The 97,925-nt window shown below is 33.7% G+C and carries 92 protein-coding genes, 5 tRNA genes and 2 pseudogenes; 38 read left to right on the forward strand and 61 right to left on the reverse strand.

The features are described 5' to 3' along the window. From QZU75_RS00640 to QZU75_RS00705, 14 genes and pseudogenes are all read right to left on the reverse strand, one after another. Nucleotides 1-300, reverse strand: a 300-nt coding sequence (locus QZU75_RS00640) for a 30S ribosomal protein S12 (RefSeq protein WP_296881019.1), incomplete at its 3' end; no start/stop codon positions are given. Between the two features lie 272 nt (nt 301-572). Next, complete coding sequence (locus tag QZU75_RS00645; RefSeq protein ID WP_296881020.1) at nt 573-1,673, reverse strand: acyltransferase; 1,101 nt, start codon at nt 1,671-1,673, stop codon at nt 573-575. A 240-nt stretch (nt 1,674-1,913) separates the two neighbouring features. Beyond that, the gene (locus QZU75_RS00650; protein ID WP_296881021.1) at nt 1,914-2,345 is read right to left on the reverse strand and encodes a NusA-like transcription termination signal-binding factor; all 432 of its coding nucleotides are present in this window, start codon (nt 2,343-2,345) and stop codon (nt 1,914-1,916) included. A 6-nt stretch (nt 2,346-2,351) separates the two neighbouring features. Next, nucleotides 2,352-2,651, reverse strand: a complete 300-nt coding sequence (locus QZU75_RS00655; protein ID WP_296881022.1) for a 50S ribosomal protein L30e — start codon at nt 2,649-2,651, stop codon at nt 2,352-2,354. An 8-nt stretch (nt 2,652-2,659) separates the two neighbouring features. Continuing rightward, nucleotides 2,660-3,809 (reverse strand): annotated as a pseudogene (gene rpoA2, locus QZU75_RS00660) (DNA-directed RNA polymerase subunit A''). Between the two features lie 8 nt (nt 3,810-3,817). Next, nucleotides 3,818-6,649, reverse strand: coding sequence for a DNA-directed RNA polymerase subunit A' (locus QZU75_RS00665; protein ID WP_296881023.1), 2,832 nt, complete (start codon nt 6,647-6,649; stop codon nt 3,818-3,820). 24 nt (nt 6,650-6,673) lie between these two features. Continuing rightward, the gene (gene rpoB / locus QZU75_RS00670) at nt 6,674-8,476 is read right to left on the reverse strand and encodes a DNA-directed RNA polymerase subunit B (protein WP_394350222.1); all 1,803 of its coding nucleotides are present in this window, start codon (nt 8,474-8,476) and stop codon (nt 6,674-6,676) included. 426 nt (nt 8,477-8,902) lie between these two features. Then, entirely contained in the window at nt 8,903-10,456 is a 1,554-nt protein-coding gene (locus tag QZU75_RS00675) for a DNA-directed RNA polymerase subunit B'' (RefSeq protein WP_296881024.1), read from the reverse strand. Nucleotides 10,457-10,702: 246 nt separating this feature from the next. Beyond that, a complete protein-coding gene (locus QZU75_RS00680; RefSeq protein WP_296881025.1) occupies nt 10,703-10,936 on the reverse strand; it encodes a DNA-directed RNA polymerase subunit H in 234 nt (77 codons plus the stop codon). Nucleotides 10,937-10,988: 52 nt separating this feature from the next. Beyond that, nucleotides 10,989-11,062 (reverse strand) — tRNA-Lys (locus QZU75_RS00685). Nucleotides 11,063-11,084: 22 nt separating this feature from the next. Further along, nucleotides 11,085-11,156, reverse strand: a tRNA-Asp gene (locus tag QZU75_RS00690). 117 nt (nt 11,157-11,273) lie between these two features. After that, nucleotides 11,274-11,347, reverse strand: a tRNA-Tyr gene (locus QZU75_RS00695). A 5-nt stretch (nt 11,348-11,352) separates the two neighbouring features. After that, nucleotides 11,353-11,427 (reverse strand) — tRNA-Pro (locus QZU75_RS00700). 115 nt (nt 11,428-11,542) lie between these two features. Beyond that, nucleotides 11,543-11,616: transfer RNA gene (locus QZU75_RS00705), tRNA-Thr, on the reverse strand. A 116-nt stretch (nt 11,617-11,732) separates the two neighbouring features. On the opposite strand from QZU75_RS00705, the gene thiM reads away from it, so the two are divergent. Further along, nucleotides 11,733-12,599, forward strand: coding sequence for a hydroxyethylthiazole kinase (gene thiM / locus QZU75_RS00710; protein WP_296881026.1), 867 nt, complete (start codon nt 11,733-11,735; stop codon nt 12,597-12,599). Then, a complete protein-coding gene (gene thiE / locus QZU75_RS00715) occupies nt 12,596-13,216 on the forward strand; it encodes a thiamine phosphate synthase (protein ID WP_296881027.1) in 621 nt (206 codons plus the stop codon). The genes thiM and thiE overlap by 4 nt, the downstream gene beginning before the upstream one ends. A 40-nt stretch (nt 13,217-13,256) precedes the next feature. On the opposite strand, the gene QZU75_RS00720 is transcribed toward thiE, so the two are convergent. Genes QZU75_RS00720 through QZU75_RS00735 form a run of 4 tightly spaced genes read right to left on the reverse strand, consistent with a single transcriptional unit; the run spans nt 13,257 to nt 16,956 of the window. After that, nucleotides 13,257-14,471, reverse strand: coding sequence for a phosphoglycerate kinase (locus QZU75_RS00720; RefSeq protein WP_296881028.1), 1,215 nt, complete (start codon nt 14,469-14,471; stop codon nt 13,257-13,259). Between the two features lie 19 nt (nt 14,472-14,490). Next, nucleotides 14,491-15,159 (reverse strand): triose-phosphate isomerase, encoded by a 669-nt coding sequence (tpiA, locus tag QZU75_RS00725; RefSeq protein WP_296881029.1) that lies wholly within the window; start codon nt 15,157-15,159, stop codon nt 14,491-14,493. A gap of 56 nt (nt 15,160-15,215) precedes the next feature. Further along, nucleotides 15,216-16,085, reverse strand: coding sequence for a site-specific DNA-methyltransferase (locus tag QZU75_RS00730; RefSeq protein ID WP_296881030.1), 870 nt, complete (start codon nt 16,083-16,085; stop codon nt 15,216-15,218). A gap of 1 nt (nt 16,086) precedes the next feature. Then, nucleotides 16,087-16,956: a hypothetical protein gene (locus QZU75_RS00735; protein WP_296881031.1), complete on the reverse strand. Its 870-nt coding sequence runs from the start codon at nt 16,954-16,956 to the stop codon at nt 16,087-16,089. 131 nt (nt 16,957-17,087) lie between these two features. Between QZU75_RS00735 and twy1 the strand changes: the two genes are divergently transcribed. After that, nucleotides 17,088-18,005 carry a 4-demethylwyosine synthase TYW1 gene (gene twy1 / locus QZU75_RS00740; RefSeq protein ID WP_296881032.1) on the forward strand — a complete coding sequence of 306 codons (918 nt, stop codon included), beginning with the start codon at nt 17,088-17,090 and terminating at the stop codon, nt 18,003-18,005. Nucleotides 18,006-18,463: 458 nt separating this feature from the next. Here twy1 and sucC read toward each other — a convergent pair whose 3' ends face one another. From sucC to QZU75_RS00765, 5 genes are read right to left on the reverse strand one after another with little or no spacing between them, the layout of a single operon-like run. Continuing rightward, nucleotides 18,464-19,573: an ADP-forming succinate--CoA ligase subunit beta gene (gene sucC, locus QZU75_RS00745; protein WP_296881033.1), complete on the reverse strand. Its 1,110-nt coding sequence runs from the start codon at nt 19,571-19,573 to the stop codon at nt 18,464-18,466. Nucleotides 19,574-19,581: 8 nt separating this feature from the next. Beyond that, complete coding sequence (locus QZU75_RS00750; RefSeq protein ID WP_296881034.1) at nt 19,582-20,130, reverse strand: 2-oxoacid:ferredoxin oxidoreductase subunit gamma; 549 nt, start codon at nt 20,128-20,130, stop codon at nt 19,582-19,584. Between the two features lie 9 nt (nt 20,131-20,139). Next, the gene (locus QZU75_RS00755; protein ID WP_296881035.1) at nt 20,140-21,003 is read right to left on the reverse strand and encodes a 2-oxoacid:ferredoxin oxidoreductase subunit beta; all 864 of its coding nucleotides are present in this window, start codon (nt 21,001-21,003) and stop codon (nt 20,140-20,142) included. Between the two features lies 1 nt (nt 21,004). Beyond that, the gene (locus tag QZU75_RS00760; protein WP_296881036.1) at nt 21,005-22,135 is read right to left on the reverse strand and encodes a 2-oxoacid:acceptor oxidoreductase subunit alpha; all 1,131 of its coding nucleotides are present in this window, start codon (nt 22,133-22,135) and stop codon (nt 21,005-21,007) included. An 8-nt stretch (nt 22,136-22,143) separates the two neighbouring features. Next, nucleotides 22,144-22,410: a ferredoxin family protein gene (locus QZU75_RS00765; protein ID WP_296881037.1), complete on the reverse strand. Its 267-nt coding sequence runs from the start codon at nt 22,408-22,410 to the stop codon at nt 22,144-22,146. Nucleotides 22,411-22,548: 138 nt separating this feature from the next. Between QZU75_RS00765 and QZU75_RS00770 the strand changes: the two genes are divergently transcribed. Continuing rightward, nucleotides 22,549-23,040 (forward strand): fumarate hydratase C-terminal domain-containing protein, encoded by a 492-nt coding sequence (locus QZU75_RS00770; RefSeq protein ID WP_296881038.1) that lies wholly within the window; start codon nt 22,549-22,551, stop codon nt 23,038-23,040. A gap of 14 nt (nt 23,041-23,054) precedes the next feature. Here QZU75_RS00770 and QZU75_RS00775 read toward each other — a convergent pair whose 3' ends face one another. The 3 genes from QZU75_RS00775 to QZU75_RS00785 all read right to left on the reverse strand — a co-directional run bounded on the left by QZU75_RS00775 (nt 23,055) and on the right by QZU75_RS00785 (nt 27,722). Further along, complete coding sequence (locus tag QZU75_RS00775; RefSeq protein ID WP_296881039.1) at nt 23,055-24,365, reverse strand: dicarboxylate/amino acid:cation symporter; 1,311 nt, start codon at nt 24,363-24,365, stop codon at nt 23,055-23,057. Nucleotides 24,366-24,511: 146 nt separating this feature from the next. Then, the gene (locus tag QZU75_RS00780; protein ID WP_296881040.1) at nt 24,512-25,246 is read right to left on the reverse strand and encodes a peptidylprolyl isomerase; all 735 of its coding nucleotides are present in this window, start codon (nt 25,244-25,246) and stop codon (nt 24,512-24,514) included. Between the two features lie 139 nt (nt 25,247-25,385). Further along, nucleotides 25,386-27,722, reverse strand: coding sequence for a transglutaminase domain-containing protein (locus tag QZU75_RS00785; RefSeq protein WP_296881041.1), 2,337 nt, complete (start codon nt 27,720-27,722; stop codon nt 25,386-25,388). 363 nt (nt 27,723-28,085) lie between these two features. Here QZU75_RS00785 and QZU75_RS00790 point away from each other — a divergent pair, with 363 nt between their 5' ends. Continuing rightward, nucleotides 28,086-29,180, forward strand: a complete 1,095-nt coding sequence (locus tag QZU75_RS00790; RefSeq protein ID WP_296881042.1) for a DUF763 domain-containing protein — start codon at nt 28,086-28,088, stop codon at nt 29,178-29,180. Here QZU75_RS00790 and QZU75_RS00795 read toward each other — a convergent pair. The 3 genes from QZU75_RS00795 to QZU75_RS00805 all read right to left on the reverse strand — a co-directional run bounded on the left by QZU75_RS00795 (nt 29,177) and on the right by QZU75_RS00805 (nt 31,824). Continuing rightward, complete coding sequence (locus QZU75_RS00795) at nt 29,177-29,719, reverse strand: tRNA (cytidine(56)-2'-O)-methyltransferase (RefSeq protein WP_296881107.1); 543 nt, start codon at nt 29,717-29,719, stop codon at nt 29,177-29,179. The two genes, QZU75_RS00790 and QZU75_RS00795, sit on opposite strands and share 4 nt — an antisense overlap. A gap of 237 nt (nt 29,720-29,956) precedes the next feature. Continuing rightward, nucleotides 29,957-30,739: an adenosylcobinamide-GDP ribazoletransferase gene (gene cobS, locus QZU75_RS00800; RefSeq protein ID WP_296881043.1), complete on the reverse strand. Its 783-nt coding sequence runs from the start codon at nt 30,737-30,739 to the stop codon at nt 29,957-29,959. A gap of 5 nt (nt 30,740-30,744) precedes the next feature. Next, nucleotides 30,745-31,824, reverse strand: a complete 1,080-nt coding sequence (locus tag QZU75_RS00805; RefSeq protein WP_296881044.1) for a phosphatidylglycerophosphatase — start codon at nt 31,822-31,824, stop codon at nt 30,745-30,747. An 88-nt stretch (nt 31,825-31,912) separates the two neighbouring features. Here QZU75_RS00805 and larC point away from each other — a divergent pair, with 88 nt between their 5' ends. Further along, entirely contained in the window at nt 31,913-33,082 is a 1,170-nt protein-coding gene (larC, locus tag QZU75_RS00810) for a nickel pincer cofactor biosynthesis protein LarC (RefSeq protein WP_296881045.1), read from the forward strand. Further along, a complete protein-coding gene (gene queC / locus QZU75_RS00815; protein ID WP_296881046.1) occupies nt 33,079-33,756 on the forward strand; it encodes a 7-cyano-7-deazaguanine synthase QueC in 678 nt (225 codons plus the stop codon). The genes larC and queC overlap by 4 nt, the downstream gene beginning before the upstream one ends. On the opposite strand, the gene QZU75_RS00820 is transcribed toward queC, so the two are convergent. From QZU75_RS00820 to QZU75_RS00830, 3 genes are all read right to left on the reverse strand, one after another. Further along, nucleotides 33,753-34,367 carry a vWA domain-containing protein gene (locus QZU75_RS00820; RefSeq protein WP_296881047.1) on the reverse strand — a complete coding sequence of 205 codons (615 nt, stop codon included), beginning with the start codon at nt 34,365-34,367 and terminating at the stop codon, nt 33,753-33,755. The two genes, queC and QZU75_RS00820, sit on opposite strands and share 4 nt — an antisense overlap. Before the next feature lie 121 nt (nt 34,368-34,488). Continuing rightward, entirely contained in the window at nt 34,489-34,743 is a 255-nt protein-coding gene (locus QZU75_RS00825; RefSeq protein ID WP_296881048.1) for a transcriptional regulator, read from the reverse strand. 11 nt (nt 34,744-34,754) lie between these two features. Then, nucleotides 34,755-35,771, reverse strand: a complete 1,017-nt coding sequence (locus QZU75_RS00830) for a M48 family metallopeptidase (RefSeq protein ID WP_296881049.1) — start codon at nt 35,769-35,771, stop codon at nt 34,755-34,757. Between the two features lie 62 nt (nt 35,772-35,833). Here QZU75_RS00830 and QZU75_RS00835 point away from each other — a divergent pair, with 62 nt between their 5' ends. From QZU75_RS00835 to QZU75_RS00870, 8 genes and pseudogenes are all read left to right on the forward strand, one after another. Beyond that, nucleotides 35,834-36,436: a hypothetical protein gene (locus QZU75_RS00835; RefSeq protein ID WP_296881050.1), complete on the forward strand. Its 603-nt coding sequence runs from the start codon at nt 35,834-35,836 to the stop codon at nt 36,434-36,436. A 17-nt stretch (nt 36,437-36,453) separates the two neighbouring features. After that, nucleotides 36,454-36,772: pseudogene (locus tag QZU75_RS12735) on the forward strand (TfoX/Sxy family protein). 574 nt (nt 36,773-37,346) lie between these two features. Beyond that, a complete protein-coding gene (gene glnA / locus QZU75_RS00845) occupies nt 37,347-38,684 on the forward strand; it encodes a type I glutamate--ammonia ligase (RefSeq protein WP_296881052.1) in 1,338 nt (445 codons plus the stop codon). A 304-nt stretch (nt 38,685-38,988) separates the two neighbouring features. Beyond that, nucleotides 38,989-39,906, forward strand: a complete 918-nt coding sequence (locus QZU75_RS00850) for a glutamine amidotransferase (RefSeq protein WP_296881053.1) — start codon at nt 38,989-38,991, stop codon at nt 39,904-39,906. Nucleotides 39,907-39,921: 15 nt separating this feature from the next. After that, nucleotides 39,922-40,575 carry a tributyrin esterase gene (locus tag QZU75_RS00855; protein ID WP_296881054.1) on the forward strand — a complete coding sequence of 218 codons (654 nt, stop codon included), beginning with the start codon at nt 39,922-39,924 and terminating at the stop codon, nt 40,573-40,575. Nucleotides 40,576-40,586: 11 nt separating this feature from the next. Further along, complete coding sequence (locus QZU75_RS00860) at nt 40,587-41,660, forward strand: Coenzyme F420 hydrogenase/dehydrogenase, beta subunit C-terminal domain (RefSeq protein ID WP_296881055.1); 1,074 nt, start codon at nt 40,587-40,589, stop codon at nt 41,658-41,660. Continuing rightward, on the forward strand, nt 41,661-43,148 hold the full coding sequence (locus tag QZU75_RS00865) for a glutamate synthase-related protein (RefSeq protein ID WP_296881056.1): 1,488 nt from the start codon (nt 41,661-41,663) through the stop codon (nt 43,146-43,148). A 27-nt stretch (nt 43,149-43,175) separates the two neighbouring features. Beyond that, nucleotides 43,176-45,821 carry a PEP/pyruvate-binding domain-containing protein gene (locus tag QZU75_RS00870; RefSeq protein WP_296881057.1) on the forward strand — a complete coding sequence of 882 codons (2,646 nt, stop codon included), beginning with the start codon at nt 43,176-43,178 and terminating at the stop codon, nt 45,819-45,821. Nucleotides 45,822-46,391: 570 nt separating this feature from the next. Here the strand turns inward: QZU75_RS00870 and QZU75_RS00875 are convergent. The 3 genes from QZU75_RS00875 to QZU75_RS00885 form a co-directional block, all read right to left on the reverse strand. Further along, on the reverse strand, nt 46,392-47,390 hold the full coding sequence (locus QZU75_RS00875) for an NADH-dependent flavin oxidoreductase (RefSeq protein ID WP_296881058.1): 999 nt from the start codon (nt 47,388-47,390) through the stop codon (nt 46,392-46,394). Nucleotides 47,391-47,455: 65 nt separating this feature from the next. After that, nucleotides 47,456-49,177, reverse strand: a complete 1,722-nt coding sequence (gene oadA, locus QZU75_RS00880) for a sodium-extruding oxaloacetate decarboxylase subunit alpha (protein WP_296881059.1) — start codon at nt 49,175-49,177, stop codon at nt 47,456-47,458. 149 nt (nt 49,178-49,326) lie between these two features. Beyond that, on the reverse strand, nt 49,327-50,421 hold the full coding sequence (locus QZU75_RS00885) for an inositol-3-phosphate synthase (RefSeq protein WP_296881060.1): 1,095 nt from the start codon (nt 50,419-50,421) through the stop codon (nt 49,327-49,329). Between the two features lie 152 nt (nt 50,422-50,573). Here QZU75_RS00885 and QZU75_RS00890 point away from each other — a divergent pair, with 152 nt between their 5' ends. From QZU75_RS00890 to QZU75_RS00900, 3 genes are all read left to right on the forward strand, one after another. Then, a complete protein-coding gene (locus tag QZU75_RS00890; RefSeq protein WP_296881061.1) occupies nt 50,574-51,416 on the forward strand; it encodes a UbiA family prenyltransferase in 843 nt (280 codons plus the stop codon). A gap of 12 nt (nt 51,417-51,428) precedes the next feature. Further along, complete coding sequence (locus QZU75_RS00895; protein ID WP_296881062.1) at nt 51,429-53,144, forward strand: glycosyltransferase family 39 protein; 1,716 nt, start codon at nt 51,429-51,431, stop codon at nt 53,142-53,144. A 169-nt stretch (nt 53,145-53,313) separates the two neighbouring features. Beyond that, the gene (locus tag QZU75_RS00900; RefSeq protein WP_296881063.1) at nt 53,314-54,870 is read left to right on the forward strand and encodes an NERD domain-containing protein; all 1,557 of its coding nucleotides are present in this window, start codon (nt 53,314-53,316) and stop codon (nt 54,868-54,870) included. 9 nt (nt 54,871-54,879) lie between these two features. On the opposite strand, the gene QZU75_RS00905 is transcribed toward QZU75_RS00900, so the two are convergent. Next, nucleotides 54,880-55,926, reverse strand: a complete 1,047-nt coding sequence (locus tag QZU75_RS00905) for an N-acetylneuraminate synthase family protein (protein ID WP_296881064.1) — start codon at nt 55,924-55,926, stop codon at nt 54,880-54,882. 4 nt (nt 55,927-55,930) lie between these two features. Further along, nucleotides 55,931-57,598: a cytidylyltransferase domain-containing protein gene (locus tag QZU75_RS00910; protein ID WP_296881065.1), complete on the reverse strand. Its 1,668-nt coding sequence runs from the start codon at nt 57,596-57,598 to the stop codon at nt 55,931-55,933. A 91-nt stretch (nt 57,599-57,689) separates the two neighbouring features. Here QZU75_RS00910 and hypD point away from each other — a divergent pair, with 91 nt between their 5' ends. The 3 genes from hypD to QZU75_RS00925 are packed head-to-tail and all read left to right on the forward strand — an operon-like array spanning nt 57,690 to nt 60,754. After that, a complete protein-coding gene (gene hypD, locus QZU75_RS00915; RefSeq protein ID WP_296881108.1) occupies nt 57,690-58,736 on the forward strand; it encodes a hydrogenase formation protein HypD in 1,047 nt (348 codons plus the stop codon). Between the two features lies 1 nt (nt 58,737). Beyond that, nucleotides 58,738-59,442 (forward strand): phosphoglycolate phosphatase, encoded by a 705-nt coding sequence (locus QZU75_RS00920; RefSeq protein ID WP_296881066.1) that lies wholly within the window; start codon nt 58,738-58,740, stop codon nt 59,440-59,442. 7 nt (nt 59,443-59,449) lie between these two features. Continuing rightward, on the forward strand, nt 59,450-60,754 hold the full coding sequence (locus tag QZU75_RS00925; protein WP_296881067.1) for a TldD/PmbA family protein: 1,305 nt from the start codon (nt 59,450-59,452) through the stop codon (nt 60,752-60,754). Between the two features lie 20 nt (nt 60,755-60,774). Here the strand turns inward: QZU75_RS00925 and QZU75_RS00930 are convergent, their stop codons facing one another. Genes QZU75_RS00930 through glp form a run of 3 tightly spaced genes read right to left on the reverse strand, consistent with a single transcriptional unit; the run spans nt 60,775 to nt 62,748 of the window. After that, the gene (locus QZU75_RS00930) at nt 60,775-61,026 is read right to left on the reverse strand and encodes a hypothetical protein (protein WP_296881068.1); all 252 of its coding nucleotides are present in this window, start codon (nt 61,024-61,026) and stop codon (nt 60,775-60,777) included. 9 nt (nt 61,027-61,035) lie between these two features. Then, nucleotides 61,036-61,497, reverse strand: a complete 462-nt coding sequence (locus QZU75_RS00935) for a GyrI-like domain-containing protein (RefSeq protein ID WP_296881069.1) — start codon at nt 61,495-61,497, stop codon at nt 61,036-61,038. Nucleotides 61,498-61,524: 27 nt separating this feature from the next. After that, nucleotides 61,525-62,748 carry a gephyrin-like molybdotransferase Glp gene (gene glp / locus QZU75_RS00940; protein ID WP_296881070.1) on the reverse strand — a complete coding sequence of 408 codons (1,224 nt, stop codon included), beginning with the start codon at nt 62,746-62,748 and terminating at the stop codon, nt 61,525-61,527. A 107-nt stretch (nt 62,749-62,855) separates the two neighbouring features. Between glp and eif1A the strand changes: the two genes are divergently transcribed. Together eif1A and QZU75_RS00950 are read left to right on the forward strand one after the other, a co-directional pair. Then, on the forward strand, nt 62,856-63,161 hold the full coding sequence (gene eif1A, locus QZU75_RS00945; RefSeq protein WP_292793457.1) for a translation initiation factor eIF-1A: 306 nt from the start codon (nt 62,856-62,858) through the stop codon (nt 63,159-63,161). Nucleotides 63,162-63,187: 26 nt separating this feature from the next. Then, entirely contained in the window at nt 63,188-63,961 is a 774-nt protein-coding gene (locus QZU75_RS00950) for a serine protein kinase RIO (RefSeq protein WP_296881071.1), read from the forward strand. Nucleotides 63,962-64,041: 80 nt separating this feature from the next. Here the strand turns inward: QZU75_RS00950 and QZU75_RS00955 are convergent, their stop codons facing one another. Further along, complete coding sequence (locus QZU75_RS00955) at nt 64,042-64,812, reverse strand: TMEM175 family protein (RefSeq protein ID WP_296881072.1); 771 nt, start codon at nt 64,810-64,812, stop codon at nt 64,042-64,044. A 161-nt stretch (nt 64,813-64,973) separates the two neighbouring features. Here QZU75_RS00955 and QZU75_RS00960 point away from each other — a divergent pair, with 161 nt between their 5' ends. The 6 genes from QZU75_RS00960 (at nt 64,974) to QZU75_RS00985 (ending at nt 71,502) form a co-directional block, all read left to right on the forward strand. Next, nucleotides 64,974-65,591 (forward strand): KH domain-containing protein, encoded by a 618-nt coding sequence (locus tag QZU75_RS00960; protein WP_296881073.1) that lies wholly within the window; start codon nt 64,974-64,976, stop codon nt 65,589-65,591. Nucleotides 65,592-66,159: 568 nt separating this feature from the next. Further along, complete coding sequence (gene top6B / locus QZU75_RS00965; RefSeq protein WP_296881074.1) at nt 66,160-67,863, forward strand: DNA topoisomerase VI subunit B; 1,704 nt, start codon at nt 66,160-66,162, stop codon at nt 67,861-67,863. A 9-nt stretch (nt 67,864-67,872) separates the two neighbouring features. Beyond that, nucleotides 67,873-68,964, forward strand: coding sequence for a DNA topoisomerase IV subunit A (locus tag QZU75_RS00970; RefSeq protein ID WP_296881075.1), 1,092 nt, complete (start codon nt 67,873-67,875; stop codon nt 68,962-68,964). A 105-nt stretch (nt 68,965-69,069) separates the two neighbouring features. Next, entirely contained in the window at nt 69,070-69,342 is a 273-nt protein-coding gene (locus tag QZU75_RS00975; protein ID WP_296881076.1) for a metal-sensing transcriptional repressor, read from the forward strand. A gap of 60 nt (nt 69,343-69,402) precedes the next feature. Continuing rightward, complete coding sequence (locus QZU75_RS00980; RefSeq protein WP_296881077.1) at nt 69,403-71,268, forward strand: cation-translocating P-type ATPase; 1,866 nt, start codon at nt 69,403-69,405, stop codon at nt 71,266-71,268. A gap of 30 nt (nt 71,269-71,298) precedes the next feature. After that, a complete protein-coding gene (locus QZU75_RS00985) occupies nt 71,299-71,502 on the forward strand; it encodes a heavy-metal-associated domain-containing protein (RefSeq protein ID WP_296881078.1) in 204 nt (67 codons plus the stop codon). An 8-nt stretch (nt 71,503-71,510) separates the two neighbouring features. Here the strand turns inward: QZU75_RS00985 and QZU75_RS00990 are convergent, their stop codons facing one another. Next, on the reverse strand, nt 71,511-72,287 hold the full coding sequence (locus QZU75_RS00990; protein WP_296881079.1) for an alpha/beta fold hydrolase: 777 nt from the start codon (nt 72,285-72,287) through the stop codon (nt 71,511-71,513). A 100-nt stretch (nt 72,288-72,387) separates the two neighbouring features. Between QZU75_RS00990 and QZU75_RS00995 the strand changes: the two genes are divergently transcribed. The 3 genes from QZU75_RS00995 to QZU75_RS01005 all read left to right on the forward strand — a co-directional run bounded on the left by QZU75_RS00995 (nt 72,388) and on the right by QZU75_RS01005 (nt 74,848). Next, a complete protein-coding gene (locus QZU75_RS00995; protein WP_296881080.1) occupies nt 72,388-72,864 on the forward strand; it encodes a hypothetical protein in 477 nt (158 codons plus the stop codon). Between the two features lie 95 nt (nt 72,865-72,959). Next, nucleotides 72,960-73,976, forward strand: a complete 1,017-nt coding sequence (locus tag QZU75_RS01000; protein ID WP_296881081.1) for a phosphorylating glyceraldehyde-3-phosphate dehydrogenase — start codon at nt 72,960-72,962, stop codon at nt 73,974-73,976. Between the two features lie 35 nt (nt 73,977-74,011). Continuing rightward, nucleotides 74,012-74,848 carry a TIM barrel protein gene (locus QZU75_RS01005; RefSeq protein ID WP_296881082.1) on the forward strand — a complete coding sequence of 279 codons (837 nt, stop codon included), beginning with the start codon at nt 74,012-74,014 and terminating at the stop codon, nt 74,846-74,848. A gap of 1 nt (nt 74,849) precedes the next feature. Here the strand turns inward: QZU75_RS01005 and QZU75_RS01010 are convergent, their stop codons facing one another. Both QZU75_RS01010 and QZU75_RS01015 read right to left on the reverse strand, forming a co-directional pair. Then, nucleotides 74,850-75,362: a zinc ribbon domain-containing protein gene (locus QZU75_RS01010; protein ID WP_296881083.1), complete on the reverse strand. Its 513-nt coding sequence runs from the start codon at nt 75,360-75,362 to the stop codon at nt 74,850-74,852. 38 nt (nt 75,363-75,400) lie between these two features. After that, nucleotides 75,401-76,471 carry a metallophosphoesterase gene (locus QZU75_RS01015; protein WP_296881084.1) on the reverse strand — a complete coding sequence of 357 codons (1,071 nt, stop codon included), beginning with the start codon at nt 76,469-76,471 and terminating at the stop codon, nt 75,401-75,403. An 89-nt stretch (nt 76,472-76,560) separates the two neighbouring features. Here QZU75_RS01015 and QZU75_RS01020 point away from each other — a divergent pair, with 89 nt between their 5' ends. Beyond that, nucleotides 76,561-77,685, forward strand: a complete 1,125-nt coding sequence (locus QZU75_RS01020; protein ID WP_296881085.1) for an AAA family ATPase — start codon at nt 76,561-76,563, stop codon at nt 77,683-77,685. Here the strand turns inward: QZU75_RS01020 and hemA are convergent, their stop codons facing one another. Genes hemA through QZU75_RS01035 form a run of 3 tightly spaced genes read right to left on the reverse strand, consistent with a single transcriptional unit; the run spans nt 77,686 to nt 79,986 of the window. Further along, nucleotides 77,686-78,885: a glutamyl-tRNA reductase gene (gene hemA, locus QZU75_RS01025; RefSeq protein ID WP_296881086.1), complete on the reverse strand. Its 1,200-nt coding sequence runs from the start codon at nt 78,883-78,885 to the stop codon at nt 77,686-77,688. Further along, entirely contained in the window at nt 78,882-79,502 is a 621-nt protein-coding gene (locus tag QZU75_RS01030) for a bifunctional precorrin-2 dehydrogenase/sirohydrochlorin ferrochelatase (RefSeq protein WP_296881087.1), read from the reverse strand. Before QZU75_RS01030 ends, hemA begins: the two co-directional genes overlap by 4 nt. Nucleotide 79,503: 1 nt before the next feature. After that, a complete protein-coding gene (locus tag QZU75_RS01035; protein ID WP_296881088.1) occupies nt 79,504-79,986 on the reverse strand; it encodes a methanogenesis marker 9 domain-containing protein in 483 nt (160 codons plus the stop codon). A 166-nt stretch (nt 79,987-80,152) separates the two neighbouring features. Between QZU75_RS01035 and QZU75_RS01040 the strand changes: the two genes are divergently transcribed. Continuing rightward, the gene (locus tag QZU75_RS01040) at nt 80,153-80,842 is read left to right on the forward strand and encodes a M48 family metallopeptidase (protein ID WP_296881109.1); all 690 of its coding nucleotides are present in this window, start codon (nt 80,153-80,155) and stop codon (nt 80,840-80,842) included. Nucleotides 80,843-80,848: 6 nt separating this feature from the next. Here QZU75_RS01040 and atwA read toward each other — a convergent pair whose 3' ends face one another. From atwA to QZU75_RS01095, 11 genes are all read right to left on the reverse strand, one after another. Next, nucleotides 80,849-82,447: a methyl coenzyme M reductase system, component A2 gene (atwA, locus tag QZU75_RS01045; RefSeq protein WP_296881089.1), complete on the reverse strand. Its 1,599-nt coding sequence runs from the start codon at nt 82,445-82,447 to the stop codon at nt 80,849-80,851. A 73-nt stretch (nt 82,448-82,520) separates the two neighbouring features. Continuing rightward, nucleotides 82,521-83,231, reverse strand: a complete 711-nt coding sequence (locus QZU75_RS01050) for an MJ0144 family RNA dihydrouridine synthase-like protein (protein ID WP_363139627.1) — start codon at nt 83,229-83,231, stop codon at nt 82,521-82,523. 29 nt (nt 83,232-83,260) lie between these two features. After that, on the reverse strand, nt 83,261-84,022 hold the full coding sequence (locus tag QZU75_RS01055) for a GTP cyclohydrolase III (protein WP_296881091.1): 762 nt from the start codon (nt 84,020-84,022) through the stop codon (nt 83,261-83,263). A gap of 20 nt (nt 84,023-84,042) precedes the next feature. After that, entirely contained in the window at nt 84,043-84,948 is a 906-nt protein-coding gene (gene cofD / locus QZU75_RS01060) for a 2-phospho-L-lactate transferase (RefSeq protein ID WP_296881092.1), read from the reverse strand. Nucleotides 84,949-84,956: 8 nt separating this feature from the next. Beyond that, nucleotides 84,957-85,721 carry a coenzyme F420-0:L-glutamate ligase gene (locus tag QZU75_RS01065; RefSeq protein ID WP_296881093.1) on the reverse strand — a complete coding sequence of 255 codons (765 nt, stop codon included), beginning with the start codon at nt 85,719-85,721 and terminating at the stop codon, nt 84,957-84,959. A gap of 33 nt (nt 85,722-85,754) precedes the next feature. Next, nucleotides 85,755-86,381 (reverse strand): IMP cyclohydrolase, encoded by a 627-nt coding sequence (locus QZU75_RS01070; RefSeq protein ID WP_296881094.1) that lies wholly within the window; start codon nt 86,379-86,381, stop codon nt 85,755-85,757. 16 nt (nt 86,382-86,397) lie between these two features. Beyond that, nucleotides 86,398-86,811, reverse strand: a complete 414-nt coding sequence (locus tag QZU75_RS01075; protein WP_296881095.1) for a biopolymer transporter ExbD — start codon at nt 86,809-86,811, stop codon at nt 86,398-86,400. Between the two features lie 8 nt (nt 86,812-86,819). After that, nucleotides 86,820-87,659 carry a MotA/TolQ/ExbB proton channel family protein gene (locus tag QZU75_RS01080; protein WP_296881096.1) on the reverse strand — a complete coding sequence of 280 codons (840 nt, stop codon included), beginning with the start codon at nt 87,657-87,659 and terminating at the stop codon, nt 86,820-86,822. Between the two features lie 91 nt (nt 87,660-87,750). Next, on the reverse strand, nt 87,751-88,365 hold the full coding sequence (gene rnhB / locus QZU75_RS01085; protein ID WP_296881097.1) for a ribonuclease HII: 615 nt from the start codon (nt 88,363-88,365) through the stop codon (nt 87,751-87,753). Nucleotides 88,366-88,404: 39 nt separating this feature from the next. Next, nucleotides 88,405-89,478: a rod shape-determining protein gene (locus QZU75_RS01090; protein WP_296881098.1), complete on the reverse strand. Its 1,074-nt coding sequence runs from the start codon at nt 89,476-89,478 to the stop codon at nt 88,405-88,407. Nucleotides 89,479-89,480: 2 nt separating this feature from the next. Next, the gene (locus QZU75_RS01095; protein ID WP_296881099.1) at nt 89,481-90,119 is read right to left on the reverse strand and encodes a hypothetical protein; all 639 of its coding nucleotides are present in this window, start codon (nt 90,117-90,119) and stop codon (nt 89,481-89,483) included. A gap of 416 nt (nt 90,120-90,535) precedes the next feature. Here QZU75_RS01095 and QZU75_RS01100 point away from each other — a divergent pair, with 416 nt between their 5' ends. Genes QZU75_RS01100 through QZU75_RS01115 form a run of 4 tightly spaced genes read left to right on the forward strand, consistent with a single transcriptional unit; the run spans nt 90,536 to nt 93,575 of the window. Then, a complete protein-coding gene (locus tag QZU75_RS01100) occupies nt 90,536-91,240 on the forward strand; it encodes an archaetidylserine synthase (protein WP_296881100.1) in 705 nt (234 codons plus the stop codon). A 37-nt stretch (nt 91,241-91,277) separates the two neighbouring features. Continuing rightward, a complete protein-coding gene (locus QZU75_RS01105; protein ID WP_296881101.1) occupies nt 91,278-92,441 on the forward strand; it encodes a hypothetical protein in 1,164 nt (387 codons plus the stop codon). 37 nt (nt 92,442-92,478) lie between these two features. Next, nucleotides 92,479-93,210, forward strand: a complete 732-nt coding sequence (locus tag QZU75_RS01110) for a class E sortase (protein ID WP_296881102.1) — start codon at nt 92,479-92,481, stop codon at nt 93,208-93,210. Continuing rightward, nucleotides 93,201-93,575 carry a dihydroneopterin aldolase family protein gene (locus tag QZU75_RS01115; protein ID WP_296881103.1) on the forward strand — a complete coding sequence of 125 codons (375 nt, stop codon included), beginning with the start codon at nt 93,201-93,203 and terminating at the stop codon, nt 93,573-93,575. The genes QZU75_RS01110 and QZU75_RS01115 overlap by 10 nt, the downstream gene beginning before the upstream one ends. Before the next feature lie 3 nt (nt 93,576-93,578). On the opposite strand, the gene mfnA is transcribed toward QZU75_RS01115, so the two are convergent. From mfnA to rplJ, 3 genes are all read right to left on the reverse strand, one after another. Further along, on the reverse strand, nt 93,579-94,736 hold the full coding sequence (gene mfnA / locus QZU75_RS01120; RefSeq protein ID WP_296881104.1) for a tyrosine decarboxylase MfnA: 1,158 nt from the start codon (nt 94,734-94,736) through the stop codon (nt 93,579-93,581). 59 nt (nt 94,737-94,795) lie between these two features. Then, on the reverse strand, nt 94,796-97,075 hold the full coding sequence (ppsA, locus tag QZU75_RS01125; RefSeq protein ID WP_296881105.1) for a phosphoenolpyruvate synthase: 2,280 nt from the start codon (nt 97,073-97,075) through the stop codon (nt 94,796-94,798). Between the two features lie 178 nt (nt 97,076-97,253). Next, nucleotides 97,254-97,739, reverse strand: a complete 486-nt coding sequence (gene rplJ / locus QZU75_RS01130) for a 50S ribosomal protein L16 (protein ID WP_296881110.1) — start codon at nt 97,737-97,739, stop codon at nt 97,254-97,256. Nucleotides 97,740-97,925: the final 186 nt, after the last annotated feature.

Genomic DNA, 97,925 nt, shown 5'->3' on the forward strand with positions numbered 1-97,925 from the left:
TTCAATCATTACTTCATCGTGTTCATCGATAAATCCGATAGCTCCGTCACCCGGTGCGAAAGCAGTTAATTGTTTACCGTTTTTAATTAATTGAACACGTACACATTTACGAATAGCAGAGTTAGGTTGTTTTGCTTCTATCCCTACTTTTTCGATTACAATACCTCTAGCTTGAGGAGCTCCTTCGAGAGGGTCCGCTTTAACATCTAATCTTAAAGCTCTTCTTTTGTAATCTACATCTTTCCACTTAAAATTTTGTCTATTCCTTTTAAGTTTTTTTGCAGCAAAAAGTCCTGGCATAATATTTCCTCTAATCTTTTTGTTAAAAATATATCTAAGAATCCACCGCTGCGATTTATACTATAGTCTATAGTACAATCTAAATTCAAAGATATTAATCAGTAATAATAATTTATTAGATAAAAAAACTAATTATCTAAAAAAAAGATATCTTGAAATAAAATTCAAAACATTGACAAAAAGCACACATAGTCAAGTTATAAAAAGTACAGATATCTTATAATAAAATATATATTTCAACCTTTATAAAGGTATGTTTTTTTGGGAAAAATTTATTTCGCACCAATCCACTGGTTTAGATGAGGAACCCTGTTTAAAACAGCCAACATTCCCCAAGAAAGAATTAATGTAATTATTGGTAAAATTACCATTAAAATAGAATGTTTTACATGATTTGTCAGCATTATAATCATAATATTCAATATAAATTGGTGTGTCAAATAAATTCCATAACTGTACTTTGCTATTGAAAATACTGATCTTTTGAAAAGTGAATCCGGGTTGTTTAAAAATCCGAAATTCAGATTCAACTGATTGAAATTTTTAAATATACAAAATATTGCTGCAACTTCAATGGCATAAAGTATTGCATACCTGTGGAAAACAAAGAATGTTGTGCCTTTTGAAAAGAAATAACTGAAACCCATCAATGCAACAGCAGATGCCAAAAAGATTGCAATTGCCCAATAGATGCTGTTGAATATCTTACGGTCAGTATGCCTTAAATAATATCCCAGTACAACAAGACCTATAGGACTTGCGAAGAAATTCAGTTTAATTATGAAATCAGTCTTAAGGGTATATGTGAATAAACAGGTTATTAACCAGAATACCAGGAAATATTCAGCTTCCTTCAAGTCTGAATGAAGCAACCATCTATTGATAATTGGCATAGCCAAATAAGTACCTAAAATCATCCAGAAGAACCAATAAGGAGTAAACCACACTGTATCTCCCATAATTGCATTATATAGGAATGTCAATATAGTCATGACGTCGAAATTAGGGAAATAATTAAACATATGTATTGGCAGGAAGTAATACATCAGGATAATGATAGCTGACAGTACCAATACCCAGAACGTGAAAGGCATGGCAATTCTTGGAAGCCTCTTTGAGAGAAACGGCCTGATTTCCCATTCTCTACCCAACGACAATGCACCGGATAACATTAAAAAAATAGCTACACCACACCTGGCAACAGTTGCATAAAAGTCTGTCAGAAACCAGGTGAATGAAGGAACAGGAGTCCAATTAACAGGTCCGTTAACACTATATCTGAGATAAACATGAAACATTATCACAGTTATGATAGCCAATGCACGCAATGCATCAAAATAAAAAATTCTTTTAGACCGTTTATTGGAAGCCATAATATCAAATAATTCTATTTTTAAAAAAGATATCTTATATTATGTATTTTGTTCAACATTTATAAATGTATCTTTTTTTAAAGAATATCATTCTAAAAAATTTCTCTATATTATAAAGAATATTTAAAACAAGAAATATTTCAAAAATAAGGCATTAATGAAAAAAAAAATAAAAATTTTACAGAAATTTATCAAAAAAAAATTAATTAAAAAAATAAAATTTATAAAATAGCTCGAAAGCTATTTTAAAATAATATTATCAATATTATGTTGTCTATTTGCTAATAATTTAGCTCTTTCAATATTGATTCCATTTTTACCGATAGCAATACGTTTGTTGGTATTGTCTGCTGTTACAGTAGCTATTTTTTCACCTGACTGTTTTTGACTTACTTTAACACTTTGTAATTTTGCAGGGGATAAAACATTCTTAATAAACTGTATCGGATCATCATCCAATTCGATAATCTCAACACCTTTATCTACTGCTCTTTGAACTTTAGATACGGAACTTCCTTTTTTACCTATAGCAAGTCCCATGTCACCATTCTTAACAACGAAAGTAACTTTACCATGTTCATCATCGATAATGCAATCTTTTACCATTGCTCCAGTCATATTTTCGAAAAGAGCTATGTATCTAATTTCATTTGCACTAAATTTAATAGACACTTAAATCTACCTCAAATCGTCTAATATTGTAGAATCTCCTGGATCGTTTACGATTAATGTAGCAACAGTAAAAGGTTTACCACAAACAGAACCCAAATCTACACTAGTTCCATCATATACTAAGGATGGAATTTCGGAAAGATTTGCATAATATTCAACATCTTCAAGAATTTCTTTAGGAGCGTTAGCAGCAACAACAACAAGTTTGCCTTTTCCTAATTTTAAAGATTGAATTGATTTTTCAGAGCCTAAAGTTACATCACCAGTATCTACAGCTACTCTGATTCCTCTATCTACGTCCATCATCTAGCCTCCTATTCATTTTTATAATCCATTTTGACACCGACTGAACCGGTACCAAGAGGTATTGGTTGTCCAATAATAATATTTTCGATGATACCTGTTAAATCATCTACTTCCCCACGAATACTTGCGTTAAGTAAATGTTTACCAGTTTCTTCAAAAGCTGCACGAGCTAATACACTTGATTTTTCACCACTAATACCATGTCTTCCAATAGATTTTACAACACCTTCGGATGTCATAATATCTGCAACCAACATGATATGTCTTACATCTACACTAAGACCTTGTTCTGATAAGGTTTTCTGAGCTTCGTCAATGATAGCCTGACGAGCTGCCTCAATACCTAAAACTTCACCGATTTCGTGAATATTGTTGGTAGTAGTTCTTACATGGTCAATACCGTCCATGTCAAGAATTTCTTTGAGGTTGGATCCTTCTGTGTGAATAATCCATTCCCTATCATCTTTACGAATAATAACTTTACCGATACCTTTTATACCACTAATCTGTAAATCACGAACCTTATCTGCTAAAAGACGAAGTTCACGTATTTCAAATCTAGTGTCTGACTTTTCATTTTTGGAAGAAGGTATGATAATGTGGTTATTATTGATTGTGGCCTTTTTGAAAGACTTTCCAATAATGGCGTCAATTTCTTCTCTATCAAGTCTTTTTTCTCTTATTTTTTTATCATCCAGAACAGCTTCTACTTCCATAGTAGCATAATTTAAATTGAAATCTGAAAGAACATCATTTATAGTACTTTTACCAATCTGGTTAGCTAAAGTTCTAACAAATTCTTCATCATTACGTCTTTCTTCATCAAAATAAATATCCATAGTTGGTGTAGCAATATCCTTTCTAGCGTCAACGATTTCAATAAGTCTTGGAAGACCTAATGTTACGTTTAACTCAGTTACCCCTGCATAGTGAAAAGTACGCATAGTCATCTGAGTACCAGGTTCACCAACAGATTGTGCAGCTACTGTTCCAACAGCCTCTGCGGATGAGTTTAGTTAATTCATCATCAGTTAAATCTTGTTTAATGTATGACTCAGCTAATTCTTCAATATAACTATCTGGAAAAGCTATACCAAGATTTTCTTCTTCATTAAGTTGAGCAATAATATCATTTACTTTATTTATAACATCTTCCATAGTTACACCTACTTACCTTCCATACTTTCCATTCTTATCTCAGTAATAAGTTTGTTTAAGTCTGCCGGTTTACCGAAGTCAGATTTTGCAGGGTCTACACCATCTTCTCCAAACATAGTTTGAATAACGTTTCCTTGATTGTCTGTAACAAGTCCGGATGGTTTAACTTGCAAGTCCTGTAGAGCGTTTACAAGTCTTCTTTGCATGTAACCGGATTGTGCTGTACGAATCGCGGTATCTACAAGACCTTCTCTTCCACCCATTGCGTGGAAGAAGAACTCGATTGGGTCAAGACCAGATTTGTAACTTGAGTGTACAAATCCTTTCGCTTTAGCCCCTAACTCACCTTTCTTAAAGTGAGGTAAGGTTCTGCCTAAGTATCCCCTTTCGATACGTCCACCCCTAACCGCTTGTTGTCCTACACAAGCAGTAATCTGAGTAAGGTTCAACATAGATGCCCTAGCACCAGTACGTGCCATTACTACAGAGTGGTTTTCAACTGCCATTACATGGTCATATGAATCGTCCATGAACTGTTTACCCATGGTAAGGTAGTTTTCAGCAATGTTACCGGACATATCCCTAGCTTCCCCGAGAACCTGCATGATTTTCATCTCTAAAGTTTCTTCAAGGCTTCTACCAGGCAATGCTTGGAGGTATCCTTCTTCATAAGATTGAACAAGCATATCTACTTCATCCATTTTCTTATTCAAGTGCTCGTTAATACGGTCTTGAGCTTCTTCAGGAATTTCTTCATCATTTAAACTGGTAGTAATACCTGTTTTCATGATTCCACAAATTGCAAGGTCAGTAGATCTGTCTAAGAATTCTTTTGCTCTTCCAGGACCATATTCCTTAACGATTTTATCCAGGATTTTACCTGAAAATGAACCGTAAGCGGATTCATCTATACTTCCCTGTTCGAGAATACCGTTTTTGATAACTACATAACCGTCTGTAGGTGGATAAATACCCTCGTGACCTAATCTGGTTTCAATTACTTCATCAGTTTCATCATCCTTGATTTCAACATCAATGATGTTTTTACCTTTAGCGATTTCAGCACTGTAGGATAAGTTCAAGTCATTAGGCAGTAATAATGAGAATAACTCTTTACCGGTCCATTTTTCTCCTTTCGGTTTGAAGATATAGGTTTCTTCACCATAGTCAGGGTCATATTTTAAAATCCATTCATTGGATTTTAATGGTGGAATTGCAAGGTGTGATTTACGGATGATTTGTAAAGCTTCTTCTTCTGTGAATTCCACACCGTCTCTTGTCAAGAGGTATGCTCCTGAAATGTGGTCGTGAATAGCACCGATAATTGGTCCACCGAACCTAGGAGATAAAATGTGTTCCTGAACACGCATTAAGGATTTTGCTTCTGCACGTGATTCATCAGTCTGGAAAACGTGCATGTTCATTTCGTCCCCGTCAAAGTCCGCATTGTATGGAGGACATACACATAAGTTTAATCTGAAAGTTTTATAAGGCAATACTCTTACTTCGTGAGCCATCATACTCATTCTGTGAAGGGAAGGTTGCCTGTTGAATAAAACCATATCTCCATCTTTCAAATGTCTTTCGACAATGTAACCTGGTTCTAACTGTTCTAAAATGAACTCTTTAGTTTCATCAGTTACCCTTCTTTTGGTTTTGCCGTCATTTGAAATAACATAATTTGCACCAGGGTGAATATCCGGACCGTTTTCAATGAACTCTTTCATTTGATCAATGTTCCATTCATTTACATGTACAGGTACAGTCACTTCTTTTGCAATCATTTCCGGTACACCGACCTCATTGATACTGATGTTTGGGTCAGGTGAAATTACTGTACGTGCAGAGAAGTTTACACGTTTACCTGAAAGGTTTGATCTGAATCTTCCTTCTTTTCCTTTTAACCTTTGAGTCAAGGTTTTAAGAGGTCTTCCTGATCTGTGTCTTGCAGGAGGAACACCTGATGCTTCATTATCAAAGTAAGTAGTAACGTGATATTGTAATAACTCCCATAAATCTTCAACGATTAATTGTGGAGCTCCAGCTTCCATATTTTCAAGTAAACGCTGATTGATACGTAAGATATCTACAAGTTTGTGAGTCAAATCGTCTTCTGATCTCTCACCAGTATCCAAAGTAATTGAAGGTCTTACAGTTACAGGAGGAACTGGAAGTACGGTTAAAACTAACCATTCAGGTCTTGCCACTTCAGCATTTACTCCTAAGATGTATGCATCATCATCTGTAATTTTTTCAAGTCTTTCCCTTACTTCAGAAGGAGTTAATTTGTAATCGCCTTGACGAATTGTGACAGGTTTATCTAAAATAATAGCTTCCTGAGGTGTACCGCAATGAGGGCAGCAATGTTTTAAGTCAATATCCTCATCATCTTCAGGCATCTGTTTTAATTCCCTTTTTGCATCTTTGTAAACCTCTTTCAAGATATTGTTGATGCTTTCCTTGTTGTCCATTGCTTCGCTGATTTTTTCGGTGTAGTATTCGATTTGTTCATCATTTAAAAGAACACGTCCACATTCATTACAGGTGGAACGTAAAATCTTGTGGATGATGTCACCAAAACCGACATGAATAACAGGTCTTGCAAGTTCAATACTACCGAAGTGACCTTGACAATCTCCACCTTTAAAACCACAGGTCCTACATACTAAACTAGGGTCAATAATACCTAAACGAGGGTCCATTAAACCTTTTTCAATAGGAAAACCATCATCCCCATAAGTATCAGGATATTCAACAGTAACAACAGACATTTTACGAATATCCTCAGGAGACATTAAACCAAAGTTAATTTGTTCAATTTTTTTAATATAATGTGTCATGTACTGGCTCCTTTATAAATCTAATTATGCTTTGTCTCCTAAACGTAATTTAGGGAAAATACATAAACTCTTAAGTTCGTCTAATAATAATTTAAATGCGTATGAAATTTCAACAGGATAAGTTTCTACATCTCCACAGATCGGACAGTATTTTTTATTTTTATTTCTGTCGAAAACAGCTAACATACCACAGTTTTCACAAACAATTGCTTCGTACTTATCTGACTCATCCAAGAGCCTTTCTTTTAATGTTAAAGCTGCACCGTGTGCGATAAGACAATCTCTTTCCATTTCTCCAAATCTTAAACCACCTTCACGTGCTCTACCTTCAGTAGGTTGACGTGTGAGTACTTGTACTGGACCTCTGGAACGAGCATAAACTTTATCAGTAGTCATGTGGTGTAATTTTTGGTAATATGCCACTCCTACAAAGATTTCGGCATCTATTCTTTCACCAGTTACTCCACTGTATAAGGATTCACATCCTGCAGATTCGAATCCGTGATTAATGAGTTGCTGTTTAATTTCATCTTCAAGAGTTTGGTTGAATGGAGTTGCATCAACTCTTTCACCTTCAAGACATCCTGCTTTACCTGCAACCATTTCCAATACCTGACCGATAGACATCCTGGATGGAATAGCGTGAGGATTTACGATTAAATCAGGTACAACACCAAATTCTGTAAATGGTATATCTTCAGGAGATAATATTAAACCGACAACCCCTTTCTGACCGTGTCTTGATGCGAATTTATCACCAAATTCAGGTTGTCTGGTATCTCTTACTCTGATTTTTGCTAATCTTGAACCTTCAACGGTTTCAGATAAAAGGACTGCATCAACAATACCTTTTTCACCATGTCTTACAGTAACGGAAGTTTCTCTTCTTCTGTCTGCAACAGAACCGAAATCTTCTTCCAAGAATCTTGGAGGAGAAGTTTTACCGATTAATACATCACCGGATTCTACTACAGATTCAGGATTAACTACACCGTCTTCATCAAGGTTTCTGTATGCCTCTTCGGATCTGTAACCTTTGATGTTTTTGTCAGGCACTTCAAATTTGTCTACCTGACCACCAGCGTATCTTTTCTCTGAAGTGTCGTAAGCCCTAAAGAAAGAAGATCTTGCAAGACCTCTTTCGAGTGCTCCTTTGTTGATGACCATTGCGTCTTCCATGTTATATCCTTCATAAGACATTAACGCTACAACAAAGTTTTGACCGGATGGTCTTAAATCATAATTAGTTGAATCAATAATACGTGTTTTAACAATAGGAGTTTGAGGATGGTGTAACAGGTGAGCCCTGGTATCGGTACGTAATGCATAGTTTGAAACATATAAACCTAAAGCCTGTTTTGTCATACCTGCTTCCATTGTGTTCCTTGGAGAAGAGTTGTGATCTGAAAATGGAATAATACCTGCACAAATTCCAAGCATTGTAGCAGGGTCAATTTCAAGGTGAGTGTGGTCTTCATTCAAATCTGCTAAAGTCATTGCAATGTAGGAATTTTCTTCCTCTTCAGCGTCAAGATATTCAATAAGACCATTGTTGATTAAATCATCCCATTTCAATTTTCCGTTAGCCACTTTGTTTAAGTGCTCTTCTTTTAAAAGAGGTTGTCCATCTTTAACAATGATTAAAGGTCTTCTAGCCCTACCAGGATCATTGAAAATGTAAATCTCATTGTTGTCTTCGTAATAAGTAATGTTCATTTCATGAGAGACTTCACCGTTTCTTCTTTTCTCTCTCATTTCCTGAGTAAATTCAAGAGGATTTTTACAGGAACCTAAAAGTTCACCATTGATATAGATTTTAGTTGGAATTACATTAGATTCCACAGGATAATCATCTTCAGGTTCATCTGCAACAGGAGCGATTCCGTCTTCATCTTCAACAGGCTCAATATCGCCAGCTTCTTCAACCTCTTCAACAGGCTCAATTTCATCTTCCTGAGAGTTTTCATCTAAATCGAAATCATCTTTATGTGATTCCCAACTTTTTCTAGGTTCTTGAGGGTTGAATCTGACAAATAATTCATCATCATTTTTTAATTCTTCATCATCAAAATAAGAATCAATATTGGCAGCATGGGAATTAACCTTTTCCAATAATTCTTCATTATCTGCTGATTTTTCTCTTAAGTCATTTATAACAGGATTAACTTCATTAAAAGGCACTACATTATTAAAACCAAAATAATAAAATGCTTTTCTCTCATTTAATTCGGGTTTTTTAATATCGGACAAGAATTACACCTCCTTAATTAAATCGACATCCATTTGCTCGATTACATCAATAATTTCTTGTTCATCGGAACCTTCAGAAATATTACACATCAATGCCAAGTTTTTTACCAACCCACAGTTAGGTCCTTCCGGAGTTTCGTTAGGACAGATTTTACCAAACTGAGTTGGGTGCAAATCTCTTGCTTCAAAGTGAGGTTGGCTTCTTGTTAACGGAGATACAACACGTCTTAAGTGAGAAAGGGTACCCATGTAACTGGTTCTATCTAACAATTGACTTACACCAGCTCTTCCACCTACCCAGTTACCAGTAGCAATAGCGTGTTTAATGTTTTCAGTTAAAACATCACTACGAACTGCCTGTTTGATTGAAAGTTCTTTACCACGGGAAAGGCTTCTTTCAAGTTGATAGCTCATATCTCTGGTCAAGTTAGTGAAAGCTACTCTGAATAAATCTTCCATTAAGTCACCAGAAACTCTAAGTCTTTTGTTAGTGTAGTGGTCCTTATCGTGAGGTTCTCTTCTTTCTTCAATAACTTCAAGTAACATTTCAGTCATTTCAGCTAAATAAATAGCTTTATCATAACATTTATCTTCTTCAGTACCCATGTGAGGTAATAAATAACGATTTATGACATCTTTTGCACGTTTGATACGATAATCTTTAGGCATGTTTTTAGCTACTCTATTTCCAATGTATTTAATAGCAGCATCTTGCAAGTATTGTTTTCTTTCATCAAGAGTCATGCCATCCATTTCATTTTGATCTAATTTCAATGCTTCAAGAGAAACTTGAATATCGTCTGCAACCATCATTTGGAAGTTGTTGTCATCAGATATTTTTGTAATGATTTCTTGATCTGTAGATAATCCAAGTGCCCTTAATAATATAACCAGTGGAATTTCTCCAGGAAGGTATGGGAAAGAAATTCTTAAAAATACACCATTTTTACGAGGTTTTTTGTATTCTAAAGTAATTCTTGCTCTGAAACCACTTTTAATGGAAGTAACGACAGCTTTAGCATGTCTTTCTTCAACTTCTCCTAAACGTTCAAGAATAATTTTGTTTGGAGCAATTTCTTCCATTGTAACAACAGCCCTTTCGGAACCGTTTACAATAAAGTAACCTCCTAAATCTTGAGGGTCTTCATGTTTTTCTTTTAATTCTTCAGCAGTCAGACCATTAAGATGGCAAATGTCTGATTTGAGCATTACTGGCAATTCACCAATATATACTTCTTCCAAAGGATTTTCCTCTCCTTCTTCATTTAATGCCATTTCAAGGTACATGTCTGCGGAATAATTCAAGTTTCTAAGTCTTGCTTCAGTAGGATCAATTTCACTACTGGACCCATCTGCTTCTTTATTAGACGGTTTTTCAATACGAACTTTACCAGTCTTTAAAGTGTATTTTCCATCATCTAATGTGATAGGTTCAGTAATATCAATGATATTTTGAATCCTATTGTTTACAAAATCATTGTATGATTTTATATGGTGGTCAACCAAATCATACTTATCAAAAAATGCATCAACTAATTTCCAGTTATTCTCTGTCATGGACATCCTCCAGCATTACGTAAACGCAATAAAAATAATAAATAAATAAAAATAACACACACTAGGGTTTAACCTAACTAATTCATTTAATCATTATTCTTAATTTACTCATAACTATCTCCAATTTAAGATAATTCCTCTCAAACTAAGTTCAAATTTATTATAATGAATTTCTAAAAAAGTAAAAAAATACAGAAATCAAAATATATTAAATTTCACTCTCTAAAATTATATTAAAAACTAATACTACCCTTCTACAATCCTATAAGTGATAAATACTCCTGCAGTTTGACTTTCACGAGTAATTCTTAAAACATTACCTGGTTTAGCACCGATAGTTTCTACAACAGGATCGTTAGCCTTTATTTTAGGAAGGTCTTTAAAATCATAATCTACGTCACTAAATTCTTCAGAAATTTCTTCTTCGGTCATGATTTCATGTTTAGGTACGAGTTTATGGTTTTGAATATCTATTTTCAAATTATTTTCCTCCAGATAGAAAAGTTAAAATATTAAAATATAAAATTAGAAACAGGCCTGACGGGAATTGAACCCGCGGCCGCTTGGTTAAAAGCCAAGCGCTCTGCCAGACTGAGCTACAGGCCTAAATGATATAACATAATAGAAGCGCCTTGGCCGGGATTTGAACCCGAGTCGCGGGCTCGACAGGCCCACATGATAGCCCCTACACCACCAAGGCAACTCACTAATAAATTATACACTATCAATTACTATAACTTTCATCATATATAAATGTTTCTGAAAAATCATAAATTTTTCAAAAAAATTACAGATGAAATAAATAATAAATTGAGAATCCCGCCTGCCGGACTTGAACCAGCAACATTTGGATCTACAGTCCAACGCTCTGCCAAATTGAGCTAAGGCGGGAAAAATGGGTCCGCCCGGATTTGAACCGGAGTCTCAGGCTCCCAAAGCCCAAAGGATCGACCAAGCTACCCTACGGACCCACATACATAAAGTATGTAGATGACATACTAATGATAATATATAATCACTCATATATAAATGTTACTATATTTTAAATCATATATTAAAAAATTCAAATATATTAATATAAATAAAAGCCCCGGACGGGAATTGAACCCGCGACCACGAGATTACAAGTCTCGCGCTCTACCAGACTGAGCCACCGAGGCAATTTATTAATATAATATAACAATATAAATTATATTCAAAGTTATTTAAATACTTTACTATAAATTAAAAAAATTCTATTAAAATATAAATAACAAAAAATTTATAATTAATAATCATGACAATTATTAATGAAGACATCCAGAAAAAGCTTGAAGAAACTCTAAAATCAGTTAATAAGAAGAATCCATTAACCCATTGCATAACCAATTCTGTGACAATTAATGATTGTGCAAATGCAGTTCTTGCAATAGGAGGATCCCCATTCATGGCAGAAGATGTAGAAGAAATGGAAGAAGTTGTAACAATTGCAGACGCATTAGTCATAAACATTGGAAAATTAAGCAAAGACCAAGTAGACGCTATGAAAGTCAGCGCAAAAGCAGCAAATAAAACTGACACACCAATAATACTCGATCCGGTAGGAGTTGGAGTAACTGAACTTAGAAACCGGACCACAATGGATTTAATAGACAATTACCAAATAGCAGCAATTCGCGGAAATATTAGTGAAGTAAAAGCAATAGCAAAATTAATTGGAGTCATCGATGAAAACAATGCCGCAAAGGGCGTTGACGTAAATACTGATGATATCATTACAGAAGAAAACTTAGCTGACAACGGAAATCTCATAAAAGAGATTGCAAATAAACTAAACACAACCGTTCTTGCCAGCGGCCCGATAGACATATTAAGTGATGGTGAAACTACAATAGCCATTGACAACGGTGATGAAATGATGCCATTGATTACCGGAAGCGGATGCATGTTATCTTCCATCGTTGGAAGTTGCATTGGAGCTTCAACACCTCTTGATGGTAGTCTTGCTGCAATTTTAGCAATGAACATTGCAGGTGAAAAAGCAAGAGCAAAAGTTGATGAAAAAGATGAAGGAACAGGCTCATTTAGAGCATATCTAATTGATTATCTTTATAAGACAACTCCAGAAAGTTTAATCAATGAATCAAATATTATGATATTATGAACAGCATAGACTTATCACTGTATCTCGTTACAGACAATAGCGATGATGTGGAAAAATTCCTAAACACAATAGAAGAGGCAATAAAAGGCGGAACCACTGTTGTGCAGATTAGAGAAAAAACTGCAGACACATTGGATTTCTACAATTTAGCACTGAAAGTTCAAGAAATAACAAAAAAATATGATGTCCCTTTAATCATTAACGACAGAGTGGATGTTGCAATGGCAATTGATGCTGACGGAGTTCATGTAGGCCAGTCAGATATGCCTTGTGATGTAACAAGAAAACTTATCGGTGCAGACAAGATACTAGGAGTTTCAGCTGCCACAATTGATGAAGCAAAAAAAGCACAAAAGGACGGTGCGGACTATATAGGCACAGGCGCAGTCTTTCCAACACAAACCAAGGATGATGCGCCCAAAATTACTAAAAATGAATTGAAAGAAATTGTTGAATCAATTGATATTCCAGTTGTTGCAATAGGAGGAATCACTTTAGAAAATGCCCATGAATTAAATGACACAGGAATTGCAGGATTATCTGTTGTAAGTGCAATAATGAGTTCCGACAATCCTAAAAAATCATCCGAAGAGCTGTTGAATATTTTCAATAGTTAATATTATTTTTTAAAAAAAAAGTTTTAAAATAGTAAAGAAATTATTTTTTACTATTTTTTAAAGCTTCTACAGCTGCAAGCTCTTTACCAGCAAGCATGCTAATACAAGCTCCACCACCACTGCTTAAATGGCTCATGTGACTTTCCAAACCAAGACCTGCAGTAGCAGCTGCAATATGACCTCCACCAATTAATGAAAATCCAGTAGAACTTGCCATTGCATTAATTAAATCTTCAGTACCCATAGAAAATTTAGGATCTTCAAATACTCCTGCCGGACCATTTGCAAATATATATTTAGCTTCCCTAATTTCTTTGGCATAAAATGAAATTGTTTTTACACCGATATCAAAAATAGCTTCATTAGGAATATCATCCAAATCATAATCTACACGTTCACCATCAATTTCACAAGCGACATCAATAGGATATTTAACCTTATCACCAAATCTTTCAATTAAATCTTTTGATTTTTCAACCATATCTTCATATCCTCTGCTTGCAATGAAATCACGATTTACCTGACCGATATCAACACCTGCCGCCCATAATACAATATTTCCAACAATACCTGTTGTCAATATAGAATCGGCAGTACCGTTGCTTAATACATTTTCCATAACGTCAATGGAATCTTCAGGTTTCATTCCACCAAGCAAGAATACACAAGGATGTTCTACATTATCCAAAGCATTTTGAATAACAGTCAGTTCATCTTCCATGACACGGCCTGCAGCGGAAGGAGTATTTACTGTAAATCCAACCAATGATGCCTGAGAACGATGAGCCGCCGCAAATGCATCATTAATAAAATAATCGATTAATGGAGATAATTGCCTTACAAGTAAAGTTTTGGATTGTTCCAGAGGACTTCTTGAAAGAGTTTCCTCTGAAAAGAAACGTGCATTTTCCAATAATAATATATCATGTGGTTTTAAATTACGGATAGCCTCTTTAGCGGAACTTGAAAACAGAGAATCAACATATTTTACTCTTAAATTTAAAATATCTGATAACACATCAGCATGCTGAGATAATGTTGTGAAATCCTTCTTTCCAGGTCTGCTTTGGTGAGCAAGAATAACAACTTTAGCCCCTTTGGCAGATAACTCTTTAATTGTCCTTGCATGTAATTTTAATCTTGTATCATCCAAAATAATTCCAGAACCCGGATCAACCGGTGCATTAATGTCTACCCTTACAAGCACAGTTTTGTTTTCCAAATCAAAATCATCAATTGTATTAAATTCAGCCATTTTTCTCCACTCGCAATAATTATAATTTGCTTACCAAATCAATTAAAGCATCTTTTGGACTTTCTGCCTTTATAATTCCTGATGCCAACAATACTCCGTCAGCACCCAAATCCATAGCAGCTTTCATATCATCTCCAGTGGTGATTCCAGCACCACATAATACCTTAACATTTTTATTAATGGATTTGACTTCCTTTACACTGTCTTCAACAACTTCAGGTTGTGCCTGAGATACAGGAATTCCAGTACCTATTAATTCCGGAGGTTCTACAGCCACAGCAGTTGGAGAAAGTGCAGCAACAGCTTTAGAAGTCTCTATATTATTGGTACAAACGCAAGATTCTATTTCATTTTCCCTGCATAACTTAACGACTTCTGCAATGTCAGCCAATTTCATCCTTTGTTCTGAATGGTTAATTAATGAACCGCTTACACCGGCTTCAATTAAAGTATTAATTAAATTAGATCCAGTATGGCCTCCAGGAGCGATTGGATCGATATGTTGAGCAAAAATTGGAATGGAGGCTTCTTGATTTATCCTGTAAATGTCAGCTGCTTGAGGAGCTGCAACCATAGTAATTCCAGTTTCGCTAGCAGCACTTTCCAAATCATGTGCAAGTTCTAAAGCCTTTATACCGCTTGATTCTAAATATGTTTTATAATTCAATATTACTATTGGTGTATCCATAATATCCCACAATAACTTTATTATATATTATATTTATCTTACACTATTAAATAAATTTATGATTTTTCTATTCTATTTTGAGACAAACTGACATATTCCGGATTAATCTCATAGGCAATATAATTTCTATTATTTTTTAAAGCTGCAATGCAAGTTGTTCCGCTTCCGCAAAAGGGGTCAAGAACAACATCCCCTTCATAGCTGTAAAGATTAATTAACCTGTGAGGAAGTTCAACAGGAAACGGAGCAGGATGGCCAATTTTTTTAGCGTTGACTGCCGGAAACGTCCAGAGGCTTTTTGTCCATTGGATAAAATCATCCCTTTCAATTGTGTCCCTTTTCTTTTGAGTCTTATTTTTGGAATACGACAGTTTTGAAAAGACCAAAATATATTCATGATAATCCCTCAAAACAGGATTTGACGCCGACATCCAACTTCCCCATGCACATGAGCCACCTGCACTTGCAGACTTATCCCATATTATTTCACCGCGCATTAAAAATCCCAAATCAAGCATTATTTCTATTACCATTGCATGAAGAGGAATATATGGTTTGCGGCCAATATTAGCAATGTTAATGCAGGCCCTGCCTCCTGGAACCAGTTTCTTATAAGTCTCGCCAAAAACAGATGTAAGCAGATTCAAATATTCGTCCAGAGACAAATCCTCATCATATTCCTTGCCAACATTGTAAGGAGGTGATGTAATCATCAGATGAACGCTTTCATCAGGTATTTCGCTCATGTTTTCACTGGATTTGCAGTATATCCTGTTCAGATTTCCTTTTTCAATTTTATTCTCTTTGAATTCAACTTTTTCAGGTATTTTGTATTCTTCAAATAATTTTGCACTATAAAATTTTTTTGAACTGTGAGATTCCCTTAAGACCGAACCGAATGAAGAAGTTTCCGTTTTTCTAACCACATTAAGACCCCTTTAGGAGATTTAAAAATTTCAATCCCTTATTTTCATAACTTTTTTCCCGATTAGCTATATCAATCATTTGACCCAGATTTTCAGGAGACTGCATCCCTGAAAAGAAATTTAAATCCCTGTTAAATAATTGATTCAAATGCAATTTTAACTCATCAGTATTGTCAAATCTGTAAAAACCATTTTTTGGAGTTGATTTGCGAGTATTGCCGTGATTAAGTGGAAATGGATTGAGGGACCAAAATCCCTGGATTAAACCTGCATGCTTTAGATAATCAGCCTTTTTTGAAAATCCGTTTGAGAGAGGTGCATTTCCAACGACTATTATTGGTATTTTCGTAGATTCCAAATTTGAAACACGAATATCTATACATTTGCCAATAGCTTTCAGAACTGAATCCGAACGTGTGAAACTCGGCTTTCCCTGATGAGTCCTGTAGTCGCCAATCTCATGAATCCTGTCCAGGCCAGGGTCATATTCCCAGTTCCACACCAAAGACATTTTAACTTCACATATTAGTTTTACCTGTGAAGCCTTTAAAATTTTTTTATCTTCAGTGGCAACAACAATGTCTGCAGGAGACTTTGAAGTTATTCCAACAGAGGGAATTCTCGCCTGGCGAACGATGCAGAGATTTTCATCTTCAATCAATTCACCGAACAAATCACAGACCCAATTTTCTGTGTAATTTCCTATAAGTGAATTTCTAGATTGGAGAGTGGTTTTTCTGCCTTTATATCTCTTTGGCCAATATGCCAGATATCGTCCATCATCTGTTTTATAGAAAAGCTGCTTTGTTGAAGCGAAATCTTTCGAGTTTAAAAAAAATAATTTTTCTTGATGTTTATTCCATAATCTCATATTAAATTATATTATTATTAAACATATAAATAATTTTTATTAATAAATTACAATATTGTTCAGAATTTATAATATTTATGTGAGCTTGTAAAAATGTATATATAAGCAAAACTAAAAATAACTTTGATTTTATGTCATTCAATGAAAGCCAAATAGAAAAATTAGAAAAAAGCGGATACAGATTCCTTGGGACACACGGCCATGCGGCCGCCAAGATTTGTCATTGGACCCGTCAAAGTATTGTGGATAAAGGAGTATGCTATAAGGAAAAATTCTATGGAATCAAATCCCACAGATGCCTTCAAATGTCCCCTTCAGTTCCAAACTGCCAACAGGAGTGCGAATTTTGCTGGAGAGACCTGACATATACCCAAACCACATGGGAAGATGACGAATATGATGATCCTAAAACAATAATTGATGATGCAATCAAAGCCCAATATAATCTGCTGTGCGGCTTTTTTGGAAATGATAAGGCAAATAAAAAGAAACTTGAAGAACTTAAAGACCCAACCAATGCCGCAATTTCACTTGCCGGAGAACCAACACTCTATCCGAAAATCGATGAATTAATTGGCGAGTTTAACAGAAGAGATTTTACAACATTTGTTGTAAGCAACGGACAATGTGTCGACAGATTGAGGAATCTTGAAAACGATCCATATCAACTATACCTTTCCTTGGATGCACCTAACGAGAAAATATTTAATGAAGTGTGCAGACCTAGAATAAATGATGCTTGGAGTAATTTAAATGAATCACTTGAAACATTGGCCAGTTTTAACTCCCGCACATGTATACGAAACACCTGCGTTCGTGGAAGGAATATGGAAAATCCCGAAGAATATGCAAAATTGATAAAAAAAGCGGACCCCGATTTTGTAGAAGTGAAAGCATATATGTGTGTCGGCTCATCACGTAAACGTCTAACTCTCGACAATATGCCAACATTCGATGAAGTTAAAGAATTTGCTAAAAAAATAGGTGATGAGTGCGGTAAAGAATTAGTAAATGAATCTGAAATTAGTCGAGTTGTTCTTCTCGAATAACAACTCTTTTTTAAAGTTCAAATGCATTTTCTAAATCTTTTGGAAATTGTGTTTCACGGACATATTTCTTTTCAGTCACGTCAAAGTGTCGAAAACATATTTTGAATAATCTCTAAATTATTAGGTGTTATATGCATAGAGATGTTCAGGATTTGTAAATATAGCTTCCAAATCCCTTTCAAAACTGTCATGAAGATTCAGATAGCCCATCTGATAAAATACTCATTCCAAACTTATTTAAAGGTTTAAATTTGTAATTAACACTGTTTTTAGCATCTTAGAACAGTTAATCACTTATCATAGAGATTGGAACTGGGATTAAACATCCCAGGCCCCTATAAATATTTTTGAGTAATGTGGACAAAAATTCTTTTGTCTTTGTATATTAAACTAGTGGACTTGCAGATATTCTAGAAAATCCACAACCTCCGCAGGCTATAGTAGTTTATATTATATTCTCAGGCTTTCAATTCTTCACAAAGTTCAACAGCTTTTTTAGCCGCTTTTTCCATTGAAGTCTCATATGGAATTCCGGCTTCATCTAAAAGTCTTTGACCTTCTTTCTCATTGGTTCCGGTCAATCTGATTACAATGTGAACATCACGGTCAATATTTTCTAAAGCTTTAATTACACCCCTTGCAACATCATCAGCTTTGGTAATACCTCCTAAAACATTTAAGAATACTACTTTAACAGGCTCATAGTTCAATACAATACTCAAAGCCTGATTGATGATTTGCTCTGAAGCTCCACCACCAATATCAAGGAAAGTTGCAGGTTCTCCACCATTGAGTTTAATCATATCCATAGCAGTCAATGTCAGACCGGCACCATTACCTATTACAGCAATGTCCCCATCCAATTGGACAAAGTCCACAGCTTTCTTTTTATAATGAAGCATTTCAACAAGGTCCTGATGTCTGAACAATGAATCATTTTCAACAACTAATTTAGCATCAGCTGCAATAATGCCGTCAGGAGTTAACACTAACGGATTTATCTCAGCAGTATCTGCGTCATATTTTTCAAAGACCCGATATAATTTCCAAATAATGTCTCCAATTGGTGAAATCAATTCAGAATCAACACCCATTTTACGTGCGATTTCACGTGCTTCATATGGTAAGAATTCAAGTAAAGGATTAGGATAATATTTGATAATTTTTTCAGGGTTTGTTTTAGCAAGGTTTTCAATTTCAACCCCACCTTCCTTACTTGCAAGAATTACAGGTTTTCTAGCACCTCTGTCAACAGATACTGTTACGAAAAATTCATTTAAAATATCAGCTTTTTCTTCGATTAAAAGATGATTTACTTTTTCGCCTTTAATTTCCATTCCTAAAATTTGTTCTGAAACTTTAAGTGCTTCACCAGGGTTATTTGCAAATTTTACACCTCCGGCTTTACCTCTTCCACCGGTTAAAACCTGTGCTTTAATAACAACAGGAACGCCCATTTCTGAAGATATAGCCATTGCTTCTTCAGGGTAATTTGCGACATGGCCTTCCAAAATTGGAATACCTTCCTTTTTAAAAATTTGTTTTGCTGCATTTTCAAAAAATCTCATTGTAACACCTATTCTGCAAGAGCATATCCGGCTTCGAAAGCATTAATATTTTTCTCTTCAGTTCCTTTAGGAACACTTGCTTCAATAGCTTTCATAGCTGATTCTTTAGATATGACTCCAGTTATTTTTGTAATTGCTCCGACCATTACAATATTTGCTACGATTTTAAGACCGATTTCATCAGTAGCTGTTTTGGTTGCAGGAGCTTCATAAACTTTAATATTATGTTCATCTATAAAATCCTTAACATCTTCAACATCTGTTGTTCCAGGATCAACAATTAAAGTTCCATTATCCTTTAAATCAACAATATATTTAAGTAATGCCTCATTAGACATTGCAACAAGGATATCAGGATTTTGAACTTTAGGATAATCAACTGTGCTGTCACTGATAACAACTTCACATTTGGAAGCTCCACCACGAGCTTCAGGACCGTAAGATTGAGTTTGAACCGCTTCTTTGCCGTCGAAAAGGCATGCAGATTTACCTAAAATAATACCTGCAAGAATAATTCCCTGACCTCCAAATCCACAAATTCTAATTTCAGTTCTCATATTATCCACCTATAACTCTGTTTCATATGCAGAATTGATAAGAGTTTTCTTACCAGATTTTTCTACACTAATCTTATCAATGCTTTGTGTGAATTCATCTTTTTGAGTTTTAGCAAATTCACCAACAACAATTTTACCTTCCAAGTCTTTTGGCCTCATCCTATCTGCAGCAGATTTATATACAGTGTTTGCTTTCATTACTGCAGCCATTGCAGTAGGAGTTCTGAGTTTATTCTTACGACCATAATATGTTGGACACTGGGTTGCAACTTCAATAAATGAAAATCCAGGATTTTTTAAACCTTCCTTAATGGACAATACAAGGTTTTCTATTTGAACAGTTGTCCATCTTGCTGAATAAGTCGCACCTGCTGCCGCAACAAGTTCCGCCAATTTAAATGGAGCGTCCTGATTACCGTATGGAGCGGTTGTTCCGAAACTGCCCTTAGGAGATGTAGGGCTGATTTGACCTCCAGTCATACCATAAATATTATTATTGATACAAATTACAGTCAGATTAATATTTCTTCTGGCTGCATGAATTAAATGATTACCACCGATGGAAGCCGCATCACCGTCACCAGTAAATACAACAACATCCAAATCCTTATTAGCTGTTTTTAAACCGGTAGCAAAGCTTAATGCTCTTCCGTGAGTAGTGTGAAGTGAATCACATTTCAAATAACCTGGAATTCTTGAAGAACATCCAATACCGGAAACCATTGCAATATTGTCAAAGTCCATTTCCGCCTTTTCCATAGCTGCAAGGAATGCATTGATGATTGCTCCGTTTCCACAGCCCGGACAGAAAATATGAGGTAATCTGTCTTCTCTTAAATATGGGAGAAATCTATTTTCCTTATATTGAGCCATTTTAGTTTCCTCCTTTCTTATCAATTACATCCAAGATTTCATCAGGAGTTGGCAACAGACCTCCAATAACTCCCAATAAATGAACATTAGCGTCTCTTTTAAGTACACGGTCAACTTCATAATACATTTGACCTAAATTCATTTCTACTACAATAACATCATCAGCATTTGCAGTCAGTTCCTTCAACTGTTCTTCAGGGAACGGCCATGGAGTGTCTATTTTAACATAACCCACTTTTTTACCGTCAGCTCTTGCTTTTCTTGTTGCTTCAACAACAGACCTTACAGGAGCCCCATAAGAAACAAGAATAATGTCTGCATCTTCACAATGTTCTGATTTGACAGAGCAGATTTTGTCTCTGTTATTTAAAACCTTATCACAAATTCTTTGAACAAGCTTATCATGAGTTTCAGGATTGTTAGTGTCAGGATAACCTCTTTCATCGTGAGTAAGGCCGGTTACGTGAATATTGAATCCGTCACCAAATGACGGCATAGGATTTGTACCGTTTTCAACATTTTCAAACGGCAAGTAATTGTCTGTTTTTTCTGGTCTTTTTCTAGGAACGATTTCAATATCGTCCTCTACGATTATTTTTTCCCTCATGTGCCCAATAACTTCATCAGCCATTACAAATACTGGACATCTGAATTGTTCTGCTAAATTAAATGCTTTGATTGTGAAATCAAAAAATTCCTGTACGCTTGAAGGAGATAACGCAATAGGTTCATAATCCCCGTGAGATCCCCAACGTGCCTGCATCATATCCCCCTGTGCGGCCATGGTTGGTTGAGCTGTTGAAGGAGAACCCCTTTGAACATTGACAATGACTATCGGAGTTTCGCTTATGAATGCATAACCTATATTTTCCTGCATTAAAGAAATACCCGGACCTGATGTTGCAGTCATTGATTTGGTTCCTCCCCAAGAAGCACCGATGATAGCACCCGCAGAAGCAATTTCATCTTCCATTTGAACAAATGAACCGCTGACTTTTGGCAATTCTCTTGCTAAAGTTTCTGCAACCTCGGTAGAAGGAGTAATTGGATAACCTGCAAAAAATCGGCAGCCCGCAGCTATTGCTCCTTTAGCACATGCTTCATTTCCTTGAATAAAAAATTCTTCAGCCATTTTAACACCTACTTTCTCCCTTTTGTGAAATTAGGATTAAAGTTAATATCATTACCATCTTTCATCCACCAGTTTTCAGGCATGTCCACGGTAATAGCCTGGTCAGGACATGCAACTTCACATGTACCGCATTTGTTGCATCTCTCTTCGAACTTGACAAAAGGCAATTGTACTCCTTTTTTGTTAACATCCGGAGATATTGCATATACGTTCTGAGAACACATGAATAAGCAAAGATGACATCCTTTACACAAATTTTCATCAATAATAATCAATTTATAATCTCCTAATATATTTATCATAAATAAATATAGAATGTATTATATCTATGTTAATAAACATTTAAATAACTTGTGAAAAACAGGGATAAATTCAAAAATTTTAAAATTATAAAAAAATAAAATATTATCCATATGATAAAATTGACTACACCAATCACGGACGATGAACTTGAAAATCTTAATGTAGGCGATAAGATTTCAATTTCAGGAACTATCTACACAGGCCGTGATGCTGCTCTGCCGCAGCTTGTCAGACTAATTGAAAAAGATGACGTGCCATTTGAATTAGAGGGATCAGTCATCATGCATACCGCATTCAGCGATGCAGGAATTGCTCCAACAACAAGCAGCAAAGTGGAAATCGAATCAACTATTCCAAAATTAAGCGAAAGCGGCGTTAAAATCCATATCGGTAAAGGAATGTTAAGCGATGAAAGTGCGGAAGCACTGAATAAAAACAATTCAATTTTTGTAATAACTCCACCTGTTGCAGCATTGCTTACAAATAAGGTGCTTGAAAAAAAATGTGTTTTATTTGAATGGGAAGGAATTGAAGCAATGTATGAGCTGAAAGTGAAAGACATTCCAGGAATTATAGCCATCCATAAAAATAAAAAAATATAGGATAAGCATAATAACTAAATTATGCTTATTTCATCAACCAATACTTTATCCTCTTCGTTCATCTCTTTTTTACCCTTGAATACATCAACATCCATAGAGTTGTTTTTAAATGCCACAATAATGGTACATATTGCATCACCAGCAACATTTACTGCAGTTCTGAACATGTCCAGGATATGGTCTATTCCAAAAATAATTCCGATTGCCTGAACAGGAATGCCTACAGAATTGAATACCATAGTTAATGTAATAAGACCAACAGACGGAACACCGGCTGTTCCAATAGACGCCATTACGGCTGTGAAAATTACAGTTAAAAGTGCTGATGTTCCTAAATCCATACCATATGCCTGAGCTGCAAACATGACGGCAACTCCCTGCATGATTGAAGTTCCATCCATATTAATAGTTGCTCCCAGAGGAATTGTAAATGAAGAAACATCCTTTGAAACTCCCATCTCGGCTAATTTTTCCAAATTCAACGGGATTGTAGCATTTGAAGTTGAAGATGAAAATGCGAAAAACATGACTGAAATGAATTTTTTAAAGAATGTTATCGGATTCAGTCTTGTGAAAATAACAAGCAAGAACGGATAGACTATGAATGCCTGAATCGCCAATCCAAGTAAAACACATGAAATATATTTTCCCAAAGGAAGCAAACCATCAAATCCTAATCCTGCAAATGTTCTGGCCATCAAACAGAAAATACCAATTGGAGCAAATTTCATGACTATGGAAGTCATCTCCATCATGATCCTGTTTCCTTGATTGAAAAAAGTATTAATAACATCAGTTTCTTCCCTTAATTTAGCCAATATTACCCCAATGAGCAATCCAAAAATAATTACAGGGATCATATCTCCACTTGCAAGAGAATTTAAAGGATTGTCAGGAACCATATTCAAAATTGTATCAGTCATTGTCTGATTAAGAGTAACATTTCCCGCTTGAGAGGTTACAGCCATGTTTAAACCCACACCAGGTTTAATTAACATACCTATTCCAAGAGCAATTGTAACAGCTAATGCAGTAGTTATAAGATAAATAAGAATTGTTCTCCCACCAATTGTACCAATTTTTCGTATATCCGAAATTGATGACGCACCGACAACAATCGAACAGAAAACAAGAGGTACAACAAGCATTTTCATTAATTTAATAAATAAATTTCCACCCAAATAAAAAACATTATCTACAAGAATAATATTTTTAAAAAATGAATCAGGTACAAAAAAATTAAGTATCAGACCAGTGGCCATACCTAAAATCATCCCAATCAATATCCAATTACTGAGACTTATACCCTTCTGTCTTCCAAACATTATTTTTCTCCTTATAAATTATATAATATAAGTTATATTTTATATAGAATATAATATTTTAGGGCAAAACAGTGTGAAAAAAATAGTAAAAAAAGAGGGAGTTAATAATTATTCAAAAAAAAGTAAAAGAAAAGTTATTGAATAACTTATTCTTCATCTTCTTCGTCGTCGGATTCTTCTCTTTTCTCGAATTCATCGACGAAGTTAACTTTGGTAATATCTTCGATATTATCCCAGATGTCTTTAGCTATTCTGAATCTTGCAAAGGTAACGTCCATGTAAGATTGTTGGTCGAATTTAGCCATTTCATCTAATTTGATGTTTGCAACACCATCAACGATGTTAATTTCAGTTTTATCAATATCAACATTAGGATTGGAGTAGTGTAACTCAATCATACTTTTGATTTTTTCTTCTTCATCAGAAATGATTTCAGTAACTTCAACATCGTAAACTAAGTCTTTTCCTGCTAATTCGTGGTTGAAGTCCACTTTTACTCTTCCACCATTGACAGTTAAGATTTTACCAGATGTTCCTTCAGATTGAATTCTCATACCAGGAACAGGAGTCATGCCTTGTTTTTTGAATTCTTTCATAGGGACTAATTGAATTAATTTAGGATCCCTTGGTCCAAATGCACTGTCAGAATCAACTTCAATGTGTTTGGTGTCTCCTTCTTCTAAACCAATGATTGCTTCTTCGATTGCAGGTAATAAATGGTTTCCACCAACAACAATTGGAATTGGTTTGTAAGTTTTATTTTCATCAAAAATACCTGTTTCCTGTGCAATTTCATCATAAGTAGTATCAAATACGTCTTCAGTTTCTTTTATTTTACCAGTAAAGTTTACTCTTACAAAATCTCCGTTATCTATAGCCATAATAATAGCTCCTTTATAATTTTGATTAAATAATTTGTTAAGAAATATAACACTAATAATTTTAGTAACCATCATTTATTAAAGTTTTGTTTAATAGCAACATTAGTGTAAAAAATAGATGTAATTTAAAAAAATAAAATTAAAATGGAAGACTTACATATCTGCTGTGCAATCCGTATGTATGAGTATTCCAATTTTTAATTTTACCCAAGGAATTTCCATAGCTAATCGGATCACCGGCAAACCATGTTGTACCAATTAAAACCTGAGTCCAGACATGACCATACCAATGCTGGCCAAAGAAGCATGTTCCATGAACGTATCTGGCCTTCAAACCAGCTGTCCTATACATTGAAATCAATAAATGAGACTGGTCAACACAATTACCTCTTTTAGCATTTAATGTGCCTGTTGCACCATGTTTGGTGTCATAATAATAACTATATCTAACATTATCCCTTACATAGTTGAAAATTGCCTTAGCCTTATCCATATCACTTGTTAAACCACTAGTCAATGATTTAACCAAGGATTTAATTTTAGGGGCATTAACCTGACAATGACTTGATGGCTGGAGATATTCATTTGAATAATATCCTTCATCTTTCACATTAAGTCCGCCGCCATATTTGGAAGATTTGACATTGATATTTTTAGATATTGAAACCGGAAGATAATCATTGCTTCCAATAAAACTGACTGAAATCTCGTATTTACCTGAAGGCACCTTGGTTTTTATGGCAGCATATCCATCTGATGAGGTTTTGACATTGTAGGTTTTACTACCTACTGTCCATATTATTTTCCCACCTGAAACAGGCGTTCCATCAGAATTGACCAGTAACACTCCAAATGATTGTAAATCATTATTATATACACCACCACATTCCCATGTAAGTTTAGGATTGCTTCTTTTAAAAACATCAATATCACATGATCCTGAAGCTGCCTTCACAATGGAATCTGCAGGAGCAGTAAAATTAACAGTATAATTGCCGATATCCAAATTAATTGGAATTGAAGCAATTCCTCCATTATCCGTTGTTGCCAAGTAAGTCTGATTTGCAACATTAAAAGACACAGTCTTTTTGGCCAAAGGAACATTGCCTGCCTTGAAAATAACCTTAAATAAGCTGCCTGCACCATAACCGAAAGATTTCAGCCCTTTGACACTCAGTTGAGTGTCATTGGTTTTAAGTACAGTAACGGAAGTTGTCATTTTAACCGGCTTGAAAAATTTATCTCCCACATACCAGTAATCAACAGCGAAAATGCCCTCAGTTACAGGCAAGTTAAAATTAACAACACCTTTACTATCAGTGCTCCTGTAATATGTTTTTTCATTGATTTTGATTCTTATGGACTTTCCGACATTGGAATCTCCACCCAAACTGGTTGAGAACTTGATTTTAACATTTTTACTGCCATTTGGAAGTATAATATAATCATCAGGAACATTAACAGACAATTTAGTGGTTGCAATATTATAAATCTTAACGGTACTGGTCTGTGACAACCCGTCATTATTATATGAAGTCACAGCATATGTTCCTTTTTTAAAGGCATTGAAAGACAATTTTATCTTGCCGTATTGATTTGTTTTGTAGTAATATACTTTGGAATTGATTTTGACTTTAACCTGCTTTTTGACCAATGCCTTTCCGTTGCTTTTCAAAAATTTCACAACAAAGCTTTTGCTGTCTCCCCTTACCTTTTTAAGATCAGAAGCACTGACGGTTGTTAAAATTTTAAAAGTAGTTGTTAACTGCTCGCCAGTGACAGGATTAGTTGCGGTTACCTTATATGTGCCAGGTTTAAGATTTATTGCAAGGCTTGCAACACCGTTGGCATCGGTTTTTCGGGTGTATTTTTTCCCGTTGACCGTTATTGCAACATTTTTATTCTTTAATGCTTTCCCATTTGAGTCCAGATATGTTGCCTGATAATTTTTACTTCCCTTATAATATTTTGTAACATCCTTTGCCGTGATGGTATTTAATAGCTTAACCTGACCTGACAGGTTATTGCTGGCATTGAAATTGTCATCACCTGCAAAATAGGCAGTTGCAAGATAACTTCCAGGATTCAATTTCAGATTAACACTTGCAACACCATTGGAACTAGTATTTACAGAATATTCTACATTATTTATTGAGAAAGTAACTGTTTTATTAGCCAAGGATTCACCAGTGTTTGAATCAATTAGAGTTACCTCATAATTTCCACCATAATATGTCTTGGATGTTGGTGATGTCAATTCTGTCCGGTTTTTTTGCTCCTCTGCACCATCATTAATTACAGATTCTCCATCAATTTTCAATAGAGCATCATCTTTAATAAAAAAGGTAGAATCATCATTAGAATTCAATATGGTTTCATTTACATCACCTGCATGAATAGAACTGAGTGAAATAAATAAAATCAATAACAATAACCCTGCAAAAGATATTCTTTTAGCTAAATTAAATGAATTCATTTTAATCATATTAATTTTATATTATTTGAAATAATTTATATAGTTTAATTTAATTTTAGAATTTAGAAATTGAACCCATATATCTTTCACTGAATTCGCCAAAAAGGCATTAACTGAAATATTATTTGCAAAATCACTTGATAGTGCTTAAAGTTTAAAAAAGAAAAAAAATTATGATTATCTGATAAAACTTAATATCAATCAAGATTATGCTGTTCAAATTATAATTAAGTTCCAAAAAGCCAAATGATTAAGAAGCATTCTTACACCTATAGATAAAAACTGTTTAAATTGACAACCGAATAATACTTGTCAGATGCTCTCGGCAAAATGCTATTATTTATAAAAAATATATTATATTTCATGCAAAGAAGAGGCGCAGTCAATTTACCACTACATGGAGGACATCCTCCAAAATGGTTGTTTACAAGAATGGTAGACCTGTCAGGAGCGCTAGCTTCAGTTATCATTGAAGAGTACAGCATATCCGAATTTTTAAATCGTATTTCCAATCCTTACTGGTTTCAGGCATTTTCCTGCGTTTTAGGTTTTGACTGGCATTCTTCCGGAACCACAACAACCACACTTGGAGCGCTGAAAGCATCACTTGACCCAGAAGAGCATGGAATTTATTTAACCGGAGGAAAAGGTGCCAAATCCAGAAAAACACCGCAAGGTATTGAGCATGCAGGAGAAGTGTTCAACCTAAAGACAAAAACAACCGAAAAGCTGGTTGAGACAAGCAAACTGTCTGCAAAAATCGATAATTCCTGTATTCAGGATGGATACACTTTATATCAGCATAATTTTTTTGTTACAGAAAAGGGAGACTGGGCTGTCGTCCAGCAGGGCCTAAACACAGAAAACAAGTATGCCCGAAGGTATCACTGGCTTGGAAGTGAAGTTGAAGATCTGCTAAATGACCCTCACAGCGGAATTTCATGTGACCAAATGACTCCTCAAACATTGAATATGCCTTCCGAAGAAAGCAAAGAGGCTCAAAAGATAAGTGTGGATTTAATTAATGACAATCCCAATCATTTAAGACAATATTTCAAAAGAAAAGACAATCAGTCATTGCTGGAAGATTTTACCATGCCTGCACATCACCCCGTTTTGGACATGGACATTTCCGATAAGGAATTTGAAGTTTTAACAAAAGCATGGGAAATACAGCCTGAAAACTATGAAGAGCTTATACTGCTTCAGGGAATTGGGCCTAAAAAAATAAGAGCACTTGCATTAATATCTGACCTTGTCTACGGAGAGCCTGCAAGCTGGAAGGATCCTGTAAAATACAGTTTTACACATGGAGGAAAGGACGGTTTTCCATATCCTGTCGACAGAGAAGTCTATGACAATTCAATCGAAACTATAAGAGATGCTCTTGACCAGGCACGTATAAAAAAAGAAGAAAAATTGAAAGCCATCAAAAGACTGGATGACTTCATATCCTAACGATTTTCATTGTGGATATTAACGTTTTTTCCATGAGCAGTAGGAATGACTTCCAAAACAGGATTTTCAAATTCCAGTTCAAATTCCTTGCCGTCCATCAGAAGGTGCTGGAAAACTGCCAAAGATGACACTTCAGAGTGAGGCTGTGTTGTTACAGATACATTCCAGTCAGCTGCTTTATAGACTTTTCCAGGAACTTTGGCTCCACCAACAACTATTAAAATATCAGAACCGTCTTCACGAATTTCAGGAGCAACTTCATGAGCCTGTGAACCATACATTGTCAGGTGAACTACTTTTCCGCCATCAGCTTTCCATTTATTAATAACACCCATGTAGCTTTCTGTGTATTCTATTTCAAAGTTTCCGCCGAATCTTGAAGCAGTATCCCTTACATTTTCCATAAGCTTATTGTCTCTTTCTCCTGCAAGGTAAATTTTGCTTGCTCCAAATGCACGTGCGGTCAAACATACATGAGTTGTTATACGAGTATCCCTTTTTAATCTGTGGTCCAATCTTAAAACATTAACATTCATAATATCATTAATAGATTAAGCATGAAAATATATAATAATTTCTAAAAAAGATGAGATTACCACTGAAATCAAATTTGGGGAGGCAAATTCAATCAAATGAAATGATAATTGAAAATTAATGAAAATATGTTAATTGAGTTTGGAGAGTGGTAAATCTCATCAATACTACTTTTAAACATCATATTATTTAAATTAATGCTTTTTAAAACTTCAATATTGATTTAGAGTTGTAAAATTGCTTTAAAAGTAGAATAACATGACTGCCATGAACAATAATGAAAACAGACGGCCAACTTCATTACTCATTCCAAGCACATCACCGTTCGCCAGAACAAAATTTCTCCTTGCAATGGCGGCAATTATTACACCTGAAATCATGGCACCCACAACACCTGCCAAACCTACATAACTGCCCAGAAGAAATGCAATAACCAAAATAACTGCTGTTGATGCAAAATAATTGACAGCATTGGTTTCATTTATAAAATAACTGCCTATTCCAGGAGTCAGAGGTTTTGAAAGAAGTGCAGTTGTAAGCAAAGATGTTTTAGCAGACATTTCACAGATTATTATTCCAAAAATGAAATGATAATCCAAAATGTTATAAAGACCTGCAATTGTCAGGCTGGCTACTAAAAATAATGTGGCAACACCACCTGACCCTACAGAAGAATCCTTCATGACTCGGATTTTCTTTTCAGGAGTTCCATGAACCATAACCCCATCGGCCATGTCCATTACACCGTCAAGATGATTATATCCTGTGATAAGCATTAAAAATGCATAAACAATGACTGCAGTGAAAAATGAATTCAGATGCAGCAAATCAAGAGAGACATATCCGCAAATAGCCGCCAGAATCCCGACAAATATATGTAAAAACGGCCAGCACCATGTGAGTTTGGTCATATATTCAATAGATGTAAATACATTAATCGGAAGAATTGTTGAGAATGTTAAAAGTCCTAAAAGAGACCTTACCGGTGAGAATTCCTCATCTTCAAAATAATCGTCATTTTCCATAATTATCACTCAAATATTTTTGACACACATCCTGCAATCAGACCTGCAAAAACATCATCCAGAATTGGAGGAAGTCCATAAATTATTCCAGGTTTAGCTTCATCATATCTTTTAAAGTTAAAGGCAGCTTTAGTTCCGGCAATCTGATTTGCAACGGCAAGCCCCAAAACTTTGCGAAAGTATAAACTTCCAGAATCATTACCCATGTCCACTTCCCTGATGCGATTGCCTGCAAGATCATGTTCTGTTCTTAATGCCGCTACCAAAAGTGCAATAACATTGATGTCACTTAAAGATTTTAGAATTTGGGTTTCAAGCTTACTTTCCAGTTCAGGCGTTACTTCGACATCTTCAAGAAGTTCCACTCCAGCCTCCACCAAATCCCCAATCAGGATTCCTTCAGAAACAAAATAATCCAAAATTCCAAAAGTCAAATCCATTCTCTCAAATGCATCCTCAATACTTATTTCGACAGCCTCTTCGATTTGTATTTTTAACTCTTCATAGTCAAATTCATCAAATTCGGCATTGTTAATGTCCAGACTTTCATCATTAACATTAACATTTGATAATACTGCAAGAAAATCATCACAGTTCAATATATTCTGAATATGAAACGGCAGCGCAATGTTGGAGAGAACCTTTGCCTTGATATTTGTTATGACTTTAAACAGCTTAAGCAAATTCTTTGGAGACAATAGCTTGTCTATGTAAACCACATGACTTATATTGATTTTTGCATCCACAAATCCCTTTGGAGAGTTTGCAACCTTAAGACTGTCTGTAAACTCTTCAATTACAACATCATTTGAAAGAAATGTAAAAATAGTCAAATCACCATAGGAATTTACAAAGTAATTTATGGAATCTGTTGCCTGTGCAATATATGCTCCCTGAGATTGGTTAAATGCCTCGGCCCTTTTTGCAGTAGCTTCAAAATCATCTTTTGCCTTTAGAACATTTATATTTTCCACAATATCAATGCCGTCACTTACAGTAAAATCACTGAAGGCCAAAAAATGATTCGAATTGTTAATGCACATTCCATAATCCTTTTCTATAATCTCAATTTTTTTACTTTCCATAACAATGACCAAACTATCATTAATACATATAATATATTAATTATTTAATTTAAATTTTATATTAACTGAATGGAAAAGGAACTATTTTATGACAATTATTATTGACCCGCAATCTAGCGGAATAGCTGGAAATATGATTATTGGTGCTTTTGCAGATTTAGGCGCCGACTGTGAAAAACTTAAGCAAATCATGGAAAAATCGGCCCATGAATTTGGAGAAGTGGAAGTGAAATTTGAAAAAGTGCTTAAACATGGAATCAGCTCAACATACTGCCATGTTGAAATGCTTGAAACAAAACCTCCAATTAATTATCCTGAATTTATCAAAAAGATTGAAAATTTGGATTTGGATGAAAAAGTTAAAAAGACTTCCGTTAAAGTATTTGAAAGAATTGCAAAAGCTGAAGCAAAAGTGCATGGTAAAGACCTAAGTGAAGTTCATTTTCATGAAGTTGGAGCAAGTGATGCAGTTGCAGATGTAGTCGGGTCAATATATGCATACTATTCACTCAATTTGGACAAACAAAAAATAATCGGCCTTCCGATTGCTGTTGGAGGTGGAAGAGTCAAAACAGCTCATGGAATAATTCCTGTTCCGGCACCTGCCGTTGTTGAAATTCTAAAAGATGCAAAAATTGTTGGAGGACCTGTTGCCAGTGAACTTGCAACACCTACAGGTTCGGCAATCTATGCAGAAATTTGTGACGAAATCAAGGAATTCATTCCCCTTGTAAAGCCTGAAAAGGTAGCATATGGAGCGGGCAAAAAAGACTTTGACCATCCGAACGTTTTAAGAGTCATTGAAACATCAGATATTACCGAAAGTGATAAGATTGATGTTATTGAAACCAATATCGACCATTTGACCGGAGAGGAAATCGGTTATTTGTTTGACAAGCTTATGAGTCTTGGAGCAAGTGACGTTTCCATCACTCCAATAATTATGAAGAAAAATCGTCAGGGAAGCCTTTTAAAAGTGATTTCAGCAAGGAAAAATAGAGAAAAACTGGTTGAAGCCATATTTATTGAAACCGGAAGTCTGGGAATCAGAATATCTCCAAATCTGCACAGAGGAGTTGCCAAAAGAGAATTTGTTAAAGAAACATTCAACATTAACGGCAACGATTATGAAGTTACATTTAAAATAGCTTACATTAACGGAGAGATAATCTCAAAAAGACCAGAATATGAAGATTTAAAAAGAATTGCAGAAGACAGTGAAATCCCATTAAGAAAAGTTAAAGAGATGATAGAATGAAAAAAGCAATTGCCGTACTTTCAGGAGGTCTTGACTGTACTGTTGCAACAAGCGTTTATGCAGAAGACTATGAAATTCATGCAATAACATTCAATTATGGTCAAAAAGCATTTAAAAGAGAATTGGAAGCTGCAAAAAAGATATGTGAAAAAATGAATTGGACACATGAAGTCATAAATCTGGACTGGCTTTCAAAAATAAGCACATCAAGCCTCAATACCTCAGAAGAAATACCCGAAGTATCTCTGGATGATTTGGACGATGTTGAAAAAAGCAGTGAAAGTGCAAGCAGTGTCTGGGTTCCTGCAAGAAACACTGTTTTTACTTCAATTGCCCTGTCATATGCTGAAAGCATAGGTGCAGAAATCATAATTGTCGGATGGGATGCAGAAGAAGCTGCAACATTTCCGGACAATTCAAAAAAGTATCTGGAAAAATTCAATGAATTGATTGGTGTTGGTTCACCAGACAATATTAAAATTGAAGCACCAGCCATTGATTTAGATAAAGAGGAAATAGTAAAGTTAGGAGTTGAGGTTGGTGCTCCAATGGAATTGAGTTATTCCTGTTATAAAGGAAATGACAAACATTGTGGTGTTTGTGAAAGTTGTATGAGGCGAAAAAGAGCCTTCAAGACATCAGACATTAAAGATTTAAGCGAATATGAAAATTAATCATATTTTTTTAAATCTTTTTTCCATTCCCCATCATCCAAACTTCTATCTGATCTCATATACAGGGATGCATTTTCAACTGAAGAGAATAAGTCATTTACACCATTTTTAGTTTTTTTGTAATGTGCAGCTCTTGATTTTCTAATGCCTATTCCATTTGCTTCTGAGTAGGAGTCAATGTCAGCACCAATAAACAGGAATTCCCATTTATGATTGTTAATCATGTTCTTAATTTGGGATTTTGAAAATTCAATTGAAGCATTTTCTTTTCCATCAGTCATTATTACAAATAACGCCTTATTTTCAATCTCCCTATCTAGAGAAGTTATTGTTTTACCGATTGCATCCAGAAGAGCAGTTGTACCTCTGACATAGTATTCATCACTTGTGAGTTTTTCAACTTCATCAATAGTTTTTCTTTTGTATAAAACTTCATATTCATCGTCAAAAAGAACAACAGTTACTTTTGTATCTAATTTTTTTGCCCTTTCCTTTTCAATAAAAGAGTTAAACCCGCCGATTGTGTCTTCTACAGAGTTATACATGGATCCACTTCTGTCGATTAAGAAAATCAAATCCAATTTTTCATCAAATGGTCTTTCTTTTTCCATTATTTCATCCTCCAGTCATGTGGTTAATAAGTTGTTAATAACTTACACACAATATATTAACTTGAGGGTGTATATAAACTTTTCTGTTTTGAGAAAAAAAATTAAAGAATAAAAAAAAGATTTAAACCAGCTTGTCTATTATCTCTTCGCCTTCTTCAGAAAGCCTGTATACACGACCTTTTTTAGCATCAGGATTAATACATACTATTAAACCCAAATCCCATAATTCAGCCAAGACAGTAGATATGTGGTTTTGTAATATGCCACAGTCAGCGGCAACATTTTTCGGTATTTTTGGCTCATCATTCAGAGATTTTAATACTTTAACCCTATAAGATGATTTATTAACGTGATGTATAACTTCTTCATCAATCATATTGTTCCTCCTTAAAGTTTATTTCCACAATTTGTACAAAATTTATCGCCTTTTTCAATAGAAGCGCCACATTTCAAACATTTCAACTCATCAACAAATTGAGCTCCACAATTAGTACAGAATTTAGCATCAATATCTTCCTGATTACCGCAATTCTCACAATACTTCACAATATTTTCCCCAACCATATGGGAAGACTTATATTCTTCTTTAGGTTTTGGAACATCCCCCAGAACAGGAGCAGAATAAAAATCTTTCTGATTTTCAATTTCATCAATAAGTTCATTCATTACAGCTATCCTTTTTGAATCTGCAGGATGTGTTGAGAAAAAATCATGGTTATTAGGATTTCCTCCTGCCATGGACTGCCAAAATGCAGGAATTGAAGATATGTCATAACCTGCCCAGTGAATTATCATCATACCCAGTTTATCTGCCTCGAGTTCCTGATCTCTTCCCCAAGGATTCATCAAAAGAAATTGAGAACCAACACTTGCAACATTGGTTGCAGCTCTTGTAAGGTCTCCCATTCCTCCCAAACCGACAAGGTCCAGTGCAAAGCTTCCAATCCAGGCAGCAGAAGTGATTGCATTTTGAGCATTTTGAGCACTGAGCCTGGTTCTAGAGTGGTCAAGAAGTGCATGAGCCATTTCATGGCCTAAAATAAATGCAACCTTTTCTTCAGTATTTGCAACTGAAAGAATTCCTGAAAACATTACTATTTTTCCACCAGGCATGCAAAACGCATTTACAGTATTGTCTGCTACCAGATGGAAATCCCAATCATAATAATCTGCCGTATAATCACTTCTTCCAATTTGAGCCAAATAATTTTCAACAGCCTGAATCAAATTGATGGCAACGTTTCTAACAATCTGACCATTTGGAGTATTATCCAGAAGTTGCGCCTGATTAATCATGGCGTAATATTCATTATAAGACTCCTGAAGAAATTTATCATCATTGACAATATCAAAATGTGACTTTCCAGTAAATGGATTGACACTGCTTCTATCATCCTTTGCCATAATAATATATTTGTAAGTTGTGTATAAAAAGTTTTTTAATTATCAAAAAACAATAGATAAATATGAAAAAATTTTTACTTGCATTAACATTAACATTGCTGCTATTAGGCTGCGTTTTTGCAAGCTCAAATGTTACAGTCAACGGAGTTGATTTTGAGATTCCTTCCAAATATCAGGGCGGAGAGCTTAAAAACGATATGTACAGATTAGACAATGATTTTTCAATCCGATGCGTCAGTGATAATGTAGTTAATGCAATCGGCCTTTGGGCGGAAGAACAGGATTCAAGTGAGGATTTGTCAATAGACAACCATCCTGTGAGGCATTTCTATCAGTACAGTAAAATCCACCATGGAAACTGGTCACATGCATATTTTGCAAGTGGCAAAGAAATCTATGAAATTACATGGCCCGGCGAGAAAATTGACAATGACATTGAAAAATTAATCAAAAATACTCCTCCAAGTAAAATTGATGAAGATGCATTCTACGATACATTGGACAAATCCTATGAGATATACAAAACGCAAAAAATTTATCAATTAAATCATGACGGAGAGTATAACTACAATGATGCCAAACACCAATCACAATACAAACAAATTGAAAAACAGGAAAACAAAAAATTTAATGAAATATTGCTGACATATCACAAAAATAATTAAGACTCTGGAGATCCAACATGGCTTCAAGTAAAGAATATCTAGACTATATACTGGAACAGTTATCCGATTTAGATGAAATAACCTACCGAGCAATGATGGGAGAATACATCTTATACTACCACAAAAAAAATCATTGGCGGAATTTACAACGACCGTTTTCTTTTAAAACCTGTTAAAGTAGCAAGAGAAATGATGCCTGATGCAAATATGGAATTGCCATATGAAGGTGCAAAGGAGATGCTGCTTGTGGATGATGTAGAAAACAAAGCGTTTTTAAAAGAGTTGGTGGAAGCAATGTATGAAGAACTTCCATCTCCAAGAAAAAGGAGCAAATAAATTTAATTTTTCCACATCAAATTATTTTTTCTGCAAATACCTATTATTCTTTTTCAGTTCAAAAATGTAACTTACCTACATTTAATAGTAATATTGAGTAGTTTATACTGTCAATTTGATAGTTTAAACCCAATTCCGCATAATATTTCCATTAGTATGACATTGTTTGTTTCATCAGAATTAAATAATCTATTTCTTTAGCACATTCATTTACAAGTTCATACTTATCAGTTTTATTAAAGAACACACTTACCATTATTTCACCATTAGATCAATATTTTCATTTAAAGTCTTTTAAACAGATTTTGTTTATAAATATGATTAAACAATACTAGTTTAAGCGATTTTAAGTTTCAATAATACCCTATAAGACAAAAATCTAAAAGAAAATATTAATTTTATTTCCTAATTTTAGTTTTTCAAAACATTTATATATCACTAAAAATAGAATATTAGTCGGAAGGAAGTTTCCTTCCGACTATGTATTTAATTAAATTCATTAAGTCAAAAAGGGTTTTCCACTTCCCATATTTTCAAGAAAATGGAAAATAGACTCTAAAAATGAAGTGAAAAAATGTCAGCAAAAGATAACAAATTAGACCAAATAATCAAAACAATTGAAGTAAATGACATAAAATTCTTAAAACTAGAATTTTCAGACATACATGGACTGCCTAAAAGCATGGCAGTACCTCTTAAAAAAGCTAATGATGTTGAAGATATAGTAAAAGACGGATTATTATTTGACGGATCATCAGTAGCAGGATTAGCTTCAATCAACGACAGTGATTTACTTGCAAAACCGGATATTGATACATTCTCAACTATCCCTTGGAGGCCTGAATCAAAAGGTACAAGCAGATTCATATGTGATATTTTCACCACAGAAGGAAAACCGTATGACGGAGATCCAAGAGGCGTACTCAAAAAATCATTACAGATTGCAGAAAAAAAAGGATACCAGTTTAATATGGGTCCTGAACCGGAATTCTTCATTATAAAAGAAGATGAAAACGGAAACTACATCCCTGCTGATGAAGCCGAATACTTTGATGTGGAACCTCTAGACCAAGGTACAGATATCAGAAGAGAAATCGTACTGGGATTAGAAAAACTAGATTTCAATGTAGAAGTAAGTCACCACGAAGTAGCAGCAGGACAGCACGAAGTTGATTTTAAATATGCAGACGCTTTAAAAACAGCTGATGCAGTAATAACATTCAAAGAAGCTGTTAAAGCATTAGTAAACAAATTAGGATTTAAAGCAACATTCATGCCAAAACCATTTATGGGAATCAACGGTAGTGGAATGCACTGTAATCAAAGTCTTTTTAAAGACGGGAAAAATATTTTCTATGATCCTGATACTGAAACTCAAATATCACAGGAAGCATTATACTTCATTGGAGGATTGCTAAAACATGCACCGGCATTATCATCAATCTTATCTCCTACCGTCAACTCATATAAACGTTTAGTGCCTGGTTACGAAGCACCATGTTACATTGCTTACGGTTTTAAAAACAGGTCAACATTATTAAGAATTCCTGCATCCCGTGGATTAGGTACAAGAATTGAATGCAGATCTGCTGACCCATCATGTAACCCATACTTAGCATTCGCAGTATTGCTTGAAGCAGGTTTAGACGGTATGAACAATAAAATTGACCCAGGTGAACCAACAGAAGAAAACCTATTCGCATTCACTGAAGATGAGATTGCAGAAAAAGGAATCAGCAGTTTACCAACAAGTTTATGGGAAGCATATCACTCACTCGAAGAAGACGAAGTTGTTAAAAATGCTCTTGGAGAAAAAGTATTTAATCAATTCTACAACATCAAAAGAGCTGAATGGGATGCTTATAGAATACAAGTATTCGATTATGAAAGGGACGAATACCTAAACGTGTAAATATTCATTATTGGAGTCAAATTTTTGACTACCAATTAATTCTAAATTTTTTGGAGGTAATAAACAAGAAATGATAAATACGCTCAAATTTGGCAGTTGAATTTCAGAATTATTATTTTAAGGCATATGGTAATTTCAGAGAGTTAACGTTTAAAGGCATATGAAAAAGTATTTTATGATTATTATTTTAAAAGGCATATGAGAATTTTTGGATATTAATTTTAAGGCATATGATAAAAATATCCGTTTAAAATAAGATTAACTTAAAATACGTGTATTCACCGATTATCTTGGAGGTAGAAGAATGTGTGGAATAGCAGGTGTAATATACAAAGATAAGAAAACTTACCCCGTAGGAGAAGCATTAACATCAATGCTTGAATCCCTACAACACAGAGGTCCTGATTCAGCAGGTTATGCAATCTACGGCAGTTTAGATTTTCCTGATAATTATTATCAATTAAACATTGAAGTACAAAGAAAAAGAGGAGCATTAGATAATTTAAAATCATTATTAAATCAAATAAGTCCAATATTCGAAGAACAGTTAATTGAATCCGTAGGAGACTCAGACGTATACAAATGCAAAATATCACTGAACGAATATTCCCGTTTAAAACCCTGCATAAGAGAAATTGACGAACTGGAAAATGTACGGGTCATCAACGGGTCACATTCATTTGAAATGATAAAGGACGTTGGAAAAGTAAAAGACATTGCAGAGAGATTTGATGTCAAAAGCAGGATGGGAACCCATGGAATAGGACATACCCGTTTTGCAACAGAAAGTGGTGTGGACCGCTATCATGCACACCCATATCAAAGCTACATCATACCTGATATAACCGTAGTGCACAACGGACAAATCACCAATTACTGGAAAATAAGAGATCCTCTAGAAAGAAAAGGACATAAATTTGAATCATTCAACGATACCGAATGCATTGTTCATTACATGGCTGACAAACTCAATCAAGGATATAAATTAGAAGAAGCCTTAGATCAGGCAGTGATTGATTTGGACGGACCATTTTCAATATTGGTAGGAACACCTAATGGAATAGGCATTGCAAAGGACAAACTCGGTCTCAGACCAGGAGTAATGGTGGAAACTGATGAAATCTTTGCAATAGCTTCAGAGGAAATGGCATTGCATAACGTAACAGATTCTGATAAAATTGAACAAATTGCTCCAGGAGAAACAAGAGCATACACAATCTAATAAGAGGTTTTGTCTATGAAAGAATATGTTATAAATGCAAAGGACATGGACGAGAAAGAATTAAACCGTACCATAAAACAACAGGCTACAAATCATGATACACTCCTTATTAATAATCCAGAATCAATGCACAATATCTGTGCAGGCCTAAGTGAAGATGTTGAAATAAAAATAAACGGATCTGCAGGTTATTTTGTTGGGACTATGGTCAACGGACCAAAAATACACATCGACGGAAATGCCGGTTGGTTTGCTGGAGACAATATGACCAAAGGAGAACTGATTATTGAAGGTACCGCAGGTGACGGTGCAGGACAGGGAATCTATGGTGGAACCGTTATTGTAAAAGGAAATACAGGTTCAAGAACCGGAGAAATAATGAAAGGAGGAACCGTAATAATTGGAGGAAACAGCGGATATATGACAGGACTGTTAATGATGGGCGGCAGACTCATAATACTCGGCGATGTTACCGATGATGCAGGCGAATCAATCATGAGAGGTAGCATTTATGTTCTCGGAGACGTGAAAAGCCTAGGCAAAAATGCCACCATGGAAAAAATCACCGCTGAAGATCAAAATGAACTAAAAGAAATTCTGACAAAATACGGTTTTGAATTAAGCGACAAAGATTATACAAATTTTAAAAAAATCGTTAATATACAATAGGAGCTAAAAAAATGAGCGACAATAGAATAGCTATGGTTGGAACACCATGTGAAATTATGGCAGCATCCAAACTGCAACATTATACCGATAGCCCTATTGATGTTAAACTGGGCTTATTCTGTATGGAGAACTTTTCATACAAATACTTTGAAAACCTCCTGGAAGAATACGATTTGAAAATGGACGACATAGAAAAATTCCAGATAGAAAAAGGTTATATATTCTTATTATTGAAAACAAAGGAAACAGTAAAAATACCTTTATCAGTAGCTAAAAGAGTAATCAGAAAGAATTGCAGCATATGTGTTGAACTGACATCAGAGACATCAGATATCTCAATAGGTTCTATTGGATCAGAGGAAGGATGGTCTACATTAATTATCAGAACCGAAAAAGGCGAAGAAATAGTTAACGGAGCATTAGAACAAAAGTTCATTGAAGCAAAAGAGCTTAATGAAACACAATTCGAATTACTAAACAGAATTGCAGAAACAAAAATAAGCAAAAATATGGAAGAAATTGAAAAAAGAGAATTTTTGGCTAGGCCTGTACTATATCAAAGGAATAAATCAGATGATGAAATTGCAAAAGAAATCTCAGAATCCCAATTCTTAGATTTAAAATCAAACGTTATTGATGTTGGTGCATGTGTTCTGTGCGGAGCATGCGAATATGCATGTCCGGATAACCTAATTACAATTGACGATACAAAACCGATAATGAGAGGTGAATGCCTAGAGGACTGCCACCTATGCTTTGCGGTTTGTCCAAGAACTTTTATACCTGAAAATTTACGAAATGACAACACAAAAGTAATCGGAGACTACATAAAAGTATTGACAGTGAAATCCATAAAACACAGTCAGGGTCAAGACGGTTCAATCGTTACAACATTGCTGGATTACTTATTGGCAAATGGAATTATTACTGAAGCAGTCATTGTTGATAAAGAAGATCATTTAGCTTGGAAACCTTATGCAAAGCTAACAAATGCCATTGATGATATCATCAAATCCGGAGGAACAAAATATTCAGTCTGTCCGGTATTCAAGCCATTGAAAAATATTAAAGAGGAGGCAAATTAGATGTCATTTACTGTTGAGAGAAAAATCGAAATATGCAGACAGAGCAATAATAGACCTGGCTGCTGCTGGTATCTGTGTGACAATCCGAAAAAATCAGCATGTAAAAACTGTTACAGCTGCTATTCAAATTGCCCCCACAACGTATATGAAGTAATCAATGACGAACCATTACCGATTCGTCAGGAAAATTGTGTTGGATGTAAAATCTGTGAAGAAATGTGTCCGACACATGCAATATACGTAAGACCCCTTGTTGATGAAGGAAGAGGAGTCTGGTCAAATTCAACAATGGTTGAAATCAAACGTAAAAGCCAGACAGGATCATATAAAGTGAGAGGTTGTGGATTAACCCGGAAAATCCCAACATTTGATGATTTAAGCATATTGCCCGCCCAGGTTTCAAGACCTCCGATTGATTCCTACAGAGAAACATGTAAAACATCCGTCGTTCTTGGAGACAGATTTGCTGAAAATCCTATTGAAATAGACACTCCAATTATGATTGGAGCAATGTCTTTTGGTGCATTAAGTAAAGAAGCTAAAATAGCATTAGCTATTGGAAGCAGCAAAGTTGGATCAATTGCCAATACCGGTGAAGGAGGAATGCTTCCAGAAGAAAGACATTATGCTGATAAATTAATTGCACAATATGCATCAGGCCGTTTTGGAGTTTCAGCAAGCTACCTGAATAATGCAGAAGCAGTTGAAATAAAGATAGGTCAAGGTGCAAAATCAGGTATGGGAGGACATTTGCTTGCCCATAAAGTAACAGCAGAAGTAGCTAAAGTAAGAAATATCCCAGAAGGAACCTCCGCATTAAGTCCTGCAAGACACATGGATATTGTCGGACCTGAAGACTTGGGTATGAAAATCAATCAGTTAAGAGAAATTACTGACTGGAAAATACCTATTATCGTAAAATTCGCATCAGGCAGAGTAGAGCAGGACGTAAAGATTGCAGCAAAGGCAGGTGCTGATATTATTGTAGTTGACGGCATGCAGGGCGGAACCGGTGCAGGACCCGAAGTAGTTACAGAACATGCAGGTATTCCAACAATAGAAGCTATAGTTAAAGCTGATGATGCACTTAAAGACATTAATTTAAGAAGTGAAGTGAGCCTTGTAGCAGCTGGAGGAATACGATCCGGAGCAGATGTTGCAAAAGCAATAGCTTTAGGTGCAGATGCAGTATATATCGCAACTTCAGCATTGATTTCAATAGGATGTAAAGTCTGTCAATCCTGTTCTGAGGGCATTTGTCCGAAAGGAATTGCAACACAGGACAGAGTGCTTAGAAGAAGATTAGATCCTATAAGAAAAGGTCAGCAAGTCGCAAATTACATTGAAGCAATGACTCAGGAAGTAACATCACTAACCCAGCAAGCAGGAAATACCGATATAGAAAATCTTGAACGTGAAGACCTTGTTGCATTGACTATGGAAGCTTCACAATTGACTGGAGTGCCGATGGTGAGCAAACAGCATTAAAACAAATGAATATTAGGAGACAATATTATGGCAGCATTCGAAAGAATCAAATCAGGGATTCCCGGGCTTGACGAAGCTTTAGACAACATTCGTTTAGGAGATAACGTGGTTTGGAACGTTACAAACTTAAATGAATTTTCATACTTTGTCAATCCTTATGTAAGACAAGCAAAAGAGGATAACAGAAACTTAATATACATTCGGTTTGCCAATCATCCTCCATTAATAGAAATGACAGAAGAAGACTTTAAACTGCTTGAAATCGAACAGGAAAATCCTGACACCGAATTTTGCATGATAGAACGTGACGGGATTAAAATATATAAAGTAAATCCCTATAACCAGTTTGAGACATTTACCTTAGAAGTTCACAGAATTATAGAAAAGGAAGGATTTGACGCATTTTATGTATTTGACTGCCTAAGTGATCTTCAGGCAGTATGGTCAACAGATTTAATGATGGGGAATTTCTTTAAGGTTACCTGCCCATTTCTGTTCCAGCTGGATACCGTAGCATATTTCCCTATTATTCGAGGAAGACATTCATATGACGCCATAGCAAAAATTCGTGAAACTACCCAGCTATTCCTGAATGTGTATTCCAATTCACCAGAAGAACTTTATGTTTCTCCTTTAAAGGTATGGAACAGATATTCACAAACCATGTTTTTGGGACATAAGTTCAACCCTCAAACCGGTTTCGTTAAAGTCCTTCAGGACGGCCAGGAAGTAAGCAAATACTATAAGACTATCAACGATTCAGACAAATATCAGAACGGACAGATTCTGGACAGCTGGGAAAGGTACATGCTTCAGGTCAGAATGAAGTATGAAGAAGGCGAAAATATCGATGACGAGTGCGACAAAATATGTGAGCTGATGATGACCAAAGACGAAAGGATGCTTTCCAAGATTAAGGAATATTTTACCTTTGAAGACTACATTACCATCTATGACCGTCGTGTGGGAAGCGGATTGGTCGGAGGTAAATCCTGCGGAATGCTGCTTGCAAGAAAAATAATCGAGAAAAACTGTCCGGAAATATACAACAATAGCTTTGAACCTGATGATTCATTCTATATAGGCTCTGATTTATTTTACACTTATATCGTTTCTAATGACCTCTGGGATTTACGAGTAAAACAGAGAACACCCGAAGGTTATTATGAATATGGAAAAAAACTGGAAGATGCTCTTAAAAATGGAACATTTTCTGATGAAATAAAAAAAGAATTCATACACATATTGGACTATTTCGGACAGAATCCTATCATTGTGCGCTCAAGCAGTTTTCTTGAAGACGGATACGGAAATGCATTTGCAGGTAAATACGAATCAGTATTCTGCGCAAATAGAGGAAGTCTTGAAGAACGTTTAGATGCATTTGAAGAAGCTGTAAAAATTGTATATTCCAGTACCATGAATATTTCAGCTTTGGAATACCGGAAATTAAACGATTTGGACGATACTGATGAACAAATGGGTCTTTTAGTTCAAAGGGTTTCAGGATCATATTATGGAGACTATTTATTCCCTACCGCCGCAGGAGTAGGTTTTTCATACAGTCCATATTCTCCGCTTCCAGACATGGACAACAGCAAGGGAATGTTAAGACTTGTAATGGGTCTCGGTACAAAGGCTGTTGACCGGACCAAAAAGGATTATCCCAGAATAATCAATCTTGACAAACCGGAAGTAACTCTAACAAAAGATATTAAAGAAAAACACAGATATTCCCAGCATTATCTTGATGTTATTGACCTTAAAAATATCAATCAGCACGACATCCCCGTTGATGACGGTTTGAAGATAATTCCAAGATATGCTAAAAAAGTTCTGGTTGAGCATGACAGAGAAGCAGAAAGGATGTTTCGTGACAGAGGACAACGCCGTGAAATTGTATTTGTAAACTGTGAAGGAATTGTAAAAAATCACGAATTCATTGAGGTAATGAAAGAAATTTTAAGCACATTGGAAACCGCATATGACTATCCTGTCGACATTGAATATACAGTTAATATCGGAGAGGACAATTCCTTTAACATAAACCTGCTGCAATGCCGCCCTCTTCAAGTATCAACAAATAACGAATCAATAGAAATGCCTGAAGACAAAAATGTTTTCTTCCATATTAAAGAATCCTCAATGGGAATGTCCCGAAAAAATAAAATAGACACCATATGCTATGTCGACCCCCATAAGTATTATGAGTATCCATATGCTCAAAAAAGTTCAATATCCCGTGTGATAAGTGACGTGAATACCTACTGTAAAAACAATGACAAAACAGCAATTTTAATAGTTCCCGGAAGAATCGGTACATCTTCACCTGAATTAGGTATTCCAGTAGTATTTGCAGACATAAGTCATTTCACAGCAATTCTAGAGGAATCATATAGCGAAGTCGGATACATGCCAGAATTATCATTTGGAAGCCATATGTTCCAGGATTTGGTAGAAGCGGAAATATACTATGGTGCACTGTTTGAAAATGAGAAAAAAATAGAATTCAACAGAGACATGGTATTTGAGCGTCAAAACATCCTAAAGGACATCAATCCTAATTTAAATGAGGAAGTATATCAGATGATACAAGTCATAGACTTCGATGAAAATAAAGCGGAACTATACCATGACATGAACAAAGACGAAACACTGTGTATTTTCAAATAATCAGGCCATGATTAAAACACGATTATAATGGAAATTATTTCATTATTAGGGCAGGCGGGTGGGACATATGCCTTTTTATTTGATAATTCTTTTAAACAAAAAAGATTTTTCAAATAACGAAAACGTATGACAAAATCTTTGATGTGATTAACGGCCCTATTGAAATTTTTACAATAGGGCTGTTTCACATGTTTTTTAAGCTATTTTATTTTAATATAAAACCAACATCAAAACCATTTAAAAAAAACAAATTATTGAAAATTCATATATCTTCGATTGGAAAAGATTGATGAAATAAATAACCCACACCAATATATGAAATTAATAATGATTTAAATTAAAAATTTTAATTAAAAATACAATTTAATGTTACTCAGATTTAATTTAAATTAGGTTTCAAAATTAGCAGTACCAAGACCAAGTATAACCTGCTTACAATGATGTTTAAAAAAAATAATGGAGACACAAATTAAATTTACCCCATCGTAATTTTAACAGGACCAAATTTTGAATTTTAACAATTTTTTGATTTTTATCCCTTAAAAAGAAAAAAAGGAGAAAAATACTTGTTTAATATTTAAAACAAGTACTAGTCTTTTTAGAATAACAGTTATTGCAACTTTGACAAATTGCAACCCCTTCACCATTAGCTTTCCAGTCAGCCAAAAAGTCAGCCTGTGCTACAAAAGGTTTAGACATTGAAACAAACTCTACTTTTGAGTTATTAAGCACATCATTGATTTTAGACATTTCCCTTAAAGATCCTCCCAATACGACAGGAATATCAACAGCATCAATTAAATCATCGACATATATCAAAAATGGATGTTTAACACCTTTATCATAAATCTGTGAAATTGTACGTGCGGTTAACTGGATGCTATCTGCACCTGCCTTTTCAAGTTCACATGCAATAGCTATACTTTCATCAGCTGTAATTCCGCCTTTTCTAACATCCCACGGATTGATTCTGCAGCTTACATGCATATCCATTGTCTTTTTAATGACCTTGATAATTTCAGCAGAAATTCTAACACGATTTTCAGTATTTCCCCCATATTTATCGGTTCTTTGATTGAAATAAGGGTTCATAAAACGAGCTAAGTAAAAATTATTTCCCATATTTATTTGAATTCCGTCAAATCCTGCAAATGAGAATTTTTTAGCAGCCATTATTACTTCTGCCTGCAATTTTCTGATTCCATCCTGAGATATATCATTAGCCTCCACCTTTTGGTTTTCACCATCATCATAGTAGAAAAATGCCAGTTGACCTAAAATTGGAACATCATGATTGTGTGCAATATCAGTAACCATCTTATAATCCTTAATAAAACCTCTGTAATTCAAACTTGTTGAATAAGGGAAAAATCTGTCTTTATGGTCAAGGGCAAATATCTCAGATACAATTAAACCTGTGCCGCTACCTGCTATTTTTTCATATCTGTCAAATATTGCAGGGGTTAAAAATCCGCCTTCTTCTGTTTCTGTTTCCCAAGTACCTGTTCTGACTATGCGGCTATTAAGTTTTAAATCTCCAAATTGACATTCATCAAAAATATCCTTCATAAAAAAACACTCTCACAAAAAAAGAATTGAAAAAAATAGAATTAAAAAAAAAGAATTTGGGTAATCTATTTGATTACCATTAAAATATCGCCATTACTTACTGCGTCACCTTCTTCAATAAAGATTTCCTCAACAACACCGTCAACTTCGGATTGAATGTCATTTTCCATCTTCATAGCTTCAATAACACAGATTGTAGAACCTTTTTCAACTTTATCTCCAACATTTACGTTGAGTTTGATTATCATACCCTGCATTGTAGAGATAACTCCGCCTTCAATTTCTCCAACAGGTTTGGCTGGTCCGCTTTCGCCTTCGCCAATTTCCATGAATCCTGTAGGCATGATTTTAACTTCAAAGACATCTCCATCAACTTCAACATTATATTCTGTTGGAATTCCGATAGCTTCGTTTTCATCGAGAGATACTGGGGGTTTGAGAGGTTCTTCCACACCTTCACCTTTAAGGAATTTAGGAGCGATTGGTGGGTATAATGCATAGGTCAATGCATCTTCATCAGATTTGACAAATCCTTCTGATTCACCTTCTGTTTTATATTTGTCAAATTCAGGTTCAAGTAAATCTGCAGGCCTGCATGTGATTACTTCATCATCACCAATGACCCTTTTAGCAACTTCCGGATTTACAGGTGCAGGAGGTTTACCGTACATTCCTTTCATGTATTCTTTTACTTCATTGGACACAGTTTTATACCTTTCTCCACCTAACACGTTCATTACTGATTGAATACCAACAATCTGACTTGTTGGAGTTACGAGTGGTGGATATCCCATATCTTTTCTTACACGAGGCATTTCATCCAATACATCACTGTATCTGTCAAGAGCATTTTGCTCTTTGAGTTGAGATATGAGGTTTGAAAGCATTCCTCCAGGAATTTGGTATAACAATACATCCGCATCAATACTTTCAGAAATCGGATCAAGGATTCCTGCATATTTCAATTTGATATCATCAAAGTATTTTTTAATATGAGACAATAATTTTAAATCAAGACCAGTGTCATAAGGAGTTCCTTGAAGAGCGGCAACAAGACTTTCTGTTGGAGGCTGACTTGTTCCCCATGCAAGAGGTGAAATTGCTGTATCCAAAACATCAACGCCTGCCTGACATGCAGCATAATAACTGATTGGAGTCATACCACTGGTACAATGACTGTGCAAATCTACAAGCAAATCAGTTTCTTCTTTAAGTTTTGATACCAATTCATAAGCTGCAGTCGGAGTGATTAAACCGGCCATATCCTTAATAGCTACTGAATCACAGTCAAGTGCTTCCAAATCTTTTGCCAGACTGACGAAGTCATCGATTGTGTGTACCGGACTTATGGTATAACTTATAGTACCCTGAACATGTGCCCCTTGGTCTTTAGCAACTTTAATTGCTTTTTCCATGTTCCTAATATCGTTTAAAGCATCAAAAATCCTAAATATGTCAACCCCGTTTTCATATGATTTTTCTACAAATTTGGTAACAACATCATCAGGATAATGTTTATAACCAACAAGGTTTTGTCCCCTTAAAAGCATTTGAATAGGAGTTTTGTTAAATTCAGATTTTAATTGCCTTAATCTTTCCCATGGATCTTCGTTCAAATATCTAATACAAGTATCAAAAGTAGCTCCACCCCAAGCTTCAACAGAGAAATATCCTACATTATCCATCTCCTCAGCAATAGGAATCATATCTCTTGTTCTCATTCTAGTTGCAAGCAAAGATTGGTGAGCATCACGAAGTGCTGTTTCTGTAAATCTTACTTTTGCCATTAATATTACACCTCTTTTAAATTCGATTTATAAATAATCTTAAAATATCCAACTATACTATATGTTTTTTGTATTATATAAATTAATTATATAAAAAACTTAAAATGTGAAAAAAATAGTGTTTTAAAAAAAAAGTAAAGATTGAAAAATTATCTTTCCAATTCGCCGGAAATGAATTTTTCAACATTTTCATATGCTTCATCATCAGTGTATTGTACTGGAGGGTGTTTCATGGTGTATGAAGAAATAGAAGTTAATTGTCCACCAATACCTCTTTCCAAACCAATTTTACAGCATCTTACAGCATCAATAACACATCCTGCAGAGTTTGGAGAGTCTTCAACACTTAATCTGAGTTCAATGTTCATTGGAACATCCCCAAATGTACGGCCTTCCATCCTGAGGAAGCATAATTTATTATCATTTTGCCATGGGACATAATCACTAGGACCAATGTGAATATCTCTGTCATCCATTCTTTGAGTTAAAACAGACTGAACCGCTTCGGTTTTAGATTCTTTTTTAGAGTCCAATCTTTCACGATTGAGCATGTTTAAAAAGTCAGTGTTACCACCAGTATTGATTTGATAGGTTTTATCTAATTTTACACCCCTATCCATGAATAAGCTAGCTAGTGTTCTGTGAGTGATAGTAGCACCAATTTGAGCTTTAATATCGTCACCAACAATAGGAATACCTTTTTCTCTGAATTTAGCATCCCATTCATCATCACTTACTATAAATACAGGCATACAGTTTACATATGCAATTCCTGCATCAAGAGCACATTGAGCATAATATCTTGCGGCCTCTTCAGAACCTACAGGCAAATAGTTTACCAAAATTTCAGCACCGCTTTGCTTTAAAACGCTTACGACATCAACAGGCTCTGCGTCACTTACAACAAAAGTATATTCATCATCATAATTAGACATGTGGTCAGCAACACCATCTAAAACATGTCCCATACTTACTTTAACATCATATTTAGGAATATCCTCTTGGAAAACAGTTGTACAATTAGGTTTTGCAAAAATTGCTTCATCTATAGTTTTTCCAACTTTCCTTGCATCAACATCAAAAGCTGCAACAACATCAATATCGCTTGGTTTGTATCCTCCAATTTCCCAATGCATGAGCCCTATTGCATCTTCTGGATTTTTACCATCATAATAATGAATTCCTTGAATAAGTGAACTTGCACAGTTACCTATTCCAACAATAGCTATTTTAATTTTCTCCAAATTTAACACCAGCTAACAATTTTTATTAGTAATAATTTTAATAAATAAAATACTAATATTATGTTATATAATATACTTTATAAAATTATGCTTTGTATAGTAATACTTTAATAATATTAAAACTTATAGAAAAATGATTTGAGGAAAGTATAATGAATCCATATATTGAAATATTAAGACCAGGAAATGCTCTAATGGGTGCGATTATTGTGGTTTTAGTTGCAATAATCGACAGAAGTTTTACTTTACCCACCATACTTGCAATGTTGGCCGTGTTTTTTGAAACTGCCGCTGGAAACGTGATTAATGATTATTTCGACTATCAAATTGATTTAATCAACAAGCCGGAAAGGCCAATTCCCTCTGGAAGAATATCATTAAATGCCGGGAAAAACTATGGATACCTATTGTTTTTGCTTGGAACAATCTGCGGATTATTAATCAGCTTATTGACAGGCAATTGGATCCCTTTTATCATTGTATTAATTGCCGATGTTGTTCTTTACTTATATGCATATAAACTAAAAGCAACTCCATTGATTGGAAATCTTGCAGTAGGATTCATGACAGGTTTCGGTTTCGTATTCGCAGGATTCTCTCTAAACAACCCAAATATCATCATGATTTCAATGTATCTGGGTTTCTTTGCATTCGTAATGACAACCGCACGCGAACTTGTAAAGGACATAGAGGATATGGAAGGAGACAAGGCAGAAGGTGCCAGAACACTGCCTATTCTATATGGAGAAAAAATAACTGCAATATTAGCATCCATACTTATAATTGTTGACTGTGCATTATGCCCCTTATTATACTACATTAACATTTTCGGTTTTTATTATTTAATGGTAATAGCAGTTGCAGTGATATTATTTATCTACTCAGCAATATTGATTATTAGAAATCAGGACAGAACCACAGCGGCCAAGGTTTCAAAATATCTGAAAATTGGAATGCTGATTGCATTTGTAGCATTCATATTTGGATCATTTTAAGGAGCAGAACAAATGAACCTACAAGAACATAAAAGAGATTTAATAGCAATATCTTCATTATTGGCAATTGTTATTGTGATTACATTATTATTGCTTAATATTGATGGAAAAGTAGGCGTCTATTATGTTCGAGATGTCTTTTTCTATTTAAATAATGCTCTTTTTTATGCAGGATATGATGTAGGACTGGCCAATACAAGAGGACTGTCACCCCTAATTCCAATGATAACATCCATATTTTTCAGAATGGGATTCATATCAGACTTTACAATAATTGCTGTAAGCAGCACATTTTACATATTTGCAGCTCTTGGAATGTATTTTTTATTGAGATTGAGATTCGATGAAGTCTTAAGCTTTACAGGCTCAATGATTTTTTCAACATTTCCTCTAGTAATAGTATGGGTTACAAAAGGAATGCTTGATATTCCAGGATTATGCATTGCAATATGGGCAGTTTATTTCATGATGCTGGCCTTTAGAAGAAATACAAAGTATTTTTATGTCGCATTTCCACTCATAATATTAGGATTTTTTACAAGATACACCGTTCTACTTATGGTTCCGGTGCTGCTAATACAATTTTTCTTAACTGAAAACCCAATTTCATTTATAAAAACCAATATTAAGGACATAGTTATAGGAATAGGAGCAGGAGCCCTCGTTTTTGCTGCGTTCATTGGAACCTACATATATTTAAATATTGGAATATTCTTTTTAACACAGGGCTCTGATGTTGCAAGCTCATCCCACAACGCTCTTTATGACATGAGCAACAATGTCTTTTACTACTTTAATAACTTTTTAATATACATAGGAGCTAAAAACTTCATTCCATACTCATTAAAACCCGGTGCATACTTAATAGATACAATGAAATGGGTCGGAGGCCGACCTTCAAAAATATCATATACATTTGCGGCAATATCCATAATTGGAATAGTTTTATACCTTACAAAATTATTCAACGCAGAAAATAGAGAGATTATTAGAAATAACTGCAATAAAGTGAGACTTGCAATATTCATTGTTGGTCTTGCAGTATTTTTCCTGACATTTATGAAAGTTTCAATTGTCCTATCCGTAATAATCATCTCAATTGCACTAGTTGCACTTTATAGAATACTATCAAAAACAGATATGGATGATTTAACATTTGATTTTATAATGTTCTACTGGTTTGTGGTCAATTTATCATTTATAACCTATTATCACATCAATGTAGACAGATATTTCATGCCTGTCCTTCCAACCGTGGCATTTTTCATAGTCTTATCAATGAAAATGATTTTTGATAAATTAAAATCTGTAAAATATATGGACAAAGTCAGGGTAATTGTACCAATCGGACTGGTTTGCCTGATACTAATATGCAGTGGAGTATATGCCATGTCAAACTCCCCTCACAGCTTTGACAATAATATGCATCCGAACTTTGAAACTGCAGCCCTTGAAGAAAAAACCGTCGGAGGATGGTTAATGGAACATGACCCACAATACATGAATAAAACAATCTGGGCAGATAGAGGAGGAGACATGTCATTCATATTGAGAACGGAAATTCCGTCATATGAAAAAGAGTCAAATGCTACAAATTTTACTGAGAAAATGATAAACGAAAATGTAACTTACTTTATTGCAAAAGACAATAAAACCATTGCAGAACCATATAATCTGATATACAAAAATGGAGAAGTTCACCTATACTATTATAAAAACGACAAATAATCCAATAATATTTCATGAAAAATCCCAATAATATTAAATATTAAGTTAATTTAAGCAAGATAATGATTGAAAAAATTATTAAATTCATCTCAAAATTACATTAAGATTAGAAACATATATAATAAAAAACATAAAAATGTAATATCATAAAGGAATTAAAGAGGATAATATGAAAGTTGTATGCTGTAAGAACTGTGGTGCCAAGTACCAACTCGATGATAATGATGACATATCCACATTCGAGTGTTCTACATGTGCAGGTGACTTAGAATATTTGGAAGAATATTCCGATGATGAAAGTAACTCCCGTTCCTCATTTATTAACACATTCAAATATGATAATTCACAAATCGTTCAATGTGAAGACTGTGGATTAAAATTTAAAATTAAAAGTAGCGACAGCATACTTGATTATGAATGTGATAGCTGCGGAGGTTCTTTAAGATATCTTGATGAAGAAATGAATAAAGAACTTGACAACTATATTGAAGAGAGACGAAAAGAAGTTAGCTACATCAAACAAGAATCAGAACCAATGCCTGAGGAACCAATCATTGAAGAACAAACAAAAGATAGTCCACGCTCTTTTAAATCAATTACTGGCAGAATAGAAAATTTCTTCTCAGAAGAGAATATGCGAGAAATAGCTAATTTTGAAAAAAGAGAAGAAGAGCTTAACTTCGAAGAAGAATCACCATCTAAAACTGCTAGAACAACAATTCCTGAAAATGTGTTATCAAAATTTGGAAAGGAATTCGCACTTCCAAAAACTAATGATTACACAATCTTGAAAAATTTCCTTAAAGATGAATTCTTTAAAGGAATGAAAGAATATTATCCAGATAATACTAATGAAAAACCTAGTGAAAGATCAGTGGGAAGTTTCTTTGAAAGACTTAAAATACCTGAACCGGATGAAAAAACCGGTGAAATTTCAGGTTCCCTCTTTGACCCTGAAAATAATGATTTTAGTTTTTCAAACATGGATACAAATACCATAGTACTTCTTATTGGAGCAGTGATTTTTATTTTAAGTATTATTGAGATATTATTAATTAACAGCGGTATTGGAATCGTTGCTCTATTAATTGGCGTAATTATCTTATGTTATGGACTTTACAAAACAAGAGATGTAAAAGAAACTGAAAAAAGAACCAGAATTATCAGAGAACACTTACTGACATTACCTGATGATTACTATGTATTTTACAATGTAAAAACTCCAACATCAAAATCCAGTATAAACCATTTAGTTGTAGGTCCAACTGGAATTTATGCTCTTTTATCACAAAAATACAATCCTAAACTCAGATTAGAATCCGAAAATGAAAATCTAAACTTAATCGGATCAAGCGATTTGGATGAAGATAAAATTGAAGAGTTCCACGACGATGATGAAAACGTCAAAAAATTCAGATATACCACTAAACAGGCTAAGTTCTCACAAGACAACAAAATCAAACAAAAAGCTTTAAGTTTAGGAGAAGATTTAATTAATTTCCTCAATGAAAATAACATTAAAAATTGCTTTGTTGAACCTCTTGTAGGTTTTATAAACAATGAAGTTGTTGTAATCAATCTGCCATTGACAGATGAAGACCTGTTTATTGAAGAATTATTAAATCAAATACAAACCAGTACAATTAAATTAGACTCTGAAACAATTGACAAATGTGCTGTTTTAATTAACAACTATTCTGCAGATTGTTCTTCAGAAATAATTTAATTTCTTTTTTTATTTTAACATTTCAAATTTAATTAAGGCATCTTTAGGAATGTCATTATCTGCAATTCTGCCAACTACATCATCAGCATAAATAGGCGCAATACCTATACCTGGGCGCTTAAATGTAATATCTGCCTCAGTTATAGTATCACCTTTCTTAATATCATTTTTTGCAACAATAGATTTTCGATATTCCTTACGGGCATAAGACTCACAAATCAATGGCTGCTTATTTTTACGACCACTGATTTTTGATAAAAAGAGAGCATTTCTTTTAAATCTAATAACATCATCGCCGTCCATCGCATAACATGAATCCACGCCATTCAATTTTTTATCAAAAGTGAAATGCTTTTCCAAAACATTTGCTCCATAATTGTATGCAGTTGTCAAAATCAGCATGTCATCATCAGGTTTTGTGTGATCAGAATATCCTACTTCATATTCAGGGAAATTTTCAATCAAATCCTTTATCATCAGCAGATTAGCATCTTCATAACTAGTAGGGAAAGACATTATTGAATGCATTATTACAATATCAACTGTAGAAACATCTTCAATGGCTTTGATAGCATTTTTAATTTCCATTAAGGTTGCTGCACCAGTTGAAAGCAATATCGGTTTATTCTTGCTTGCAACATGTTTAATGAATGGAATATTATTAATGTCTGATGAAGCAATTTGATAAACGTCCAAAAATTCATCCAGATAATCAACAGATTCAAAATCAAGAGGAGTTGATAAAAAAGTCATTCCGATGCTTCGACAATGCTCCGCCAACTGCTTGAATTCACCAACACCAAATTTATCAAGATTTTTTAAAGAATCGAAATAATCCATTGAGAGACCCAATTCATCAAGTGCAGAGCTATCTCTTGAAAGAACATTTTCAGCTTTGAATGACTGAAACATTACTGCATCCACACCGCATGATTGTGCTTCGTCAATTAAAAATTTAGCAGCTTCAATATCTGCTATTTCTTCCTGCTTGGCAAATTCATAATATGCAAGACTTATATCGGCTATAATAAATGGCTTTTTATTAAATACTAACATGATTTTACCTTAGTCTGTTTTGGAATTTCCTATACTCATATTCAACAACGGCAAGCATATTTTCAAATCCGTATCTCAACTCAACGTTTAACATTCTCTTATTCAATTCAAGTCTCCACTCATAGTTATTGACAAGATTAATAAACTTCTCAACAATTTCCTGACTTTCAACATCATTACCCAAACCCAAATTTATAAATCCTTTTTCAGGATTGACAAATGTATGAGACAATTCACGCTCGTTTTGACATAAGCAGATTGTCGGAACACCCAAAGAACAGATTTCATAAACGGATTTATCTGAAGATGTGAAAACAAGATCAGCCCTGAATATGAATTCACTGACATTGGAAACATTCCTGTAAAATTGAATTAAAGGATTTGATTCATATTTGGCTATTAAATCCTCCAAACGATTATTGCCCAAACCTACAATAACATCGATTCTGCCTTCAAAGTTTGTAGTTAAAATCGCATCGATTACCTTTTCTGTAAAATTATTGCTATCAACATTACCAAAATTAACTAAAACCCTATTAACCTCATTAGTTATTATTTTGGACTGCTGATAATAGAATTCATCATTTAAAATGAAATATCTGCTGCCCTGAAATACATTTTTCTCTTCAGAAGCATGTTCATACAAATCGTCAAATACAACATCCGCAATACCGCTGCCAAAACCAATGTCTTCAAAATTAACTACAAAATAACCGTCTGTTTTTAAAGAAGATATGTATTCACCAGAGGTATCCAATATATCATTAATTATTATATTAGGACCATATTGATTAAAAATTTCAAACAACTCTTCAAAATCTTCATATGTCCTGTAAGAATAATTGAATTTATCAAGAATATCAACGCCCAGCGGATAATGTTCGTCGATTAAAAATAAAACTTCATGGAACACAAGCTTTGAAGCTATTGTTACGCACCTGCTGAGATGACTTGTTCCAATTTCATCATTGGCATTAACAACGATGGCTATTTTTTTCTTTTTGAGATAGTTTTCAGCAAGCCACCAATCTTCATACTCTTCAATACTGACACTTTCTTCACGTGAAACTTCAACAATGTCTATATTGGTACCTAAACGGGAATTTTCCTTGACAAACGATCTTCTGGTAGCTAAAATAGCACCAGTTTCCCTGAATGATTTTGGCAGGTCAACTTTTGCGACCCTGTCAATGTAATTAGGGAAATATCTATGATTATTCTCATCATATCCCCAACTTAAGTGTCTGTCGTCAACAACGGAAATTACACTGTCAATACTGAAATCTTCAAATTTTTCAATCACTGCATCCAAAGATTTAGTTTTGACTAATGGAGAAGTAGGTTGAAGAGTTATTACAATATCATATTCATCAAAAGCTAATTTTTCTTTTTGAATCATTGCATCATGAATAACAGGATCAAGCAGGACATTATCTGTAGACAATTCTTCAGAACGCCTAACAACACTGGCTCCAAACTTTTCAGCTATCAATGCAATTTGAGAATCATCAGTAGTTACTACCACATCATCAACATATTGAGAAGATTTGGCAACATCTATAGCATAAGTAATGAGGGGTTTGCCGTGAAGCAGTCTCAAATTTTTACGAGGAATGCCTTTTGAACCTCCTCTTGCGGGAATAACTACTAAAATCATATTATTATTAAACATGTGCGTCCCCTTTAAATACAATAAAATATTAATTAATATAGTACTAAATATATTTATAATATAATATTAAATCTTCGGTGTTAATATGAATATGAAAAATATGTCTGAAAAGTTAATAGGAAAAATTAATGAATTAGCTACACCCGTTAAAATAATGCACGTGTGTGGTTCCCATGAACACACTATAATGGAAAATGGAATCAGAAGCCTGCTTCCTGACGATGTGGAAATTATTGCAGGTCCAGGATGTCCGGTTTGTGTTGTGCCATCACGTGAAATTGATGAAGCATTAGAACTTATTGATAAAGGCGTGACAATAACCACCTTCGGAGATATGCTGAGAGTACCAGGATCTGAAAGATCACTTGCAGATGCTAAAGCAGAAGGAGGAGACGTAAGAGTAGTTTATGGAATAAACAGAGCTATTGAAATAGCTGAAAAAGAAGACAATGATGTTGCATTCATATCTGCAGGCTTTGAAACAACCGCACCTACAACCGCAGCGGAATTATTAAGTACCCCTCCTGAAAACTTCTCAGTGCTTTCATGTCACAGACTAATACCTCCTGCAATTGATTTTCTAATCAACTCAGGAGAAACCAGCTTAAATGCATTAATCCAGCCAGGACACGTATGTACAATTATTGGAACAAAACCTTTCGAATACTTCTCAACTGACTTTGGAATTCCACAGGCAGTAGCAGGATTTAACCCACTTGACATTTTAATGTCAGTTTACATGATTTTAAGACAAATTCACAATGAAACACCGAAAATTGAAAATGAATACAAAAGAGCAGTTCGTGAAGAAGGAAATGTTGTAGCTCAAGAGATGATGGAACAGGTATTTGATGTAACCTCAAGAGAATGGAGAGGATTTCCTAAAATACCAAATTCAATCTTAGAAATTAAAGATGAGTTCAGCGAGTTCAATGCAAGGGAAAAATATGACATCGAAGTAAAAGACGTTAATGAAGCCCCTAAAGGATGTATTTGCGGACCAATTTTAAGAGGCCTTGCAAGACCTGAAGACTGCAAACTCTTTAGAAAAGCATGCAATCCACTACATCCTATCGGAGCATGTATGGTAAGTAAAGAAGGAACCTGTAACATCGCACACAGATATTCAAGAGGATAATATGACAATAGAAGCAATCGCAGTAGATATCGATGGAACAATAACTGACGAAAAAAGACAAATCTGCATATCCGCAATTAAAGCTCTAAGAAAAGCAGAAGCAGCAGGCATTCCCACAATTATCGTTACCGGAAATGTGGTAAATTATGCATATGCCACCGAAGTACTTATCGGATGCAGCGGAGGGATCGTATGTGAAAACGGAGGTGTCGTATTTAAAGAAGGTGAAAACAACAATGCTGTTGAAACATTAGTTGACAAAGATTTCGTCACATCAGCAGAAAACCACTTAAAAGAGAAATTGGGTGAAAAATTCGACCAGCACGCATCCCATGACAACATGTACCGATTAACAGAAACCGTTTTTTACAAAACTCTAAAGAGAGAAGAACTTGAAGAGGCCTTAAAAGATTTTAAATACCTTGACGAACTTGAAATTTATGACAGCGGTTTTGCACTCCACATTACAGATAAAAGAGTCAACAAAGGAACTTCACTAAAATATTTATGTGAAAGAAACGGCATCAACATGGAAAATGTGATGGCTATTGGAGACAGCCAGAATGATGAGGATTTCCTTAGGCAAGCGGGATATAAGATAGCAGTTGGAAATGCCGAAGAAAAACTAAAAGAAATAAGCACTTATACCTGTGAAAATCTATTTGGAGACGGAGTGGCAGAAGCTATTGAAAAATTTGCACTGTAGTGATAATATGATATATGAACTAGCTGAAAAAGCAGAAAAAACAGTTAAAGGCAAATGTGATGCTTACGAAATTTATATTGACGAAGATAAAACCATAGTACTTGATTCGGAACAGAATGAATTGAACTTTGTAAAAGAGGAGATTGAACAGGGAATTGGAATAAGAGTAATTAAAGACAAAAAAATCGGATTTGCATTTACTTCAAACTTGGATAAAATTGAAGAAACTGTAAATCAGGCCATAGACAATGCAAAATTAACAAAACCTGATAATTATGCATTTTCTGAAGTCAGCAAAGTAAATGACGTTAAAGGAGTCTATGATAAAAAATTCAATGACCTTGACCTTGATGAATCAATTGAACTTCTGAAAACCACAATCCAAACAGCAACAGACAGCGGATGTGAGGTAACAGGTTCAGGATTTGATGCCAGTGAAGGAAGGTCATTAATAATAAATTCCAATGGAGTTTCAATAGAAAATCAGGGAACAGGATTTGGACTGGGATTATCAGTAACCATACAAAAAGATGGTGAAATTGCAACTGCATACAATTCACAATCTTCAAGGTTTTTTGAACTGGACGGTGAAAAATTGGCAAATGAAGTATGTGGCCTTGCCAAAAGTTCTTTGAATACCAAAAGCATTGAAACTGATGATTATGATGCGGTTTTAGATTATTATGCTGCAATCGGACTTCTGCAAACATTCATGGGAGCATTCAATGGTGAAAATGTAATGAGAGGAAGATCCATTTTGAAAGATAAACTCGGAAGCGAAATAGCTAATCCTACACTGTCAATCATTGACAATCCTCTTTTGGAAAAAGGAATGCATACCACAAAATGTGACGGTGAAGGAAGCGTATCCCAAAAAACAGATTTAATTAAAAACGGTGTTTTAAACTCATTTATCTATGATATTTACACCGCAAACAAGGAAAACGTTAAAACAACTTCCAATGGATATAGAGGATCTTATTTTGGAACACCGCAAATCAGTCCAAGCAATTTAGAATTCAAATTTAGTGAAATGAGAGATTTATCTGAAATCCACAAAGGAGTCCAGATAACAAGTGTCCTAGGGGCCCACACAGCAAATCCAATATCTGGAGACTTTTCAGTTGAAGCAAGTAATGCATTTAAAATTGAAAATGGTGAACTGACAGACCCTATTAACAAAGCAATGGTTTCTGGAAATATCTTTGAAATCATGAAAAAAGTAGAAGGAATAAACTCTGAAATTAAACAATACAGCTCATTCATAATTCCTAAACTGTTAGTACATAATTTAAGAATAGTGGGACAGTGAAAAAAAAAGGGAAAGAAAAATTAAATCTTTTTTAATTTTTCCCTATATCTTTTGATTGAATCATCTGTATAGTTTATATTTAAATACTCAGAAGTCAACTCTTTATTTTTATCAAACTCTTTAAACTTATTTTTCATAACATTATCTATTTCTTTATCTAAGTTTTTTAATTGAGTTTCAAAAGCAAATTCTGATTTTCTAATGTTAACATTAGATTTATGAGCAAGTCTTTCAATTTCTTTTTCAAATTCTGCTTCTTTATCTTTAGCCATCAAATCACCTTACATCTCAATAATAGGCAACTGAATTTCAGTGATGAAATCATCTTCATCATCACAATTATAGAACCCTTTGATTAAAACTTCCTTAGGAGATCCTATAATATCATAATTATTGGCCTGTGCAACTTCAACCAACTCAGCATAGGTATCCATGATATTGTCAGTTGAACCAAAGTGTTTTCCTGCAAGAACCTTGTTTTCAATCATGTCAACGACACGAATCCTGTCAGTTTCATCCGGATCACCTTTAATGGCAATGCTTACATCATATACAACATCACCTTCATTAACTTCATGCCTTGGTGAAAAATAAACAATAAATGGTTCTCCTTCAGTTTCAATATCTTCAGTATCAACCCAATCCATCAATATGGAAAGGAATATTCCTAAATCTCCAATTGGAGTTTTACAATTAATCACTCCCAATTTTTGTTCTGGAATTACTTTTACTTCATAATCCATTATTACACCTACTTAAATTTTATAATCCTAATTAAATAAATAAACTTCTACTTCTTCTCCCTCATCAACAAGTTCGACTAATTTTGGAATTTTTACATAACCGTCAGCAGTTGAAAGTGAAAAAATTGCACCGGAATCCTTAAATATCGGTTGAATATTATCTCCATCAACTTTAACAAGCTGGTATTGCATTCTTCCAACCTGAGAGTGGATTCTTTTAGTGATTTTGCCTTTAACAACTTCAAGTTCAAAGTTTCTATTGATACCTGAAAGTCTTGTTAAAGGTTCAGCTACAAATGCATTGAATATCATTAAAGCGGAAACTGGATTACCTGGTAGTCCAATGACCAATTTTTCATCAATAACACCAACAATAGTAGGTTTTCCCGGCTGAACTGAAATACCATGAATGTGAACTTCACCCAATTCATCCAAAACATGCTTTAAGACATCTCCAAGACCTGCAGAAGTTCCGCCAGAACAGAACAGAACATCCACTTCTTTAAGGGAATTGATGATTTTTTCCTTTACTTCATCATAGTCATCTCTCATGACCCCTAAGAATTTAGCATCTGCACCACAGGAAACAGCATCATTCTTAATCATCCCACCATTTACATCATAGATTTTTCCATAATCTAACTCCTGACCCTGAAGAGTAATTTCATTACCTGATGAAAGTATACCAACACTAGGTTTTTTGTAAACTTCAATAGTTTCGAAACCTTGAGAAAGTAAAACTCCAATTTTTCCAGAATTTAAAAAGTCTCCTTTTTTAAGAATCAATTTGCCTTCTTCAATGTCAGAACCTTTTTTTGCAACATCTTGAGAAGGAGTAGCAGTAGTCAAAAGGTTAACTTTGCCGTCCATCTTTTCTGCATATTCAACCATTACAACAGCATCAGCACCCTCAGGCATGGCTGCACCAGTGCTTATTTCAATACATTTACCTTCTTCAACCTTCTTGTCAGTAGTAGAACCTGCTTCCAAAAAGTCAATAACATCCAAAGTATTCGGACTTTCTTCAGACGCGCCAAAACTGTCACTGGACAGAATTGCAAAACCGTCCTTTAATGCTTTGTCAAATGGAGGAAAATCCATTCTTGAGTAAACATCCTCAAATAAAATCCTACCATAAGCTTCACTTACATCAATCTCTTCACTTTGTGGCTTTAAATTTTCATTAAATAAATTTTGAATAATATCAATAGCTTCATCGCATTCCTTAATTTTTAAAAATTCAGTTCCCATTATTACCACTTTATATTAAATCCAATAACTTAATATATAATATATTCATATAAATATAAATAATTTAATCTTATGGAGAAACGTATTATTATTTTGGAGGAGAGTATTTGTCAAAACCAAATCAAAATCAACAACAAGAGTACAGAAGAGTAAGGACTCCTAAAAAAGGAGAAATACCTGGAGTAGTTGAACAAATCATGGGACACGGAAAATTAAAAGTCCGCTGTGCTGATGGAAATATAAGAATGACCAGAATCCCTGGAAAAATGAAAAAACGTATTTGGATTCGTGAAGGTGACGTGATCCTTGTAAAACCATGGGATTTCCAATCAGATGAAAAAGCTGATGTAATTTGGAGATACACAAAAACCGAATCCAATTGGCTTGAAAGAAAAGGCTACTTAAAAATGTAGTCTTATTACTTATTTTTTTGATTTTAATGGACCCTAAAGTAGCTAAAGCTGATGCAAAGCATCAAAAAATTCATTCTGAAAAACGTAGAAAAGACAATTCAGAAAGAAAAACCGGAAATGAAATTTTTGATAAAATAACATTAGAAACATTATACAAATTAGCTAATCAGGGACATATTGATATTTTAAATGGCGCCATAAGTACAGGTAAGGAAGCTAATGTACTTACAGGCATTACAGATGATGAAAAATTTGTTGCAGTTAAAATCTACAGAATTGCAACATCTGATTTTAAGAAAATGGACTATTACCTCAAAGGCGATCCGAGATTTAATGTGAAAACCAAAAATAAACGCAAAATCATTTATTCATGGGTTACAAAAGAATTCAAAAATCTAACAAGACTTTATGATGCCGGAGTAACCGTTCCAAAACCAATAACCAGTGCAAATAATGTGCTTTTAATAGAATTCATCGGTGATAAAGACGGAAATCCTGCACAACCAGTTAAAAACCAGCCCCCACAAAATCCCGACGAATTTTGGAATAAATTGCTTGTTGAGTTGAAACTGTTTGTAAGACAGGCAAAATTAGTTCATGGAGATTTATCCAACTATAATATTTTAAATTTAAATGAAAAACCAGTTATAATTGATGTTTCACAGTCAGTAGTGCTGGATAATCCAATTTCAAAAGAATTGCTTGAGCGAGACATTAACACCCTTGTTCGGGAATATACAAAACTAGGTGTAGAAACTAATTTTAAAGAAGTTTGGGAATATGTGAATCCAAAGTTTTAAATAAAAAATATAATTGCAGATGGAATCATATTAACTCCATCAGACAATCTTACCAAACATCAGTTTTGAAATTACTGCACTCATTCACCATAAATACTTTTTCTAATATTAGACATGAATCGTTCTTCATCATCATTCAAATCAAGATCACTCAATTTATCTTTACCAATACGTTTTATACGAATTATAAATACCAGAACCCAAGTTAATAGAAAAGATAATACACTTAATAATGGAGATACGAATGCCAAAATAATAGACAATACTGAACTGATAACCGGCGCCAACAATAAATATAATAATGTCAATAAAACACCTTTAAGATATAGTTTTAAATTAGGAAATTCAATTCCTTCATCATGGGCCTTATTGATATTAGTTTTTATTTCATCTTTCTTATCAAAATAATCTTTAAAATTATTCCGGATTAATAAAAGAAATATTAATATGTACAATAAACTGATTACCAATATCAATACTGAAAAGAACATATTCACTTCAATATAATTGAAAAATTTAAAAAAGAATCCTGTTGCAAAGGGTATTAAACAAACAACAGCCAGTGTAATCATATTTAAAGTCAATATACCATAACTTATTTTATTAAAATTAAAAAGAATGACCGTGTTTTCCCAAAAATTATATACAAGATAAAAGCTTATGAAATATATCAGAATAGATGGCAATAGAAAATTTACTAAATAATCACTTAAACCAACACCCGAAGATATATCCGCAATTGTTGGAACTGCTATTTCTAAAACAAGAATTGTCATAGCGATTGCAAAAACACCATCAGTGATTGCAGCATGCCTATCAGTTAAGTTATTTAAAAGTTCACTACCTGCCATATTATAATATATGTCATTATTTTATTTAACATTATGTCATCATTCATTTCCTGAGATGTTTAATTAAATCATCTTAAAAGTTAAATACTAATTTTAACAAAAACATTTAAAGATTTGAAATTAAATAAATAATATTACTCTTAATAAAAAAGGTGAAAATTATGCCGGAAACAGATTACTTAAAAATACCTCAAAACAGAGTAGGGGCATTAATTGGAAGCAATGGAGGAGTAAAAAAATCCATTGAAAAGGCAACTGGAACAATCCTGGACATTGACAGTGACGACGGGACAGTTTATATCACACCTAGGGAAGACATGGAAGACCCTTTAGGAGTTTGGAATGCTAATCATATCGTTAAAGCAGTTGCCCGTGGATTTAATCCGGAAGTTGCACTTAAATTAGTTAATGATGATATTTATCTTGAAGTCATAAGCTTACCATTATACATTGGAAAATCTAAAAAGGCCCTTGCAAGATACAAAGGAAGAATTATTGGAAAAGATGGAAAAACACGTGAAATAATCATGGAAATGGCTGAAGTAGATATGGCAGTTTATGGTAAAACAGTTTCATTAATAGGCGAAATGAACAACATCATGATTGCAAAAGAAGCTATTGAGATGATATTGAACGGATCCAGACACAAATCCGTTTACGGATTTTTAGAACATAAAAAAGAAGATTTAAAATTAAAAGAATTTAAAGACTTAGTGGGAATCGAAGACGATAAAATCGAATTTAAAGATGGAATCGACTTTGATGAAGATAATATTTAGGAGTTGAAACTCCTAAAAACTATTTTTTTAACTTATTTAAAAAGCATACCAATTTGTCATACTTCCGGATGCCGAATAACTCCTATTTTTGAAGCTATCAAGGTGAAGTTTATGTACAATATTGTTTATACTATTTTTTGAAAACATAAGGGTAATCAATATGTCCATTAACATATTTAAGATGGTTAGTTCTAAATAAAAACAATTTTAGACTCTTAGAACAATTTTATAGACCCATACAACTTTTTATTTAATTTAAAAAATAAGGCATTTCCAATCATAAAATCTAATTCAAATAAATATTACATTTTAGAATCAATTTTAATGAAAGATTACTATAAAAATAATGTTAGTAATTACAAACCATTATATACTTTAACCAATATATATAGATAGTGTAGTGTAAATACTATATTTTCTACATGTTTTTAACTTATTATTTTACCACATATTTAAACCAGTTAGATAGGGTAGGGTATGAATATTACTTATCAAATGCTCTCTGACTTCATTTAAATATTATTATGATAATACTTTAAAACATATTTAATTTTAAGGAGGAAAAATTTTGGCTCAACAAGCGGGAATTGATTGGGATGAAGATTTTGACAGATTGACTCCATCCCAATTCTTTAGAAAAAACAAGCAAATGCTTGGATTTACTGGTAAAATTCGTTCTTTAACCATTGTTTTCCATGAACTGATTACAAACAGTTTTGATGCATGTGAAGAAGCAGGAATCTTACCAGATATCGACATAGAATTAAAGCGTGTTGATAAAGAACATTACATTTTAAGACACAAGGATAACGGACCGGGAATTCCTGAAGACTACGTAATGCAGGTATACTGTATGATGTTTGCAGGATCAAAATTCAGAAACATCCAATCCAGAGGACAACAAGGTTTAGGTTGTAGTGGATGTGTACTTTTATCACAAATGACCACCGGTAAACCGGCCCATGTAATTTCATGTTTCAAAGAAGGAGATGAAATTAAAGGAGTTAAAATGAAATTCCAAATGGATGTGGAAAACAACCGTGGAATTTTAATGGAAAGAGAAGACTATCCTGCAGACAGCACTGGTGTCTGTATTGAATTACAATTTAAAGACGTGTCCTACTCTCTTGCAGAACAGGGTGCTTTTGAATACATCAGAAGAACCATGATCGGTAACCCTCATGCAAAAATTACATTTAGAGACCCATCCGGACACAAATATATCTTTAAAAGAGCAGCAGATGTAGTTCCAGTACAACCAAAAGAAGTATTACCACATCCAAAAGGTGTAAGTGCTGATGACTTAATGACAATGGCTAAAAACACCGACAGTAGAAGATATAAAAGTATGTTAACTTCATCAATGTCAAGAATGTCAAACAAAAGAGTTGATGAAATTGCCGAAATGACCGGAATTGACATGAACAAACGTCCAAAAGCAATGACTTTCCCAGAAGCTGAAGCTATTGTACATTGTTTCAAGAAAATGAAATTCATGGCTCCTCCAACTGATGGACTTATACCTATCGGTTCTGAACAAATTGAAAAAGGTATGAAACAAATTCTTAAACCTGAATTTGTAACAACAATTACAAGAAAACCTGTTACCTACCAAGGGGGTGTGTCATTCATTATTGAAGCGGGACTTGCATACGGTGGAGATGCAGGAAGAGTAGTTAATGAGAAAAGAAAATCTGAAATCATGAGATTTGCAAACAGAGTTCCATTAACTTTCGATGCAGGAAGCTGTGCAATTACAGAAGCTTTAAAAAGTATTGACTGGAAACGTTATGGCTTAAAAGACATGGATAATACTCCATTAACCTTATTTGTAAATATTATCTCTACACAGGTACCTTACCTTTCAACAGGAAAACAAAGTGTATCACCTGAACCTGAAATTGTTCACGAAATCAGACAGGCAACAATGAAACTAGCTCGTAAACTACAAAAGCACATCAGAGCTAAAAGAGCAGCAAAAGAAAAGGAAAAACGTTCAAAAGTATTTGAAGAATACGTTCCAGTTATTATTGAAGAAGCTGCAAAGCTTGGTGAAACAGGAGTTCCTGAATATCATGAAGTTTTAGCAAAAGTAACCAAAAGAGCTCTTGCTGAATTACTCGGTGAGAAAGTTGAAGATGAAGAGGAAGAAGAAGAACTCGATGCAATCATCATGGAAGAAGTTGACGAATTCGGACATACTGTTGAAGAAGGTCAATCTGCATTAGATAAGTTCAATGAAGATGATGTTGAAGAGGATTTTGAGGATTAGGTGATTTAAATGGCTGAACAAAAAGAAAAATCACATAAGGAAAAAAGAAAGGAATACACCTTTAATAAACTCAAAGGTTTAGGTCAGGAAATTATTGAAGACATAGAAAAAAATAAAGTTCCTTCAGTTAGAGTTCCGTCCCGTGGTACTGGAAACATTGTTTATGATGAAGCTAAAAGATACTACGTATTAGGAGACAGATACGGTAAAAGATCATTAGGTAATGTAAAGCAAATCAGAAAAATGGGCCAGATGGTTTATGTAGCTAATTTCTGTAAAGATTTGGTGGCTCGTGAAAAAACTGCAACCATCAGGGAAATGTATTATGTTTCTGAAGGTTGGGGAATCAGCTTTAAAAGCCAACAAGAATCAAACATCGTTGGGGAAGACCTTGAAGTAACCCTCGGTACTACACGTGAAGATTTAGGTTTAATGCCAGAAGAGGACGGCGCATCCGTTTATGGAGACCTGACCCTTCATGATGAAGTAGAAATCAATGCTGCAAAAATGGGAAAATCCGGTTATACCATCTCACCAACAATAGACCAAGTAGATTTCCTTGACCACAATGTTGATAAAGTATTAGCTGTGGAAACCATGGGAATGTTTCACAGATTAGTTCAGGAAAATGCTCACAAAAGATTTAACTGTTTAATAGTCGGACTTAAAGGACAAGCCGCTCGTGCTACAAGAAGATTCCTTAAAAGAGTTAATACAGAACTTAAATTACCAGTTTATATCTGTAACGACGGAGACCCTTGGGGATTCCACATTGCACAGGTAATCATTTCCGGAAGTGCAAAATTAGCTCACGTTAACAGTGACCTTGCAACTCCTGATGCCAAATTCATCGGAGTAACAGCATCCGATATTATCAATTATGATTTGCCAACCGATAAACTCAAAGATGTTGACGTGTTAAGACTTAAAGAGCTTTCTAAAGACCCAAGGTATAAAGACGATTTCTGGCAAACAGAAATTAAGAAAATGCTTAAAATTGGTAAAAAAGCAGAACAGCAATCTTTTTCAAAATATGGGCTTGAATACGTTGTAGACGAATATTTCCCAGCTAAATTTGAAGAAATGGAAAATCAAGCATAGTCTTGAAATTTTCCTCCTTATTTTTTTATTTTTTTTTGAAATTTCACCCAAACTTTTATATACTAATTCTAACATATACCCCCACAGGTATACGAGGTGTTTATTATGAAACAATGCATGGATACTGACAACTTACATAGAAGAATCAAAAAAATCATAGGACAATTAAATGCAATTGACCGCATGATTGAAGAAGATATTCCCTGTGAACAAATATTAATGCAAGTTAATGCATCAAAATCAGCACTGCATAAAGTTGGACACATTATTGTAGAAGGACACTTGGAAAATTGCGTAAAACAAGCCATAGAACATGAAGATGTAGATGAAGCCATAAGTGACATCTCATCAATTTTGGAATATTACTCCAGACTTTAATTTTTTTTAAAGTTACCTTATACCCCATAGGGTATAATTAGACCAGTGAGGTTGATTAAAATGAAATTAACAAAAGAGCAAAAAATAGATATTCTGCTTATAATCGTTTCCACAGCAAGTATAATTAGCAGTTTCATTCTATCACTCGACTATATTTCATGGATTGCAGTTATACTCTGCGGAATACCAATTCTTAAAGAATGCATTGAAGGATTAATTACTGAATTTGATATTAAAGCAGATTTGCTTGTATCCATAGCAATTATTGCATCAATAATAATTGGTGAAGTATTTGCAGCAGGTGAAATCGCAACAATCATGGCAATTGGAGGATTTTTAGAAGAATATACACTATCTAAAACCCAGGGAAGAATTGAAGAACTTGTAAAAATGACACCTCAAGTTGCAACCAGAATTAAAAATAACATTGAAGAAAAAATATCTGTCGAAAATGTACAGGTCGGAGATATCTTAAAAGTACTTCCGGGAGAAAGTATACCTACTGACGGCATCATCATTAATGGTGAAACCTCAATTGACGAGACAACCCTTACAGGAGAACCCATACCTGTAGACAAAAGCGTTAATGACGAAGTATATGGAGGAACAATAAATCTTTATGGATCATTCATTATGAAAACAACAAAAATCAGCCAGGAGAGTTCTCTACAAAAGTTAATTAGACTGGTTGAATCATCCAAAGCGGAAAATTCAAAAATTGTTAGAACCGCAGATGCATGGGCAACACTGATTGTTGTAATAGCGTTTATAGCAGCAATATTGACATACCTGTTTACATTTGAAATAACCCGATCTGTCACAATTCTTGTAGTATTCTGTCCATGTGCACTGGTTTTGGCTACACCAACAGCAATAATGGCTTCAATTGGAAATTTAACAAGATACGGTATTTTAGTAAAAGACGGAGAATCACTGGAGGAATTGGCACGAGTCAGTGAAATAACATTTGATAAAACCGGAACATTAACATATGGAATTCCAAGAATCGTTAATGTTATTTCAGAAAATCCAGATGAAATGATGCATCTTCTTGCATCTCTTGAATCAAAATCAGAACATCCTTTAGCAAAGGCAATTGTAAAGGAGTATTGGGGAAATGAATTAGAGCATGTTAATGATTTTAAAATGCATTTCGGAAATGGAGTAAGTGGTAAAATAAATGGTTCAAAAATCATTGCCGGAAACAAAAAACTCCTGATATCCGAAAATATTGAGATAACATCCATTAAAGAACCTCAAAATGGAGAAATTGCAATATATGTGGCAAAAAATGGTGAAGTTATCGGACAGGTTTATCTTGCAGATACAATACGTGAAAAATCAAAACAAACAATACGAGAACTGAAAGAATTACGAATTAAATCAACATTACTCACAGGAGACAACAAAAAAACAGCAGAATACATTGCAAATAAATTAAAAATCAGAAATGTTAAGGCAAGCTGTTTGCCTGAAGATAAAACAGAATACATTAAAAACGAACAAATTCTTGGACATAAAGTTGCAATGATTGGAGACGGGATAAATGATGCCCCTTCACTTAGAAAAGCAAATGTTGGAATAGCTATGGGAGATATTGGCAGTGCCGTTAGTATTGAAGCTGCAAATATCGCTTTAATCAACGACAACATCGAAAATCTTCCGGGTTTAATCAGAATTGCAAGAAAAACCGTCCAAACAATAAATATAGGAATAGGATTTGCATTAACAATAAACATTATAGCAATGGCATTGGCAATTCTTGGAATCCTAAATCCAATTGAAGGAGCATTAATCCATAATATAGGCTCCATTGTTGTAATTACCTATTCTTCAACATTAACACTTAAAAAAATTTCAAAAGAGGATTATAAAAAATCTAAAAAATTAGGCATGTCTAAACATTTAAATAAATCAAAAGCATAATATTAACTATCGATAATAAGGTGATTTATCATGGCTGAAAAAGAAATTAAAGTAGTGGGTATGCATTGCCCATCTTGTGTAAAAGCTGTAGAATTATGTTTAACAGATGTCGACGGAATTGAAGATGCAAAAGCAGATTTAGACTCCGGAATCACTACAATTACAATGTCTGGCGACGTAAGTGATGCAGACATTAACGAAGCTGTTGAAGAAGCAGGATTCAAAGTAGAATAGAATCCTCCTTATTTTTTATTTTTTAAAAAGTTCTTTAAAATATCCAATATTTTCATATTGTTTTTACCCACCAGCAAATTATGCTTTACATCATCAAAAATAATTAATTCAGAACCATCTATTTTTTCACAAATTTCCATTTGAATAGAAACTGGAGTTATTTTATCATATTTACCGGCCAGAATTAATGTAGGAACAGAAACTTCAGACAGCTTATCTTCTAAATCAAAATCCCAGAAAGCATCAATGATTTTAATATAAGCTTGAGTATTAGCAGTTTGTGAAGCCCGCTGCTTTAATAAATCCAGTTCCACACGATTATCACGAATAACATCAGGACATAATACCTTAGGCAAAATATTATCATAAAATTCTTTAAAACCCATATTTAAATCATTTTTAAAATCACTGAAAACACTTTTCATATGCTCGTCAGCTTTAGAAAAGCCAGACATCAACACAAGAGAATTAACTTTTTTCGGATATTTGAGTATAAAATCAAGTGCAATTGGACTTCCCAAAGAAAAACCAACAAGATTAATATTATCTGCATTCAATTCATCCAAAATCACAAGCAGACTGTCTACAATCAAATCAACATCCATTTCATCTTCACCCATTTGAGATTGACCATGTCCAGGCAAATCAAAACGGATGACTTGATAATCTTTTTTAAGATTAGTTGCTAAAATCTCCCAATAGTTCAAATTATCAGAAAGTCCATGGAGAAAAACAATTGTTTCGCCCTTACCTTCAACTTTATAATGTAAATTAATATTGCTCAAAGTAACACCATTATTAAATTTATCCCAATTATTTTATATAATCATCTACATTTTAGAAAAAAAGTTATAATATCCACCACATAAATTTAATTGTGATAATATGAAAAACATTAAATGTTTTATTTTAATAGTGATTTTGGCTGCATTGTTATCTGCAGGCATCGTATTTGCCCAGAACAACACAACATTGGAAGAACATGATTTTGATTCATATTTTAAAATGAATGTTCCTAAAGGAATGTCATTTGAAAAAATTGAAGGAGCTCAAAGTAAAAATATCAATCTTACACTGAATTACAGAAACGACAGTTTAAAGATTAACGTCGTCTATACCCAATCAATAGGTGCAAAAAACACACTAGTGAAATATTATGAAGAGATGGCAAAAAACAACACAGATATGAAAATGAATTCAACAGGCAACACTACAATCATACATTTTAATGGGAAAAATATCATTGGAGAAACAAATTACCATGACATGGCAATTGTTGGAGATAATGAAAAGTATATTCTGATGCAATGTGATAACGAAACCCTGATGAAATCCATGGCAGAGTCTGTCAAATTCAAATAGTTTATTAAAATTAAAAATATCAAATTATATATAACTTAAATAACAGATTTAAATTCATATAATATTTAATTATTATAACTTAAAAAGGGATTAAAATGAAAACTGTTGCAATTAATGGTTACGGAACCATCGGTAAAAGAGTGGCTGATGCAGTAGCTGCTCAAGATGATATGAAAGTTATTGGTGTAAGTAAAACTAGACCAAACTACGAAGCAAGAACTGCCGTTGAAGAAAAAGGCTATCCTTTATACATTGGAATTCCAGAAAGAGAACAATTATTCAAAGATGCGGGAATTGAAATAGCAGGTACTGTTGAAGATATGATTCAGGAAGCAGACGTTGTTGTTGACTGTACTCCTGGAAGTATCGGACCACAAAACCTTGAAATGTATAAAAAAGCAGGCGTTAAAGCAATTTATCAAGGTGGAGAAGACCATGATTTAACCGGCCTTTCATTTAATGCTATTTCCAATTATGATGATTCATACGGTGCAGATTACACAAGAGTAGTTTCATGTAACACTACAGGACTCACACGTACATTATCAACTATTGACCCAATAGCAGACATTAAAAAAGTCAGAGCAGTAATGGTAAGAAGAGGATCTGATCCATCAGAAATCAAAAAAGGACCAATTAATGCAATTGTTCCAAACCCTCCAAAAGTACCATCTCACCACGGTCCTGACGTAAAGACTGTAATGAAAGGTATTGACGTAACAACCATGGCATTACTTGTTCCTACTACATTAATGCACCAACACAACATCATGGTTGAAATCAACAATGACGTGGAAACTGAAGAAATTATTGAAGCATTAGAAAAACGTTCAAGAGTCCTTGTTGTTTCTGCTGAAGAAGGATTAGGATCAACTGCTGAGTTAATGGAATATGCTAAAGAACTTGGAAGAAACAGAAATGACTTATATGAAATCCCAGTCTGGAAAGAATCCATTAATGTTGTGGGAAATGAATTATTCTACATGCAAGCTGTGCATCAGGAATCTGATGTAATACCTGAAAATATTGATGCTATTCGTGCACTTTTAGAAATGGAAAGTGACAACGAAAAATCAATCGCAAAAACCAATAAAGCTATGGGAATATTTTAAATTCCCTCTTTTTTACTATTTTTTTACTGATTTAAATGAAACATAATGTACTTTTTGGACCTGCAGGAAGTCCTATAAACTATAAAGGTGCAGCATATAAAGCTCCAAAATTTATTTCTGAAGAAGGTCTTAACTCTTATGAATACCAATCCCCATATGGAGTAAGAATTGGTGAAAAAGCTGCAACTACTCTAAAAGAGGAATCTGAAAAGCATGACATTCAAGTTTCAATGCATGCTCCATATTACATTAACCTGTGTGCCAAGGAAGATTCAAAGCTTGAAAAAAGTATCGGACATTTAATATCTGCAGCTCGTGCGGGAGAATGGATGGGAGCATATAGACTTGTATTCCACCCAGGAGCTTATCTGAATAGAAAACCCGAAAAAGCCATGGAAATATCCAAAAATACAGTAAATAGATTATTTGAAGAACTTGAAGCGGAAGGCATTGAAGAATTTACATTCGCACCTGAAACTACCGGAAAAAGAACACAGCTTGGAAATGTTCATGAAGTTGTTGAGTTATGTGCCACATTTGACCATTTTGAACCAACAATTGATTTTGCACATGTCCATGCAAGAGGAAGAGGATTTTTAAATAAAAAAGAAGATTACAATTGCATATTTTCAACAATTGAAGATAATTTGGATATTGATATCCTGCACTGCCATTATACAACAATCGAATATGGCCAAGGCGGAGAAATTAAACATCACACATTGGACGAAAGTGATGAATACGGACCAAACATTGAAGATTTGCTTGCAAATTTAATTGATAATGGCTGGAAGGCAAACATTATTTGTGAAACCCCACAAAGAGATTTGGATGCTTTAAAAATGAAAGAGATATATGAAAAAATGTTATGAATTAATAATCCTTAACTGAATTTATCAAATCATCCATATCCTTGAAAAGGTCGTTAATATCATCATTATCCTTTTTGTTTGAACTCAAATGAATTATCAATTCATTTGTTAAATCTTCCATTTTATCTATAAAAGTTTCAAGAGTTTTAATTTTACCGTCAAGCTCTTTTATAACAAATGGATTTTTAGAAGGATCCAATTCAAGCATTTTTCTTGCAATACCTACCTGAATATCAAATAAGTTGTTTGATTTGGTAATGGCTGATGAAAAACGCTCATAAGCAAAATGATTTGGATCAAACTCCTTTTCCACCAGTTCACAAGCCCTCTTTTGTTTTATATCATATTCATGTTCCAATTCTGTAATCTTTAAATCATACTCTTTCGGAACTGCTTCAATAACTGGTTCCTTTTTAAATATTGGCTTTCCACATTCAGAACAGAAGTTCTGATTGGAGTCAATTTTAGCCCCACAGTAAATACAAAAATGATTGTGATTATCTTCGTTTACCATACAATATTATTTAAGTGGTTATCTTTAATAAGTTTTAATTATCTGCTCTTTTTTAATCTTAAGATAACTAGCTCGGAATTAGTTCCCCACCTCATAGGAATATCCATTGAACCAACACCTGTTGTAACATGCAGATATTTACCAGAATCACTTTTAAACAATCCCATATTATATTTAAAAATGAGTTCAGCAAAAAAGATTACAGGATAGAACTGACCACCATGAGTATGGCCAGATAATTGGACATCAAATCCCAAAGAGGAAAATTCCTCCCAAAAATATGGAACATGATAATTAATGATGTTGACAAAACCCGGCCTGATTAAAGATTCATTTACATCAGGCATTCCATTATCATCAAAACTATAAGATGCCCCAACTATGTTTAAACATTCAAATTCAGCACGTTTATTATCCAAAACAATGACTCCTGCATTTTTACAGGCCTCAATAACATTTTCAATTTCAAGATAGAAATCATGATTTCCAGGAGTGAATATTATTGGAATTTTAACATCCTGGAATGCTGAAAAGTCATCTTTTTCAACAGCTGAAGATCCGTCAGCCAAATCTCCGGAAATAACAACCAAGTCACATTCATCTTCCAGCAGTTTTAACTTTTCTGAAATTTGGCGAATGATTGGTCTGTGTCTTACGGAACCAAAATGAACATCAGAGAGATGGACAATGTTAATATCTCTAGATAACTTATTCAATTCCAAAACCCTTTCCTTAACGACCAAGTTATGAGCATTATAATAATTGTAAAGCCCTAATATAGGAACAATAGCCAATAATAAACAAATTAATGGGAAAGGAATCTCAACAAACATTTTAATTAAATAAATTGCAACAATATCTATGAAAAACATCATTGAACCCCACATCCAAACTCCATCAATAGTAGATACAACTCTTCCCAAAACTGTAGATTTTTTAGCTTCAAAAAACATCGGAACAAGATGAAACAAACCTACAACTATTGCCAACTTAGCTAAATCTAAGTTATTAACCCCTCCAAACAATAAAAAGATATATTTCAATAAGAAAAACTGAAATATCATATAAAATGGAGTTATGAATATTACTCTTAATGTTCTAAAACTCATAGAAATACCTCTAAAATTATTTTGTCACCACAAATATATAAATAATTAAAACAAATGTTATGTTGTAACAAATATTGGAGGTGAGTTTTTTGAAAAGTGATAATAAAACGCAAGAAATTAAAACAACCAACCAAAAATCCTTGAAAAAAGAAATTGAAACAAAGGATGATGCTGAATTAGTAATTTTAAAACCAGTAGGTTATCCATTTGCTTTTCCTTTGATGGATGAGGACATAGAAATTAAAAATGGCGCATTATTTGAAGAATACGCCCGTGAACAATGGCTCGGTTTGGTTGTCCGCGAAAACTCACACTTATTTGATCAAAAAATCATTCCGGACTATGGTTTTGAAATTATTTCCGCTAAACCAAATAACTCAATAATTTCAGAGCAGACAAAAATTAAATTAATTACAGACGATTTAAATGTGAAAAAGAATGATGTAAGAGTCAAATCAAATATTTTCCTCCAAGACATCGTGGGTCAAAAAAATGCAAAAAGTAAAGTCAAAGTAATTAAAAAATATCTGGAAAATCCTAAAAAGTTCGGACAGTGGGCTCCAAAAAATATTTTATTCTATGGACTTCCAGGTACAGGTAAAACCATGCTTGTAAAAGCTCTTGCCAATGAACTTGATGTTCCACTGCATTTAATTAAATCAACATCACTAATAGGTGACCATGTGGGAGATGGTGCATCTAAAATCCACGAATTATTTAAAAAAGCCAGTGAAAACTCCCCATCAATAATATTTATTGATGAAATGGATGCAATTGCACTAGATAGATCATTTCAATCTTTAAGAGGAGACGTTTCAGAAATAGTGAACTCATTATTAACAGAAATGGACGGAATTAGTGAAAATGAGTCTGTCATAACAATCGGAGCAACCAACAATCCAACTTCACTGGATTTTGCTGTAAGAAGCCGTTTTGAAGAAGAAATAGAATTCAAATTGCCGAATGACAATGAAAGATTGGAAATTTTAGAAAATAATCTCAAAACAATGCCAATTGATAATGATTTGGATTTAAACAAAATAGTCAAACTTACAAAAGGATTATCCGGAAGAGATTTAAAAGAAAAAATATTAAAAACCGCGCTGCACAATGCTATTGCCAATGACAGTGAAATTATCACAATGCAAAATATAGATTATGCTCTTAAATCTGTAAAAATAAAACATAATGAAGTTAAGGGAATGTTTGAATAATTATTTAAAATTAAACAAATATTCCGCAGCTGCAATAACTTCCTTATTTTCTTCTTTTGCAGCGTCTTTGACATTGTTGGAAATGTCGAAAAATATCTTATTAACTATAGAATTTGTTAAATTATTCAAAATTTTCTCACTACCATCTACATCAGCCATCTTAACTAATGCTTTTTGAGTTTCACGTTGCCTTATATCTTCCATAGATGCTCTTAAACTACCAAGAAGATCTTCAACTTCCATTATTTTAAACGATTCTTTAAGTAAAATGAACTCTTCATCGATGATGTTTTCAGCTTCACCAAACTCCTTAATTCTAAGTTGAGTATTGATATCAGCAATTTCTCTTAAATCATCAATATTAAATAATTTAACACCCAAATCAGAGACATCTTCAGTTATATCCCTCGGATTTGCAATATCAACCATCATAACATTTTCATAATCCATATCAATGTCTAAAATACGTTTTTTATTTATGATTGCATGAGGGGCGCTTGTTGCACTGATTACCAAATCGGCAGTGGCCAGATATTCCTCCAAGTCACTGAATAAAATAGCTTCACCACCTAAATCCTTAGCAAGCTCAACCGCAACATAATAAGTTCTGTTTGCAACAAAAATAGCATTCAAATCTTTTTCAGCAAGTGCCTTTGCAACCAATTTACCCATCTTTCCTGCACCAATGACAAGAACAGACTTATCGTCCAAGCTGCCCATATGTTTTTCAGCCAAATCAATTGCAGCAGAACCGATAGAAACAGAACCTTTATTGATATTGGTTTTGTTTCTGACAACTTGGCCAACATGAATAGCTTTTGTAAAAATAGTATCTAGATCCCTGCCACAGTGATGCTCTTTAATAGCTTTATGTTTTGCATCTTTTACCTGGCCTAAAATCTGGTCTTCACCAACAATCATTGATTCCAAACCTGAAGTCATACGTAGCAAATGCATTACAGCAGAAGAACCATATTCAATTATGATATTTTGATTTTCATGAGACAGCAATTCTTCATCTTCAGGAATATAGTCATTTTTAATGTAATACTCTTTTCTGTTACATGTGGAAATTTCAACATATTCCGTAATTGAAAATTTTTCCTGCAATTTCCAAAATAATTCATCAATATCCTTTGAAATATTCTCCATAGATTGAATATCTGCAATTTTATGGTCAACTCTTAAATTAAGTATCACGGCAATCCCCTTATTAAATTATCAATGTATGATTTAGCTTCATCAATCTGATTACTCTTAATAAATTCATTAATTTTTTCATCTTCAAAAATCTTGTAGAGATAATTGCGCCTTTCTTTTTGGTCATCTATTGATTCCTTCAGAATTGAGCGTGCATAATCCTGAAGCTCAATTTCCAGAATATCTTCATCAGTAATGACTGATTGAATTTTTTTTCTTAATTGGCGAGCCATTAATGGACTTTTCCCATTAGTAAAAATAGATATTTCAATTTCTCCAATATTAAAGCTTGTAGGAACAATTACATTACCTTCATATGGCAAATCCGCCCGATTAACAAGTTTATCTCGAGCAATTTTAGAAACATGGTCTGACAACTCTTCATCGCCGCTTGCTATTACAACCAAATCTGACCATTCAACCAGTTCATCAACATCATCTAAAGGGCGCAAAACTGCACCTTTTGACTCTAATTCTTTAGACAAACTATTTCCTGCCAATTTTACATTGGCCCCATGGTCTAAAAATTTATTGGCTCTTCTAGTTGCTACTTCACCTGTGCCTAAAATAAAAACATTTAAATTAGAAGTTTTTAAATAAAGAGATGTCCAATCCATTTTAATCAGAATTTTCAAGAGACTTTGCATGTAAAACTTTTACAGCTGCTCTTAAATCATTATTACATTCAGTTAAAACATTCATAGCTTCTAATTTAGATATATTAAATGTTTCAGCCAATGCTTCAGCCCTTTCATCAGGATCAGGTTTTTGAACTCCAACCAATCTTTCAGACAATTCTTTTTTCAAGTCCAAATAATCATCATGACTCATTCCCATATTTCTTAAAGTCATATCTCTTAACGGACAAGGTTTTGATGGTTTGCAGCACCATACAAGAGAACCGAAACAGGTCCCTGCCCCTTCGCCTAATCTAGTTTCTTTTGCAAATTGAGTTTTAATTTCTATGTACTCCTGCGGAGTTAAATTTACTTGTTGTAAAGCATTTAATACTGGACATGGTTTAATAGGCGGACAACAAAAAGCAAGCCCTCTAACGTCTCCCCCTCTACAAATATGAGACGGCGCATCTTCCCAAGTCATGATAAACCTCCAAAAATAATTTTTATACCTCTGTTAATAAAAATAATATAATAATATAATTTATTAAAACTTTGAATATATAATCTTTTTTATAGATAGCAATAAATATAATAAACTAAAGTTAAAATTTAAATCCTGAATTAAAAAAAATACTATTTTGATTAAAATGAGAAAGGAAACCATAATTATAGAAAATATAACTATCACCTTAGAGAGAAAAAACATTAAAAATATGTATTTACGCATATTGCCCCCAGATGGCGAAGTTAAAGTATCTGCACCATTATTTTTATCAGATGAAGACATTGCTAATTTTATTAAGTCAAAAAAAGATTGGATTTTAAAAAAACAGAAACATATTGAAGACAACAATATAAAAGCTCCTCTAAAATATGACAACGGAGAAACACACTACCTGTGGGGAAATGAATACACATTGCAATTAATTTCAAATAAAAACTTTAAACATGCTTTAGTAGATAAAGAAAAATCAATTATTTATTTGCCGATTCCCAAAAGAAGCACAATTGACAAACGCCATAAATTACTTAACGAGTTATACCGATTGGAAATGAAAAAAGCAGTCCCATCAGTTTTGGATAAATGCAGCAAAATCGTTGGAAAAACACCAAATGAAGTCAAAATAAGAAGCATGAAAAATTGGGGAAATTGCAATAAGAATAAACGGATTACTCTAAATTTAAATCTTGCTAAAAAAGATCCAGAATGTTTAGAATATGTAATGATACATGAATTATGTCATTTAATAGAATTTAATCATGGAAAAAAATTTAAAAAATTAATGGAGAAATTCTGTCCAAATTGGAAAGAAATAAAAAAAAGATTAAATGAATAAGAAGAATTATCTATCTTTAAGCATATCTTCTTTTTCATCTGGAGTTAATTGTTGTACAATTTCTTCAGGAGTACCTATATCTAATAGTTTACCTCCCCTCATTAAAGCCGCCCTATCACAAACATCTAAAACAAAGTCCATATCGTGAGAAACAATAATAAATGTTTGTTCTAATTCGGTACGAGCTTTAAGGATAGAATCAGTTACAATAACTCTAGTAACAGGATCCATAGTACCTGTTGGTTCATCCAAAACAATAAGTTTAGGTTCTTTAATTAAAACTTGTGCAAGAGCAATCCTATGCTTTTCTCCTACACTTAATTGGTCAGGATATTTATCTAGAATATTAACTGCAACATCATCAGGGAAACCAACAGTTGTTAATGCATGAATAGCCTTAATTTTACCAAATTCAGCAGGTAAATTTAAACTAATAGCATCAGTTAAGTTTCCTAAAATAGTTCTGTGAGGATATAATGAATATTCCTGGTGCAATAAACCAATATACGGCATGATTCTTCCACGATTTAATGGACCCACCTTAGTCATGTCAATCCATTCATCACCAAGTTTAATGTCAATTCTACCACTGCTTGGCTCGGTTAATCCCATTAACATTCTAGTAGTTGTAGTCTTTCCGGAACCACTTAAACCAACAATTCCGAAAATCTCTTCATTATTAATTGTTAAATTAACACCGTCAACAGCTTTAACTACTCCCCTTTCAATGGAGTAATAATGTTTTTTAACATCTTCCAATACTACTTCAGGTTCACCAAATTCAGGGATTTCAGGTTTTTTAGGGACAGGAACTGTCTCCATAAAGTGGTCAACAACTACTTGCGGTTCACCTTCTTCTTTAATTTGACCATTTTCTAACCAAATAACATTGTCAGCAAGTTCAGTCATTACTTCTGGCCAGTGAGAAGTAATCAACATGGTGATTCCTTCATCTTTAACACCTTCTTTTAAGGTATTGTGAAGTTTTACAGCAGTTTGAGGATCCAAAGTACCAGTAGGTTCATCTGCTAAAAACATCATAGGATTTTTAGCCAATTGTCTAGCCAATACTACTCTTTGTTTTTCTCCACCACTTAAATCACGAGCAACGTGAGTGATTCTATGATTCATTTGAACCATTTCAAGCAATTCCAATGCAAAATAAATTTTTTCTTCATATTCTACATCATCACTCATTGCTCTCATAACATTCTCAATTACGGTTTCTTCATCGTATAATGCAAAGTTACGTTGAAGCATAATGGAAATTCTTCTTTTAATACTTGCAAATAATTTCCTTTCCGCATTATAAAAATCAACTTCTTTTGCTTCAAAAGTTCCTCCGCAGCTACATTTCTCTCCAGCATGAGACGGAGAATCGACAGCCAAACAATCAGGACAAACAGCAATGTTAAGCATAATTTGACCTGCATCAGGTTTGTAATCTAATGTACCCCTGAGCATGTTAATTAAAACAGATTTTCCACTACCACTACGTCCTAAAATTCCTAAAGTCTCTCCCTCATTAATCTTTAAATTAATATCTTTAAGAACATCAACACCATCAAAAGTTTTTGTAATATTCTTAAGTGTTATAAAATCCATGAAATCACCTATTGAATTAATTTTTATTTTAAACTATTAATAATACTTTCTAATAACAATTGTTTTATGAATATTAAAAATTAGCAATATTAAAATCTAAATTACCAGAAATAATTGAACGAGCTATTGAAAATCCATCCACTCCAGTATCAATCATTTTTTTGAGATTTTCCAAAGAATTTACAGAGTTATTTCCAATAACTTTAATGTTAACATCATTACAAATATTTTTCAAAAGGTCATAATCAGCATCAAAGACGCCTTTTTTCATAGCATCAATATGCAAATAATCTGCACCTGCATTTTCAATTATCTCAGATACCATTAACGTGTCGATACCCTCAACATTAGCTCTGATTTTTACTGAAACATCACAATCAACATTATCAACCACTTTAGAAATATAATCTCCTAAATCAGGTCTTTTTAACATTTCCTGACCACAACCAATTGCTAAAATTTCATCTTGACGACAATGACAGTTAATTTCAATGATATCCAATTCTTTAATTTTACCTAATTCAATAATTGGCTGTACAGTGGTTGACCTTACATTGGCAGATACTTTTACATCTTTATGATTGCTTTTAATTGAAGCAACTTCATTTTCTATATGTGAAAAAATTTTTTCTAAAGGAAAATCGAATTCCTTCCTGCCCCGATTAATGATTTTTTTACTTGCTTCAATTGTAGGTGCATCTAAACTGTATCCTCCCAAAGTAGCTACATTAAAACCGTAAGGAATAACTTTATTTAAAAATTCGGCATTAGTTATTCCTGCCATCGGCGCAACTACTTTAAGCATGATACTCCTCAGTATTCTTTTTCAATAACCCATGTCCACATTTCATTATTGTGGGCACGAATTTCTTCAAGACCTATATCAGCCATATATGCTGCATCTTCAGCATTTTTTCCACGGCCAATACCTGCTTTAAGCTTTATTCCAATTTCTTCATCAATTTCAATCATAATTTCTTCAATTTCCTTTTCACTAAGTCCATTACATGGAGACATGAAGTTATCTCCACCGATGAAGAATAATAAAGCACCTTTTTTAATTAATTTTGTCATCAAATAATGTTGAGCCTTATTAACCATAAAACTAGTATCAAAAGCAGATTCAATATCAGTTAATGTTTCTGTAACACTATTAATATCAATATGAGCTGCTTGAACAAAACTGTCTTCTTCACTAACTAAACTATCAATAGCCAAAATTTCTTTTCTTTCACCAGATTGAGCACTTCCTGCTTTTTGAAGTGCGATAGTTGCTAATTTTTGAGCTTCATGAGGAGTTTCAGCAGCACCCACACCCATACTAATGGTTATAGGATATCTATTTCTAATTGATCTTTGAATTCTTAAATGGTCTTCTTCATTTAGCCCATTTGAAATTGCAAGCAAATTATCAAATCTTGTAAAGAAAACTAATCCTTTCTTATTTCCGAAATGATTATTCAAATCAGCAAATAAGCTTGCTTGTAGCATTTGTAAGTCAGATTCTGTACGTGGTCTTGGAGTAACAGTCCAAGGACCATAATTATCAATTTGTATTAATGTCATTTGTATCATTCAATAATCCCTCTTAAAAATTAAAGAATATTATTTATAATTGTTTGGGCTAAATTTTTTTTAGCACCTAAACTATTCATTATTGTATTTGTAACTGTTACCTTATTAACTATTTGATTTATTTCATCTTTCAAATTTTCATCTTCAGTATCAATTACAAAATTATCTAAAAAATCTTCATATAATGATGCAACACCAACTGATGAAACATCAATATCCAAAGCCCTCATAAATTTACTAGCAGGGCCACTAACAGAGTCGGAACCAATAATAGGAGATACAGCCACCACATAAGTATTTTTTAATGCTTCTCTAACTCCTTCTAAAGATAATATTGGCAAAATTGAAGTAATTGGATTTGAAGGACCAATAATTACTGCATCAGAATTATTAATAGCCTCTATAATTCCCGGAGCAGGTGAAACTTCAGAAAACTGTACATCCAAAACTTCAGGCTCCTGTTGATATTTGATTAAAAAATCATGAAATTCCAACTCACCAATATCAGTAATTATCTTAATATCGGACTGTTCATTACTCATAGGAAGTATTTTGCAAGTTAAACCCATATCCTTAGTTTGGATTTCACATGCTTTGGCCAAACCATATTTTTCCATCAGTAAAGTCTTTTGTATTTTAGTTGCCCTGTCTTTATCACCTATTCTCAACAATTCAGGACAACCAAGTTCATTTAACCTTTCATGAGTAATAAATGTATCATCTTTAATCCCATACCAGAATTCATCATTTATTATATCAGACATTGTATACAGAACAGTATCAATATCCGCTGATACATAAACGCCTGAAAAATAATCATTTTCTAAAGTATTAACAATAATAGTTAATTCACTAGGATCAACAATCTCTTTCAATCCTTGCAATAACTTTGGAGTACCAGTTCCCCCAGATAAAACAGTAATCATGAAATCACTCATTTTCTAAATACATCAAATTCTTTCGGCATGAGCAAATCGTTAATGTTTGAATCAACATTTCTTAGTTCATCAAAATTATTAAATCCTCGAATTAAAACTACCGGCAAACCTTCATCAGCCTGACCCATTACAAGTGATGCTGCAGCAGACAATTCGTCAGCAGTTGCAACTTCAGTGGTTTCAAGTTCACGGCCATACAAATCTTTTTCACCGACCCTTCTCCAAAGTGGAGAAATTCCAGAACATCCAATGGCAGTTCCAATAGCTCCAAATCTAAATGCTCTTCCTTGAGTATCAGTTATTATAACTGCAATTTCTTCACCAAATTCATTTTCCAAATATTCTCTTATTTCAAAAGCTGATTTATCTGCATCAACAGGCATTGGAGTAGCTAAACCTTCAGCTGCATTTGATTCATCGATTCCGGCATTGGCACAGACAAAACCATGCCTGGTTTCAGTAATAATGAAACTGGGACCTACTCTAACAACTTCTTTTGATTCCTGTAAAATTGCTTCAACAAGTTGGGGGTCTTTATTAGATTCTTCAGCCAATTCTAAAGCTTGTTTTGAAGGGGTTAAATCATCCAATTTAATAAAATTTCCTTCAGCTTTTGAAATTAAAGTTTCAGCAATGAGAATAATATCTCCATGATTAAGCATACACCCCTGTTTATTGATTGCATCTTTAATAATTATTGAAATATCATCAGTGTCATCAACAATTGGAATATGCTCTAACCCTATTAATTCTATTGTCATAATATCATCTAAAAAATTTAAAAAAAAATAAAATTATGGATTATAGACATCAATTGTCCATTCTCCATCAAATACTGCTGCACAGGAAGTAACGGGCTTTTTATAATTAGCAAAAGTACCCTCATCAAAAATAAATTTAGCAGAATCAGCAGCAGTTTTTGCATCAAATTCAACTAAATCGTGGACTTGACTTCCATATGTTGAAATAAAAACAGCATCGCCATAAGGAACTTGTTCAACCAATATTTTTTTATCATTAGCAATTCCAATATAACATTCATATTCGTCTTTTTTATTAGTTGATGTAACAACAGCCGCAATTCTTGGAGTATGATAATCATCTTTTTCATAATCCATAGTAAGCAATGAATATGCAATTGCATCTTTAATATTCATTCCTATAGCAATTTTATCTGCTATGACATCAGTATGAGAACCATTTGATACAATAGCCATGTCCCTTACAATACGGACACAGTTATAAGTAATATATGTGTTCTCAAAAATATCCTTCTCAAAACCTTCTTTTGGAACAATCGCAGCACGATTTTCAAATTTTAAACATTGCCTATTTGGAAATGACCTGCTTGAAACACGATATGCAACAAAAGGTTTACCATCACTATTCATTCCTGTTGATAATATTCTACCAGTATACACTCTAATTTCCCCCAAATTATAACTCTGGACGATGAACCGCCTTATCTACAGGCACATCAGGAGGTGTTGTAATGACAACTTCACCAGGTTTAATTGAAACTTCACCCTGGTCGATTACCTTAGCCTGAACACCGACAGCTCCTCCCGAGATTGCATCGGATCTATCTTGACCATTTACAGTAACTTTATGCAGATTTGCCACTGGCACTACATAATATTCCTGGTCACCGGAAACATCAGTAACATTTGGTTTTCCTGTAGCATCAGATGCAACATCAGAATCATCAGTTTGAACTTCAGTAGCTGAAAAATTACTTGTAACAACTAAAAAAATCATTATTGTGAAAAGAATATCAATAAAAGGAACTAAATTGATACTTGGTTTTTGACCCAAAACTTTCTTTTTATGTTTTTTAACATCAATTGCCATCTAATCACCTATTGTTTTAGTTTACTTTCAGTAATTTCAGCATTAACATTACATTTTTCTAAAATAATATTTGAAATACTCTTATCCAACATACTAGGCTTAAAAGAAACCTTAATATTAGCATAAGGGTCAGAAATTAATCTTGTATTAACAACACCTTCAGCTTCCTGTAAAGCTTCAAGTGCACATTCTACATTTGAATCTACTCTTACTTTAACTACAGCAAAACCCCAATTGGTCATTTTTGTAGCTAACTCAATTTTATCCATTTCAGATTCGATAAGGTCTTGAATGTATGAATAAATAGGCAATAAAATAATTGCCACTAAAAGACCCATAATTGTGGTTGTCAAAGCAACATAAATACCTTCGGCCATAGCTGCGGAATCAGGATGAACTCCTAATGATTTAAATGTCATCCAAATACCAATTACAGTACCAATTAATCCTAAAAAAGGAGCTAATTCAGTAATTGTTCTAATGGTACTTAATCCTTTGGTCATTTTTGCCACTTCAACGATGAAAATCTGTTCCATACTTTCTTCAACTTCAGTTTTGTTTTTATAACCAATTTTTAAAGTTTCAGAAATAATCTTAGAAATAGGATTTTTAAATCCGTTAATTTGTTTTAAAGCTTCAACTGCACCGCCCCTTTCCATTGAAGCAGTAACAACACCAAATATCTCAGTAGTGTCAACTTTACTAATTTTTCTAAGATAAGCAATCTTTCTTATTGCAATAATCAAACCATAAATACCAATAAAAAGAATGATGTATGTTATGATTCCACCTTGAGTGAATATGTCTACAATACCATCAAGAAATGGAGCAATATATTCAATAATCATATTATCCTCTAAATAAATATCAATTTAAAAAGTTTATAAAATTAGTTATATTGGTTCATATACTTAAATATTATTTAAAAACTAGAAGGAATTATTTCATTTTTGCAACAGTTGCCCAAGACCTTCTTACAAAATCGGGCATCTCATCATAAGTATAATTTTTTAAAAAATCTTTTGTTTTTGGATCTGAAGGATATCCTGAACCTATCCCTCCTGATTTAATAAAATCCTTATTGATTTGTGCAATTTGATTATCTCTTTCTGCTTTAGCAATAATTGAAGCTGCACTAACTTCAATATATTTATCATCTGCCTTATGCTCAGCAATAACATTAAGGCCAGTATCAATACGCAAATTTTCCTGGAAACGTTCAGCTTTAACATCCACTGCATCAACAATAGCTTTTTCAGGTTTTAGTTTTAATAAAATAGATTCCATGGCATTTTTTTCAATTTCATTGAGATTAATGCCTTCTGCTCTCATCTCATCAATTTCACGAGCAGATATCACTACTATCTCATAGTCAAACATTTTTTTAAGCTTACGGGACAAAATAGTACGTCTATTTGGAGTTAATCTTTTCGAATCTTTAACACCCATACGTTCCAATACCTTTTCCATCTTTTCAGGAACAACAACACCCGCAATTACCATAGGTCCAAGAACAGAACCTCTGCCTGCTTCATCAATGCCTAAAATATCCATAAAAATCAATAAAAAAAAGAGAAATAAATAAAAATTTATTTATTTCATAGCTCTGAGACGAACTTCAGGTTCTAATGCAAGTGGTTCTGCAGCAACGATTGCAGTACCTTTTGCTACAACAGTCATCGGATCATCTGAAATTTCAATTGGAATTCCAATTTCATCGAAAATTCTTTCTTTCATTCCGCGAAGTCTGGAACTTCCCCCAACAGCAACTGCATTGTTATAAACACCCATCATTAATTCTGGAGATAATCTTTCCAATATTTCGTTTAAACCACCAACAATTTGTTGCATGTAAGGTTCAACTGCTTCAGCAACCAACATTGAATCAATAACAACTTTTTTAGGCCTATTATTTTCTAAAGATTTACCTATTATTTCAACACTTAAGTTTTCAAGTTGTTCACTGCAATGAACCATACCCACTTCGATTTTTGCAGATTCTGCATCATGAATACCAATAGCTACATCATATTTTTCAGCGACAAGTTCTACCAGTTTATTATCAATATCGTCACCACCGCATCTAACAGTTTCGATATCATTAATACCACCAAGAGAAATAATTACAATATCAGTTGAACCCGCACCAATATCTACAACCATGGTACCGTTTGGTTCTGCAATAGGTAATCCTGCACCAATAGCTGCAGCCAAACCTTCACTTATAACTAAAATATTTTGAGCTCCAGCTTTTCTGCCTATTTCTTCTGCAGCATTCTTTTCTACTTCAGATGCGTCACCAGGAATGCCAATAACAATTCTTCCAACACTTTCTCCTTCATTAATACCAATTTGCATTGCTTTAATGAGTAATGCTTGTGCTTGAACAACATTTTCAATTACACCTTTTTTCAAAGGTCTTACTGCCAAGATATCTTCAGGAGTTCTTCCAAGCATCCTTTTAGCTTCTTCACCAACAGCTAAAACTTCTGATGGATCATCTTTTTTAACTGCAACAACTGATGGAATTTGATATAAATCAAATTTATCCCCAGAAGGTTTTGCAATTACAGTGTTTAAAGTTCCTAAATCGATTCCTAAACTATTGCTAATGACACGGGTATTTTCTACTTGTGGTACTTCTTCATCTTTTCCAAAAATATTCATGATTATTCCTCCGTTACAATGTCTTTAAAATCTATAACGAAAATTTTATTAGATGTAGCTACACTTTGAAATCTACCAACATCCTCATCCTTTTCGATGGAAATGACTACGGTAGTTAACACAACTTCATTTGCATTATAAAATGGTTTCAAAGCAGATTTAATGAAATTTGGTAATCTAACGTCATTATTTATATCAACATCAATGAAACTAGTAGTTTGAGATTTTTGAAGAATTTTAAATCGGATTCTTGATTTTTCAATCCTGGAAAATGTCTGTTTAAGCACATCATCCGGAGAAACTAGAATCATTAAATTTGATTCATTAGACAAATAGCTGCGAGGTATTTGAACATAAGCTCCGCCACATTGTCTTGCATGCTCCCTGAATTCATTAATTACAATAGAATTTCCGTAAAGCATTAGGAAATCAAATTTCTTATCCAATTTACCATTTTTTAATATAGCATGTTCCCTAAATAAAATTTTAATGCTGGCATTGGACAATATGGCCCTGTAAGCCATTTCATCAACCAAATCAACATTACCTGCAATAACACACCAAGTTTTTTCAACTTTAAAGTCACTATCAGAAGTAACCCTTGCAGCTTGCCTAAGAACACGTATATTATCTTCAATCATTTAACTACTCACAATACAATCAATATAAATCATGAAAACTATAAATAAGCAACTAATACAATTTAAAATAATATTTAAAGCCCTAATAAGCCTTTAAATAAAATACATCATAGCCACTTATTAACAGTCTAACATTTAATATTTATTAAGAATATTATTATATATATTTTATCTTTCAAGGTTAATTTTACAATTTCAATTAATAAATACCAATTTTTTTAATCAAACTAAATAATGACAATAGAATATTGAAAAAAGATATCATATAATAAGCAAAATTTAAAAAAATGAAAAATTTAACAAAGTCCAATAAAAATAACAATTATAAGTAATTAAATACAAATATAAGTAAAAATAAGGTAAAATCAAAGATAAACTTAATAAGATATGAACTAAAAAATAATACTGGAGATAACATGAAAATTGAAGATACATCTATGAAAAAATTTATAGCAATATCTGATATAATATCATTGTTAAATATGAGTTGTGGTTTTTTTTCAATTATATGTTCAATAAACCATAATTTTGAATTAGCCGCACTTTTTATGATATTTGCAATCATGTTTGACTCAGTAGATGGTTGGGTAGCAAGAAAAACAAACAGAAATGATGAATTAGATTTTGGAAAAAACATCGATTCATTATCTGATGCCATATCTTTTGGTGCAGCACCTGCGGCATTTGTTTATTCAACTATTAACACCACTTCAATTATTCTTCAACCATTAGTAATCATTGTAAGTTTATTAATTGTAATTTGTGGAGTTTTAAGATTAACAAGATATAATGTAATTGCAGACAAAATCCAAACAAAAGATTTTATAGGCTTTCCAATTCCTGGAATTGCATTCCTATTGGCTACATATTATTTAAGCGGACTCTATAATATGTATCTAACATTGATTTTAAGTACTGTTGTTTCTTTGATAATGATTAGTACAGTTAGATATCCGAAATTTGATAATGTTCCTACACTCGCAGTATCCTGCGTATTAATAATATTATTAATCTTACCTGTAAAATTCGTATTGTATGGAGTAAACATACCTGCATTATTACTGTTAATTTTCTGCTTATACTACCTTATAATTAATTTAATTAAAAATTTCTTAAATTAATACCATCTACTTTTAATTAACCATTAGGAGTAGAACCATGACCCAAGAAAAACGAGACCCATTATTTCCAAAGGGTTTTGAGAAAACGGAAGATCTTAAAAAGCAATATGCTGAAGAAACTCTCAAAAAACCTGCAAAGAAAGATGAATTAAGTCCTTTAAAAAAATTAAATCATAAGATTGGGGTTTATCTAAGTCCGAAAACAACAAAAATAAGTGATGATGAGCAAAAAAGGAAAATCGGAATTATTATTACCACTTTAATTCTAATCACATTAGTCATAACATCATATTATTTTTTAATCTATCAGCCACAGCAGGAAAATCTATCCCTTATGAAAACCACAAAATTAAATGAACTCCATGATCTGTACTCCGGACCGTTAGTGACCTCACCAAATGCGGCAACATTAGAAAGCAAAATTAACGATGCCCGAAGCACTGGCGAACTGGAAAGTGTTAACATATTAGCTCCGGCAAGTAAAGATTGGAAATCTTACCAAATAAAATCGATTAACTCCAACATGGACAAGTATAAACGAATAATGGCAGTATATTCAAATGAAAGCAAAGACATAATGATGAACGAAGACGAAGCGATAAAAATCGTTAATGAAAATGATGCCCACGTTTTATCAAAAATTAAATTTGAAACACCCAACACAGTATCAGTACCAATATTGATTTCAAGACTTCAGGCAGGAGCAGGTTTAATTAATGTTGGAAGTGTTGTTGACGTGTATTTAAATTCAAATTACACAAATGAAACTAATGAAGGTAATTCAACACCCAATATAAGTGGATGCACTGTTCTTTCAATAATGAGGTATGAAGAGAACGGAGAAATTGATTCAGAATATTCCAAATCAAAAGTTAATGTCAAAGGTAATGATACATATCCCCGGGAAAACACAAAAAGTTTTTCATCAAACGTATTGGAGCTTCTGAAAGGTTCAATCATTAAAGGATACAGTGAAGAGGAAACAGTTGAAATGCTTAGAGACTATGGAATTAAACTGTCAAATTATGAAAGACAAATCAATTTAGGAGATTTGGATGCCCAATACATGCTTCTGATTGAAACACCCCAAGATAAAGTCAATTTCGTGTTGAACAACATGGAAAATATTGTATTGACAATTCCAACTTCAAAAGCTCCAAAATGGATGGTTGATGAAATACAATATACGTACAATAATTAAAAAAATTATTATATGAGATTATAACATAAAGGATATTATGAGTAAACATATTATTTCAACAGTGATTGTTATTATATGCATATTAATAATTGGATTATATGCATTGGGAGAAGTGAACTACTTCGCATCTAAAATTGCTGTAGAAAGAAATTTGGAAGAACCCACTGTAGTAATACCTTCAGTTGGAATTAATGAAAAAATTAATAACGTGTCATTATCTCAAGGAGTATTCCATGAACCAAATTCCTATACTCCAACACAGGGAGACGTATTGGTATTTGGACATAGAACCCTGCAAGGTTCGCCATTTTTAAGGCTCAATGAATTATCTGCAGGCGATACAATACTTTTAGAATGGCCAGGCATAGGTGAGGTAAAATATACTGTTGCAAGTTCAACAATTGTTCCTGCAGACTACCAGCTTAATGCTGTAGAAGGCGGAAATAAATTATATCTGATTACATGCGACCCTATTGGATCAACTGAAAACAGATTGATTATCGAAGGAACATTAAGCGAAACCAATCCTATAAATGATGTGATTCTCAAACAAAATCCTCAAGAGTCAAATGCATTAATCATAACTGGAATATTTTTAGTTGTGGGATTGATATTCAGTTATTTCTATCCAAAAGAACATAGACTTTACATACTAGCCACAGTTCTGATTATAACTGCAATATTGTTCTACTGTTGTATCAATCCAGTATCCTCACAGGCAATCTATGACAGGATAATCTTTTTAAATGGGGGATCACATTGGATGTAGATAAAGAATACTTTTCAAATATAACTACAAGAGAAAGAGCTATATTTGAAGGAGCTATAAGCATGGGAGCTTTATTCCACCAATTCGTGGGAACTCCCGTGAATAAAAATACAAAAAATAGCTTGGAAACAAGTATGGAAGAATCCTTAAAACTACAGCCGGCAATTGAAGACGTTGATGTTACCATCAGATTCGATAAGCTTGAAGAGTCAATGACAGAATTCGAATACACTTCACTTACCGGAGACATGCTAGATGTTAAAATTTACACAAAAGTGGATAATGTCCAGGCCACAATAAGAATTGAGTTTATTGAAGAACTCAATTATCCTTTAATGTATGTTGAAGACATAATAGAAGATTAGAAATTAATATATTTCTTTTAAATCTTCTAATAATTCTTTAATATGATTCTTTTTAATATGATTCATTAAAACTATTCTAATAGCTACAGGACATTTAGCTACAGAAACTTTCCAATTTTTTTCTTCTAATTTTTCAGCAAGTAAATTAGTGTCCATATCTGGATGATTAAAAGCAACAATATTCAATTCAGGTTTGCAAACAACTTCATAACCTAGTTCATTTAAACCATCATAGAGCAATTTGGTATTTTCCATCAATTCTTCTGCAATTTTACAATAACCCTGTTTACCGAAATATTTCATTATTGCATAAGTAGCTACAGCAGAAGCCCCTAAACGTGTTCCTACAATTGTTGATTGAGTTTTAACAGTCAAATAAGGGGAATCAACAGCCATTACTTCAAGATATTCTTCTTTTCTGAAAATTATGCCCCCTGCAGGAATTGGAGCGAGACCCATTTTATGAGGATCAACAGTTATTGAACAAACACCAGGAAGTGAAAAATCAAAAACAGGCAAATCATGACCTAATTTTCTTAAAAACGGAATTGAAAAACCTCCAAATGCTGCATCAACATGAAAATAAATATTATTTTCAAAAGCTATTTTGGAAATTTCTTCAATAGGGTCAATTAAACCCAATTCAGTTGTTCCGGCAATAGCCACAATTGCTACAGTCTTATCTGAAATTACACTTTTTAAAGCATCCACATCAATTTTATAATTTTTATCAATTTTTGCTTCAACAATCTTCAAATTCAACATATCTGCAGCTTTTTTAAATGAAAAATGAGCAGATTCGGGAATGATAATTTCTCCATCGACTATTCCCTTGTATTTTCTTGCATGATTTCTAGCAGCACGGATAGCCATAATGTTAGCTTCAGTACCCCCAGTTACAATATTACCATAAGCTTCTTCTAACGATAATAATTCACCAATAGATTTTATAACTTCATTTTCAACATATTTTGTTCCTTTAAAAAGACCAGGATCTCCCAAATTAGTATCAAGGAACTTGCAATAAACCTCTTTCGCAAACGGATGTGCTTCAGTACACATAGAACCTAAAATTCTACCATCTGCATAATTATAATCCAATTTATGAATTTCATACAGTTCATTTAAAATTTCTTCTTTATCCATTGGTTTATCTTGCATAAAATAACCTAACAACAATAATTTAAATAAAAATAAAATAAAAAAAAGAAATAAAAAGATTATTCTAAACGTTTACGAGCAGCGTCAAGAATAATTTTTTGTTCAGCTCTAGCAACAGTCTTTCTTACATCAGCAATAGCGTCAGTGTTTGAAGATACACTAGAGATTCCATATCCAACAAGTTTTTCAACAATGTGAGGCACACTACCTGCTTGGCCGCAAATACTACATTTGACACCTGCTTCAGCACATTTTCTAATTGTTCTTTCAATTAGTTTCATTACTGCTGGGTGTTCTTCAGTGTAGTGTTTTGCTACAAATTCATTGTTTCTGTCAACTGCAAGAGTGTATTGAGTTAAATCGTTGGTTCCTAAACTTACAAAGTCTATTCCAACTTTGATATACTCATCAATCATGATTGCAGCTGCTGGAATTTCAACCATCATTCCGAAATCAACATCTTTGTGAGGTTCGAATCCTACTTCTGAACATAATGCTTTAGCCTGAACCAATTCAGCAGGACTTTGAGATAATGGAATCATGATTCCAATGTTAGTGTAACCTTTTTCATGTAATTTTTTAATAGCTTTGAATTCACATTTAAGAATTTCAGGTTGGTCAAGTTCTCTTCTGATTCCTCTCCAACCAAGCATTGGATTGTGTTCTCTAGGTTCGTTTTCTCCACCTTCCAATGTGATGAATTCATCTGTTGGAGCATCTAAAGTTCTATACCATACAGGTCTTGGATAAAATGCATCTGCTACAATTTGAACATTGTCTGCAATTGTATCAATCAATTCATCTTCTCTGCCTTCAGCGATGAATTTGCCTGGGTGGATACCAGAGGTCAACATTAAATGTTCTGTTCTTAAAAGTCCGACACCATCAGCGCCAGTTGCAGCTGCTTTTTCTGCAGCTTCAGGCATACTTACATTAGCTTTAACTTCAGTTACTGTAATAATTGGAGCTGCTTCAACAGTACCTTGAACAGCGACAGCTTCTTCTTTAGCATCAGAAATTCCGTCAAATACTAATCCTTTTTTACCGTCTAAAGTAACACCGGAATTTTCTTTTAAAGTAGTTGTAGCATCACCAGTTCCAACAACACAAGGAATACCTAATTCACGAGAAATAATAGATGCGTGACAAGTTACTCCACCTTCATCAGTGACAATACCGCTTGCTCTTCTCATAGCCGGAACCATATCCGGAGTGGTCATGGTGGTTACCATAATGTCTCCATCTTGGATTTTATCCAATTCATCAATATCCAAAACAATTTTTACATTACCTGAGGCCATACCTGGACTTGCACCAAGACCTCTTACAAGAACATCACCTAAATCAGAAGAAGAACCATCTTCAGCTTCCTTATCGACATCGCCTAAAGTAGTAATTGGCCTTGCTTGTAATAAGAATAACATACTATTTTCGAAAGCCCATTCAGTATCCATAGGTTCCCCGTAATGAGCTTGAACTCTTTTACCCATTTCAGTTAATTGAATGAGTTCTGAATCAGATAAAACTCTTTCTTTTCTTTTATCTTCAGGAACATCTACTTTAATACTTGTTCCATTTTCATCATTAGTGTACATTACTTTTTTGTCACTAATTGTTACATTGATGATTTCATTATTTTTCTTGTCAACTTGATAGTTATCAGGAGTTACATCACCAGAAACTACAGATTCACCAAGACCCCATGATCCTTCGATTAAAGCAATTTCTTCACCAGTGGATGGATTTACAGTAAACATTACACCAGCTTTATCAGCATTAGCCATTTTTTGAACTACAACAGCGATGTAAACTTTGGAATGTTCAAAGTTATTTTCTTCCCTGTAGAAAATAGCTCTTGCTTCAAATAAAGAAGCCCAACATTTTCTGATATATTCAATTACTTCATCATTTCCGGAAACATGTAAAAAAGTATCTTGTTGACCTGCAAAAGAAGCTTCAGGCAAGTCTTCTGCAGTAGCTGAAGATCTGATTGCAACATCAGTGTCATCTTCGCCTACTCTTTGACAAAGTTGATTGTAAGCTTCGGTAATAAACAAAATCATGTCTTCAGGAATTGGAGATTCATTAATAATGGATTTAATTTCTTCTGAAGCTGCTTGAAGAGCTTTAGTATCATTAATGTCAATCTTATCAAGAATGTCCATAACTTTATCATTAATTCCTGCTTCTTCCATGAATTTTTCATAAGTTTCTGCAGTAACTACAAAACCTGGAGGTACTGGAATACCAGCCTGAGTTAATTCACCCAAATTAGCACCTTTCCCACCTGCAATTCCGATATCAGACTTATTTAAGTCTTCAAATTTTACAACATACATAACATATAACCTCTTGGTTTAAAAATTTATTAAATTGCAATATTAGCTAGTAAAAACATTACCATTAATATATTTATAATTTAAATTTTAACGTTTAAATATTTAATTATAAATTTCAAAAAAATAACAAAAAATAAGAATATAAAAAAAGAGTAAAAAAAAGAAGTTAATTAAAAATCTATTTAATTAAATCTTCGCCTTTATCGACAACTATTTTACAAGGAACCGGTAATTTCATACCTGCTCTTTTTAATGCGACTTTAGCTTGTTCAAAGTTTTTTTCTTGGCAGTCAATAGTGATGACTCTTTGACCTTTTTTAACAATAGCTTCAACACTGATTGGTTTACCGAATGCATTTCTCATACCACTTTGTACCCTATCCGCACCTGCACCGGTTGCCATAGGATTTTCTCTTACGATTTGGTGAGGATATACTCTTAATTTTAAGTGGTAACCCATTCTACCAGCAGCTCTTTGCATTAATCTGTTAGAAGCAATCCTTGCAGCTTCTAAAGAATTGTGTCTAATTTGAGCTGGTTTTTTTACAGCTAAACTTAATGTTACTGGAAATTCATCTTTTAAGTTACCCATATCATATTGTACAATTCTTGAATTTGGGGTTTTTCTAATATAATCTCTTCTTGTATAAGCACGAACCATTATAATTCTATAAAAAATTATATATCGTAATATATAGAATACTTAAATATATTAATAAAGTTATTAATAAATGTTACCATATTTTCATAGGGGACTGTCAAAATGTTAGCTCTTGATTTCTTTTTTCAACCCATCCATTTTTTTGAAGCATAATTTGATTAAATACTCCTTCCATTGTTCTGAATTTCT

The organism is uncultured Methanobrevibacter sp., assembly GCF_902764455.1.
GTDB lineage: Archaea > Methanobacteriota > Methanobacteria > Methanobacteriales > Methanobacteriaceae > Methanocatella.

Coding starts and splice junctions, on each gene's coding strand:
- QZU75_RS00835 (WP_296881050.1), top strand. CDS start 35,834: ATGAAAAAATTTTTACTTGCATTAACATTAACATTGCTGCTATTAGGC.
- QZU75_RS00925 (WP_296881067.1), top strand. CDS start 59,450: ATGATATATGAACTAGCTGAAAAAGCAGAAAAAACAGTTAAAGGCAAA.
- QZU75_RS00950 (WP_296881071.1), top strand. CDS start 63,188: ATGGACCCTAAAGTAGCTAAAGCTGATGCAAAGCATCAAAAAATTCAT.
- QZU75_RS00995 (WP_296881080.1), top strand. CDS start 72,388: ATGAAAAACATTAAATGTTTTATTTTAATAGTGATTTTGGCTGCATTG.
- mfnA (WP_296881104.1), bottom strand. CDS start 94,736: ATGCAAGATAAACCAATGGATAAAGAAGAAATTTTAAATGAACTGTAT.
- QZU75_RS00770 (WP_296881038.1), top strand. CDS start 22,549: ATGATAAAATTGACTACACCAATCACGGACGATGAACTTGAAAATCTT.
- cobS (WP_296881043.1), bottom strand. CDS start 30,739: ATGGAAAATGACGATTATTTTGAAGATGAGGAATTCTCACCGGTAAGG.
- QZU75_RS00865 (WP_296881056.1), top strand. CDS start 41,661: ATGTCATTTACTGTTGAGAGAAAAATCGAAATATGCAGACAGAGCAAT.
- glp (WP_296881070.1), bottom strand. CDS start 62,748: ATGGGAACTGAATTTTTAAAAATTAAGGAATGCGATGAAGCTATTGAT.
- QZU75_RS01095 (WP_296881099.1), bottom strand. CDS start 90,119: ATGATTGAAGATAATATACGTGTTCTTAGGCAAGCTGCAAGGGTTACT.
- QZU75_RS00935 (WP_296881069.1), bottom strand. CDS start 61,497: ATGGATTATGAAGTAAAAGTAATTCCAGAACAAAAATTGGGAGTGATT.
- QZU75_RS00930 (WP_296881068.1), bottom strand. CDS start 61,026: ATGGCTAAAGATAAAGAAGCAGAATTTGAAAAAGAAATTGAAAGACTT.
- QZU75_RS01105 (WP_296881101.1), top strand. CDS start 91,278: ATGACCCAAGAAAAACGAGACCCATTATTTCCAAAGGGTTTTGAGAAA.
- QZU75_RS00890 (WP_296881061.1), top strand. CDS start 50,574: ATGAATCCATATATTGAAATATTAAGACCAGGAAATGCTCTAATGGGT.
- QZU75_RS00825 (WP_296881048.1), bottom strand. CDS start 34,743: ATGATTGATGAAGAAGTTATACATCACGTTAATAAATCATCTTATAGG.
- sucC (WP_296881033.1), bottom strand. CDS start 19,573: ATGAGATTTTTTGAAAATGCAGCAAAACAAATTTTTAAAAAGGAAGGT.
- larC (WP_296881045.1), top strand. CDS start 31,913: ATGACAATTATTATTGACCCGCAATCTAGCGGAATAGCTGGAAATATG.
- oadA (WP_296881059.1), bottom strand. CDS start 49,177: ATGGCAAAAGTAAGATTTACAGAAACAGCACTTCGTGATGCTCACCAA.
- QZU75_RS00910 (WP_296881065.1), bottom strand. CDS start 57,598: ATGTTTAATAATAATATGATTTTAGTAGTTATTCCCGCAAGAGGAGGT.
- QZU75_RS00875 (WP_296881058.1), bottom strand. CDS start 47,390: ATGAAGGATATTTTTGATGAATGTCAATTTGGAGATTTAAAACTTAAT.
- QZU75_RS00955 (WP_296881072.1), bottom strand. CDS start 64,812: ATGGCAGGTAGTGAACTTTTAAATAACTTAACTGATAGGCATGCTGCA.
- cofD (WP_296881092.1), bottom strand. CDS start 84,948: ATGATTACTGTTTTATCTGGGGGAACTGGTACTCCAAAGTTATTGCAA.
- QZU75_RS00790 (WP_296881042.1), top strand. CDS start 28,086: ATGCAAAGAAGAGGCGCAGTCAATTTACCACTACATGGAGGACATCCT.
- QZU75_RS01040 (WP_296881109.1), top strand. CDS start 80,153: ATGAGAAAGGAAACCATAATTATAGAAAATATAACTATCACCTTAGAG.
- QZU75_RS00970 (WP_296881075.1), top strand. CDS start 67,873: ATGGCTGAACAAAAAGAAAAATCACATAAGGAAAAAAGAAAGGAATAC.
- ppsA (WP_296881105.1), bottom strand. CDS start 97,075: ATGTATGTTGTAAAATTTGAAGACTTAAATAAGTCTGATATCGGAATT.
- QZU75_RS00960 (WP_296881073.1), top strand. CDS start 64,974: ATGCCGGAAACAGATTACTTAAAAATACCTCAAAACAGAGTAGGGGCA.
- QZU75_RS00780 (WP_296881040.1), bottom strand. CDS start 25,246: ATGGCTATAGATAACGGAGATTTTGTAAGAGTAAACTTTACTGGTAAA.
- QZU75_RS00645 (WP_296881020.1), bottom strand. CDS start 1,673: ATGGCTTCCAATAAACGGTCTAAAAGAATTTTTTATTTTGATGCATTG.
- QZU75_RS00855 (WP_296881054.1), top strand. CDS start 39,922: ATGAAAGAATATGTTATAAATGCAAAGGACATGGACGAGAAAGAATTA.
- QZU75_RS01000 (WP_296881081.1), top strand. CDS start 72,960: ATGAAAACTGTTGCAATTAATGGTTACGGAACCATCGGTAAAAGAGTG.
- QZU75_RS01015 (WP_296881084.1), bottom strand. CDS start 76,471: ATGAGTTTTAGAACATTAAGAGTAATATTCATAACTCCATTTTATATG.
- QZU75_RS01110 (WP_296881102.1), top strand. CDS start 92,479: ATGAGTAAACATATTATTTCAACAGTGATTGTTATTATATGCATATTA.
- QZU75_RS00985 (WP_296881078.1), top strand. CDS start 71,299: ATGGCTGAAAAAGAAATTAAAGTAGTGGGTATGCATTGCCCATCTTGT.
- QZU75_RS00655 (WP_296881022.1), bottom strand. CDS start 2,651: ATGATGGACGTAGATAGAGGAATCAGAGTAGCTGTAGATACTGGTGAT.
- QZU75_RS01055 (WP_296881091.1), bottom strand. CDS start 84,022: ATGATACAAATGACATTAATACAAATTGATAATTATGGTCCTTGGACT.
- QZU75_RS00720 (WP_296881028.1), bottom strand. CDS start 14,471: ATGGCTGAATTTAATACAATTGATGATTTTGATTTGGAAAACAAAACT.
- hypD (WP_296881108.1), top strand. CDS start 57,690: ATGAAAAATATGTCTGAAAAGTTAATAGGAAAAATTAATGAATTAGCT.
- QZU75_RS00870 (WP_296881057.1), top strand. CDS start 43,176: ATGGCAGCATTCGAAAGAATCAAATCAGGGATTCCCGGGCTTGACGAA.
- QZU75_RS01090 (WP_296881098.1), bottom strand. CDS start 89,478: ATGAATATTTTTGGAAAAGATGAAGAAGTACCACAAGTAGAAAATACC.
- QZU75_RS00975 (WP_296881076.1), top strand. CDS start 69,070: ATGAAACAATGCATGGATACTGACAACTTACATAGAAGAATCAAAAAA.
- tpiA (WP_296881029.1), bottom strand. CDS start 15,159: ATGGATACACCAATAGTAATATTGAATTATAAAACATATTTAGAATCA.
- QZU75_RS00905 (WP_296881064.1), bottom strand. CDS start 55,926: ATGTTAGTATTTAATAAAAAGCCATTTATTATAGCCGATATAAGTCTT.
- QZU75_RS00860 (WP_296881055.1), top strand. CDS start 40,587: ATGAGCGACAATAGAATAGCTATGGTTGGAACACCATGTGAAATTATG.
- QZU75_RS00675 (WP_296881024.1), bottom strand. CDS start 10,456: ATGACAGAGAATAACTGGAAATTAGTTGATGCATTTTTTGATAAGTAT.
- QZU75_RS00760 (WP_296881036.1), bottom strand. CDS start 22,135: ATGGCTGAAGAATTTTTTATTCAAGGAAATGAAGCATGTGCTAAAGGA.
- QZU75_RS01100 (WP_296881100.1), top strand. CDS start 90,536: ATGAAAATTGAAGATACATCTATGAAAAAATTTATAGCAATATCTGAT.
- QZU75_RS00750 (WP_296881034.1), bottom strand. CDS start 20,130: ATGAGAACTGAAATTAGAATTTGTGGATTTGGAGGTCAGGGAATTATT.
- QZU75_RS00830 (WP_296881049.1), bottom strand. CDS start 35,771: ATGGCAAAGGATGATAGAAGCAGTGTCAATCCATTTACTGGAAAGTCA.
- atwA (WP_296881089.1), bottom strand. CDS start 82,447: ATGGATTTTATAACACTTAAGAATATTACAAAAACTTTTGATGGTGTT.
- QZU75_RS00665 (WP_296881023.1), bottom strand. CDS start 6,649: ATGACACATTATATTAAAAAAATTGAACAAATTAACTTTGGTTTAATG.
- QZU75_RS00980 (WP_296881077.1), top strand. CDS start 69,403: ATGAAATTAACAAAAGAGCAAAAAATAGATATTCTGCTTATAATCGTT.
- QZU75_RS00850 (WP_296881053.1), top strand. CDS start 38,989: ATGTGTGGAATAGCAGGTGTAATATACAAAGATAAGAAAACTTACCCC.
- QZU75_RS00735 (WP_296881031.1), bottom strand. CDS start 16,956: ATGAGATTATGGAATAAACATCAAGAAAAATTATTTTTTTTAAACTCG.
- glnA (WP_296881052.1), top strand. CDS start 37,347: ATGTCAGCAAAAGATAACAAATTAGACCAAATAATCAAAACAATTGAA.
- QZU75_RS00895 (WP_296881062.1), top strand. CDS start 51,429: ATGAACCTACAAGAACATAAAAGAGATTTAATAGCAATATCTTCATTA.
- rnhB (WP_296881097.1), bottom strand. CDS start 88,365: ATGGATATTTTAGGCATTGATGAAGCAGGCAGAGGTTCTGTTCTTGGA.
- QZU75_RS01035 (WP_296881088.1), bottom strand. CDS start 79,986: ATGACTTGGGAAGATGCGCCGTCTCATATTTGTAGAGGGGGAGACGTT.
- QZU75_RS00920 (WP_296881066.1), top strand. CDS start 58,738: ATGACAATAGAAGCAATCGCAGTAGATATCGATGGAACAATAACTGAC.
- QZU75_RS00755 (WP_296881035.1), bottom strand. CDS start 21,003: ATGGCTCAATATAAGGAAAATAGATTTCTCCCATATTTAAGAGAAGAC.
- twy1 (WP_296881032.1), top strand. CDS start 17,088: ATGTCATTCAATGAAAGCCAAATAGAAAAATTAGAAAAAAGCGGATAC.
- thiE (WP_296881027.1), top strand. CDS start 12,596: ATGAACAGCATAGACTTATCACTGTATCTCGTTACAGACAATAGCGAT.
- QZU75_RS01065 (WP_296881093.1), bottom strand. CDS start 85,721: ATGACAATAGAATTAATAGGGTTAGAGCATATTCCAATTGTTGATGAC.
- QZU75_RS00805 (WP_296881044.1), bottom strand. CDS start 31,824: ATGGAAAGTAAAAAAATTGAGATTATAGAAAAGGATTATGGAATGTGC.
- QZU75_RS01080 (WP_296881096.1), bottom strand. CDS start 87,659: ATGATTATTGAATATATTGCTCCATTTCTTGATGGTATTGTAGACATA.
- QZU75_RS00785 (WP_296881041.1), bottom strand. CDS start 27,722: ATGAATTCATTTAATTTAGCTAAAAGAATATCTTTTGCAGGGTTATTG.
- QZU75_RS01075 (WP_296881095.1), bottom strand. CDS start 86,811: ATGGCAATTGATGTTAAAAAACATAAAAAGAAAGTTTTGGGTCAAAAA.
- QZU75_RS00820 (WP_296881047.1), bottom strand. CDS start 34,367: ATGGAAAAAGAAAGACCATTTGATGAAAAATTGGATTTGATTTTCTTA.
- QZU75_RS01050 (WP_363139627.1), bottom strand. CDS start 83,231: ATGGCAGGAATAACTAATGCCGAATTTTTAAATAAAGTTATTCCTTAC.
- QZU75_RS00775 (WP_296881039.1), bottom strand. CDS start 24,365: ATGTTTGGAAGACAGAAGGGTATAAGTCTCAGTAATTGGATATTGATT.
- QZU75_RS01010 (WP_296881083.1), bottom strand. CDS start 75,362: ATGGTAAACGAAGATAATCACAATCATTTTTGTATTTACTGTGGGGCT.
- QZU75_RS01030 (WP_296881087.1), bottom strand. CDS start 79,502: ATGGATTGGACATCTCTTTATTTAAAAACTTCTAATTTAAATGTTTTT.
- QZU75_RS00900 (WP_296881063.1), top strand. CDS start 53,314: ATGAAAGTTGTATGCTGTAAGAACTGTGGTGCCAAGTACCAACTCGAT.
- QZU75_RS01005 (WP_296881082.1), top strand. CDS start 74,012: ATGAAACATAATGTACTTTTTGGACCTGCAGGAAGTCCTATAAACTAT.
- thiM (WP_296881026.1), top strand. CDS start 11,733: ATGACAATTATTAATGAAGACATCCAGAAAAAGCTTGAAGAAACTCTA.
- queC (WP_296881046.1), top strand. CDS start 33,079: ATGAAAAAAGCAATTGCCGTACTTTCAGGAGGTCTTGACTGTACTGTT.